Origin of the sequence: Fibrobacter sp. UWB15 (assembly GCF_900177705.1) — a bacterium.
Lineage (GTDB): Bacteria > Fibrobacterota > Fibrobacteria > Fibrobacterales > Fibrobacteraceae > Fibrobacter.
Genome location: NZ_FXBA01000002.1, coordinates 230687 through 346029 on the forward strand (window position 1 = coordinate 230687; position 115343 = coordinate 346029).

At 50.6% G+C, this 115343-nt stretch carries 88 protein-coding genes and 1 tRNA gene (2 of these 89 running past the window's edge); 25 read left to right on the top strand and 64 right to left on the bottom strand.

The features are described 5' to 3' along the window. From B9Y58_RS05745 to tyrS, 8 genes are all read right to left on the bottom strand, one after another. Positions 1-3712 carry the 5' portion of a tetratricopeptide repeat protein gene (locus B9Y58_RS05745; protein WP_073055358.1) on the bottom strand. Its footprint begins 179 nt before the window's first position, so only the first 3712 of its 3891 coding nucleotides appear in the window; its start codon is at positions 3710-3712; the stop codon falls past the left edge of the window. 75 nt (positions 3713-3787) lie between these two features. Beyond that, the gene (locus tag B9Y58_RS05750) at positions 3788-6034 is read right to left on the bottom strand and encodes a tetratricopeptide repeat protein (protein WP_233247853.1); all 2247 of its coding nucleotides are present in this window, start codon (positions 6032-6034) and stop codon (positions 3788-3790) included. Between the two features lie 11 nt (positions 6035-6045). Beyond that, positions 6046-7563 carry an OmpA family protein gene (locus B9Y58_RS05755; protein WP_233247854.1) on the bottom strand — a complete coding sequence of 506 codons (1518 nt, stop codon included), beginning with the start codon at positions 7561-7563 and terminating at the stop codon, positions 6046-6048. A 195-nt stretch (positions 7564-7758) separates the two neighbouring features. Further along, positions 7759-7959 carry a hypothetical protein gene (locus tag B9Y58_RS05760; RefSeq protein ID WP_072801029.1) on the bottom strand — a complete coding sequence of 67 codons (201 nt, stop codon included), beginning with the start codon at positions 7957-7959 and terminating at the stop codon, positions 7759-7761. A gap of 126 nt (positions 7960-8085) precedes the next feature. Continuing rightward, positions 8086-8883 carry a 1,4-dihydroxy-6-naphthoate synthase gene (locus tag B9Y58_RS05765; RefSeq protein ID WP_233247855.1) on the bottom strand — a complete coding sequence of 266 codons (798 nt, stop codon included), beginning with the start codon at positions 8881-8883 and terminating at the stop codon, positions 8086-8088. Positions 8884-8955: 72 nt separating this feature from the next. After that, positions 8956-9624, bottom strand: coding sequence for a phosphorylase family protein (locus B9Y58_RS05770; protein ID WP_143154660.1), 669 nt, complete (start codon positions 9622-9624; stop codon positions 8956-8958). A 3-nt stretch (positions 9625-9627) separates the two neighbouring features. Then, positions 9628-10584 carry a 1-phosphofructokinase family hexose kinase gene (locus B9Y58_RS05775; protein WP_073055350.1) on the bottom strand — a complete coding sequence of 319 codons (957 nt, stop codon included), beginning with the start codon at positions 10582-10584 and terminating at the stop codon, positions 9628-9630. A 7-nt stretch (positions 10585-10591) separates the two neighbouring features. Then, positions 10592-11809 carry a tyrosine--tRNA ligase gene (gene tyrS / locus B9Y58_RS05780; protein ID WP_073055349.1) on the bottom strand — a complete coding sequence of 406 codons (1218 nt, stop codon included), beginning with the start codon at positions 11807-11809 and terminating at the stop codon, positions 10592-10594. A gap of 258 nt (positions 11810-12067) precedes the next feature. Between tyrS and B9Y58_RS05785 the strand changes: the two genes are divergently transcribed. Continuing rightward, positions 12068-12673 carry an outer membrane beta-barrel protein gene (locus tag B9Y58_RS05785; protein ID WP_158278331.1) on the top strand — a complete coding sequence of 202 codons (606 nt, stop codon included), beginning with the start codon at positions 12068-12070 and terminating at the stop codon, positions 12671-12673. A gap of 44 nt (positions 12674-12717) precedes the next feature. Here the strand turns inward: B9Y58_RS05785 and B9Y58_RS05790 are convergent, their stop codons facing one another. The 3 genes from B9Y58_RS05790 to rpsU form a co-directional block, all read right to left on the bottom strand. Beyond that, positions 12718-14247 carry a sigma-54 interaction domain-containing protein gene (locus B9Y58_RS05790; RefSeq protein ID WP_073055345.1) on the bottom strand — a complete coding sequence of 510 codons (1530 nt, stop codon included), beginning with the start codon at positions 14245-14247 and terminating at the stop codon, positions 12718-12720. 101 nt (positions 14248-14348) lie between these two features. Further along, positions 14349-14819, bottom strand: coding sequence for a GatB/YqeY domain-containing protein (locus tag B9Y58_RS05795; protein ID WP_073055343.1), 471 nt, complete (start codon positions 14817-14819; stop codon positions 14349-14351). A 107-nt stretch (positions 14820-14926) separates the two neighbouring features. Beyond that, complete coding sequence (rpsU, locus tag B9Y58_RS05800; protein ID WP_014546541.1) at positions 14927-15136, bottom strand: 30S ribosomal protein S21; 210 nt, start codon at positions 15134-15136, stop codon at positions 14927-14929. Between the two features lie 211 nt (positions 15137-15347). Here rpsU and B9Y58_RS14740 point away from each other — a divergent pair, with 211 nt between their 5' ends. After that, positions 15348-16232 (top strand): SPOR domain-containing protein, encoded by an 885-nt coding sequence (locus B9Y58_RS14740; RefSeq protein ID WP_083532257.1) that lies wholly within the window; start codon positions 15348-15350, stop codon positions 16230-16232. A 115-nt stretch (positions 16233-16347) separates the two neighbouring features. On the opposite strand, the gene B9Y58_RS05810 is transcribed toward B9Y58_RS14740, so the two are convergent. Then, a complete protein-coding gene (locus tag B9Y58_RS05810) occupies positions 16348-17415 on the bottom strand; it encodes a glucokinase (protein WP_073055341.1) in 1068 nt (355 codons plus the stop codon). Positions 17416-17455: 40 nt separating this feature from the next. Next, entirely contained in the window at positions 17456-18874 is a 1419-nt protein-coding gene (locus B9Y58_RS05815; RefSeq protein WP_233247856.1) for an FKBP-type peptidyl-prolyl cis-trans isomerase, read from the bottom strand. Positions 18875-18946: 72 nt separating this feature from the next. On the opposite strand from B9Y58_RS05815, the gene B9Y58_RS05820 reads away from it, so the two are divergent. Together B9Y58_RS05820 and B9Y58_RS05825 are read left to right on the top strand one after the other, a co-directional pair. After that, on the top strand, positions 18947-19510 hold the full coding sequence (locus tag B9Y58_RS05820) for a hypothetical protein (protein ID WP_143154659.1): 564 nt from the start codon (positions 18947-18949) through the stop codon (positions 19508-19510). Beyond that, positions 19503-21680 (top strand): PorV/PorQ family protein, encoded by a 2178-nt coding sequence (locus tag B9Y58_RS05825; RefSeq protein WP_073055506.1) that lies wholly within the window; start codon positions 19503-19505, stop codon positions 21678-21680. Before B9Y58_RS05820 ends, B9Y58_RS05825 begins: the two co-directional genes overlap by 8 nt. A gap of 68 nt (positions 21681-21748) precedes the next feature. Here B9Y58_RS05825 and B9Y58_RS05830 read toward each other — a convergent pair whose 3' ends face one another. The 4 genes from B9Y58_RS05830 to B9Y58_RS05845 form a co-directional block, all read right to left on the bottom strand. After that, positions 21749-22636 (bottom strand): flavodoxin, encoded by an 888-nt coding sequence (locus tag B9Y58_RS05830; protein WP_073055338.1) that lies wholly within the window; start codon positions 22634-22636, stop codon positions 21749-21751. 13 nt (positions 22637-22649) lie between these two features. Further along, positions 22650-24872 (bottom strand): HD-GYP domain-containing protein, encoded by a 2223-nt coding sequence (locus B9Y58_RS05835; RefSeq protein WP_073055336.1) that lies wholly within the window; start codon positions 24870-24872, stop codon positions 22650-22652. Positions 24873-24933: 61 nt separating this feature from the next. Further along, a complete protein-coding gene (locus B9Y58_RS05840; protein ID WP_073055335.1) occupies positions 24934-25155 on the bottom strand; it encodes a DUF167 domain-containing protein in 222 nt (73 codons plus the stop codon). A 6-nt stretch (positions 25156-25161) separates the two neighbouring features. Then, a complete protein-coding gene (locus B9Y58_RS05845) occupies positions 25162-25671 on the bottom strand; it encodes a DivIVA domain-containing protein (RefSeq protein WP_072801041.1) in 510 nt (169 codons plus the stop codon). Between the two features lie 162 nt (positions 25672-25833). On the opposite strand from B9Y58_RS05845, the gene B9Y58_RS05850 reads away from it, so the two are divergent. The 15 genes from B9Y58_RS05850 (at position 25834) to B9Y58_RS05920 (ending at position 38591) form a co-directional block, all read left to right on the top strand. Next, on the top strand, positions 25834-26922 hold the full coding sequence (locus B9Y58_RS05850; RefSeq protein WP_073055333.1) for a GGDEF domain-containing protein: 1089 nt from the start codon (positions 25834-25836) through the stop codon (positions 26920-26922). Positions 26923-26965: 43 nt separating this feature from the next. Next, positions 26966-27226 (top strand): phosphoribosyl-ATP diphosphatase, encoded by a 261-nt coding sequence (hisE, locus tag B9Y58_RS05855; RefSeq protein WP_014545870.1) that lies wholly within the window; start codon positions 26966-26968, stop codon positions 27224-27226. Then, on the top strand, positions 27223-28062 hold the full coding sequence (hisG, locus tag B9Y58_RS05860) for an ATP phosphoribosyltransferase (RefSeq protein ID WP_073055332.1): 840 nt from the start codon (positions 27223-27225) through the stop codon (positions 28060-28062). The genes hisE and hisG overlap by 4 nt, the downstream gene beginning before the upstream one ends. 3 nt (positions 28063-28065) lie before the next feature. Further along, entirely contained in the window at positions 28066-29301 is a 1236-nt protein-coding gene (locus tag B9Y58_RS05865) for an EAL and HDOD domain-containing protein (protein ID WP_073055330.1), read from the top strand. Continuing rightward, the gene (gene recR / locus B9Y58_RS05870; RefSeq protein ID WP_073055328.1) at positions 29291-29887 is read left to right on the top strand and encodes a recombination mediator RecR; all 597 of its coding nucleotides are present in this window, start codon (positions 29291-29293) and stop codon (positions 29885-29887) included. The genes B9Y58_RS05865 and recR overlap by 11 nt, the downstream gene beginning before the upstream one ends. Then, entirely contained in the window at positions 29884-30555 is a 672-nt protein-coding gene (yihA, locus tag B9Y58_RS05875) for a ribosome biogenesis GTP-binding protein YihA/YsxC (protein WP_233247857.1), read from the top strand. The genes recR and yihA overlap by 4 nt, the downstream gene beginning before the upstream one ends. Then, complete coding sequence (locus B9Y58_RS05880) at positions 30548-31426, top strand: MlaE family ABC transporter permease (protein ID WP_073055326.1); 879 nt, start codon at positions 30548-30550, stop codon at positions 31424-31426. Before yihA ends, B9Y58_RS05880 begins: the two co-directional genes overlap by 8 nt. Positions 31427-31446: 20 nt before the next feature. After that, complete coding sequence (locus B9Y58_RS05885; RefSeq protein ID WP_233247858.1) at positions 31447-32241, top strand: ABC transporter ATP-binding protein; 795 nt, start codon at positions 31447-31449, stop codon at positions 32239-32241. Between the two features lie 99 nt (positions 32242-32340). Next, complete coding sequence (pyrC, locus tag B9Y58_RS05890) at positions 32341-33342, top strand: dihydroorotase (RefSeq protein ID WP_073055324.1); 1002 nt, start codon at positions 32341-32343, stop codon at positions 33340-33342. 16 nt (positions 33343-33358) lie between these two features. Further along, positions 33359-34123, top strand: coding sequence for a type I 3-dehydroquinate dehydratase (locus tag B9Y58_RS05895; protein WP_073055322.1), 765 nt, complete (start codon positions 33359-33361; stop codon positions 34121-34123). A gap of 98 nt (positions 34124-34221) precedes the next feature. Continuing rightward, positions 34222-34686, top strand: a complete 465-nt coding sequence (locus tag B9Y58_RS05900; RefSeq protein WP_073055321.1) for a PTS sugar transporter subunit IIA — start codon at positions 34222-34224, stop codon at positions 34684-34686. 46 nt (positions 34687-34732) lie between these two features. Next, positions 34733-34807, top strand: a tRNA-Val gene (locus tag B9Y58_RS05905). 116 nt (positions 34808-34923) lie between these two features. Continuing rightward, positions 34924-36228: a TolC family protein gene (locus B9Y58_RS05910; RefSeq protein ID WP_073055320.1), complete on the top strand. Its 1305-nt coding sequence runs from the start codon at positions 34924-34926 to the stop codon at positions 36226-36228. A gap of 242 nt (positions 36229-36470) precedes the next feature. Continuing rightward, positions 36471-36842: an Hsp20/alpha crystallin family protein gene (locus B9Y58_RS05915; RefSeq protein ID WP_073055319.1), complete on the top strand. Its 372-nt coding sequence runs from the start codon at positions 36471-36473 to the stop codon at positions 36840-36842. Positions 36843-37088: 246 nt separating this feature from the next. Then, the gene (locus B9Y58_RS05920) at positions 37089-38591 is read left to right on the top strand and encodes a T9SS type A sorting domain-containing protein (RefSeq protein ID WP_073055318.1); all 1503 of its coding nucleotides are present in this window, start codon (positions 37089-37091) and stop codon (positions 38589-38591) included. A gap of 259 nt (positions 38592-38850) precedes the next feature. Here the strand turns inward: B9Y58_RS05920 and glmM are convergent, their stop codons facing one another. Continuing rightward, positions 38851-40191, bottom strand: a complete 1341-nt coding sequence (glmM, locus tag B9Y58_RS05925; protein WP_073055501.1) for a phosphoglucosamine mutase — start codon at positions 40189-40191, stop codon at positions 38851-38853. A gap of 117 nt (positions 40192-40308) precedes the next feature. Here glmM and B9Y58_RS05930 point away from each other — a divergent pair, with 117 nt between their 5' ends. Beyond that, positions 40309-41460 carry a GGDEF domain-containing protein gene (locus tag B9Y58_RS05930; protein WP_085534818.1) on the top strand — a complete coding sequence of 384 codons (1152 nt, stop codon included), beginning with the start codon at positions 40309-40311 and terminating at the stop codon, positions 41458-41460. Between the two features lie 15 nt (positions 41461-41475). On the opposite strand, the gene B9Y58_RS05935 is transcribed toward B9Y58_RS05930, so the two are convergent. The 18 genes from B9Y58_RS05935 to B9Y58_RS06020 all read right to left on the bottom strand — a co-directional run bounded on the left by B9Y58_RS05935 (position 41476) and on the right by B9Y58_RS06020 (position 69649). After that, positions 41476-44202 (bottom strand): helicase C-terminal domain-containing protein, encoded by a 2727-nt coding sequence (locus B9Y58_RS05935; protein ID WP_085534819.1) that lies wholly within the window; start codon positions 44200-44202, stop codon positions 41476-41478. 24 nt (positions 44203-44226) lie between these two features. Further along, entirely contained in the window at positions 44227-46008 is a 1782-nt protein-coding gene (locus B9Y58_RS05940) for an Ig-like domain-containing domain (protein WP_233247859.1), read from the bottom strand. Then, positions 46008-47411, bottom strand: a complete 1404-nt coding sequence (lepB, locus tag B9Y58_RS05945) for a signal peptidase I (RefSeq protein ID WP_073055314.1) — start codon at positions 47409-47411, stop codon at positions 46008-46010. Before lepB ends, B9Y58_RS05940 begins: the two co-directional genes overlap by 1 nt. Before the next feature lie 56 nt (positions 47412-47467). Beyond that, positions 47468-50410 carry an FISUMP domain-containing protein gene (locus tag B9Y58_RS05950; protein WP_073055312.1) on the bottom strand — a complete coding sequence of 981 codons (2943 nt, stop codon included), beginning with the start codon at positions 50408-50410 and terminating at the stop codon, positions 47468-47470. Beyond that, the gene (locus B9Y58_RS05955; RefSeq protein ID WP_073055310.1) at positions 50410-52461 is read right to left on the bottom strand and encodes a fibrobacter succinogenes major paralogous domain-containing protein; all 2052 of its coding nucleotides are present in this window, start codon (positions 52459-52461) and stop codon (positions 50410-50412) included. The genes B9Y58_RS05950 and B9Y58_RS05955 overlap by 1 nt, the downstream gene beginning before the upstream one ends. Positions 52462-52500: 39 nt before the next feature. After that, entirely contained in the window at positions 52501-53268 is a 768-nt protein-coding gene (locus B9Y58_RS05960) for a LytR/AlgR family response regulator transcription factor (RefSeq protein ID WP_073055308.1), read from the bottom strand. Between the two features lie 3 nt (positions 53269-53271). Next, positions 53272-53817, bottom strand: coding sequence for a copper resistance protein NlpE N-terminal domain-containing protein (locus B9Y58_RS05965; protein WP_073055306.1), 546 nt, complete (start codon positions 53815-53817; stop codon positions 53272-53274). A 34-nt stretch (positions 53818-53851) separates the two neighbouring features. Beyond that, positions 53852-54748, bottom strand: a complete 897-nt coding sequence (locus B9Y58_RS05970; RefSeq protein ID WP_073055497.1) for a formylglycine-generating enzyme family protein — start codon at positions 54746-54748, stop codon at positions 53852-53854. Positions 54749-54763: 15 nt separating this feature from the next. Next, positions 54764-58189: an FG-GAP-like repeat-containing protein gene (locus B9Y58_RS05975; RefSeq protein WP_085534825.1), complete on the bottom strand. Its 3426-nt coding sequence runs from the start codon at positions 58187-58189 to the stop codon at positions 54764-54766. A gap of 21 nt (positions 58190-58210) precedes the next feature. Continuing rightward, positions 58211-58990, bottom strand: coding sequence for a LolA-like protein (locus B9Y58_RS05980; RefSeq protein ID WP_233247860.1), 780 nt, complete (start codon positions 58988-58990; stop codon positions 58211-58213). A gap of 118 nt (positions 58991-59108) precedes the next feature. Next, positions 59109-60989, bottom strand: a complete 1881-nt coding sequence (locus B9Y58_RS05985) for a tetratricopeptide repeat protein (protein WP_158278332.1) — start codon at positions 60987-60989, stop codon at positions 59109-59111. 55 nt (positions 60990-61044) lie between these two features. Continuing rightward, entirely contained in the window at positions 61045-61818 is a 774-nt protein-coding gene (locus tag B9Y58_RS05990; RefSeq protein WP_073055300.1) for a PASTA domain-containing protein, read from the bottom strand. Positions 61819-61829: 11 nt separating this feature from the next. Continuing rightward, positions 61830-62540 carry a Crp/Fnr family transcriptional regulator gene (locus B9Y58_RS05995; RefSeq protein WP_073055298.1) on the bottom strand — a complete coding sequence of 237 codons (711 nt, stop codon included), beginning with the start codon at positions 62538-62540 and terminating at the stop codon, positions 61830-61832. A 26-nt stretch (positions 62541-62566) separates the two neighbouring features. Next, entirely contained in the window at positions 62567-63850 is a 1284-nt protein-coding gene (locus B9Y58_RS06000) for an adenylosuccinate synthase (protein ID WP_072979041.1), read from the bottom strand. Between the two features lie 164 nt (positions 63851-64014). After that, positions 64015-66774 carry a TIGR02171 family lipoprotein gene (locus B9Y58_RS06005; RefSeq protein WP_233247861.1) on the bottom strand — a complete coding sequence of 920 codons (2760 nt, stop codon included), beginning with the start codon at positions 66772-66774 and terminating at the stop codon, positions 64015-64017. Between the two features lie 20 nt (positions 66775-66794). Next, on the bottom strand, positions 66795-67778 hold the full coding sequence (locus B9Y58_RS06010) for an AAA family ATPase (RefSeq protein ID WP_072807678.1): 984 nt from the start codon (positions 67776-67778) through the stop codon (positions 66795-66797). A gap of 79 nt (positions 67779-67857) precedes the next feature. Further along, a complete protein-coding gene (locus B9Y58_RS06015; protein ID WP_143154658.1) occupies positions 67858-69294 on the bottom strand; it encodes a PAN/Apple domain-containing protein in 1437 nt (478 codons plus the stop codon). A 16-nt stretch (positions 69295-69310) separates the two neighbouring features. Then, positions 69311-69649 (bottom strand): TfoX/Sxy family protein, encoded by a 339-nt coding sequence (locus B9Y58_RS06020; protein ID WP_073055295.1) that lies wholly within the window; start codon positions 69647-69649, stop codon positions 69311-69313. A gap of 233 nt (positions 69650-69882) precedes the next feature. Between B9Y58_RS06020 and B9Y58_RS06030 the strand changes: the two genes are divergently transcribed. Continuing rightward, positions 69883-70950 carry a Fic family protein gene (locus B9Y58_RS06030; RefSeq protein WP_073055291.1) on the top strand — a complete coding sequence of 356 codons (1068 nt, stop codon included), beginning with the start codon at positions 69883-69885 and terminating at the stop codon, positions 70948-70950. Positions 70951-71095: 145 nt separating this feature from the next. Here the strand turns inward: B9Y58_RS06030 and B9Y58_RS06035 are convergent, their stop codons facing one another. The 6 genes from B9Y58_RS06035 to B9Y58_RS06060 form a co-directional block, all read right to left on the bottom strand. Beyond that, on the bottom strand, positions 71096-71758 hold the full coding sequence (locus B9Y58_RS06035) for a hypothetical protein (RefSeq protein ID WP_073055289.1): 663 nt from the start codon (positions 71756-71758) through the stop codon (positions 71096-71098). Between the two features lie 26 nt (positions 71759-71784). Then, positions 71785-72408: a hypothetical protein gene (locus B9Y58_RS06040; RefSeq protein ID WP_073055287.1), complete on the bottom strand. Its 624-nt coding sequence runs from the start codon at positions 72406-72408 to the stop codon at positions 71785-71787. Positions 72409-72418: 10 nt separating this feature from the next. Beyond that, the gene (locus B9Y58_RS06045) at positions 72419-73231 is read right to left on the bottom strand and encodes a TIGR02147 family protein (protein ID WP_073055285.1); all 813 of its coding nucleotides are present in this window, start codon (positions 73229-73231) and stop codon (positions 72419-72421) included. Positions 73232-73484: 253 nt separating this feature from the next. Then, entirely contained in the window at positions 73485-74369 is an 885-nt protein-coding gene (locus B9Y58_RS06050) for a BatD family protein (protein ID WP_073055283.1), read from the bottom strand. Positions 74370-74611: 242 nt separating this feature from the next. Beyond that, positions 74612-76102, bottom strand: a complete 1491-nt coding sequence (locus B9Y58_RS06055) for a glycosyl hydrolase family 8 (protein WP_073055281.1) — start codon at positions 76100-76102, stop codon at positions 74612-74614. A 155-nt stretch (positions 76103-76257) separates the two neighbouring features. Beyond that, positions 76258-77157 (bottom strand): T9SS type A sorting domain-containing protein, encoded by a 900-nt coding sequence (locus B9Y58_RS06060; protein ID WP_073055280.1) that lies wholly within the window; start codon positions 77155-77157, stop codon positions 76258-76260. A gap of 339 nt (positions 77158-77496) precedes the next feature. Between B9Y58_RS06060 and B9Y58_RS06065 the strand changes: the two genes are divergently transcribed. Next, positions 77497-79731: a cellulase family glycosylhydrolase gene (locus tag B9Y58_RS06065; protein WP_073055278.1), complete on the top strand. Its 2235-nt coding sequence runs from the start codon at positions 77497-77499 to the stop codon at positions 79729-79731. A 245-nt stretch (positions 79732-79976) separates the two neighbouring features. Here the strand turns inward: B9Y58_RS06065 and B9Y58_RS06070 are convergent, their stop codons facing one another. Genes B9Y58_RS06070 through B9Y58_RS06095 form a run of 6 tightly spaced genes read right to left on the bottom strand, consistent with a single transcriptional unit; the run spans position 79977 to position 89922 of the window. Beyond that, the gene (locus tag B9Y58_RS06070) at positions 79977-81032 is read right to left on the bottom strand and encodes a glycoside hydrolase family 18 protein (RefSeq protein ID WP_073055276.1); all 1056 of its coding nucleotides are present in this window, start codon (positions 81030-81032) and stop codon (positions 79977-79979) included. Positions 81033-81046: 14 nt separating this feature from the next. Then, entirely contained in the window at positions 81047-82009 is a 963-nt protein-coding gene (locus B9Y58_RS06075; RefSeq protein WP_073055274.1) for a hypothetical protein, read from the bottom strand. Between the two features lie 11 nt (positions 82010-82020). Continuing rightward, positions 82021-84198: a hypothetical protein gene (locus tag B9Y58_RS06080; RefSeq protein ID WP_233247862.1), complete on the bottom strand. Its 2178-nt coding sequence runs from the start codon at positions 84196-84198 to the stop codon at positions 82021-82023. Positions 84199-84213: 15 nt separating this feature from the next. Next, positions 84214-86553 (bottom strand): hypothetical protein, encoded by a 2340-nt coding sequence (locus B9Y58_RS06085; protein WP_143154657.1) that lies wholly within the window; start codon positions 86551-86553, stop codon positions 84214-84216. A 15-nt stretch (positions 86554-86568) separates the two neighbouring features. Then, a complete protein-coding gene (locus tag B9Y58_RS06090; RefSeq protein WP_199220952.1) occupies positions 86569-89169 on the bottom strand; it encodes a hypothetical protein in 2601 nt (866 codons plus the stop codon). Between the two features lie 9 nt (positions 89170-89178). Further along, on the bottom strand, positions 89179-89922 hold the full coding sequence (locus B9Y58_RS06095; protein WP_233247863.1) for a carbohydrate binding domain-containing protein: 744 nt from the start codon (positions 89920-89922) through the stop codon (positions 89179-89181). A gap of 281 nt (positions 89923-90203) precedes the next feature. On the opposite strand from B9Y58_RS06095, the gene B9Y58_RS06100 reads away from it, so the two are divergent. Next, on the top strand, positions 90204-91373 hold the full coding sequence (locus tag B9Y58_RS06100) for a glycoside hydrolase family 5 protein (RefSeq protein WP_233247864.1): 1170 nt from the start codon (positions 90204-90206) through the stop codon (positions 91371-91373). A 110-nt stretch (positions 91374-91483) separates the two neighbouring features. Here B9Y58_RS06100 and lpxA read toward each other — a convergent pair whose 3' ends face one another. Beyond that, positions 91484-92251 (bottom strand): acyl-ACP--UDP-N-acetylglucosamine O-acyltransferase, encoded by a 768-nt coding sequence (gene lpxA, locus B9Y58_RS06105; protein WP_073055265.1) that lies wholly within the window; start codon positions 92249-92251, stop codon positions 91484-91486. Positions 92252-92371: 120 nt separating this feature from the next. Between lpxA and B9Y58_RS06110 the strand changes: the two genes are divergently transcribed. Further along, positions 92372-93475 carry a glycosyltransferase gene (locus B9Y58_RS06110; protein WP_073055264.1) on the top strand — a complete coding sequence of 368 codons (1104 nt, stop codon included), beginning with the start codon at positions 92372-92374 and terminating at the stop codon, positions 93473-93475. Positions 93476-93530: 55 nt separating this feature from the next. Here the strand turns inward: B9Y58_RS06110 and B9Y58_RS06115 are convergent, their stop codons facing one another. From B9Y58_RS06115 to B9Y58_RS06130, 4 genes are read right to left on the bottom strand one after another with little or no spacing between them, the layout of a single operon-like run. Then, a complete protein-coding gene (locus tag B9Y58_RS06115) occupies positions 93531-94823 on the bottom strand; it encodes a CCA tRNA nucleotidyltransferase (protein WP_073055262.1) in 1293 nt (430 codons plus the stop codon). Positions 94824-94837: 14 nt separating this feature from the next. After that, a complete protein-coding gene (locus B9Y58_RS06120; protein WP_073055261.1) occupies positions 94838-95284 on the bottom strand; it encodes a hypothetical protein in 447 nt (148 codons plus the stop codon). Positions 95285-95299: 15 nt separating this feature from the next. Further along, positions 95300-97438, bottom strand: a complete 2139-nt coding sequence (locus B9Y58_RS06125; protein ID WP_073055260.1) for a T9SS type B sorting domain-containing protein — start codon at positions 97436-97438, stop codon at positions 95300-95302. A gap of 9 nt (positions 97439-97447) precedes the next feature. Beyond that, entirely contained in the window at positions 97448-98068 is a 621-nt protein-coding gene (locus tag B9Y58_RS06130) for an RNA polymerase sigma factor (protein WP_073055259.1), read from the bottom strand. Between the two features lie 179 nt (positions 98069-98247). On the opposite strand from B9Y58_RS06130, the gene B9Y58_RS06135 reads away from it, so the two are divergent. After that, positions 98248-100038, top strand: a complete 1791-nt coding sequence (locus tag B9Y58_RS06135; protein ID WP_073055258.1) for a protein-disulfide reductase DsbD family protein — start codon at positions 98248-98250, stop codon at positions 100036-100038. A 61-nt stretch (positions 100039-100099) separates the two neighbouring features. Here the strand turns inward: B9Y58_RS06135 and glgA are convergent, their stop codons facing one another. From glgA to B9Y58_RS06190, 11 genes are all read right to left on the bottom strand, one after another. Beyond that, the gene (glgA, locus tag B9Y58_RS06140) at positions 100100-101329 is read right to left on the bottom strand and encodes a glycogen synthase (RefSeq protein ID WP_073055257.1); all 1230 of its coding nucleotides are present in this window, start codon (positions 101327-101329) and stop codon (positions 100100-100102) included. Between the two features lie 278 nt (positions 101330-101607). Next, positions 101608-104196, bottom strand: coding sequence for an InlB B-repeat-containing protein (locus B9Y58_RS06145; protein ID WP_158278333.1), 2589 nt, complete (start codon positions 104194-104196; stop codon positions 101608-101610). A gap of 233 nt (positions 104197-104429) precedes the next feature. Continuing rightward, a complete protein-coding gene (locus B9Y58_RS06150) occupies positions 104430-105815 on the bottom strand; it encodes a poly(ethylene terephthalate) hydrolase family protein (protein WP_143154656.1) in 1386 nt (461 codons plus the stop codon). 312 nt (positions 105816-106127) lie between these two features. After that, entirely contained in the window at positions 106128-106697 is a 570-nt protein-coding gene (gene folE, locus B9Y58_RS06155; protein ID WP_073055254.1) for a GTP cyclohydrolase I FolE, read from the bottom strand. A 19-nt stretch (positions 106698-106716) separates the two neighbouring features. After that, on the bottom strand, positions 106717-108828 hold the full coding sequence (locus B9Y58_RS06160; RefSeq protein ID WP_233247865.1) for an InlB B-repeat-containing protein: 2112 nt from the start codon (positions 108826-108828) through the stop codon (positions 106717-106719). A 173-nt stretch (positions 108829-109001) separates the two neighbouring features. After that, positions 109002-109409 carry a fibrobacter succinogenes major paralogous domain-containing protein gene (locus tag B9Y58_RS06165; protein ID WP_143154655.1) on the bottom strand — a complete coding sequence of 136 codons (408 nt, stop codon included), beginning with the start codon at positions 109407-109409 and terminating at the stop codon, positions 109002-109004. 67 nt (positions 109410-109476) lie between these two features. Continuing rightward, on the bottom strand, positions 109477-111279 hold the full coding sequence (locus tag B9Y58_RS06170; RefSeq protein WP_143154654.1) for a cupredoxin domain-containing protein: 1803 nt from the start codon (positions 111277-111279) through the stop codon (positions 109477-109479). A gap of 32 nt (positions 111280-111311) precedes the next feature. Continuing rightward, positions 111312-111902 carry a nitroreductase gene (locus tag B9Y58_RS06175; protein WP_073055247.1) on the bottom strand — a complete coding sequence of 197 codons (591 nt, stop codon included), beginning with the start codon at positions 111900-111902 and terminating at the stop codon, positions 111312-111314. Between the two features lie 26 nt (positions 111903-111928). After that, positions 111929-112573, bottom strand: a complete 645-nt coding sequence (locus B9Y58_RS06180; RefSeq protein WP_073055246.1) for a hypothetical protein — start codon at positions 112571-112573, stop codon at positions 111929-111931. A gap of 1 nt (position 112574) precedes the next feature. Then, positions 112575-115169, bottom strand: a complete 2595-nt coding sequence (locus tag B9Y58_RS06185; RefSeq protein WP_073055244.1) for a hypothetical protein — start codon at positions 115167-115169, stop codon at positions 112575-112577. A gap of 10 nt (positions 115170-115179) precedes the next feature. Next, positions 115180-115343, bottom strand: partial view of a hypothetical protein gene (locus B9Y58_RS06190; RefSeq protein WP_073055243.1) — the final stretch only. The gene runs 2407 nt beyond the window's last position; the window shows 164 of its 2571 coding nt (coding positions 2408-2571); the start codon falls outside the window, past its right edge; its stop codon occupies positions 115180-115182.

Consider the following 115343-nt stretch of genomic DNA (forward strand, 5'->3'; position numbering starts at 1 on the left):
TTTCGTTTTCAGCCTTGGCGTCCTTGATGATTTCACGGTAGGTCGTGATCTGTTCTTCCGGAGTCATGACTTCGGACTTAGCAATCTGTTCCAAGCGAGCCTTGGTCTTGAAGTAAGCCGGGTCAGAGAACAAGGTGGACGGGTCGAACTTTTCGATCTTGGTGTTCAAGGTCTCGTTGTTTTCATCGAGGCTCTTGAGGAGTTCGAAGAGCTTTTCGGTCCACTGGTTTTCGATACCGTAGTGAGCAGCAGCCTTGATACCGGTTGCGCACTGCGGGATAGCCAGTTCCTTAGCACCGTTAGAACGGTTGGTCAATTCTTCGCGGTAAGCTTCCAAGTCTTCGTGGACAGCTTCCATAGCGTCTTCCTTGACCATACCTTCGTATTCAACATATTCCTTCACGATCGAGGCGGAGTCCGGCAGCGGAGAGTTAGCGAATGCGTCAGCCACTTCGACGAACACAGCGCAACCCTGGTAGTACATTTCGATGTAGCCTTCTTCAGCTTCGATCACGTCCTGGTTGTAGAAGCCCTGGTCGCGAGCAAGGTCGATGTTCTTCTGGAAGATCGGACGAGCCTGTTCATAGTAGCTCGGGAGCTGCTGCACGATACCGATACGTTCAGCAAACTTTTCTTCTTCCTTCTTGCCGTTCAGTTCCTGTTCGCGGATCTTGGCGGCCATAGTCACGAAGAGCAAACCCATCTTATTGGTGGCCTTGAAGGTCCAGCGTTCAGATGCGTAGGTTGCAGACTTGGAGTACTGGCTCATAGCCTTCTGGAGGATATCAACCAAGGTCTTGATGGTCTTGGCCTTTTCCTTTTCCTTGCCCTTCAGGACATACGGATCCATCTTGTGGTATTCGTATTCACCGAGGTAGAAGGCAGCTTCAGCCGGAACACCCGGGTCAGCATTCTTGATCTGAAGACCGTACTTGTCGTAAGCTTCCAGAGTCTTGCGGTAGTCTTCGACAGCCTTGTCTTCTTCCTTAAGTTCCATGTAGGCGCGGGCGGCACCGATGTAAGCAGCAATCAGCTTTTCCTTGTCATCGTTACCGTAAGCCTTGATGAAGTTGTGATATTCAGAAGCGGCGAGATCCCACTTCTTGGCGTTGGCGTAGGCCATCGGGATGCTGAACGCAGCGTCGAGGGCGTAGGAGCTCTTCGGGTAGTCGCGAACGAGGTCCTTGTTACAACGGATTGCTTCGTCAGTCATCTTGGCTTCGTCGTAGCTCAAGCATGCGCTATAAAGGTAGCCCGGAGTACGTTCATCCTTCGGATAGCGCTTGTAGGCAAGTTCATAGGTCACAGCAGCAGACTTCTTGTCGGCGATGGTGTCATAGACCTGGGCTGCAGAGCCGATAGCCATGAAGGCCATGGAATCCTGCGGGAAGTTGTTCGTGATGAACAAGTAGGTCTGTGCAGCTTCGCGGTATTCCTGTTCGTAGTAAGCCTTGTCGCTCTTCTTGAGGTTGGCAGCCTTCTTGTGAGCGTCACCAGCACGGACGATACCCTTGATAGTGAGCGGAGACTTGGCATACTGCTTGGGAAGGATCATGAAGGTTTCGGCAGCCTTAGTGAACTGCTGATCCTTTTCGTAGGCGGCACCGGCTTCGAACACGGCCTTGTCAGCAATGTCAATAAGCGGGTAGCGCTTCACAAGAGCGAGGTAAGATTCAGCACCCTTCTGATACTGGCCCTGCTTGACGGACTGTTCTGCCATCTGGAAGAGCACGTAGGCAATAGCCTTTTCAATTTCCTTGGCCATGGAGTCATTGCGAGTTTCCTTGACCTGGGTGTACTGCTTGTAGAGCCATTCGAATTCGGTGAGGGATTCGTCATACTGACCAGATTCCAAGAGAGACTGGGCAAGCATACGGCTGATGAGCAAAATGTACTGATGCTTCGGGAAGTCCTGCTTCAGCTTGCGGAGCACGCCCACAGCCACCTTGAACTGCTTGGCATCGTAATGAACGATAGCGGCGTTGTATGCAAGTTCTGCAGCTTCCTTGTTCTGGCCGTACTTGGCCATGTACTTGTTAACCTGTTCGAAGTAAGCCTTGGTTTCTTCAGACTTGTAAGCCTTCACAGCATCGTCGCCATACTTTTTCTTCTTGGCGTTTTCACGAGACTGGTCCATCATGAGCACGGCGTTATACGCAGCTTCTTCCTTCTTCAGGAGAGCTTCGGAACCCATCGGGCGACGGCCGTAGCGAGTGGTATCAGTATCGACGATCCAGTTGAACATCTTGGCAGCGTTAGCAAACTGACCCATTTCCTGGTACACGAGAGCGAGGTTGATGTGAACCTTGTATTCGTCCCAGGTCGGTTCCTTGGCATAGCGCTTCAGGAATGCTTCGTAAGCCTTGATAGCTTCTGCATACTGCTTCTTACCGGCTTCAAGGTCACCTTCCTTGGTGAGCTTAGCAGCGCGAGCGTGGTGGTACTGCGGAATGTCGAGCATAGCGCCACGGATAGCGGTTTCAGCGTTCTTCACAGATTCCGGATACTTCTGGTTCTTCTTGTACCAAGAAGAGTTACGATCATAGCGCTTCACCACAGTGTAGCGATGCTGCTGGGCTTCTTCGAACTTCTGCTGGATGATGAGGATTTCGATCATCGCAATATCAGCCAGAGGAGCGTCGATGTAGTCCGGGTTGATAGACATCAAGCGCTTGAAGGACTGCACGGCTTCTTCGTTACGGTCGTGGTCCTTGTTCTTCATACCGATACGGTAGTACACAGAGTCCTTGAACGGAACCTTCTTGTCCTTCAAGAAAGATTCAGCTTCGGCAACACCACCACCTTCAAGGTCAGAGAAGGAGGCTGCCATGAAGTCCATAGCTTCTGCGCGCAAGTCTGCAGGGTATTTACCCTTATCGGCACCGATGATATACTCGTAGTACTTAATTGCAGCGGTTTCGTATTCAGCAATGTTGTAATAAGATTCAGCCAAGTGGTACATGGCAAGTGCCGCTTCCTTACCCGTAAGGGTTTCGAAACCAGTCACCTTCTTGTAAGCCTTGATAGCATCACGGAACTTGCGGTTCATGAAGTGGTATTCCGCAATACGGAGCCAAGCCTTCGGCACAAGACCGTTATCCGGGAAGTTTTCGACCAAGCGCATACGGAGCTTGTATGCCTTTTCGTCTTCACCGCTAGCTTCCTGCACGGCAGCAGCCTGGTAAATCACGGTCGGAGTCTTGTCTTCCTTCGGATACTTGTCGATGTATTCGAGGAAGTAACCCAAGGACTTCTGGTGATCAGCCTTAGGGAGCTGGTCGATGTTGGCGCACTTTGCCGGCTTGTTATCACGGTCGGCGCACCATGCCACATCTTCTTCATACTGGGCGTTCTTGTCGAGGAAGAGCTTTTCTTCGAGCTGGAACTGGTAATGACCCAACTGCTGGAGAGCAGATGCGCAACGCTTGTTCTGTTTGCCCTTACAGTTGTTTACCTGCTTTTCCCACTGTTTAATGGCATCTTCCATGCCCTTTTCATCGAGGCCACCGGAACGGCAAGCCTGTTCGGCCTGGTTCTTGAGAACCTTGTAGGAGCCTACACACTGAGTCTTTTCCGAACCCTTCGGCATAGCCTTACACTTGGCCGCCAATTTTTTAGCTTCATTGACTTTGTCTTTACAAGGATCTGACGCTGCAAAAGAGGTGCCTACGAGCGAGCAGACGATTGCACCAACAAGCAAAAATTTTTTCATTTTTCTCTTTCCACCTATTAAGATAAAAAAGGGGAAGACCTGGTTTTAAGGGCCAGGTCTAACTTCATTCATTGTTTATTCCAGATCGTCTAATTCGTCATCCAGGCTTTCAAGTTCCTGAGCGGCTTCAGAGCTTGCAGCACCCTGGCCCATCTTGGTCTTGACGGTTGCCAAAGTAAAGCCAGCGTCATCCAAAATACGCTTACGGTTAGACTCGAAACGGTCACTCTGGATAGCCTTCTGAGTGAATGCGGCGTAATCTTCGATAGCGGCGTTGGCCTTATCAAAGGTCGGCTGCAAGGCTTCACGCTTGCTCTGCACACGCGGAGTCGGGAGCTGGCGAGCGAGGTCAAGAGCCTTCACCTGCACGGAGTCAAATTCGTCCTGCATGGCGTCGAAGGCCTGACGGGCACTGTCACGAGCAGCGACGGTCACAACCGGCTGTTCGGTACGCTTTTCAGCCTGTTCCAGAGACTTGACAGCGTTGTTGTAGTCCTTCTTGATGAAGTAGCAGTAACCCTGAACGAGGTATGCTTCAGACACGAGGAAGGATTCAGGCATATTCTTAATGATCCACTGTGCCGGCTTGATAGCTTCATCAGGCTTGTTCACCTTGAGGAAGGACCAAGCGATACCGAGCATAGCTTCGTCGTACACCGGAGAACCGGGCTGGACCTGGCCATACATCTGGGCTGCAGCCGGAATGTCGGCCTTTTCGCCAGAGAAGTAGATGTGGCCGAGCTTCACCTTAGCAGCGTCCTGCAAGTCGCGTTCGGACTGGTTGGACACCGGCTGTTCGGTAATGTCACGGAAGCAGTTTTCAGCTTCGTCGAACTTGCCGAGACGGCTGTAAGCAATACCCATGGTATAGCGGGCGTAGAAGTAGTTGGCGTTACCCGGAAGGATGGCGGCGAGCAGGTCGACAGATTCCTGGTAGAGACCCTGTTCGAACTTGATCTGGCCGGCAACGTAGTCAGCGTCAGCCTTCACGTCGCTTTCACCGAACTTCTGAGCAATATTCTGGTACTTGGCCATAGCGTCGATGTACTTGCCTTCCTTATAGTCGATGTTCATCAACTGGAAGTGGTACTTGGCGCGCTGGTCACTCTGCGGATAGCGCTTGATAGCGTCTTCGTACACGGCCTTAGCAGCCTTGTGCATGCGGAGGTTTTCGAAAGACTTTGCCTTATAGAAGGCGGCCTGGTCCACAAGGTGGAATGCCGGGTACTTAGTCTGAACCTTACCGAAGGCATATGCAGCTTCCAAGAACTGACGGTTCAAGTAAAGACGCATAGCGGCGCGGTAGTCGTTTTCAGGTTCGATCTTCAAACGACGGTAACGTTCTTCACCGATCTTTTCTTCACGAGTGTCACCGAAGCGGCTAGTGAGCTTGACAGCCCAGATAAAGCCACGGTTCTTCTTGGCGTAAAGGTCATCGTGAGACATTTCGAGGTCGAGAGCGAGGTAACGGAAGATGCTCACGTCCTTGACGTTAACCGTAGCGCCGGCAACCGGGTAACCTTCCTTCGTGAAGCGGAGGCGGACACCAAGGTGCGGAGAGAGGTAGTAGGTCAAGGTGAAGCTCATTTCCGGATTCAGACCTTCGCCACCTTCGGTGTCGGAATGGAACACGTCGATGAGAGAAAGTTCTGCCTTAGCTTCGATTACGCGGTTGAAACCACGCCAGAAGAGGGAGAAGTTCAGGTTAGACGGAATGTTGTAAGCATCGTCGCGGTCACCGCCGAAGAAGCCCGGAGCAACGAAGCCACCGTCATCTTCCATGCTGACGCCCGGCTGGGCGATGTTCTGGAGGGCAACGCCCACCAAGAGGTAACCGAACTTGGAAGAGTTGAGCGGGTTCCAGCTCAAGCCCACATCGGAACCGACCGTCACCTGCTTCACATCATCGAACTGGTTGATGTAGAGCACGGACACATCGATACCCAAGGCAATGCAGTGCATGAGGCGGTAGGCGTAGCCAAGCAAGAAGGCGTATTCGCCATAAGACTTGCCACCGTCAATGGAAGCACCGTTTTCGAAGAACGAGAAACCGAGAGTGTGCTTGTAATCCATCGGGAAGGTCAAGCTAACGTATTCCTGGCTAGCTTCACCGCTAATAGAGCTGAAGAACGCAGCGCTGAATTCCAACTGGTCAGTTTCGGAAATTCCTGCGGGGTTCACATACATGGCAGTATTGCCACCAAATTCTGCAAACCAGTCATTCTGCTGATACTTGTGCGGAGAATAAGTGGCTTCTGCAAACAAGGAAGTGCTGGCTACCGTGAGTCCAAGGACTGCTGTTTTAATAACACTAGTACGCATCACTTACTCCTTTACTTGATATCCGTACGGATAAACTCAATACGACGGTTCTGGGCACGGCCTTCAGGGGTCTTGTTCGTGGCAACCGGTTCGGTGTCACCCTTACCGCTCGTAACGATACGGCTTTCGTTGATGCCCTTTTCCACGAGGAAGTTCTTCACGGAAGCGGCGCGGTCTGCAGAAAGTTGCATGTTCGTTTCCTTTCTACCGACGTTGTCAGTGTGACCAACAATTTCGAAGGTTGCTTCGGTGAAGGTTTCCATAATGTCCACCACCTTCATGAGGGAGATGTAGGAATCCTGAGTAATCGTAGCCTTACCGGATTCGAAGTTCACACCTTCCAACACAAAGACTTTCTTCGGCGGCTGCGGAACTTCGTCCGGGCAACCGTCTTCATCCTTATAGCTGTTCAGGGTTTCTGCCTGTTCCGGGCAGAGGTCAACGCCCTTACAAATGTGAGCGAAGGTTGCAAGCATACCCTTAGCTTCGACCCACGGGTCGCAGAGACCATCGCGGTCGTTGTCGGCATCCGGGCAGCCATCGTCATCCTGGTAGCCGTCGAAGTCTTCAGCTTCTTCGGGGCAGTTGTCGAGGCCGGTGCAAACGCTTGCATACTTGTCGGAAACACCTTCTTCGGAAACCCACGGATCGCAGAGGCCATCGCCATCGGTATCCGGGTTGCGAGTTTCTTCAACCACTTCTTCTTCCTTCACCAGTTCGGCGGCGGTCAGACCGATGTCTGCCTTACCCTTACCGCGCTTGAGCATCGGCGAGGTGGACTGGCAGTAGAAGTTCGGCTGAGAAAGAGAGTGGTTGATGAACTTCGGATCCAAAGAAACGTTCGTGCGGTTCACCTTGATGAACTGGTTGAACGGATAGTAGTTCTTGTAGATGTTGTTGTATTCCACCTTGGTCTGGCCGGCAGCGGGGTCGGCGAACACACCGTAGTAGTGGTTTTCCATGAAGATGTTGTTGCGAGCGGTCACGTTGGTCGGGCCCTTCAAGGCAAGGCCAGAGTAACCGTTGCGGAGCACGACGTTGTGTTCGATAAAGGCATCGAGGGACTTAGCACCCCAAGCGAGGATGCCGGACCAGCGGTTGCCGTACACCACATTGTTACGGAGATGCGGGAGCGAGATGAACGCACCGATACCCGTGGCATGGTTGTCGAGCACATAGCAGTGGTGAATGTAAGGGGCAGCGTTTTCGCAAAGGATACCTTCAAGGCCGTTCTTCACAGTGAAGTGCGACATTTCGGCGCCCGAAGTACCCATGACGGTCGGACCTCTACGGCCACCATCGATGATGGTCGTGTGGGGATCCTCGCCCTTAAGTACAACACCCATGATCAGGGTGATGTTTTCGTTATAAGTTCCGCGTTTGACAAGGATGGTATCCCCGGCGTCCGCATTACCGAGAGCATCTGCAATCTTCTGATAGTCGCCAGGAACATTGATATTCTTTGCCATGGCGGTTCCAGAAAGAAGCATCGCCCCGGCCGTGATTAAGACCAGTTTCTTTAGGGTCATACTGCTACGTTTCTCCAATCATAGAACACTTTGAAATTAAAACCTATACACCCGCCAAAACGGCGAATGCAAAATTCAAGTGGGAATATACCTTCAAAAACGGCATTAGTCAAACGCTTTTCGCAAAAAATGCCAAAATAATTGAGAAAATGTCGATAAAATCGCTTCATCGAGGTATATCTAACCCGTTCAAGGTCAATCGGCGGATGCCGGTTCGGCCTTTTCCTCTTCCTTTTTCGCGCCTTGAATAGACACGCGAATCTCTTGGCAGGTCTTCTTGATGTCCTGCAAAACCTTACGGGCACGGGTTCCCGCAGACTTGTTACCGCGCTCGAACTTTTCGTACTCGCGCTTGAAGTTCTCGACTTCCAGTTCAAGATCGTTCACTAAGCTCATAAGCAAACTCCATATAAAGATATGCAGTATGGAAAATAAATTAAAGTTATTCCTAAAATTTAGCCGATTTGTAAAAAATTGTTCAAAAAACGTCAAAAAACGCATTTTTTTTCATTTTTTAACATTCTATTCACCACGAACTAACGCCCAGAGGGACTCCAAGGAGGCTTTTCCCCTGTTTCCGATATCTTCAGAGAAGTCATTTACGAACATTCGAATGTGCGCTTCCATGACATTCGGGTCATCAATTTGAGCCAATTTGTCGATAAAAGGCGTCACCAAAGTTTCGCGTTTTCGGGCAATTTCCAAACTTTTCCGAATTTCTGCCTCGACTTTGCAAATCACATTTTCGCCGAGGGAACGCTTCGCCACAGCAATACCTAATGGTATGGGAGTTCCCGTATTTTCTTCCCAGAAAGCGCCTAAATCTTGCAACAAATAAAGGCCATCGCGTTTCCAGGTAAAGCGGTGTTCGTGTATTACAACGCCTTGTACAGCCTCCTTGGAGCGCAGTGAACGATACACCTGGTCAAACAGGGCGTATTCGATTTTCTGTTCGGACAAGCCCGTTTTTTTATGCCAAAACTTGAACAAAAGGGCTGCAGTCGTGTCCGCACCGGGCAAAACGACCGGTTTTTCGGGGCAAAAAACGTTGCCTACAGACGAAAGCAACAGAGGGCCACAACCATACCCGATAGCACCTCCACACGAAAGACAGGCGTATTCCGCCTCGATTTTGGGGTATACCTGGGCGCTCACCTTGGCCACATCGAGTTCACCGCGGCGCACCATCTCGTTGAGGGTTTGTACATCAGCAAAATGGACATTCCATTCAAAGGGGGATTTTTCAAGGCCCTGAACAAGAGCTTCGTAAATGTAGGTGTCGTTAGGACAGGTGGAAATACCGAGGGAAAGACGCATCATAGTAGGAAGTAGGATGTTGGAAGTGGTTAGTGTGGGGTGTGAGGTGTGGTATGGATTATCAATCATTACTTACTACTCACCACACATTACACATTTTCTTAGGGCGGCGAGAGCTTCGTTGAATTTCCAAGAAGCGCGGTCACGGGTTGAAGCCATATTGCATACGGCACGGATTTCGAAAACAGGGATTTTATGGGCCATACAGGCCGCAATTCCGGCAGCCCCTTCCATATTTTCGATATCGGCGTTGAACATCTTGGAGCGCAAAAGAGCTAGTTCTTCTGTGCCCGTGCAGCAATTCACCGTAAGGCCCACGACTGATTTTAGTTTTTGCAAATGCGCAGGAGCGTGTTCTGCGGCAGTAGCGCGAACTGCACTTGGGAACGGGAAAAAGGAACAGTCCTTTTCTTGGTAGCCCATATCCCCCACGCTTTCGGAATCGACACGGACGACGTCAAGGATGTTGATTCCGCGACCGGGATAGGCGCCACAGACGCCGAGAATATACACCGCTGTAAAATGAATTCCCTGCTGTTTGGCAGTACTGATCAGGTACGTTAGATTCGTCGAGAAACTAAGGATTCCCATCCCGAGAACGCAGGCGTAGCCCCGGTTTTCCGAGAGTTCAATTAATTTATCTGAAGATATGCTATCGGCGGTATCGGCGTATTCCGGAAAACAAGAAGCAAATTCCATTGGCGTTGCAAACGCGAACAAATTATTCTTGTCGGGAAAGAGCACGACTTACTCCAGTTTTTCTACCGCATCGGCAAGCATCACCTCGACTTCGGCAACGCGTTCAAGTTTGAGATTACAAGGACGATCGACTTCGCAGCGGGCCGTTGCAACCGCAGTCGCCTTGATCAGGCAATGTTCAAAATCCATGCCCATGCCGTCGGCATAGAGCCAGCCAGCAAAGAAGGAATCCCCTGCACCGATACGGTTGTTCACCTGAATCTGGGGAGGCTGAATCTGCACGCCCTGGAACTTCTTTTCGACAAGGCGGAAGGCGCGAACCGGAGCGTCTTCGTCAGTGACGACAAGCGCCTTGATCGGCAGGCGTTCAAGGACCGCCGTGGCAGTCATTTTCCAGAACTGCGGGCTTGACAAGACTATGGGAAGACCAAGGCGCGTAAGCAGCTTGCAGTATTCCTGCATGTTGATTTTCAAAAGCTCGACACCCTTTTCGAGCCACGTATCGATCCCTTCGATGGCATCGACATAAATCTTTTTACCGGCAAAGTCGAGCGCGTTCAACTGCTCGATGTTAAAGCCCCGCGGGAACGTGCCGCAAAGAGCCACACTCTGGGTTGAACTCCAGTAGTCATTCAAGGTCTGGATAAAGTCTTCGTTCTCGTATTCCGTGAGGTCTGGCGAGGGTTCGATGAGTTCCGTAGAATCACCGCCAGATACGATTGTCGTGCAAATGCGCGTCGGTTCCTTGATCCAAACGGGAGCCTGCTGGATACCATAGGCGGAAATTTCGTCGAAGATGCGAGAGCCGTGTTCGGAGCCCAAGAAGTGCATCATCAGAGGGGAACCGCCCAAAAGGCGGAGCACAAGGGCGCAGTTGATTCCCTTGCCGGAACCGTATTCTTCGACGCGCTCAATGCGGTGAACCTCGCCGGGCGTAAACTTGTCCAGATAGAACAAGCGCTGCCACGCGGGATTCAAACCTAGTATGAGGACTTCTTGGGACATGGCTTTCCTAGAAATTCACCTTAAAGAACTTGCGCTTACCAACTTGAACAACCAGCTGGTCTGCGCCCTTGATTTCGATCTGGGACTGCGGATCGGCGAGCTTTTCGCCGGCAATCTTCACGCCGCCGTTCTGGACCATGCGGCGGGCTTCGCCTTTGCTTGCAAAGGCCTTGATTTCCACAAGCAGGTCGAGTGCACCGTAGGTGCCGGCCGCCACGCTGCATTCGGCGGCATCGCTCGGGATGGCGTTACCGCTGTGGATTTCGCGTTCCTTGGCAGCGGCGGCCTCGGCGGCTTCCGCGCCGTAATACTGCGTCACGATGTCGATAGCGAGGCGATGCTTGGCATCGTTCGGGTTCATCTTGCCTGCGGCAATGTCTGCCATCATCTGCTTAATTTCTGCAAGCGGAATATTCGTGAGAAGTTCGAACCAGTTTTCGACGATGCTGTCGGCGAGGCTGTAAATCTTGTGGTACATCACGTCGGCCGGTTCATTGAGGCCCACGTAGTTACCGATGGACTTAGACATCTTGACCTTGCCGTCGGTACCGAGGAGAATCGGCATGAAGAGGCCAATCTGCGGTTCCATGCCTTCAAAAAGCTGCAAGTCGCGACCGCGAAGCACGTTGAACTTCTGGTCGGTGCCGCCCAGTTCCACGTCGCTCTTAATAGCTACGGAATCGTAGCCCTGCATCATCGGGTACATGAATTCGTGCAGGCTAATCGGCGTGTTCGCGGCATAGCGGTTGTGGAAGTCTTCACGTTCGAGCATCTGGGCCACGGTAAACTGACCCATAAGTTCGGTCACCTTGCTGAACGGGAGCTTGGAGAACCATTCACCGTTGTAGTGGATTTCCACCTGGTCGCGGCGGACGACCTTGAAGAACTGTTCCTGGTATTCCTTCGCGTTTTCGAGCACCTGTTCATGAGTGAGGCGCGGACGGGCCTTGTTGCGGCCGCTGGGGTCACCAATCTGAGCCGTGTAGTCACCCACGATAAGCACCACGGTATGGCCCAGGTCCTGGAACTGACGGAGCTTGCGCATCACGACCGTATGGCCGAAGTGCACGTCCGGAGCTGTAGGGTCCACACCCATCTTGATACGGAGCGGAACACCAGTATCATAAGACTTCTGGAGTTTCTTTTCGAGTTCTTCTTGCGGCACAACATCGATAACGCCGCGCATCAAAATTTCAAGCTGTTCTTTTACAGGACGGAATTGCATAATTTTCTCAGTGGTTAGTAGGCCAAAGGCCGTTGGTGGTTGGTGGCTAGTAAAATCGTTAGCACAACTAATCACACAAAGCCCATATAAACGGAATAAATTTTCATAACAGACCAAATATAGAATTAGTTGGCGGTAGATTGCAGATGGCCGAAAGGAAAACGAGTCTTTAACGAGCCTTTTTAATACTTGAAGCTCCTATTTTTGACAAATCATTTACTAACTTTTAGAACAAACTTTTTTGTTGCGGAGGATTTTTTGAAAAAACTACTTATTCTTATCACAGCAGCCGTTACGTTCAGTTTTGCCGAATCTGCTCCGCACACCCATGACGGATTCTTTTTAAGTATAGCAATGGGTTTTGGCTACCAGAACATTGACTTTGTGACCAACGACTATGATGACAACACCACAAACCTTAGCGGAACAGCCACGGATATTGATGTAAAAATTGGCGGAAGAATTGCAAACAACCTGCTTTTGCACATGACATTGGCCGGAACGACCCCAACCGATAGCTACTCCGATGATGGTGATGAATACAAGACAAACATGTCTCTCCTCGGTATCGGAGCCACCTACTACTTTATGTACAACTTCCTGGCCACTGCGACTTTGGGTATCAGCCAATTTAGATTCGGTGACGACATTCCAACATTTGACGCAACCGTCAAAACAAACAATGACAGATTCTCCCAAAGTGGATTCGGATTCCAGCTGGGTCTCGGCAAGGAGTGGTGGGTTAGCGACAACTGGGGAATCGGAGCAACAGCAGCCCTACTATACGGATTCGCCTACAATCTAGAGGACGCAAGAGATGGGTCCTTGTCGATTTCGGCAAGACTCACCGCCACCTGGAACTAATAGCCGATGCTGACATCCGTTAGCATGACACAAAGGTAAGAGGTTTATCGGGTAAATGCAGCTAGGTCGATGCCTAGCTGCTTTATTTTGTATGTAAGAATACGAGGTGTGGAGGAAAGGCTGCGAGCCGCGGCGGCGACTTTTCCCTTGCTGCTCTTGAGGGCATCGCAGATGATGTCTTTCTCGTAGGCCTCCACCATGAGTTTCAGGTTGCCGTTCACAGGAGTGCCGCTGGTTTCGGCGGTCTGCAGCGTTGTTGGGAAATGGTGCGGATAGATGACGTCTTCGTCGGCCACAAGGACGGCGCGCTCGATTCCGTTTTCCAGTTCGCGCACATTTCCGGGCCACGGGTAACTCATGAGCATGTTGATGGTCGTGCGCGCAAGTCGGCGCACGTTCTTGCCTACGATGCGGCAGTAATGTTCCACAAAGTGGTCCGCCAGGAGCACGATGTCTGTCTTGCGGTTCCTGAGCGGCGGCACGTAAATCGGGAAGATGTGCAGCTGGTAATAGAGGTCTTCACGGAAGGTTCCTTCTTCGACCATCTGCTGCAAGTTCTTGGTGGTGGCCGCAATCACGCGCACGTTCACCTTCTTAGGGATGCGGGCGCCAATGCGTTCCACCTCGCCGTTCTGCAACAGGCGCAATAGCTTTACCTGAAGGTTTGGCGAAAGCTCGCCCACTTCGTCGAGGAACAGCGTGCCGCCTTCGGCCTGTTCTACGCGGCCAGGCGTCTCTGCAAGCACACCCACGAGGGCGCCACGCACGCTGCCAAAAAGTTCGCGGTCCAATACCGATTCCGGCATGGAGGCGCAATGGACGCGGACGAACGGGCCCATGTTGCGGTCGGAACGGTAATGGATAGCCTCAGCCACGAGCCCCTTGCCCGTACCCACCTCGCCCACGATGAGCGCGGGTAGGGGGCTCTTTGAAACCTGGTCAATCTGCGCGTACACGCGCTGCATTTCACTGGAACGGCCGATGATGTTGTCGGGCTGGAAACGGTCCTTGAGTTCCAAAGTCAGGCGCTCGTTTTCGGCCTTCAGGAGTTCATTTTCTTCGCGGGCTTCGCGGCGAAGCTTCACTGCCGCCGCAAGCATCTGCGCGATGATTTCCAGCAGACGCAACTTTTCGGGAAGTTCGTCTTCTACCGGATTCTGCACGTCAGCACTGAAGGCGCCAATCACCTGGTGCTCCATGATGACCGGCACGCAAAGGAAGGCCTTGTCCTCCGTCTTGCCGCGCCCCGTGCGGTCGAGGAAGTCCGGATCCTTCGCAACCGAGGGAATGATAATCGGCTTGCCGGTTTCCACGACGCGGCCGGTAATACCCTCGCCCACCTTGTAACGGCCCTTGCGCGCCTGGCGGCTGCTCAAGCCCTCGGCAATTTCAATGGAGATTTCGCCCGTGTGGCGGTTGTAAAGCGTAAGCGTCGCATGCTCCACGCCCATCGTCGATTCCACCACTTCCAGAATCGGGTGCGCGACGCTCTCAAAATCGAGCGTCTGGTTCAGAATGGAACTGATTTTGTAGAGCAGTTCCAGTTCCTGGATTTTGGATTGAGTGGTGGGCATTATAGCGAAAAGATATGAAAAAAAGAGATGCCCGGTCGAGCCGGGCATGACAATGCTGGTCTGGATCCTTCGGGCTTACGCCCTCAGGATGACACTTCGTGTCACTTCAAGGCTTCCTGCACGAGAGCGCTGGCGCGCTTGGCATCGAAACGGCCCTTGACCTTCGGGGAGAGTTCCTTCATGATCTTGCCCATGTCCTTGGGGCTTGCGGCTCCGGTAGCAGCCTTGATTTCGGCGATGAGGACCTTGACTTCGTCTTCGGTCATTTCGGCCGGCATGTACTTGCGGTAGAGCGCGATGCAGGCTTCTTCGGCCGGGACCTTGTCCATGAAACCGCCCTTCTTGAGGATATCAATGGCTTCCTGCTTCTGCTTGACGCTCTTTGCAAGAACATCGACGCACATTTCGTCGGTGATCGTCTCTTCGATCTGGGCCGGAGTGGCGCCAGACTTCATGGCTTCGTTCTTGATGTCGGAATGGAGGGTACGGAGCGTTCCGAGAGTTTCGGCGTCGTGCGCCTTCATGGCGGCCTTGATATCGTCCTTAATCTTTGTCAGCAATGCACTGCTCATGTTTTACCCTTTGCGGACACATCCGCGGTTTAAATTCTCTAGAAACACGCAACGAGCCACCGGTCCTAGACCGACGACTCATTACAAAATCGATGCCTTATTAGCGACTAGTAGAGACGCTTACGGTTCTGGTCAGCGATTTCCTTCAAGCGCTTGCGACGAGCAGCAGTTTCGATGCGCTTCTTTTCTTCAGAAGGCTTTTCGAAGCGCTGACGCTTCTTGACATCGGAAATGATGCCGTTCTTTTCGCAGGACTTGGTGAAACGCTTGAGAGCGCGTTCAAAAGGTTCGTTGGACTTAACAATTACGCCGATCACGATTATCCTTTGGTTAAATTAGAAATTCGTTTTTGGATAGCCAAATATATTTAATTGCCCGAATTTCGTCAAGGGTATAATAAAAAACCCGTTTTACTGCCTTTTTTGAATAAATTTTACAATTTAACTTGCGGTTTATCAAAGACTTATGTATATTTTTGTTATAAAAGACCGCTTTTGTTGTCTTATTTTCAAAAAATTGGAGAATTGGATGAAAAAATCAATCTTGTCTCTGAGCGCCATTGCCCTCACAAGCTCTTTGCTTGTCGCCTGCAATGAAGATGAAGAACTCGTCCCGAAGATGGATCAGGCCAAACCCACCGCAGAGGCTCCTGCCGACCAGCCGGCCGGCCAGGCAACTGAACAGGCTGCCGAACAGCCGAAGGCCGACGAACCGGAACTCGTGCCCATCCAGTCCCTTTCCGGAAACGCCGATTCTAAAGAGGCGGCCGTTGAAGAACCCGCCAAGAAAGCAGCTCCCGCAGTCGCAGGCAGCGTCCAGCCCCTTTCCAAAGGCGAATACGTAATCCAGGTTAGCATCCAGTCTTCCAAGAGAGCTGCCAACGGCATCGTGAGCAAGCTCGCCGAAAACGGAATCAAGGCCTACGTCGCCGAAGTGGAAAACCCGGGCGAACTCGAAGGTACCTACTACCGCATTCGCGTGGGCTATTTTGAATCTAGCGCAAACGCCCAGGAATACGGCAAGCAAGTCCTCACCCCGCTCAACTATGCTTGGTGGGTCGACAAGAGCAAGAACGACGACGTGGGCAACCCCGGTGGCGACGAATACTATTCCAACAATTCTTACTCTAATTCTAACACTTATAACGAACCGGCTGCAGCACCCGAGCCCGAACCGGCACCTGCTCCGGCACCCGAACCGGAACCTGCACCGGCCCCTGCTCCGGCACCTGAACCGGAACCTGCACCCGCACCCGAGCCCGCTCCGGCACCTGATCCTGAACCCGCACCGGCACCTGCTCCAGCACCTGAACCTGCACCCGCTCCAGCACCTGAACCTGCACCCGCTCCCGCACCCGAACCGGCACCTGCACCCGCAGCTCCAGCCGCAGACAACTTCGACGACTGGGAATAAGCGGAAAATTACAGATATTGAAAAGGAACCCGTCGGGGTTCCTTTTTTTTCCGCATAAAAAAGAGATGCCCGGCCAAGCCGGGCATCACTCTAAAAATAGCGCTGAAAAAGGTACTTACTTCTGCAAGTTGAGGCTTGCGTTTGCAGCTCCATAAAGGCTGATACTGTAATCCTTAATCACATACACCGGAATCTTGTTCAGGAGCGGACGGATGTTCGGGTTGTAGTTCTTTTCGAAATATTTCATGAACAGGTTATCGCGTTCGAGCCAGCGAAGGTCCTTCTGCACGGTACCGCCAGCGAGGTAGAAACCGCCGAGCGGGAGGAAGAGCGTTGCGGCATCGCTTGCAAAACGGGCAAGCATCTTCACGAACAGGCGCATCATTTCGGCAGCGACCGGATCGGTATCGCTGGCGCGGCTGATGTACTTGGGGCGATCGTTCGGTTCGGTTTCTTCAATCTTCTTGAAGGCTTCGTTATCGGGAACGCCACGAGTTTCCTTCCACCATTCATACATGTTGCGAAGACCCATGCCCGAAACGAGCGGTTCAACACCCGGCACCATGCCAATCTTCTTTTCCATGTAGTCGTGGAATTCCTGAGAATCCTTGTCAAACGGGGCAAACGTAGAATGGCCACCTTCGGAGCAAGCCGGAATGTACTTTTGGCCATCGAAAGCGAGGAAGCCCACGCCCATACCGGTACCCGGACCAATCACGGCCTTGGTCGTCGCCTGCGGAGCAGGGGTGCTGCCGTCGGTATGCACAAGCTTATGAATCTGGGCTGGGTCATCGACATCGAGAGTCGGAATGCCGTAGCTGATGGCCATGAAGTCATTGATGACAAGCGTCGGGATTCCTGTTGCAGAAGTCAAGGCATCGCCATCGACACTCCAGGGGAGGTTCGTCATGACGCACTTGTTGTTCGCCACGGGGCCTGCAGCGCTGATGCAAATGTGAGAGGGCTTGAGGTCGCTACGATTTTCTGCGGCAATTTTGAGTGTTTCGCGAATAGGAGCGTCCAGGCCGTCAATATCCTTGGACGGGCAATCGGTTTCGAGAATCAGTGTAAACTTACCATCTTTATAGCCGACCAAGCCAAGGTTCGTGTTAGTGCCACCAATATCGCCTGCCAAGACAAGGCGGTCAAATTTTGCATCGGGATTAAGCCATTTGATTTCCATAAAAACTCCAGTTTTATTCGTACCGGTAAATAATAACTAATTACTCTCCGAGATATTCAACTGCAAAGATCAGAGTTGAACCGCCAGGGATAGGTCCTGCTCCGCGAGCACCGTAACCGAGTCCGGGCGGAACCACCAAAATTCTCTTTTCGCCGGGGAGCATGCCCTGCACGCCGAGTTCCCAGCCGCGAATCACGCGACCAGCCCCCAGAGTAAAGCCAAAGACCTGGCCGCGGTCACGGGAGCTGTCGAACTTGTAACCGTTGGTAAGCCAGCCGGTGTAATGCACCTTGGCCACGTTGCCCTTTTGTGCGGGTTCGCCTTCGCCCTGCTTGATGATTGCATAGCGGAGACCTTCGGGACCGTTTTCAAACGCAAGCGTCGTGGTGTCGGGGAAGAAGTCCATGTTCGCGATGACCGCGTCGTCTACTTCGGAAGAAACGAGTTCCACGCGGAAGATCAAAGTCGAATTCGAAGGAATCATAGAGTAAGCCGTTGCACCGTAACCCATGGCCGGAGACACGCGGAACCATCGAACACCACCTTCACGCATTCCTTCAAGGCCAACTTCCCAGCCCTTGATCATCTTGCCGGCACCCATCACCACTTGGAGAGGCTTACCGATATCCTTAGAAGAACCGAACTTGCGGCCCGAAAGAAGCCAGCCGGTGTAATGAGTCTTGAGCACGGAGCCCACCACGGCAGGCTTTCCGTTACCAATCTTTTCGTCATAAACCTTAAGACCCTTTGCAGCTTCACGCCACTTAAGTCCTTCCACATTCTTGGGAAACACGTCGGGTTCCATGGGTGGATCGGCGCTGACGAGTTCTACGATAAAGAACAAGTCGGAATATTCAGGAACTCCTTCCAGTGAATTTTCGCCATAGCCCATCTGGTAAGGCACGTAAAGCTTGCGGACTTCGCCCGGTTTCATTTCCAGCAAGCCCTTTTCCCAGCCCGCAATGACAAGGCCCATGCCAAGCGTGAATTCAAGCGGTTCGCCATTGGCATAAGATTCCGAGAACATCCTGAAACGGGTATCGGACGGAAGAGGTGCGATAGAATCCACAAAGGTTTTGGGAGCAGCCGAAGGATCTACAACTGCAGCTACCGTATCTACTGCGGCCGGAGTTTCTTTCTTGTTCTTGGACTTTTTCTTCTTGGACTTGTCTTTCACTAATTTCGTCGTGTCAACTTTTGTCATTCCCGCAATCTGATCGGAATTAAAGTCATTTGCAAGACGAAGAGAATCGGCGATGCGCAAGGAATCGGCGAGACGAGCCTTTTCGGCCAAGATTTTTGCGCTGTCTAAATACACATAGCTTTTGTAGTGCACCCTGATAAGCTGACCTGCCCGAATCGGGTCTCCAGAGCCTTCCCTAACCGTTTCAACCTTGAAGGGAATGGCAAAACAGGCGCTACACATCAGCAATACAAGAAAAATCTTCAATTTCGGCATATTATCTCCTGTCCCACAATTTAGAAAATGCTAGTTTTTGAGAGTAACGAATAATTCCAAATGGAATAAAATATGCTATCAGTCATTATTGTCATAGCGATTATAGTCTTGTCCGTGATACTCGCCGCCATCGGTGCGTACGTGATAATCCATAGTTCTGATGAAAAGGACGAACCCAAACGCGTTATCGATGTCTCGGGACAGTACGCCGTCGTAGTTCGCCCCGCCCGAGAATCGCTTACCGCCGTGAAGCCTTCCGAGGCGTCCCTCCGGTCTTGGCTAGACACGCAGAATTTGCCACCCGAAAAGAAAGAAGAACTCATTGCCCAATGGAATGCCACCATGGAAGCCACCATTCGCACCATTGACGAAGGTGACAAGAATGGCACGGCGACCTACCGCATTGAACTTGGTCCCAAGGGCAAGCAATACGTGAAATTCGTGAGCGACGAAAACTTTATTACCCGAGAACAAATCCGCAACCATGCGGAAATTCTCCCACCCTACGTTTTAGGCTGCGACTGCAGGCTTTTGCCCAAACAACCTTGGGAAAACCCCAGCAAGTCCGGCTGGAAAGCAGTCGTGCCTTCGCACGGCAACCACTACGATGTCCCCGACTGGAGGCAACTTGCGTAAATCTCTACTTACAGCACTTCTTTTTGCGCCCGCATTGTCTTTTGCGGCAGGCTCTGCCATTATCACGCTCGAAATGCCCGTTGGCGCACGCCAGCTGGGTATGGGTGAAGCCGGTGCGGCTCTTGCCGACGACCCGACCGCCATGTACTATAACCCGGCAGGTCTAGCCTTCGGTCCCCTGGCCGACGAATGGCGCATGAGCTACCCCGCCGATTCCAAGAACGCCCCCTTCTTCACGAGCATGGCCTCCCGATCCAAGGACGGCTTCTTCAGCAAGAGCGAACTCTGGGCCGGTACCGCACAGGGCATCCAGAAATTTGACGGCGAACAGTGGGTCAATTACCACTCCATTACCCTGCAGGGTAACGCCAAGGTCCGTGACGCCGTAAAAGTCTATGTAGGTTCCGAACGCGGCCTGGACGAATATGTGCGCCAGGTGAAAAAGTTCAACGACATCAAGAGTGCCGACGACGAAAAACACGTGGTCGAAGTCAAGATGCCTTGGAACCTGGTAGTCAAAGACACCATTACAGCAATCCTTTACAACAAGGGAACCGAAAAACTCTGGGTAGGTACACCCAAGTCCCTTTACCGTTTCGACGGCAAGGCCTGGAAAAACTACGACGATGAGCTGGGCAATCACCGCATTACCGCTCTCGAAAGCCAGGGCGCCTCTGTCTGGATTGGTACCGAAGACGGCCTGTTCGTTTATCGCAACGGTCAATTTGAACAGAAAGGTAAGGTGCTCCCCAGCCAAAAGATTCGTTCCCTGGTGTGGTCCGAAAACCGCAAGGAACTTTACGTGGCAGTCGAAGGCGCCGGTATCGCAAGGCTCATTCCTAAAAAGAGCGTGAACGACAAGGACCGCTGGAGCCTGTTCACCGAAGAAGACGGCATTATGGACCTCTCTCCGACCGCCCTCGCTGTCGACAGTTCGGGACATGTATGGGCCGCCCATAACGGAGGCCTTTCGCACTTCACGCTGCGCAAGTGGGAACAGGTGCAATTTGCCGACAACAAGGTGAACGACATTTCCGTAGACCAGCGCGGAGGCATCTGGATTGCAACAGACAAGGGCGTATGGCGCCACCTGCCAGACTACGCCACCGCAAGCGGCCGCAAGGCTGAACTTGAACGTGGCGCCGCCGAAGAAGAAAGTTCTACCAAGAGTGAAGACGAATGGGTTCACTACCACAGCGGCAACGGCCTTTCCACCAACAAGGTGTGGGCAGTCCTTCCCCAGGGTGGCGACGTATGGTTCAGCACCGCCAACGGCATGGAGCAGTTCAAGGACGCCGACTACCAGATTACCGCCTTCTACGAAAAGCTCTTGCCGATTCTGAACATCCCCGACCTGTATCACCTTTATGCAGGCATGACCATCCCGCTGAACGACTGGGGAACTCTCGGTTTCTTCGTGAACTTCGTGAGCTTCGGTTCTACCGTTGCCTCGGGTGATGTAGACGCCGACGATCTAGTAGCCTACAACAGTTCCGAAATCGTGGGCGGCTTCAGCTACGGTACAAGATTCCCGAACGACTGGGGCCTGGGCCTTTCTATCAAGTTCTTCTATTCCGACCTGAGTTCTGGCGCGGCCGCAGGCGAAGAAGAAGCGACCACCTTCGGCTACGCCTTCGACATTGGCGTTCTGAAGAAGAACTTGTTTATAGACAAATTAAACTTCGCCTTGGTGCTTGCCAACATCGGTCCGAGCGTCTACTATGTAGACAAGACCATCGAAGACCCAATTCCCTTGACCTGGCGCTTGGGCCTTTCTTACGAAATCTTGAGCCTTGCCGATTACAAGTGGACCATAGTCGCCGACTATAACCGCGAAGTCGTTTATGACGATGCCAAGGGAAATCCGGAGCCGTTCTACATTTCGAGCTGGAAGTCCCTGATTCACCCCGAAAAGGATGGCAACAAGGTCAAGGAATCCATTATGCAGGGTGTGTTCAACCTGGGTACCGAATTCGTGTACGCCAACACGATCGCACTTCGCGCCGGTTACCTGTACGACGAAACCGGCAAGCGTAACGAAGTAGACCTGGGCTTTGGCTTCATGCTTTCGGACGTGTTGCAGTTCGACTTCGCCACCATCAAGGATGTTGGCGACAACGACGGTGTACGCGACGGCCAGATGCGCTTCGGCATGCTGTTCAAGTTCTAAGAATCTGCTGAAATTTGAAAAAGAAAAAGCCGCGCATAAGTGCGGCTTTTTCTTTGATTCGTCTTGATTTATTGTTCAACAACAATCATTTCTGCAACGCCACGCCCCGGAAGCGGCTTGAATATTTTCACATTCGTCTGCATGGCAGGGCCACCAAAAGCCTTCATTTCGCAAACGAACAAGTAATTCGTGCCAGCAACAATCTGCGTCGACACTGAAAGCGGTCTGAGTCCCAAGTAAGCGTAGTCCTTGGTCGCCTCAGCAAACACAGCGGAATCTTCTGCAGCAAGCGGGCGCTGTTCCGAGAAACCGCCCATGAGCATTTCATCGGTCTTGCCGGTTTCCAGATTTCCAAAGAAGGCTTCGACTTCGCTCGCGGCAACTTCGGCACCATTTTCTGCATTCATGCGCTTGTTAGAAATACCATAGGCAAGCGTCACGTTGGCTCCCGGTTCAAGAGTCTTGAGTTCTGCGGCAGACGCCTTGCGGCCACCGCTGCCATAGGTGCAGAAGGGCACCACCACTTTGCCGCTCAAATCGTTCGAATCAAGGAAGGTGTAAATGGGCGGTGCAAACGTCCCAAACATAATCGGGTACCCCAAATACACCGTGTCGTACTTGGCGAGTTCCACCTTGGCGTTTTCGAGGGCAGGCCACTGCTTGCCTTCGCGCTGAGCCTTTACGGCAACAATCGTGCTGTCGTAAGTAGACGGATACGGAGTCACGAGCTTGAGTTCTACTGCGCTAGCATCCTTTGCCTTCTGGAAAATTTCGGCGAGTTTCTTAGTCGCTCCATTCTGCGAGTAGTACACCACTACAGACTTCGAAGGGGCCGGAGTCGCATCGGGCACTTCCTTTTTCACTTCGGTTTTAGATTCCTGCTCGTTGCAGGCGGTAAACACCATCGAAGCCGCCAATACAGACATGGCAGCAGTCAGCTTCATCTTGTTAAACATAGGATTCTCCTATTTAGCTTTTAGTCTGTTCCGGAGCGGCACCAGTGTCAGCATTCGCAATCACTTCTTCTGGCGGCGGGGTCAGCTTGGTTCTTGCGCCGTATAGTCTTTCCGAAATATGCGTAAAGGCTTCCACGATATCCGGGTCAAAATGCTTACCCGCACCTTCGGTAATAATCGCCATCGCCTTTTCGTAGGTAAACGGTTTCTTGTACACGCGTTCTGCCACCAAGGCGTCGAACACGTCGGCCACCGCCATGATTCTTGCAGACAGCGGAATTTCTTCGCCCTTGATGTGGGTCGGATAGCCGGAGCCGTCCCACTTTTCGTGGTGATAATGCGCCATGTCAATCGATTCGACCATGTAGTCCGCATCGATCGTATCGCCGGCATCTTCCACCATCTTGGTCAAAATCTTCCAACCTTCGGTGGTATGGCTCTTCATAATATCGAATTCTTCATCGGTGAGTTTACCCGGCTTGTTCAAAATCAAGTCCGACACGGCAATCTTTCCGATATCATGCAACGGTGCGGCGCGTTTCAGCTTTTCAATGTAGGCATCCGTGAGCACATCCTTGAACTTGCCTTCGGCCTTGAGCTGCAAGGCAATCGCTTCCACATATTCGGCAGTCTTCTTAATGTGGTTACCCGTGCTCTTATCGCGGGCTTCAACCACTTCTGCGAATTCCATAATAATGATTTCCTGCATGCGCCTGATTCGTTCGTTCTGTTCCTGCACACGCTGGATAAAGTTATAGGTATCGCTCGCCATCGTGTAGATAGCTTCGTAAAGATGCTCAATTTCGTCTCTTGTCTGCACCCCGATCTTGCCGAGACGTTCCACGCTATCCCTGATGCTTTCAAGATCCACCTTTTCGGTATCAAGCATGCTTGCACGAGTCGTGTTAGCAGCAATCTTCATGGCGGCAAGCGACATCTGGTTCATGGGGATCACCACGCCGCGCTTTACCAGTTCAAGTACAATACTCATGATAATAATGGAAAGCCCAAAGAACAGCGAAAGCATCTTGATAAAGAAGATCGCTTCGTCACGGAGGATGTTTTCCATCGAAATATCGGCAGCCACATAGGCAACCGTCTTGTTCGACGAATTGCGAATCGGCCTATAAACAGTCAACAACCAGCCATACTTGTCATCCGAGATAATCGGTTCAATCTCGCCACCGGCCAAAAGAGTCGGCAAATACGGCTCAAAGCTCGGATCAAATTCAACGACATCGCCTGGAGCCCCTCCCGGTTCGCCTTCGGTATCCAGATCGAACACCACATGGCAACCATCCTGCTTAATCTGGTACACGTACAGGTACTTGGTCTGGGGGAAGCTTTCTCTAATAGAGTACAGAACCTTCCTCACAAACGCATAGTCATCGACCTCGTAGCCGCGGGCTATATAATCTTCGACCTTTTCAGGATCAATTGCCGTAGATGCCGCTTTGGTCACACCGTTTGCAATACCGATAAAGCTATTGACGGAATTTTCACGATACAGGAAGAAGCCGATCGTACAAGCGAGACCACCCAACAGGACTTCTGCCACAATCACCATGTACACCACCTTGCGGAGCAAGGAATGACGTACCATCTTTTTCATCACATCTTGATGATTGACTCGCAGGAACACCCTGTTCAGGTGATTCTTGATAACACGGGGAATAAAGCGGAAAATGAACACCGCGAATACAACGACAACGCCCTTGTCAAAGAAGTCAAGAACAATGTCGGCCCAAAGCTGCGAGGTAAACTTGTTCCAACCAAGGACTTCGTGGAACGCTACGGCAAACGGGGCCGAAATACCTTCGCCGAAATTGAACCCGTACAAGAAATAAGTAAAGACAGAACCGATACCGCCGCCAATCAAGGCAAACGAAAGAATTACGACAAACAGGCGCGGGATATTCTTGAAAAAGCGCTGGTGGTAAAAGAAGGTCGCAAGGGCAGCAATAAAAATACTGATTACCCCGTAGAACATGGTCACGGGGTCCGAAATACCGTTAATCGCATTCGAGGCAAAACCGACTATGACTGCGGGCAGGTTTCCGCCAAGCATAGCGGTAATGATCGTTCCCATGCAGTCCAGGTATAGCGGCAAATGGAGCCCAAGCGCAACCTTTGCCGGAATGATATTCAACAACAAACCTGTGGCAATAAGCAACAGAACGCTTTTTAAGCTGGAGCCGTTTTCAAAATCAAAAAACTTTTTGAGAGCCGTTTTCATTTGACCCAATACATCCTTCTTAATACTCCTAAAATAAATAAAAAAAGGACTCCCAAGAGTCCTACTTTATAATTTCCACTATTTTTTTGTTGTTTGTAGCGCCCGAAACTACCGAAACATCGCGTTTATGCACATGAAAGTGCTCCGCTAGCAGTTCACAGATGGCTTCATTGGCGGCTCCATCCACAGGAGGAGCTTTGACCTCGACTTTATAGCTCCCGTCAGGGAGCTCCGTCACGCTTTCGCGCTTGCTCCGGGCATGTACCTTGATGTTTATTCGCATAAGGTATTAGGCGAGCACATTTCCCGGGGCTGCCGGACGGGCCTTCAGTTCTTCCTGCATACGTTGGTCGTTTTCCATAGCGGTAAGCAAGTCCTCTTGACCCTTGATGAGAGCACGGCAGCGAATGAAATAATTTGTACGCAATTGCTTAAGCTGTTCAATCTCCATGCGGAGTTCTTCGGCTTCTTTCTTGGTGGACTCCACCTCGCGGACCGCTCTGGCCTTGGCCTCGGCAACGATAATTTCAGCTTCCTTTTCGGCTGTAGCCTTGACTTCGTCAACCGTCTTCTGCATGGTGACTACGGCGTCTTGAATCGTCTTTTCAATCTGGCGGTAGTAATTCACGCGTTCTTCGGCAACCTTCAAGCGTTCGGTAAGGTCGGTCTTGTCCCTGGACATCTGTTCGAAGGCATTGGCTGCAGTATCCAGAAAAGCCTTGACTTCTTCAGGATCGATTCCACCGAAATTTTTCTTGTGGAAGTTCTGGTTTCGGATATCCAACGGTGTAAGTTCCATACTAAAACCTGCAAAAAAATTGATATTTGCCGTTTTTGGCGTCAACTGAAATATAATAACTTGCAATCGAAGACGTCATAGTCACAAAAAAATAAGATGTAAAATGTTCAATTAGCCTTTCTAGTTTACTCAAAATCATGTTATATTTAATTAACAGCGTTTATGATTAAGTTTCTAAAAAACTTTTGGGGGGCGCAAGATACACTAGAACGTAAAATGTTCTGGTCTATTTTGGTGGTTGTTACTGTAGTAGCAATCTGCTCCGCAATCTTTACCATTTACGAGGGACTGAACTTCTCGGCGTCCCTCGCCAGTCTCGGTTGCGCCCTTCTCTGCTTTATTATCGCTTTTGTCGCCGTCAGAACGTCGCTCTACAACCAGTGCTACTTGGTCATGTGCTGTGCGCTCAGCTGTTTTTTGATGCCCATGCTGTTCTTGTTCTGCGGTGGTATCACTAGCGGCATGCCTCTTTACTGTATTACCTCGCTTGCGCTGATTGCCTTTGCAGTTCGCGGGCGTGCGAAAAACATTTCTTTTATCATTTCACTGTTAATCCAAGCGGCAACGATCTATATGTCCTGGAAGAATCCGGACATCCTCTATACCACTCTCGACCGCGACGGAGCTTTTCTTGACATTCTGGTCACCCACATTTTGACAAGCATTACGCTTTTTGCCGTAGGCTCCTTCTCGCTGATGGCTTATGTACAGGAACGCGAAAAAAGCGAAAAGCTGGTGGCACGACTGGACTACCTGGCCGTCAGGGATTCCCTTACGGGTCTGTACAATCGCAGATACTTGCTCAAGTTCCTTGACGAACGAGTCTGGAAACACCGTAACGACTACTTTATCGCCATGTTCGACTTGGACAATTTTAAACAAGTTAACACTAAGTACGATCACAAGTTTGGCGACAAGGTCATTTGCGCCGTAAGCGAACTGATTCAAAAGGTCAGCGACGAAATCGCCGGCGAATGCGTCGCCCGTTATGGTTGCGAAAAATTCATCTACCTGATTAGCGCAGGTTCTGAAGTAGAAGCATACTCCAAGGTGGAATCGATCCGCAAGGCCGTTCGTCAGATTCGCCTCGACGAGCACCCGGAACTGCAAATTACAATAAGCGGCGGATTGCTCCCTTGCAGCGCCAAGTCTGTAGCCGACGTCAATCAGCTTCTTTTCCGAGTTGACGAACTCGTGGTTTCCGCCAAAAAACAAGGCAAGAACCAGATTCGCAACATGGTCGAAAACTAAGTTTTTCTATCTTTACCTCTGAAAAAAATTAAAGAGGTCCATTATGACATTCGAAGAAATGTACGCACTGGCCTGCCAGCGCAAAAAAGATATGCCCGAAGGCAAGGGAACTACTGAACTTTTCAAGAAGGGGCCGCACGGCATCGGCAAGAAGCTCGTCGAAGAAGCCGCCGAAAGCTGGATGGCAGCACGCTTTGAAAGCCGCGACGCCCAGTGCCTCGAACTTTCGCAAGTTCTTTACTATGTGGCCGTGATGATGGCCGAAAAAGGTCTCACCCTCGAAGAAGTGTACGCTAAACTATGATTAAGGTAGCTCTCCCCAACAAGGGCATGCTCTTTGAGCCCACCCAGGAACTTTTGAAGGCTTGCGGTTACAAAGCCTCCAAACCCTACAAGACTTTGACCCAACTCGATACCAAGAACGGAATCGAATTCTTCTTCTTGCGTCCGAGCGACATCCCCATGTACGTGGGCCGCGGCATTATCGACGCCGGTATCACAGGTATCGACTTTAACGCCGAAGCCAAGAGCCCGGCAGTCAAGGTTCTGGACCTGCCCTACGGCGCCTCCAAGATGTGCGCCGCCGTGCCGAACGAAAGCCCGGTGCAGTCCCTTGACGAACTCAAGAATTCGACAATTGCCACCAGCTTCCCGAACATTGTGGAAGGTTTCTACAAGAAGCCGATGGACTTCGTGGTGCTCGAAGGCGCCGTCGAAATCTCGGTGAGCCTCGGCGTGGCAGATGCCATTGTCGACGTGGTCGAAACCGGCACGACACTCAAGCAGGCAGGACTTCGCATTGTGGGCGAACCGCTCTTCCGTAGCAACGCCGCCCTCTTCTGCAACCCGCAGAAGACCGAACTCGAAGAAGTCCACACGCTGATCCGCCGCATCGAAGGCAAGCTCGTTGCCCAGTCGTACATGATGATCGAATACGACTGCCCCTCCGAACTGCTCCAGAAAGCATGCGAACTCACGCCGGGCCTCGACGCCCCGACGGTGACCAAACTCCACGGCCGCGAATGGTACTCCGTGAAGGCCATGGTCCCGCAAGACGAAGCAAATGCCATCATGGACAAGCTTTGGGACGCAGGCGCACGCAGCATTCTCCTGTTCGGGATCAAGAGCGCTCGTATTTAAGACATGCAAACACTCGCCTACTTAGCACGCCAGCCTATCCTCGACCGCGAGGGTAAGATTTACGCGTATGAGCTTCTGTTTCGCGATTCGCCCGAAAGCGACATCGCCATCATTGCAAGCGACGTCCTTGCCACCGCGCAGGTGCTTGAAAACGTTCTGAACAATATCGGCATCGAGCGCCTGATCGGAAACAACAAGGCCTTCGTGAACTGCAGCCGCAACATGCTGCTCGACAACCTGTTCGGACTTTTGAACCCCAAGTACTTTGTACTCGAGGTTCTCGAAGACGTGGAAGTCGACGAGGCAATCGTCAAGGCCGTCCAGCGCTACAGGGCCCTAGGCTTTGAACTAGCGCTCGACGACTTTATTTTCAACGACGAATTCATCACGCGATTCAAGCCGCTGTTCCCGTACGTAAGCTACGTCAAGATGGACGTGGTGGATAATTCGCAAGAATCCATGAACGCAGCCGCAGTCTTCTTCAAGACCATGGGAATCAAGCTCCTGGCCGAAAAGGTGGAAGACGAAGCCACATTCAAACGCTGCGAAGAAGCGGGCTACGATTACTTCCAGGGATTCTTCTTTGCAAAGCCCGAACTGGTAACCGGCCGTAAAATCGACGCGACCTCGGCAACGCTTCTGCAGCTGTTGCTCCGCATCAAGTCGAGACCCAGCCTCGAAGACATGGTCGAAAGCCTTACCAAGCACGAAGACATCGCCCAGAACCTGCTCCGGTTCGTGAACTCCGACTCCGAGACCCGCCACAGCCGCATCGACAACGTCAAGGACGCCATCGTGTGGGTTGGCATGCGCCGCATCCAGGAATGGCTCATGCTTATGCTGTACGCCCGCCCGGAACTCGGCATGACACCGCAAGCCTCGCCCCTGTTCCAGAACGCAAGCCACCGCGCGAAGTTCATGGAAAGCCTCGCCCGCTGCATCGACGAGAACAACGACGACTTCTGCGCCAAGGCATTCATGGTCGGGCTCATCAGTCGCATGGACGCTCTCGTGCGCGCCCCACTCGAAACGATCTTGCCGGACGCCCCTGCCGACGACGAAATGCAGGACGCCCTCCTCAACCGCACGGGCCGCCTCGGCACGCTGCTCCGCCTTGCAGACGCCGTGGAACTCGACGACCGCGAATCCATCCAGGCATGCCTCAAGGAAGAAGGCATCCATTTTGCACAACTGAAACTCTGCCTCAACGAATCCTACAGTTTTGCCAATGAACATTGAACCGCAAAGTCTTGAAGCGTTAATCGGGGAATTTTCATCGCTCCCCGGAATCGGGCAGAAGACCGCCCGAAGGCTTGCGTATCATATTCTTTCCAAAAACGAAGGCGATGTAGAACGGTTCTCGGCGAACTTGCTGAACGCCAAGAAGAACGTACACCCCTGCCCGCGCTGCTACGCATTCACCGACGAAGACCTGTGCCCTGTATGCAAGGCAAGGCCCGACTCCAAGTGCATTTGCGTAGTCGAAAAAAGCTCCGACATTGTCCCCTTTGAACGCTCGGGCATTTACAAGGGCACCTATTTTGTTCTGGGCGGCGTGATTTCGCCCCTCGACGGGATCGGCCCTGAACACCTGCACCTTCCCGAACTGGTAAAGCGCATTAAGGACGAAGGCATCGAAGAACTTATATTTGCATTAGGTTCTAGCCCCGAAGCCGACAGCACCGCGCTCATGCTCGACCACATGCTTCAAGGCGTAAACGTCAAGCGCACGCGCCTTGCCCGCGGAATCCCCATGGGTTCGGACCTGGAATTTGTCGACGAAGTCACCATGCTCCGCGCATTCGAAGGGAGAGTCAGCTTATGATGGAAAAATCACCGAAAGGGACAAAGGCGAATTTACCGCCCAAGACCGTTCATCACGGCCCTGTCACGGTAGGCGACTATAAAATCGTCTCCGCTGAATTTGTCAAAGGTTCGACAAGCATCAAGCACCTTCCCGAAGAACGCTTACCGCAAATAGCCTTCCTTGGACGCTCCAATGTGGGCAAATCTTCGCTCATGAACGCCCTGATGGGCCGAAAAGACCTGGTAAAAGTAGGCAGAACCCCTGGAAAAACCCGCGAATTGAATTTTTTCAAAGTCAACGGGAAGTTTTTTCTAGTAGATTTACCAGGTGTAGGCTTTGCAAAAGTCAGCAACGCCAAACGCGACCAAATGGCAGACTTTATCCGCGAATACGTGGAAAAGTGTAAAGACCTGAAAGGACTCGTATATTTGGTAGACGTGCGCCACGGTGGCCACGCTATCGATATCGAAACGGTCGAAGCCATCCGGGCCAGCGGTTGCCCCGTACTGATCGTTGCAAGCAAACGCGACAAGGCAAACCAGTCGGAACTTGCAAAAGGACTCCGCAGCATCAAGGAAAAATTCGGGCTCGACCAGAATCCCTTGAGCGTGAGTTCCTTGAAGAAATTCGGACTCGGCGACTTGTGGCACCAAATTTTGGAAGCGGTAGAACAAAACAATGATTAAACGGCAGGCTAGAAAATGGCAACGATTTATGCTCCCCGCAAAGGCGTTTCATTTGCTGGGGCTATTCGTATTGCATCGTCCGTTTGGTCAAATGGTCGCCCTATTTTGCAGGGCCGTTTCGAGTCTGTTCTCTAAGAACCGCAGTTTCAAGACAGACTCCCGCAACATCATTCTGCAAGCATTCTTCACGGGCATTGAAATTTTCCCGACTCTTTTCGTGGTCGCCACCTTGTTTGGTACGATTACCATTGTCGAAGTGATTTCGATGATGGGCAAAATGGGCTTTGCCGACTTTGTGGGAAGCATGATTGTAGCAGTCATCATCCGTGATTTGGGGCCCATTCTTACTGCGTTCCTGATTGCCGGTCGAAGCGGATCTTCACTAACCACCTACATTGGCAGCATGGTCATTAACGACGAAGTCGACGCGCTTGCCACCATGGGTGTAAACCCGGTCCGTTTCCTGGTCATGCCGAGCTTGATTGGCGGTTGCGTCGCCATGTTCATCATGAACATATTCTTTAGCCTAAGCGCCATTTGTGGAGGCTACCTTTTAACCAAGGGAGCCATCGTTTTCGCAGGTAACATGATGAACATTCAACTTACCTGGGACTACCTCTCTACAGAAATCCTGAAAGCCCTTCAGATATTTGACTTCGCCTTTATTATCATTAAGCCCATTGTATTTGGAGCTATCATTACCACCAACGCCTGCTACCAGGCATTGAACATCCCCCGAGATGTTCGCCAGGTACCCAAGGCGGTGTCGCGTTCCGTTATCAAGTCCTTCCTGTACGTTGTTATTGCCGACGGCATTCTTTCGTTGTACTATTTCGTAGATTACGTGAATAATCTCAACCAGTTGATCTAATGTTTGACGAAGCCTTGAAAATGGAAGATGTCCACCTTGCCTACAGGGATCTCGCGGGAGCGATGTTCTCTAAGCCAAGGATTCTAGGGTATTTCAGACGCATTGAAACAGACCCGCAAAAAGAACTATTCTCAAATGTGAACCTTACGGTAAAACGCGGTGAAACCATTTGCATCGGCGGGCCTTCCGGTCAAGGAAAAAGCGCCCTTCTCAGAGTCATCGCGGGGCTTACGCGCCCCACCCGCGGAAACATTTACTACTTCGGCGAATTCATTCCGCCCGAAAAACTGACCGCTTTGGAAGTTGCCAAGCGCAAGGTGGGAATGGTGTTCCAAAACGGGGCATTGATTTCGAATTTGCGCGTGCGCGACAACATTGCCTTGCCGCAGCGTTATCACAAAATGGGTTCACCCGCCGAAATTGAAGAAAAAGTCAACATGGCCATGGACCTGATGCGCGTGCGCGACGAAGCCGATTTGTTCCCCCATATGCTCAGTATGGGCATGCAGAAGCGTGTCGCCATTGCCCGCAGCTGGGCCATGGACCCGAAGCTTTTGCTGATGGATGAACCCACTGCAGGTCTTGACAACTACAACCGCAGAAACTTATTGCCGCTGATTGACAACATGCGTACGCTGTTTAAGACGACAATCATTATCGTGACCCACGACCTGATGATTTCCAAGGAACTCGGCTGCAACATCTGCTTCTTGCACCGCAAGACATTGACAGAGCCAAAGCCGTTTGATTACTGGCTCAACTCCGACAGCGAAATTTCTAGAGAGCTGTTCCGCGACCTCCGCAATAGCGGGTAGAGCGGCGAAGCCGCGATGTGAAATGTGAAATGACAAATGAATAATTAACCATTACACATTCCACATCCCACACTACACATTTTACAAAAGGATTTCAAAATGTTTCTCCCTCTACCCGACGACTTTCATGCGCATTTGCGCCAGGGCGATTTAATGCCCGGCTACGTCCGCGACTTGGTTCAACAATTTGGCCGTGCTATCATTATGCCGAACACGGTGCCTGCAATGACTTCTGCCAAGGCGATTGCCGATTACAAGACGCAGATCTTGGATGCGGCAAAGGCCGTACGCCCCGACTTTGTCCCGCTCATGACGTTCAAGCTGAATCCGAATTACACCGAGCAAGATCTGAAGGACATGATGGCGGTCGGTGTGGTGGCAGGCAAGTATTACCCCGCCGGAGTCACCACCAACAGCGCCGACGGTATCAGCGATTTCGAGGGAATCTTCCCTGTGGTCGCCATGATGGAGCATCTTGGCCTTGTGCTGTGCGTGCACGGCGAAGAACCCGGCGAATTCTGCCTAGACCGCGAGCCCGCCTTCATCAAGCGCGTAGAGACTTTGTCTGCAAAGTTCCCAAAGCTGAAAATTGTCTTTGAACACTTGAGTTCGGCGAAGTCGGTCGAGGCAGTGAAGCGACTCCCTGCAAACGTCGCCGCCACCTTTACAGTACATCACCTGATGATGACTCTCGACGATATCGTCGGGGACGCCTTACGGCCGCACCACTTCTGCAAGCCACTCCCGAAGCGGCCGGAAGACCGCGCCGCCATTCGCGAAGCCGCCTTCAGCGGCTCACCCAAGTTCTTTCTCGGCACGGACTCTGCCCCGCACCAGCTGAACAAAAAGGAATGTCCGTGCGGGGCAGCAGGCGTCTACAGCGCACCGGTCGCCATCCCACTTCTGGTTCAAGAATTCGAAAGGGCTGGCCACCTTGACAAGCTCCCGAACTTCATCGCCGGATTCGGCGCCGACTTTTACGGCCTTCCGCGCACGACCAAGCAGATTGAAGTCGTCCGCGAAAAATGGACCGTGCCTTCAATCGTGAACGGAGTCGTCCCCCTCGCCGCCGGCCAGGAACTCGACTGGAAGCTCGCATAATTTTTATATTTGCGCCATGATTTCTGATTCTCGCAAATACCTGGTTGGACTTATAAGCCCAGACGTTCTGGAAGCCGCCGAAAAAGACTTGTTCCAGCCGGTGCGCCTCGACCTGGACAACTGCGATGCTATTGAAATCCGCTACGATTTCTTTGACGAATCGGAATGGGAAACCCTTTCAGAAAGGGTCCGGAACATCGTGGCAAATAAAATACAGATCGGCACCATCCGTTTAAAACGCGACGGAGGCAAGTTCCCCGACGCCCGCGCCATAGAACGCATGGGCCTGTGGAAGAAAATCCTTTCGGCAAAACAAGTTCCCGAATGGCTCGATCTGGAACGGGACTGCCTGAACGACTTTAAAGCTCTGAACAACGTGGCCTATCCCATCGGCGTGGGCCTGATCATTTCCGAACACAATTTCGAACGCATCCCCAGCGATATCGAACTGGATACCTTCGCCGCCGACGTAAGGCGGATTGGCGCCCAGGGCTTAAAGATTGCAGCCATGAGCAATTCCGACAGCGACTGCGACCGCCTCTACAAGTTCGCAAAAAAATACGGCAAGAAATTCCAGATGTTCGCCGCTTTCGGTATGGGCGAAACAGGCAAGGTCAGCCGCCTTTGGTCCTTAAACGAAGGTGCAAACCTCACCTACGGTTCTATCGGACATTCCGAAGCCCCCGGACAAATTGAAGTTTCCATTATGCGCCGCGCCCTGGAACAAAGCGAAATTTTGCGTTCCCAAATGGAAATTCTGGCCTTTTTGAACCAGTTTTAGCCTTTTTTGATATTTTTTCGTTCCAATTAGGCTTTTTTTGTCCAAATGGCGCCGATTTTTGCTAAATATCTATACAGAAAAAACAAAAGGAATTCATTATGCGTCTTTCCGAAAGGTTTGTCGACAATTGCATTCTGATCAATTCCAAGAGCACGACCAAGGAAGAAATCCTGAACGAGCTCGTGGATACGCTCTGCAGTGCCTACAAATTGGAACATCGCAACGAAATTTTCGATGCCGTCTGGACCCGTGAACAAAGCCGTTCCACCGGTATCGGTTGCGGACTCGCAGTCCCCCACGCCAAGATTGACTGCGTGGACCGTATGTGCATGGCCGCCGCTACGATTGAAGGCGGACTGGACTTTGCCTCATTTGACGGAGAACCAGTCTACCTGATCATTTTGATTGTAAGCCCCGGCAACACCGTCGGCCCGCACCTCAAGGCACTCTCCTCCGTCAGCCGTCTTTTGGCTGATGGCGGTGTCCGCAAGGACTTGATCGCCTCCAAGGATCCGGCAGAATTTCTGACCATTCTGCGCGCCGCCGAGGACAAATACCTCTAATCCCCTTGACAGGTCAGAAAAAGTTTTCTATAATTGCGCCTACCTCGGACGGTTAGCTCAGTTGGTTTAGAGCGCTGCTTTCACACGGCAGAGGTCACTGGTTCAAATCCAGTACCGTCCACTACCAAGGTTTTAAAAAGGCTTCCTACCCCGGAGGTCTTTTTTGTTTAGAACCATTTTTTGTTATTTTGTCACCATTCGACGCAACTTTTCAATTCGCACGAGCATCTAAAAGGCATGATTAATACGAAAGTCCTCATTTCAGCATTCCTCACAACGGCCGCCCTTACGACGACGGCTTTTGCCGAAAGCACCTGGACGCTGGAGGACTGCCTTAAGCAAGCCAAGAAGGCGAGCCTCAAACTAGAATCCGCAAAGCTCCGCGAACAATCCGCCGATATTTCCATCAGGCAGGCCAAGACGGGCAACTACCCCACCGTAAGCGCAAGCATCCAGAACACACTTTACGACCACCCCTTCGTCTACAACGAAGACCATTACCGTTTAAACCTAGGCATCTCCGGTTCCTACACCCTGTGGAACGGTGGCGCCACTAGCCTGAACGTGGAGTCCAAGACCCTTACTAAAGAAGCGACAGCGCTCGCTACCCAGCAAACGGAACGCAGCGTGCAAGAAAGCGTCCTGAATGCCTACATGAGTTTATTGGCCGCCACCGAGAACCTGCGTACCGCAGACGCCTCGGTAGAACTAGCGCAAGCCGAATTCGAGCACTACACCAAGCTCTACGAAGCGGGCTCTATCACCAGGAAGGACCTGACCCAGTCGCAGTCCAACGTGCTGCAAAAGCAGACCTCGCAGCTTACGGCGCAGCTTTCTGTCAGCACCGCAAAGACAACCCTCAGGCAACTCCTGGAACTTGACGACAACGCCGAATTCCAGGTAGCAGCCCCCGAGACAAATATCGAAAGCCCTGATTCCCTTGAACCGCTGCCGACCTTCGAGCAGCTCAAGGCAGACGCCCAGAACGCCCACCCCGGACTGAAATCCGACAGCGTGGCTGTTCGCGCCGCCCAGAAAAACACGCAGGTCGCGGGCAAAGGCAGTTCCATTACCGTGACCCTCGGCGCCAATTCTAGCACAGGCTTGCAGGCTTGGCAGTCCAAGGCCTACAAGAATCAACTCAAGTACGGTTGGCAGAACTCCATCACCCTCGGGATCAACATTCCCATTATCGATGGCGGTGCCACCACAAGCAAGGTCCTGCAGGCCCAAGTCAGCGAAACCGAATCACAGGTGAACCTCAAGGAAGACGCAAAAACTCTCGAAAACAATATCGAGAAGCTTTACCTGAACGCCATGAGCGCCGACATGCAATGGAAAGCCGCCATACTCCAGGTGCAAGCGGAATCCGAAGCCCTGGTCGTTGCCGAAGAACAGCGTAATGCAGGCGCCCTGACCTACACCGACTTCCTGAGCCAGAAAAACAACCTTGAAAAGGCGCAAATTACGCTAACAAACGCCAAATACACCAGCCTCCTGTCGCGCAAGCTCTTGGAACTCTACCAAGGAAAGCTGGACTAATCAAAAATAAACGGCAAGTGTTGCGCCCCTGAAACAAGGGGCGTTTCTTTTTGTACCCAAAGTCATGCCGGAGCGGGGACGACACCTCCTTTTCGCCCCAGAAAAGCCCGTTTCTTCTTTCACGGCCAAAACTCCTGCAGAATTGGCACGGTCTTTGCTATTAGGTGGGTGTAAACAAAAGCAGGGTGCCAAGCCGAGGCAAACCGCCAAAGATTGGACCCACATCCAAAGAGGTTAAAATTATGACACAGTTTATTCCGAGCACTTTCTACGGTATCCAGAACTTCCTTGACAACTTGAACGCCTGCAACGCCCAGAACGAATGCTGCTACACGCCCAAGGCCGACTACTATGAAGTCGAGAACGGCTTCATGCTTGAAGTGGAACTCCCGGGCGTTAAAAAGGAAGACTTGGACATCCAGGTCGAAAAGAATATTATCACCGTCAAGGCAACCCGTGCCCGCAAGGAAAGCAAGTGCACTTACGAGCGCAGCTTCCGCCTGACCGACGACATCGACACCGAAAATATCAAGGTCTCCCTTGAAAACGGCGTGTTGTCATTCCAGCTTGCCAAAAAGCAGCAGGCGGCCGCCCGTAAATTGACGGTCGACTAAGGCCTAAAACGGGGCCAAAAACGCGAAAAACGCCCTCAAAATGGGCGCAATTCGTGTAAAAATTTCTCTTTTTCATCATACTCCTTCCCCAAAAAGACCCCGAAAGGGGTCTTTTTGTGTAAACTTTTTATTATGGACAGTTTATCAATGGGGCCATTGCTTTTTCCGGAACAATTTACCCCGCGGAATATATTTTTAAGGGCAAAGAGGCTTAAAGAGTGTATTTGGGCCAAAAAAGGAGTAAGTATGGGAAAGCAGTTCTCTACGCTGTTGTCGGCAGCACTTGTCGCTGCATTGTGCAGCAGCGTTTCAGCATATACATTGAGCGGTACCGTCACCGATAATGGTGGCAAAGCGATTCAAGGCGCAGATGTCAAGCTCCTCAAGAGGAACAAGGCGACTACGACCGACGAACAGGGCAAATTCACCTTCCAGGAACAAACGATCGGCCTTGCACAGGCTCGTAGCGCCGGTGGTTTCAGCGTCACTAACGGAATCTTGAATTTTACCCAGAATGGCAACACCCCGGTTCAAGTCAAGATTTTCGACATGGTCGGTAACCAGGTATTTGCCCAGACCTTCCAGGGTTCCGGCGCCGTGGACCTGAATTCCGTTATCGAAGCCCAGGGCACCTACCTCGCCCGCGTCAAGCTCGGTTCCGCACAAGAAACAATCCGCTTTAACGCTTCGGGCAGCTTCTCGGGTTCTGCAATGCAGAAGCACCAGGCCCTCATGAAAATCGACGGCACCGAAAAGGACACTTTGAGAATCATCAAGGAAGGCTTTGACACCTTAAAAATATTCCTCCCGAACCTTGATACAACGCTGAGCATCAAGCTTAATGAAGTCTCTTCTGAACAGACGTTCAAGTTCGGTTACGCAATGAAGAACGCCCCGACCCCGAGTAAGGGCTGCGGCACGACATCAAAGTTGCAAAAGACCAAGAGTGTCGAAAACGGCGACCGCTTTGAAATGAGAGTCGGTAGCGACAACCGCGAATACTTCATCACGCTACCGAAGAACTACGACAACAAGAAACCTTACAAGTTGCTCTTCGCCATGCACTGCATGGGCTCTAACGCCGAAGACTTCGTCCACCACTATGCGGACCAGGACCATCCGAGTCCGTACTACGGCCAGCAGAAACTGGATACCGAAGGCAACTACATCTTCGTTTCTCCGCGTGGCGATACCGACGGTATGCCGTGGAGCGTATCTAGCGACAAGGACCACAAGTTCATCGACCAGTTGCTTACGACTCTCGAAGAAAACTACTGCATTGACACCAGCCGCGTGTTCATGACGGGCTTCAGCTTCGGCGCCATGGTCACGAACTCCATGGCCCAGGATATGCAAGACCGCCTGCGTGCCGTGGCCGTGTACGCAACCGCCGACTACAACATCTACCTGCCGAAGAACAAGGGCTTGCCCATCGCTTGGATGGCCGTCCACGGCAAGAATGACGGCACCTGCCAATATAACCGCGCTCGTGATAGCGCACTCAAGCGCATCCTCAAGAACAACGGCAAGGCCGACGCAGACGGCAACTTCACCGATGCCAGCGCCGAGAAGCCGAAGGAAGTCGGTGGCAGCGGACACCTCTGCTATGATTTCACTACCGTCGACGAACGCTTCCCGGTCAAGTTCTGCAGCTGGAATGGTCAGCACCAGTGGACCGCTTACGACAACGGCAACTGGCAAAACACTTGGGTTCCTGAAGAAGTTCACAAGTTCTTCGAACAGTTCTAAAATTCCTACACACACACTCCAACCTCAGGGGTTCGCCACTAACGGCGAGCCCTTTTGTTATAAGACCGCTCGCGCCCAATCAACTAAGTACGTCCCCCGAGCGCTCGCTCTCGCCACCGCCCCAGCTTATCGCTTGGGGCTTTGTGGCTCACGGGAGACCGCTCGCGCCCTATCGCAATAAAAAATGCTCGCATAAAGCGAGCACAAAATGAATCAAAGAAAAACTTAGAAAGTCGAGCTAGGCAAGACGCGAGCGGTCTTATATAAGTTTTTCCACTTTAGTGCAGAGGGCTTCGGCCCCTTCAGCTGTCGGCGCTTCGGCAATCACGCGGATGACGGGTTCGGTGTTGCTGGCGCGCACATGCACCCAGGACTTTTCGTGACCGAGCCACAGACCGTCGCGTTCATCCATATCCCAGCCGGCAAATTCTGCCTTGACCTTCGGCAAGATGTCTGCAACTTTCTTGTCGCCGAGTTCGAATTTCTTCTTGGGCATGGCGTAAGACGGATTTTCAGCAACGAACTTTTCCGGGCCTCCGTTATGGTGAGCCATCCAGCTAAGCACGAGGGCTGCCGCCACGAGACTATCACGACCGTAGTGGAGCGCCGGCAGAATCACGCCTCCGTTACCTTCGCCGCCGATGACGCAGCCCTTTTCGATCATCTGCAGGCTCACATTGATTTCGCCCACTTTGGCGCGGCTAAATTCGCAACCGTACTTTTCGGCGACATCCTGGTTCATGCGGCTTGTAGACAAATTAACACAAACGCTTCCCTTCTTCTGGCTAAGCACTTCTTCGGTCGCAATGGCGAGTGTGTATTCTTCGCCAATGCTCTGGCCAAGTCCATCGACGAGCGCGCAACGGTCTGCATCCGGGTCCACGGCAAAGCCTACTGCGCAACCGTTATCTTTCACGGCCTTGCGAAGGTCACCCAGGTTTTCGGGAATCGGTTCGGCGCCGCGCGGGAAGGTGCCATCAGGTTCGCAATGCACTCGTACGACATCGCAACCAAGCTGTTCCAACAAGCGCGGTACAATGTATGACCCCGCGCCATTCACGGCATCCACCGCCACCTTAAAGTGCTTGGCCTTGATTGCATCCACATCGACAAACGGAATCTTGAGCGTGCCATCTACATGTACGCCGTCGGCATCCTTCATGAACTCGTACTTACCCATGTTGCGGTAGTCGGGATAATCGAAGTTGTCGGCGTCGGCAAGTTCAAAAAGCTTCTTCACGTCGGCGGGACCGAGGAAAAGGCCCTTGTTGTTCAGAAACTTGAGAGCGTTCCATTCAAGGGGATTGTGGCTTGCGGTAATGATGATGCCCGCATCGGCCTTCAGCTCGGTAGTAAGAATTTCCACGGAGGGCGTCGTGGAAAGGCCCACTTCTACTACATCCACGCCCGAAAGGCGGCAAATGCCAGCCACAAACTGGCTAATGGCATCGCCGGTAGGACGGCTATCGCGACCAATGACGACGCGCTTTGCGGCCGTAATCTGCAAAAAAGCGCTCACGTGACTCTTGAGGACCTGGGGAGTAAGGGTATCACCCACGATTCCGCGAATACCCGAAATAGAACGCATCAGTTTGGACATAAGAATCTCCGTTTTTTTGAGCATAATTATAAAAAAATTTAGGCCCCCCTCTTCATTTTTGTACACAAATTATAAACTTTTTGCATTTTTTTAATTATATTAAGGAAGGGGATAATTATGGAACCGACTTTTGAACTGACAGCGGTTTATGCTACAAATATATTCGGCATAGTCCTGCTAGGCGTTTTGCTGGCAGGCAACATTTGGCGATTTAGAGAAAAGGGTTCGGAAAACGCCTATCTCCAATTGTTGTTGCTTTTCACGTTCTGCACTTGCGTACTGGACCCCATCGCATACACCGCTGACGGTCGCCCCGGAACGATTGCCCGCATATTCGTTTACGGCGGCAACGAGCTTCTTTACCTCACCAACATGTTTAGCGGATTATTCTGGCTCCTGTTCCTTGCCGAACACCTGAACTACCGATTTTCGACAGCCCACCGCAACACTCTCGGTTTCGCCATCGTTCTTGGGTTGGTACTTGTCATTCTCAACAATTTCATTCCGATCATATTCGAAGTCTCTGCAAACAACGTCTATACCCGCAAATACTTCTGGATCTACACCATTATAGATTACGGGCTCTTGCTGGACAGCCTTATCATCTACTTCATTTGCAAGCACAAGGGTGGTCCTCTCAAGTCCTTCCCCATCTGGATTTTCTTTGCCCCGATTATTGCAGGCACTATCGCCCAATCCCTCTTTTACGGAATCTCCGCAATTTCTTCGTGCACGGCAATTGCCATTGCGGGCGTATTCTCCTCGATCCACGGCGAACGCGTCTACAGGGACAAGCTCACCAACGTATACAATTTCGCCTACCTGGCAATCCTTGGGCGCGAATACAAGAAAAAAAATGACCTGCATGTCACAGGCATTCTCGTAAACATCAATGGTTTCAAGAAAATCAACCAGGACTACGGCAGAGTCACAGGCAATAAGGTTCTTGTGCAAATGACCAAAATCCTGAACCGCGCCGTAGGTGAACTCGGACTCATCGTCCGCTATTCCAGCGACGAATTTATCGTATTCATCAACACCACCAACGAGATGGCGGTGAGCATGTGCATCACCCGCATCAGGTCAAGCCTAAACGAACTCAACACCTTTAGCAATTCCTACAAGCTTACCACTTGCATTTGCAGCCAAAGTTTCGACCCCTCTAAAAGCATGGATGATTTTATCGACGAAATCACAAGGGCCATGCTAGAAGAAAAAACAAGCTATTACACGCAGTTGCAATACAACCGCCGCGACGACAATCTTTAATTTAACAGTTTGAGGCTACTTTAGAGCAGCCTTGATTTCTTCAATAGAATTTACGACCGTCTGCTTGTTGTTCCAGATACGGGCGAAGCTCTTGCCGTAGTGTTCCACCACAACACGGTTGTCCAGAATCAGCACCTTGCCGCAGTCTTCTTCGGAGCGGATTAGGCGGCCAAAACCCTGGCGCAGTTCCATGTAGGCTTCAGGAACGAAATATTCCTTGAAGGCATTCTTGCCTTCGGCCTTCATCTTATTGCTAATACCTGCCACCAGCGGATCCACCGGATTGGGGAATGGCAACTTCGGAATCACCAGGAGCTTGAGAGCATCACCCGGGAAGTCCACGCCTTCCCACAAGCTCTGGCAACCAAGCAGGCACGCGCCGCGGGACTTGCGGAACATGGACACGAGGCCATCCAGCGAGCCGTCCACATGCTGGCACAGCAGCAACTTGTTCTTTTCGGCAAAAAGCGGAGCCAAGGCCGTCTGCGCCCTCATCATCGCAGAAACACTGGTAAAGAGGACCATGGTATTTTCTTCGACTTCGGGGAGTACTGCGCAAAGGGTGCCGTTCACGGCATCGTTGTATTCCGGCAACGAGGGCTTGGGCAGGTACTTTGCAAGAATGACCGAGCGGCGGTCATCTTTATTGGCGGACTCGGTATAGACTCTCAAGAAAGGTGTTTTCTTGCCATCCAAGGAATCCATACCCATCTTTTGTACAAAGTAATTCAAATCACCCTGCACCGAAAGTGTTGCCGACGTAAAGGTCGCCGACTTGATCCACGGATAGAATTTTTCTTTCCAAGTCGCGCTGGCGTCGAGAGGCGAAGCGTGCAGTTTGATGGTATGGGGGTTGAAGGGCTCCTCCATGTAGAATACCCAATCTTCGCGGCCCGCCTTCACCACAAATTCAAAATCCTGCAAGAAGCGGGAAAGCTCCGTCATGCGGCCGCCAATATCGCTCAACAGGCCCGAAAGGCTCTTGTCGGCAGAAAGAGCCGAAGCAAGGTTTTCAGCCTGCTTGATTGCATTCAAGCCCTGGTCCATAAAGGATGCAGGATCGGCATCGTATTCGGCCATGATGCCCGAAGCGTAAGTAAAGCCGTTACGAGTATTTTTTTGCTTGGCAAGTTTTTTGCCAATCTTCATGAAGAAACGGTGCAAAGCCTTTTCCGTTTCAGAAAGGGATTCCGTCAAGTTCACGCAACTTGCATGGAGTTCCGTTTCTTCAACCGGAATTCGCTTTTCCAGTTCAGCCACAAGGCCGTCGCGGTTTTCCACTTCGTGACCCTTGGAAGGAACCAGCGTCTTGATAATGTTGCGCAACGCGAAGAACGAAACGGTACGGCCTAAAGCCTGACGGCTCACCTGCGGAAGTCGATGGGCTTCGTCAAATACAATATGTTCGTACAGCGGAAGCAGTGCAAAGTCCAGCGCCATGTCCGCAAGGAACAGAGAATGGTTCACCAGTACCAAGTTGGAATTCATGGCGCGGCGCTTGGCAGCGAGAGCCGGGCACTTGATGTAATGGGGGCACTTTTCACCCAAACAGGATTTTGCAGAGCTGGCCAGTTTGGACCAAAGCACGCGATTGCGTCCTTGACTAAAGGAATTGCATTCGTTCACGTCGCCCGTTTCGGTCGTAAACACCCAAGGCACAATCGCCATGAAGGAATCCCGCTCGTCGGCAAGCAACAAGTTCTGCGGCGCCTTCAAAATTTCTTCGAACTTGCGCAAGCACAAGTAATTTTCGCGGCCCTTGAGTACGGCTGCTTTCAGCTTGCCATCAAACAGGCTTGCGACCAGCGGAATATCTTTATTCCAAAGTTGTTCCTGCAGTGCCCGGGTCGCAGTGCTTATCACCACGCGCTCCCCCGACACCGCCTTACAGGCGGCCGACACCAGGTAAGCCAGCGACTTGCCCGAACCGGTCGGGGCTTCAAGCACGCAGAGGCCGCCCTTGTGCATGTTGCGTTCTACGACAGAGGCGTAATCTTGCTGATTGTGGCGGGACTGGTAATTTTCCACTTTGGTAGAAAGGAGGCCGCCCTCTTTGAAGAATTCACTGACGCGCGGGGCACGTTCTTTTATCGGTGCATTTTCCAGCGGAACATCCGGCAACTTGTACTGCGGAAGTTCGCAAGCCCCTTCCGATTCGTTCCAGACTAGCGCCCAGTCCGAACCCCTGGCCACTTTTGCAAGCGCTTCCACAAGCCACGGGTCCGAACCCGCAATCTTGTCCAGCGCCATTACAAAGAGCTCGCCACACGCAATGGCATCGGGCAAGGCGCGGTGCGCGCGGCTTCGCTCAATGCCCAGTTCCTGCACCAAAGTATCCAGGCGGTGATTCGGCACATTCTGATAGGCAATGCGGGAAACCGTCAGGGAGTCCCATACTGGATGGTTTTCAAAAGAGATGCCGACCTTGGCAAAAGTCTGCTTCAAGAATTTGGAATCAAACATGGCGTTGTGCGCCACAATCGGCAACTCGCCAATGAAAGCATAAATCTTCTGCGCGACAGCCGCGAAGGGCTCCGCATTTTCCAAGTCAGCGTTGCTAATACCCGTAAGGCTTTCAATAAAGGGGCGGAGCGTCACACTCGTCGGCTTAACCAAATAATCGACCGATTCTGTTTCGACGCCGTTTTCGAAGCGCACCAACGCCACCTCGATGATTTCGTCTTTTTCAAAATCAAGGCCCGTTGTTTCCAAGTCAATTGCAACGAATGATTTATTTTCCATTTGATTCCTCGTAAAACTATACCGCTACAGCGCAGGGATTTCTTGCACTAAACTATCTAGCGCATTTTCGCCGTTCTTAATCTTGAGCGTATCGCTAATGGCACGCCAAGCCGACCCATAACGCAACGGTTCCACAGAGCCCGCATCGGGCAACTCCTTGCCTTCTTCGGGGAAATAATAGTCCATCAGATAATCGCCTTCCACAAGGTCGCCAAAGCGGAAGCTTCCGTCGGCATTGCAATGTTCCAGATAATACTGATTCGTTTCTGCAGAAAGTAGGCGAACCATGGTTTTCGGATTTGCATTGGGAATTCTTCCGTTCAGTTTTGCAAGCTTGAGCTTGCTTACCGTTTCGAACTTTTGCAGCTTCTGGTACTTAAGTTCGATTACCGTATCGCGCTTTCCGTTGCTATCGGCAGCGGCCAATGTCGTATCCATATAACCCATCAAGAAGTTTACCGACATGTCAGTCTGCCAAGGGGCAGTCTTTTCGACGGCAAAGCGTACCGGGTCAAGTCGCTTGACTTGCACCTGGGTCGTGTCCTTGTTGATTGCGATATAGAAGGTTTCCGTCAGCGAATCCAGCTTCGGTCTGTTGAAGTACACGATCAAAGAATCGTCCGGGAACAGCGCCTTCGCCTTGGAATTCGTCTTGACGCCAGAAACCTTGGGCGGCAATGTATCGCCTTCCATCTTCTTCCATTCCCATTCCACTTCGTTGCGGAGCGTATCGAGCGGACGGAACATGGAATCCTTCGCAGTAGCACAAACGAACTTGTAAAGCACCTCGCTTTTAGGGGCCGGATCAAAATAGAACTGCGGACGATTGGAACTTGCGCCCAGGTAAACCAACTTCGGGTAAAGTTTCTTGTTGTCGGGAGAAATCAAATGACAGTTCGAGGGTTCCGCAAAGGTGGAATCAAAATACACGCCACGGGTAAAGTTCGCCTCCAGCACATTCACAAAGGGCTGGTTTACCGATTCCAATTCCAACTTGGTGGTATCCATATCAGCGACGGCAATCCACAGCGTATCGGATGTTTCGGCAGTCAAATTCAAGTCACCCGTCCAAAGGCCCACCTGTTCGGTGGAAAGTTCAATTTTCTGGTTTCCGTTACCATCTACAAACGCAACCACGCGGTATTGCCCCGCCTTAAGTCCCGTCAAGGTAAAGTGGCCGGCACTGTCGGCGCGAGTCACGTAGAGCGGAGGTTCCTTAAGCAGCTGCGGTTCCTTGCTGATTTCCTTAGTCGTGGTATCGCGGTACTTCTCAAGATAATGCTTAGAGGCACGATTTTCTCCCAACAAGAATAGACCGATACTGGGATATTCTTTTTTGCGTGCCATAGCCTGGTTCACCAGCACGCGGCCAGAAACCGTCAACGAATCGATAATCGCACCCGTCGAGAACACCACCTGGAAAGGTTTTGCCAAGGCGTTACCGTGCAAGTCCTTGATGCCGCCGGCAAAAGTAATCGTATAAGTCGTACCCGTATCAAGTACCGCTCGCGACGAAAGCACCAACGTTTTTCCGCTTACTTCAAAGCGCAATTTCTTGTCGATCGGCGGAGAAATGGAAACGGCGCTGCGAGGAATCGATGCATTAATCCATTCGTCGAACTCCAGCTTCACCATGAGTTCGTTGGGATGGTTCGTTGTATTCGGCGCAGGGTAAACGCCCGCTACACGCGGCGGCAGTTTATCTTCGGGGCCGCCACTAGGCGCCACCTGGGTGGCGCATGCCACCAACAGAGCCGACGCCAAGCCCGCAACAACAGCACCGTATTTCAACAACGAAAACTTCATCAATCAATCATCTGGATAATTTTGCCGAGGCGTCCCCAACGAATGCGGAACGGAAGTCTCCACCACGTAAACGGATTCTTGAGGGCAAAGGCTTCGTCATCGTTTTCAAACGAGAAGTAAATCACGAAGGCCTTCGCACGGATATTGCGGAGCGAAACAAAGCCCCAATAACGGCTGTCGGCAGAATTGTCGCGGTTGTCGCCCATCATAAAGAACTGCGGCGTCTTGACAACATAGCTTTGAATAGGCTTACCCCCTACCAGCAGCTGGCGGCGGATTTCAAATTTGGACTTTGCCGGAGCATCCAGGGTATCGCCTGCAATGCCTTCCACGGTAGTAGCGCCATCTTGCGGAGCATCAACATCCACCAGCTCCACGGTTCCGGCATTGTCTTCTTCGGCCTGGTTCAACAAGGCTACGTTGCCTTCCAGATCGCGCAACAGAGAACCTTCAAAAGAGATGTAGCTCACCGGGCGCATAAAACCGCCCTGGACATTCGGGTCGATCATCGGCAGGTACGCCATTCGGGCGAGTTCCTTAAAGAAATTGAACGACATCACGCCCGAAATCGTATCGCCTTGGGTAAGGCGCTGCTGCAGCACCGTACGGTTCCTGCTGAAGAATTCATTCAACGCAAGGCCGCGATCGTTTTCGACAGGTATCTTGAAGTTTTCAAAATCATAATTGTTGACTTCTACGGAATCCTTCCACAACGAAATATCCAGCGTCACCGTTTCGTCGGGATTTTCCTGTGCCACCAGCGAACGCAGCCACCACAGTTTTTCAAGCGGCATGTCACTTACCGTAAAGCTGTCGCCCACAGACGGCACCACAAACGCTTCGCGTTCATCGCGGGGCGAGAACGTTCTGGCCGACGCCGTGTACTTGCCGCGCCCCGGCAAAGAATTTTGCAATTCTCCATTCACAAAGAGACGGCCCTTGTGAACGGCAACCGTATCACCGCTCACCGCCACACAGCGCTTGATATAATCCTTCGGTCCATCGGCGTAGTGAATCAAGTGCGGTTGCCCGGCACCGGGCTGATGGTCCCAATAAAGGTTGCCGAACATGAGCGCGTTAAACAAGTGCGTATAACGCTGCGGATTGCCATCAGGATATTCCGGCTCGCCCGGGTAGCGGAAAATCACCACATCGCCCTTGGCTGGGTATGCATATCCCGGGAATTTCTGATTGCTAAACGGAATCGGCGAACCGTAAGTGAACTTGAGGCCCAGCAAAAAGTCACCCGTATGCAAGGTATCTTCCATGGACCCGCTCGGAATCTGGAACGCCTGAATCACATACTGAATTACAATCAACGCGAGCGCCACCGGGACAATGATTTCCCGAAGCAGGCCCTTCAAAAATTTCTTCGCCGAAAACGGCTGTTTTTCGTTATCCATAGAAATCCGAATCTAAAGTCAAGAATTATGGATACAATTTAGAAAAATCGCCGCCATTAGTTGTCTTTAACACAGCGAACCAGGGACGGACTGTACTTTATTTTTGTCATATAATCTAATCCACCAGTCCTAACTACAGCAACATTCGCTCGAGTAGGAGCCCTGAGAAACAAATCATCCGTTTCATCTACCACCCACATATAATCCATAGAGATTTTTTTTATAGACGACACAGAATCAATGCCGGCAACAGTATCACGAGCTACAGCCAACTCGTTTCGCGTCATAAAATGTATACCGACAATATCGTCATCACCATAGGTTTTCGAAAAGCCTTGCAAGCGATAATAAATCTTATCGGTCAATTTCTGTTTAATCTCATCATATCGCGGAATATGCCAACCCTCCATGCATGCACCCTGGACAACCGTATTCGATTTTATAACAGAGCCTTTGGCAAATCCCTTTTCATACTTTTCATCAAGGTTCATTGCTACAATCCAAGGGTAATACACCAATTCATCCGCTTCCACTTCTTCGACCGGATAAATACTCCTTTCTACATACACGGTCTTTCCTTTAGGAACATACCTCAACGGTTCAGCCATCCATGTAACGCCATCAATGGTAATCGCCGCATATTCCTTGCCGTCACGTTTGTCAGTCACATGGAATGTATCGGCAGGAACCCATCGACCACCAAGGCACACACTATTCGTAACTCCGTTGTATTCAACAAGACCCTCATTATCTTCATTACACTCACTCATGTATTTTGAATAATCCTTCGTGATCCAGGTTCCGCGACCATTACATGCAACATATGAGGAATCTCGCAGAACCACGACTGAATCTTTTATAGCTTTATGACAATATGTACCAGCCAACGAATCGGCCTCTCTATAACGATACCAGTTGTTTCTCGGGGTAGTGTTTAAAGTGGTATCACAAACAAATCTCAGCCCATAATAAACCGTATCAGTTCCATGGAGTTCACCTTCACAATTTCCAAACACTTTCTTATAATCATTTGACATTATAGGGAACGTGGACAAATAGGATCCTCTACAAGTGTATGTTGTGTCCCCATAGAATAAGACAAAGTTCTTCCCCGTTTCACAAACTTCATACTTCTGTTCAACTATATGAAGTTTTCGATTTTCCCAGGTTCCATCACTACAGAAACATCCTGAATCTGCATACAATTCCGTACGGTCTTTTTCCTTGACGCACAACCCGAACTTTGCTTCGCAGACTCCCAGTTTTCGGTTACTCCAATAGCCCTGCTTGCAGCTATAATAGGTACCGTCTTCCGTGATGGCATACACCGTATCCAGACCACAGGCACCATATTTAAGTTCGGCATCGGTAGCTTCCCTAAATTCTAGTTCGTTGCTTTTTACAGAACAAATATACTTGACCCCGTTCATGGAATACATCTTGCCGTAATTTTTCATGTTGCAGCTTACCGAGTCTGTCTGGTCATCAAACAGTTTATGCTCTATAAGTTGCCAACTCTTGGTCATGACATTGCACCAGTATTCCTTATGACCTATGTATACCGTCGAATCATATACGACATTTTTACTAAAGGAGTTACAAAGAGGCAAAATGGACGTATCGTTTTCCTTTTTCCATTCGTGGTTTTCTCCGCATGTATAATAGGAATCATTATAAATAACGGTATCCTTAAGATGTTCATCGGTGCAAAACCCGAACTTTTCATTGATATTGCCCTTATTCGAGACCCAGTCAAATTCTTCATTGTATTTATACACTATTGTGTTACAATACCATTGGACTGAATCAAGCGTCACAATCGAACCATTCAACTTCCTTGTACAACGGCCATAGACATCTGCAGGTCCCGCAACGACCCATTTTCCCGAATTTTTGCATACATACGTCTTGTTGGAATCAGACTTGGCCACAGTACCGAATATTTCAGAGTAGCATTCCCCAAGTTCAGATGCAGGATATTCAAGTTCGACCCATCCTGTCTTGGAACAGGCGTAGCGATTTCCGTTAAAGACAACATTCTTGTGGCGATTTTCATCAATACATGGTTTATCGATATCGTCAAGGGTCGCTTTATGCCACTTTCCATCGGTACACGCATACAGCTCTTCCGTCTTGCCTGTAGAAACATATTTTTCACCATCACTACACACTGACGTTTTTCCAGCATATTCCCACACGTCTCCATCGCAGGTGTAGGCAGAATCTTTATCAATGGCATAGACCATACGGCCACGGTACGTACTTACGCATTGGGGCAAATCCCTGTACTTGTCTACAATGGGCTTTTCCCTTACGCAACGAACACTGCCAAGCCGACTATCATTTTTAAACACATCCAACGAACCCTTCTTTGAAATCGAGACAACGCTATCATCCTTGGTTATATAGTAAGCCATACTGTCCAAATCCGAGCATACGATCGGGGCATCATCTTGCGTCTTGCAACTTCCAGCAAATTGTTTTTTATAGTCTTCCTTGTATTCAAGCAAGAGCCTGTATTCTCCGGCGAGCGGCAACCTGAAACCATCGGGGCAAAGGCTCTGCTCTGCATTGGAATAAAGCCTTCCGTACTTGGCACACAAAGAATCCGAGTAATCGTAGCAGGCGCTCATCGGGCGGGTTGTTTTCAAATCTAGATTCTCGTTTGTCCAGACCAAAATTCCCGAAACCAAAAGGTCATAGGCTTTTTTATTCCGTTCGTCAACTACAGAGCCATCTTCCGCATATTCAATCAGGTCTATAGAATCTGCTTCTACAACAGAGCCCTCCTTAACATCGACAATCGCCTCGATGCTGCTAGAAGACGCGCCCTTGCCGCCACTCACGCTGCTACTGCTGTTTTCTTCAACAGAGGGGGAATCTTCTTCGACATCATGCGAAGAGTCCGAATCATCACCACAGGCGCAGAACAAGACCGCCAATATTCCGCACAAGAATACAGGAATTTTTTTCATCATAATCTCGGAGAACCTCTTCATTATTTGCCCTCCTTCTTAGAACCATTCACACGATAGGTGCTTTTATCCTTGTAACGCTTCCAAAGACCTTTATAACAGAGGTATTTTTCGCCCTGATTTTCTACGATAGCCCCGTCATTTTTCATGGAACAAATGCCAATTTGTTCTTCAAAGCGCTCCAAATGGCGCCACCCTATATAGTCACAAATGACTTTACCGTATTTTGTTGACTGCGATGTTTTTCCGTAATTCTTGGTAGTACACTTATCAAGACCTTCATAAACGTTGTGCCAATAACCATCGCCATTACAATAAACCGGTTTATCAGAATAGGTCGTATCTACGCCCTCATTTTCCTTGTCACACTTTGAAAAACCGGTATATAAAACTGCATGGCTTTCACTTTTTGAATAATAAATACACACAGCAAAAGAGGAGTAGTTCCCGTTAAGGATTTTGCCATCATCTTCCGGCTTGTCACACGAATACATAACAGAATCCTTTGGCCTTATCACGTTTGAATTTGTCCAAGTTTGCCGCCATCTCCCATAATCTTCGCACAGATAATGTTTGTCTCGATAGATGGTCATATCGCCCACTTCAGTAGAATCACAACTTCCGATAATGTCGTTCTGCGTAAACTTTTTCCACCCCGTCGTATCGCACAAATATTCGGTCTTGTCGTCATCTACATCGTAGGAGCCGTTTTCAAACATAAAGAGTTTAGACGGAATACAGGCTCCAAAGCGTTTTTCAAGAGAGTCGTATTCAGCCCATCCGTTTCCGCGACAAACATAAAGCATATTCTTAAAATCAATCGTATCGTTCATGAATTTCGAGGTGCTGTCTTCGCAAGGGCCCTTGTACATTTCGATAGTCGCCTCGCCCCATTCCTTGCCATCGCAGTGATACAGCCTAATTTTACTCCCCGTATACAGCGTGTCAAAGGCACCCGATTTACGATCGTTACAAAGACCCAATGAATCTTCCAGTCCCGTAAATTCGCGCCACTTGGAACTGTCACAGGCGTATTTTTCGCCGTTGAATACAAGGATTTTCCCGCGATTCTCCGAGGAACATTTTTCAGGCGATTTTTCCACGGTCGCATATTGCCATATACCATCTTCGCAAATCATCATGGTGTTGTCGAAGACAATCGTTTTCCCCTCTTCCGTGCACGATTCAGTAAAATCAGGCAACCAGGATTCTTTTTCTGGGTAGCAATGGTAATTTTCCTTTTCATCAAACACGTAAATCACCCTGGGCGGGCTCTTCAAAGACGAATCGCAAGCAGGCAAGTCCTTGGTAGACTTCACAAAGCTCGGGTACTTAATGCAGCGAACATTGTAGTAGCCGTTCTCCTTGGCAGGACCGGTTTTAGCCAACAAGTCACCCTTCTTGATCGAATAGACTTTTCCATCAGAGGTCAAGTAGTTTCCTGTCGTATCGATACCGGAACAAACAAGCGAATCCTTGACCATTTCGCAGGAGCCGCCGTATTCAAGAGCCATACGCTCATCTATTTCACCATGCTTTAAACGGAAGGCATCCAGCACTTCATAGTCTTTTGCCGAGGCCAGATTCTGTCCATCGGGGCATGCCTTATGAGCCGGAACCGCACTTGCCGCAAACAGGCGACCGTAATCATCGCAGTTGCCGTTCTGGTCGTCATAGCACACGCTTTCTACATCATCCGTTTTCTTAGTCACCTTTTCTAGCGACCAGACGATGTTGCCCGTGCGAATCCAATAAGAATAGGTGCCGTAATAGGAATCACGTACGGTATCAATCGAAAATTCGTCTGTCACCGAAAGTTTTGACTTGACATAATCCCTTTCGTCGTTAGGATCACCTTTTTCGTCCTCCGTCTTTTTTCCGGAGTCCAGCTTTTCATCTGAAGCCTGTTCTTCTTCCGGATCCTGTTTTTCATTATCCGAAACTTCAGACTGTTCATTACCGGAGTTTTTTTCTTTTACAGGTTCCTGAGAATTACTATCCGAGCCGCAGCCCACAAAAGCAAACAGCATCGAAACCACCAAGCACTTTATACTCGTAGCAACGACATTTTTCATGTAGTCCTCCTTTCCACAAACAAATCTTGTCTTTAAAAATTACAGCGTTCTAATTTTCTTCACCAGTGAGCGGCTTACCACCAGCTGGGTTGCTGCCTTGTCGCGGAGCACCATCACCATGCGGCCCGCATCACCCTTGCGGCATTCGGCAATGTAGTCGATCGCCACGATATGGGAACGGTGGACTCGGGTAAAATGTTTCGGGTCCAGTTTCTTTTCCAGTTCCACCAGCGGGGTATCAATCACGTACTGACCGTTCACGGTGTAAACTGTCGTGTATTTTTCTTCGCTATGGAAACGGATTACCTCGTCGATGTTCACGAACACAATGCGGTCGCCCACTTTCACCTGCAGACGCTGCAAGTAGAGTCCACTCATATCGACCAGGTTGCGCAGTTTCTCCCAGTTCAAGTCGCTGGGAATCGTCGTGTCGTCGACCTGCGGAATTGCCTTGCGCAGCTTTTCAATAGCAACAGCCAAGCGTTCCGGAGCCACCGGTTTCAAAAGATAGTCTACCGTATTTTCTTCAAAGGCCTTGAGTGCAAAGTTATCAAAAGCTGTGGTAAAAATCACCAGGGGAACATCATCCCCCTGCAAGGAATGCAGCACTTCGAATGCATCCATATCCGGCATCTGGATGTCCAGAAACACGACGTCGGGAATCATCTCGTGAATCATCTTGACAGCCTGGGCGCCAGAACCGGCCTCTCCCAGAATCTCTATTTCAGAAGAATAGGGTTCCAACAGCGAAATAATGCGCTTGCGGGCAAGCGGTTCGTCGTCAATTACAAGTGCCGTACACTGCATAAGTTACTCCTTGAGCGATTCTTCCTTCTTCACCGAATCCGCAACGAGAGAATCCTGCTTCGCTTCTTTAGCGGTATCCTTTGCAACAGATTTCGGCGCCACCTTGAAAATGCGAATCATTTCGGCCTTCATGCCGTCCTTGTCTTCGTACACGGTTCCAGCAGCCGTCATGTATTGCAAATTGCCAAACTTGACACGCTTGAAATTCCAATGTCCCTTGTCGCCTGCAAGAGTCACCTTGATGGTGCTATCGGTAACGGAATACGTACCCTTCAGCGAATCCGTTTCCATGGTGTCGCGCAAAAGAAGCTGGATTGCTTCTACGGTGCTGTCTTCGCCAAGCGTCATGCGCACCATGCGGCTAGTGCAGTCATCGCATGGCAAGCTGCCGGAATAAAGTCCCGGCACTTCCTTCGGAATTTCAATCGGCGGAAGATTCGGCAGCGGATCCGACTTTTCATCTTCTTCGCAAGCAGTCATTACAAAAACAGCAAGAAAAGGCAACGCCATTCTCGCAACAGGAAAAACCATGGATTCAAGCATATTCATGGTTTACAATGTAGCAAAAACAGAAAAGTTTATATTAAATGCCTTGAGAATAGACAATTCTAAAGCCAATTGTCTGGCTATGGTGCTTGGGGGCTTTCTTGTCACGTTCACCCGAGGCAAGCGCAGGTGCCTTGTCGGACCATCCACCGCCACGGATTACCTTGTAGTCACCCTCGGCAGGGCCTACATAATTATCCTGCGATACCGTCGGGTAAGCATAGTACCAGTCGTTCACCCATTCAGCCACATTCCCTGCCATATCGTAAAGACCTGCGTCATTCGGAATAAACCCTGCCACCTCCACGGGGCCTTTACTTTGTGCATAATACGCATACTTGGAAGCCTCATCGGTATCCCAGTAATAGGTGGTCAAAGTTCCGGCGCGGGCGGCGATTTCCCATTCCATTTCAGTCGGAAGTCTCACCGATTTGGCTGCGTAATCGATAGACAACTTACCCAATTCAACGCCACCGACGATAGACTCGTACACATAAGCCGTATCAAGACCGACTTTTTTAGAAAGCGCATTGCAGAACAAGGCGGCATCGTACCAGCTCACGTTGAAAACCGGGAAGTCATCACCTAGAGAATCTTCTTTAGCGACAGAACCCATCACCTGGCGGTACAGGCCCTGGGTCACTTCGGTCTTGCTAATAGAATAAGCGTCTACCGTAAAAGCCGCCTCGCCGCGGATAAAACTCATGGCCGGAATATTCACCATATCGACCAAGCCGGACAAGTCCTCGTTTTCTTGAGGATCTTCAAACGAGGAACTGGAATTTCCCTTGTTGTGAGAACCCTTATTGCCAGATCCACCGCCGTCGGAACCGCTATTTGAATCTGCGGTTGAGTCACCCACAGAATCACCCGTAGCCGTACAGGCAAACAAGGAGAAGGTCAATAGCGAAATTGCAACCAGACGCGACATCATAACATTAACCACGCTTTACTTAACTACACCCACACGGTAAAGTTTCTGCTTGGTCTTGCCGCTTTCAAATTTCACCTTGAGGCGTGCAGTGTAAACGTCAGAACCCAAGTGTTTCAAATCAAGTTTTTCGAACTGGTTGCGTCCCTGTTTCACGTCACTCATCTTCGTCTTGAACACGCAAAGGCCTGTAATGTCATAGAGCTCAAGGGTCGCATTCTTCGCTGCCGCACCGATTTCAAAGCGTGCCTTCGCATCGCCACCACGCACCGGGTTCGGGAACATGAAGAATTCCGTAATTTCATCCTTCGCAGTCACCTTCTTCACATCGCTAAGCTTCGAGGCGTCAAAGTAACCCATACGTTCGTTACCACCCGCCGGAAGCGTCCACGCGGCAGCAGAGGAGGCCGCATCGGTTTTAGCATTGCGCAAACGGAATGCCGTCAGGCTGTTGCGATGCAGGGCAAATAGTTCCGGGCCCGCAGATTTCTTGTCAGAAACCGCATTCGCCACAAAGATACTCATGGGCTGAATCACGCTCGTAGAATCCATATCTTCGTAGCTGCCCGCCGCAATGGGGAAGCCGTCCTTGCTAGTAAGCATCTTTCCCTTGCCGGTCACCGCATAAACCAGGCCATTGTTACTCGGCACCAGAATTTCAGGAGTATCATCGCCCGTCACATCGACAAGCACCGGGTCGCTAAAGAATCCGTAAACCGGAGCGCCGCGAGAAATCTTCACCGGGAAACCGGCAATTGGAAGTCCCGAACGGTCAAGCGCGTACACCAGGTTGTCACCGAGGAACACGATTTCAGGATAGCCGTCACCATTAATGTCACCAATAGCAATGCCCGAAGTCTCATCCTTCAAGCCACTCGTGCCACCAGCGCCGCGCTTGTAGGTTTTTGTCCAGTGGGTCACTAGACTCTTCTTGGATTCATCATAATTCACAGCCACAACTGTCCCGCGACTACCTACAGCAATGATATCCACCTTGTCGTCCCGATCCATATCGGTACAGGCTATGCGGAAGATCTCGCTATTTTTTCCGTTCAGCTTGATCCATCTCTGTGTCGTAAAGAGCTCTCCATCGTTGGACACCTGTACATTTTCGATACCCTTGCCGGCATCTTGCTTGCAATAGGCCATATCCGTATAGATTTTTGATGCGGACGAATTGGACTCATGAACGTTTATTGTCGACTTCTTTTCAAACTTGACTGCATCGTACATCGACACACCCTCGCGGCTGGCAATCCAGATCTTTCCGTCGTAAACGATCGGACCTGCCGTCGCGGAATCGATGTCAATTTCCTGCTGTGTCGGCACGCCACCCACAAAGTTCGTCTTCACCAGTTTATTCCTATGCAGGCTGTAAACGTCCTTGCCGTCGCTTGCCATGCCTACCAACGGACCGTAGCTTGCACCCACGCGGTACAGAGGAACCTCGCGTTCGACGCTGTTACGGGTCAAAGTCTTCTGCTTGATGACCGTATCCGCCGGGAACAAGGTGTCGCCCAATGCATTGAACACCTGCAGCGTTCCATCCATGGCGCCCACCACCAAAAGCTTTTCACCTTCGTTTTCAGGGTCGTCCACGAACACGGCGCCACGCACCGCAGAAGCAAGGCCAATGTCTCGCGGGAACTGGGAGCCGTCAATGCTTCCGTCATCAATACTGATTGTCACGCTGATCTTTTGCGAGCCAAAGTTCACCACACTATCGCCCATAAAACTGTTGGAAGTCTTTTCGATGCGGGCATCCTTCGGTACATTCACCTTGATCTTAATACCGGTGTAACCGCCTTGCGTTGTCATGGTGTTCGCATAACCCGTCGAGCCAATCGTCGTCACCGTATCAAACGTCTGTTTGGATTCCTTACTCGGCTTGCGCAAATGCGGCAACAAGTCCGTTCCCGAGCCGTAATCGTAAGTATCTTCGCCAAGCGCATTCTTGAACGTCTTACCGATACTCAAAATACCATCGGCTTCCACCATGGCTATGCCGAACTGGTGGTCACGCAGGGTATCGCCACCCCAGAAATTCGCAATGCCGTATTCCAGCGTCTGTCTCAAGTACCAGTCGTTCACTCGCCACACGACAATGCCGCTTGCAGGAATCCCCGCGTCAAGGCTACTCACGTCCACAATAATGCCGCTGGCCTTCTTATCGTTCTTCTTATTCTTCGTGCACTTGCTATCGACACAGACGCTGTCCTCGAATACCAAAAGCAGGCTATCTATCGGAACTGTTCTGATAATGGTATCGGTACTTTCGTCGGGGTCGCTCACCGTTACGTTCACTTCGCCGTTCTTGTTCCAGCTACGCTGACGGTTTTCAATCAGCAGGTATTCGCTCGCAGAAAGCGGCACCTTCACAATTTCGGTTCCATCGCCAGTTCCCGCAGCAGAAATTTCAACCGTTACCGATTTACCCTTAACGGGGCGAACTTCCTTCACGGAACTCCAGCCCATATAAGCGCGTTCCCACGCCGCAGGCATCGAGGGCAAGAATCCGCTACCCGCATTGTAACCCGCAAAATCCATCATGTCAAAGTAACCCAGGCGACTCGTACCCTTGGCCGCATCGTACGTATTCGGGAGTCCAAGTTCGCGGGCGATCTGGTTCACGATAATTCCATTCACGCCCCAGTTAAGCCCATCCTGCGAAGCCGTTTCGCTAGACACCATAATCGTGCTGAGCGTATCGATGGTAGCACCCTCCAGCGCAAGGCCCTCGACCACCGTGGAATCCTTCCCCGTACTCGTCTTGAGTTTCTTGACAATTGTGCCCTTCAGCGTATCCGGCAAGAACTGCCAATAATCCTTTTCAATGTACGCATCCATAAAGTCGCCCGGAGTATCCGCACCGCGCGTTCCCATGCTACCGCCATCGACCAAGCGGCTTGCACCCGCATGGATAATCATGAAGGCGCGTTTCGTATTCGGATTCTTCGAGAGCGGTTCGCTAAATGGAGATTCACTCGATTCATGCGCCGCCATCACCGCGTCGTAAATAAAGCGCAAATAGTCGCAACTGCGTGCCGAATCGAACGCTGCTGCCTTTTCGCCCTTCATTCTAGCTGTACGATTGTAATCGATAATCTGCTTTTTAAGCTTATAGGCACTCGATGACTTCGGGAAGATGTGCGCATCAATCACCACATTTCCGTTACTCGCCTTTTTAAAGTAGGCGTTCGCAAAATCAAAATGCTTTTTCCAGTAAGACACGCTATTGCGCATGCCCGAAGGGTCCAACTTGTAGTCCCCTTTTTTAGACTTGTCAGAATCAAACAGGCCTGTTCCCGTCGTCAAACTGTTGTCCGGCTTTTCTTCTTCAAACTGTACGCGAATCGCATACACTTGCAACGTATCTGCCGCAAACAGCGGAGCACAACAGAATAGCCCAAAAAACAATGCAAAAATCTTAGCATTCAACTTCATAACCATAATTTACAAATTTTACTATTCCCCGACGCGCTTAAAGCTCTTGGGGATGTTCAAGCGCCAGGTTCCCGAACTGAACGACTTGTTGCGAGCAACTTTCTTGATGCGAATTTCAAGGAATTTTGCACCTTCGAGTTCAAATTCTATTCGGGACGGAGTTTCTACGCCTTCAAACCCCTTGAAGTCATAATAGCGAATGACTTCTGTCTTTCCGCCGCGGCCTGGCCGTGAAAGCCAAGAAACCCTGTCGCCGTCCTTTACAAAATGGAAGGGGCGTCCCATTTTTTCGCGGGCATAAACGGCACCCTCCACTTTTGTTGAATCTTCGGGTGGAGCAACTTCTTCATAATCTTCGGGCAACAGGCGTCCATCGAAAATGTCCGCCACCTGATGAATATGCACCATCGGAAGCGCATCGTTATTCAAAAGTCCCACCATGTAGCCAACGCCCTTCATGTAAAGTTTTTCCGTGGGGAATGTCATCTGCCAACCGTCTTCTTGCCACAGGAGCGAGGCCACGCCAATACCCAGCGGGCCCGTAAGTTCCATACGGTAACGCTTGCCCGGCACCGAGAACAAGACCGCATCGAACTCCTGCGTTTTTATTTCTTGTGTCGCAGAATCCTGCTGGTATATCGTCAGCAAGAATTTGGCACGCAAGCTATCGCGAGGGGTTTCGACAACAGCATTGCTATCGGCCGTAGCATTAGCAGGCTCCACCACAGGCTTTTTACCCGCACATCCGGCAAGAATGCACATCGCAAACAACACCAATATGGAATAGATAAACTTCAACAAAAGATCCTGCTCCTTCGAACCTAATTCAACTAACGCTCTAAAGAGCGAAGTTTCATATATCGACATCGTTACACTCGCTCAGGATGACACATTCGTGTCACTTCCTACCGTCTACTTCCTACTTCTTAAAAAACTTCTTCACGGCAGGGTGATGCGGCTGCAGCTTTTTCAATTTCTTGTAAGCAGCCTTGGTTTCAGCCTTCATGCCTAGCGCCTCGTAAATAGCCGCCATGTGTTCCCAGTAAACGTAATCGTCGTCAAAGTGAGGACTCTTGATAAGCTTCATGACCGTAAGCGCATCTTCAAACTTTCCCTTGCGGTAAAAGCCCCAAGCCCTCGAATCCAAGTAAGCTTCCGACGGCTGACCATTCTTTTCCATCAACAGGGCCTGATCGACCATGGCAATTCCCTTGTCCAATTCTTCGGGGCTGCGGTTCAAGTCAATCAGCGTGTAGCCGTAATAGTTCAAGACTTCGGCGCGGTCAATCGGAGCGTTCTTAATCTTCAGAATTTTTTCGAACATGGCAAAGGCTTCTTCGTAGCGATCCATGCGTTCCAGGTTCATTGCCATCAATACAAGAATTCCCACATCAGCCGTATCCTTTCTGGCAAGTTCCTTGTAAAGACCGTCAGCTTTTTCGCGCAAGACAAGCGCCTTTTTAATCCGTGCAGAATCCGCAATGTCCTTCTGCCAGATTTCCTGGGCTTCCACACATAAAATGCGGGCATACACGCTGCGGAACTGGCGTCTATTGCGTTCGACATCCGTTTTCATCCGCTGGATCGAAGCAGAGTCGGCGATTCCTTCCATGGGCGTCCACTTATCCCACACGGCGATTACCGAATCAAGCATCTTGTATGCCTTGCTGTACAACCCTGCCGTACCGTAAGTCAAAGCGAGGGCGGCCTTGTCGCTACCCAGCGCCACGGAGTCTGCCTTTTCGGCATAGCGCACGGCATCCTTGTTTTTCTTTTCTTTAAAGGCAATTGCGGAAAGAGCGTGGTAGGCATTAGTCGCATAAACCCGTTGGTCACCCAACTGTTCTGCGGCAATCTTCAAATGCACCTTTGCGCTGTCCAGGTCATCGAACATATGTTCGTAATGACCCAAGAAATTTGCAAGTATCGGCGTACGCACCTGGTCCACGTAATACTTCTTCTTGAGCATGGCGTAAGCAGAATCGCGACTCTTTTCGGCAAGGGCGCTCATCAAGAGCACAATCATGGATTCATCTTCCTGAGTCGATTCCGTAAGGGTATCCACTACCGCCTTGACTTCTTTCAAGCGCTGCTGAAAGACAAGCCCCTGCACCATCTGCAAAAGCATCTTTTTATCGCCGGTAGCTTCGTGACCTTTTTCAAAAAGCTCCACGACAGCGGAATCCTTTCCCTGATCCAAAAGCAGCTTGAGCTGGCGCTGGAAAAGCGTCGGCATGTAATTCACTTGCGGCAAAAGCAAGTCGTAGACACGAGTCAGTTCCTTCGTATCTTGAACCGCTTCCAGAAACAGGCTGTAATCGTACAGCAGCGTCATATCCTGGTAGCGAGAGGTATCTAGAGCCGCATTGAAATACTTTCGGGCAGAATCGGCTCGACCATCTTTCACGTACAAATGGGCTAGCATTCCAAGCTGCGAAGCCGTCGGGCGCCCCTTCAGCTTATGCGCACGCTGAGCCTGAATCAAGGCGAGAGAATCCGAGCCCTGAGACATCATGATTTCGACAAGTTTAAATGCCAAGTATCGGCTATTGGGGTCCGATTCCGCTGCATGCTGCCAGAACACGTTGGCCAAAGCCTTCTCGCCACGCAATTCCATTTCCTGGGCGCGAATAAAGGATTCATGAGCCGCGTCCACATTCTGCGATTGAGCCAGATCTTCGGCGGCTTTCTGTATGGAATCCAGCTTTGCATTCACCGCCATGGCAATCGCCGCAGAATCCGCAACGGTCAGCTCCCCCCCTTTTTTCGACGAAGCGCACGCTCCGAGCGAAAGCGACATCGTAAAGAGAGTCGCTATCAGAGACAGTGAAAGTAGTAACGCCCTCATGAGCTTTTTAGTCCGCAATCACGAAGTTAATCTTGGTGTCGGGCGGCAAATAATCGCCATGCTTCGGCGAAGTCTCGATTACCGTACCAGGCGCACGGCCTTCTTCGTCTTTCTTGCGCTTGATTTTTCCGACTTTAAAGCCGAGAGTTTCAAGTTTAACATAAACGTTGTCAATTTGTTCGCCGCTAAAGTCCGGCAGAACAGTCTTACCCTGGGTAGCGCCAGCCGAAATCACGACCTTCACCGTATCGCCAATGCGGACCTTTTCGCCAGCCACAGGAATCGTGCGAATCACGACACCGCGGGGAATGCTCTGGTGAGCGCCCTTCACAATAGCGCCTTGCACAAGGCCCGCACGTGCAAGCGAGATAGAGGCTTGTTTTTGGCTCTTGCCGCGCAGATCAGGAATTTCCACTTCGCGAAGTCCCAAACTCCTGGTAAGTTTGACCGTGCGGCCAAGCTTTGCTGTACGGCCCGCGGCAGGCATCTGCACAAGGACCATGCCGGCCGGAATCTGCGCGCTGTAGCGGACTTCTTCAAGCCATTCGTACTTGAATCCGGCATCTTCCAAAGCCTTCTGGGCTGCTTCTTCGCTCATGCCTTCCAAATTCGGAACTTCGCCTGTAGAGGCAAAATGGCCCGAAAAAATCGGCATGACAAGTTTGTCCACAAAGAACGCCAACAGGACCAGTAATACAATCCAGACGCAAAGAGCCTTCACTACAGGCGCCGTCTTGGCCCAGGACAAAACTTTATTCAAAATCGTTTTTACTTTATCCATAGTAGGTAAAACTAACCTTTAGTAGCTTTCTCCTGCAAAGCGGTTTCATCGAAAATGACAATGTCTTTTCCGGTCATGGCGATGGCGTTTGCCTTTACAAGCATCGAGCAAATGCGACTCACCGTTTCGCGAGTGGTACCCGACATGTCTGCCAACTGCTGCTGAGTCGGACGGTTGTGAATCACCGTCACCATCTGGCCGTTGTCCGTATGAATGCGCATGCCGCGTTCTTCCATCAGGTTCAGTAAGGTACCTGCCACGCGGCCACTTACGGACATAGTCGACAAGGAACCGATTTGCTTGTTCGCCTTACGCAGTCTCTTGCTCATTTCGGACAAAAGAGACATCGCAATTTCAGGAGTCTGGCGAATCAGCGTCAAGAACGGTTCGCGGTGAATGATCATCAGCTGCGCATCGGTGACGGTGCGCACCGAGGCAGACCTCGGTTCGCCGTCGATGAGCGACATTTCGCCAAAGAAGTCGCCGCGTTCCAAGAAACTGAGGATCGTCTCGCGCCCATCGACGCCGGTCATATAGACCTGCACCGTACCAGACGCAATCAGGTACAGCGCCTTCATCGAGCAGTCGCCTTCGAGCACCACCGTTTCGTCGCGGTTGAAGTCCTGGACAACAACCAAGTTGGCAAGCAAGCCAAGTTGTTCTTCCGTCAATTCAGAGAAAAGGTCAACCCCTTTCAAGAGTCCACATACATTGTTGTCCATTTCTTCTTTCTCCTTCGGTTAGATTCCTAGTCCAAATCTACGATGATGCTCTGGTCACGCTTTGCACCGATCGAAATCATGCCGATCTTCACACCCACGAGTTCCGCCATGCGGTTCAGGTACTTGCGGGCATTTTCCGGCAATTCTTCGAGCTTGCGGCACTTGGTGGTATCGCACTTCCAGCCCGGCATTTCTTCGTAGACCGGCACGCAGCGGCCAACCTTCGAAAGCTGGTTCGGGAAGTTTTCAATCTTTTCGCCGTCGCATTCGTAGTGAGTACAAATCTTGATGGTATCGAAGGTGTCAAGCACGTCCAGCTTGGTAATAGCCAAGTGAGTGAGGCCGTTCACCACGGCAGCCTTGCGGACCACCGGAGCATCGAACCAACCGCAGCGGCGGTTGCGGCCCGTGGTTGCACCGTATTCGTTACCAATCTTACGGAGCGTGTCGCCCGTTTCGTCCAAGAGTTCAGTCGGGAAGGGGCCGTTACCCACGCGGGTCGTGTAAGCCTTCACCACGCCCACCACCTGGTCAATGGCAGTCGGGCCGATGCCTGCACCGCAGCTTGCGTAACCTGCAACCGTGTTGCTGGAGGTCACGAACGGGTAAGTTCCCTGGTCCACGTCGAGGATGGTACCCTGGGCGCCTTCGAACACCAAGCGCTTGCCGGCCTTCACGGCGGCATAAAGCATAGCGCTCACGTCGCGCACGAACGGCTTGATTTTCTGGCCGAGTTCGAGGTAGTCCTTGATGACCTGTTCCGGATCAATTTCGGGAACATCGTACATCACCTTGAATTCTTCGTTGTGGACCTTGGCCATCGCTTCGACACGGGGGCGCAGTTCGCGTTCGTCCATGAGGTCGCCTACGCGGACACCAATACGGTTCACCTTGTCGCTGTAGCAGGGGCCGATGCCACGGCCCGTAGTACCGATAGCACCCTTGCCAGCCTTCTTTTCCTTGGCCTTGTCGAGGGTAGAGTGGTACGGGAGCACCACGTGTGCGTTGTCGGCAATAAACAGACGACCTTCCGGATTGATTCCCTTGGTATGCAAGTCGGCGATTTCGGCGAGCGTCTGCACCGGGTCAAGCACCACGCCGTTACCGATCACACAAATCTTGTCATCATGCATAATGCCCGAGGGAATCAGGTGGAACACAAACTTCTTGTCACCCACCTCTACGGTATGGCCAGCGTTTGCGCCACCCTGGAAACGCACGATGTAGTCTGCGTCCAGAGTCAGAAAATCAACAACCTTGGCCTTGCCTTCGTCACCCCACTGGGAACCGATTACAACACGATTTGCCATATATCCTTCGTTTTTCTTTCTAGTTAAACACGAAAATAAGCTACCCAGAGGATTTCCCTGAGCCCTTTTTCGCCATAAAGATAGTAATTAGATGTTAGAGGATTGGGGCAAGGGGCACTCCATTCTCTAGTTTTTCCGCATATTCGTCGGCAATACCCGTATTGTCATCTATCTAAAGTCTTTATCAACGAATCCAGCCGCGCAGACAAGTGTTCTGCGCCAAGGGCACTCAAATGGTCATAGTCATTTGCCATAGCATCTGTGTAGTCATGCGCACCGAATTTATTTTCATCCATCAGAATAAAATGCGGATACACGCTTGCAAGCGAATCCAAATACGCTGCGGTTTCAATCGCCACGCTCCTGCGAACTCCGTGTCGCCCAAAGCTTCCAGTCTTCGCATACTCCGGAGATTGCGGATAAATCAATCCGATTATCTTAAAACCTTTATTCTGCGTACTATCAATAAAAGCCGTCAGGCTATCAAGACTTCGAGCATAAATAACATTGCCTGACTTATGCATCGTATCAACCAAAATTGCCGGCTCTTCGCCCCAACCATTAGCCTCTATTTTAAGCAAACCACGCGAGTCAACATAATTTAAAGAATCCTCGTTCGAATAACAAACATTCACATCGACCATCCTTAAAAATGCATCGGGTACGCTATCTTTCCAGAACCCATGTTCCTTATCATAGGCATAACCCGGCGCCAATCCGAACACTTTAGCCATTCGTGTAATCGGGGCATTTTTCATTAAATCAAATGATATTTCAATAATCAAATATTTCAGTGCGCGTGCATGCGGAACAATATAATTGTCAAGTAAGTAGAGTGAAGCCCACGAATCCCCTCCGATAAAGCCAAAATTCAAAGACGGCCTTGAAATCCGTGCAGGGTCAAAGCCTCGCTCCGCACGAGAACTTCCTACAGCAATCACTTCTAAAGAATCATGCATATCCCAAAACATACGCATTTTAAGCGCGGCGGACCTTACACCGCTCTGAGACACAGGATCCCAATACATGCCAGCGCTATCCACATTCAAAGAAATATCTCCAAAAGGTTCGTCTGACATCACCCACAAACTCGGGTGCCAGACTTCATCGCCTTCGGCAAGTTCAACCACACTAGAATCAAGAACGTTCACAAGTACGATTTTCGAATGGTCTCCATTTGAATTCACAAGCGAGGCTATCGCCCAATTCTCGCGGCCTGTCCATTCAGAATGATCAAAAGAATATCCCTTAGGCGCAGGAATCGCTTTTACCAATTTTCCAGTGCTGTCAGCAACAAGCACTCGTTCATGTACGCCGTACTTTTCATTTGCAAACTTTCTTCCAGTAGCACCGCCAAAATCCAAAAAAAGAACTTGATTCAAACTGTCCTTCGAAAGTGACGCATTGCAAGCTTGTTCTCCATCATACCAAATTTCATCTTTTCCATTTGCATACACGCGAAGCTTGCGCGCACCCGACACAGCAAAATTCCCTTTGCGTCCAAAACCGCTATGATAAGCACCATCTAAAACCTTTTTCGGTTTTCCGAATTTTCCATTCGCAAACGGAACCATCCATGTTGAGCGCGCAAAGAAAACCGCGTCGTCACTATTGTCTCCGACATTGTCTACATAGACAATCGAGGTATCTCCCTTGTCGTCTACATACCAGCGGGGAATCGACGCATTTTTGGCATCCAGTTTTACAAGTCCACTACCCGACGCATCCAAGTTTCTCACATATACCGAAGATTCCCCGTCAATGCCTTCTACGCCCGTGCAAAACACAACCTTCATGCCATCAGGTGAAATTTCTGGATGATACACAGGAATGCTGTCCGCAAATTCAACCACACGAGCCCCGTTGCTATAATCTACATACGCCAAATTTCCAGTCTTGTCATTTCTAAAAGCAAGTTTCGCGCGTCCAACTCCAATCACCTCACGAATATCCGAATAAAACGCCTTCAATTTTATAAAGCTTGTCGCAACATCACCGCATTCATCCATCCAAACGGCTTCAGGAATTTTTCCAAACGCAAGACGAAAACCCATATACGGTAAATTCGTCGACGCCGTGACAGGGTAAACATCTTTTCGATTACTCAATTTGATATCACCAGATCCCTGCAGCATCGCCCCACCCTTAACAACTTTTTCGTACAACGAATTGCTCGTCGGGGCCCCAACATAATTTCCTACAACCGTATCTACCAAATCACCAAGCCAGTCATTCGTCAGTTCCAACAAATTGCCCGCAAGATCGCAAAAGCCTATCGAATCGGGAAAAGAACATACCAAACGGGGTTCAAAATTAGAATTGGAGGCATTCCAACTACAACGTTCAACATCCCATGCTTGCGATGCAGCCAACATCCATTCAGCTTCCGTTGGCAAACGATATCCATCTACATCCGTGCGAACTTCTAAACCTTCGAGGTTAACGCAATTTCCTGTTGAATTAAAAACCGGATGCCGATAAACATAGACTGTATCGTGCCCGCGAATCCTGCCATACGCATTTGCAAAAAGAACTGCATCATAGTACGTCACTTTGCTTACAGGCAAATAATCTTGCTCACAATCCGAATAAAAGAGGTCGGGCTCCATTTTATAAACCACTTTATATTCAGCACAAGTCACCTCGTGAATCCCGAGTGAATAATCATAATCCAAGTTCACCCGCATCCGGCCATCACCCAACAATACAGTCGCCCCATTAGGCTGAATTCTCATCATTTCGGGTCTTAGGGAATCTACCCTTATGACAGGGACCTTGACCGAGTCAACCGCCGGAACATCAGCATCGGCCACCGAGTCTTCTTGTTCTTCATAATGCGAATTTGAACACGCCCCCCAAAGCACACAGAAAAGGAGGCCGACAAGCAGCCTCCCGAAATTCTTTCTTGGAATTTTCGTTTTCACGACACCCGCACCGTTTTCGATTACGGCACTTCGACGCTGTCGAGAATCTTCTGCACCACAGTCTCGGCAGAAACTTCTTCCGCTTCGGCCTCGTAGCTCAGGATAATGCGGTGGCGGAGCACTTCCATGGCGACGGCCTTCACGTCTTCGGGCGTCACGTAGGCGCGACCCTGGATAAACGCATGGGCCTTCGATGCCTGGGCAAGGCCGATGGATGCACGGGGCGAGGCGCCCACTTCCACAAAACCCACCAGGTCGCTGCGCTTGATGCTGCCCGGATCGCGGGTCGCAAGCACCAGGTTCACGATGTATTCGCGGACGCGTTCGTCCACGTACACCTGCTTCACTAGCTGACGGGCGGCCAGGATGTCTTCCTTCGTGGCGACGGCCTGCGGCTGACGCAGCCCCGCACCGGCAACGGCGTCGAGAATCTTCATTTCGTCGGCCTTGTTCGGGTAGCTGACCTTCACCTTCAACAGGAAACGGTCCACTTGGGCTTCGGGCAGCGGGTAGGTACCTTCCTGTTCAATCGGGTTCTGCGTGGCAAGCACCAGGAACGGCTCGTCCAGCTTGAACGTCTCGTCACCGATAGTGATGTGGCGTTCCTGCATCGCTTCGAGCAAGGCGCTCTGCACCTTCGACGGCGCACGGTTGATTTCGTCGGCCAGCACCAGGTTCGTAAACAGCGGGCCCTTGCGGGTCTCGAACTTCGCTTCCTTCGCGTTGTAAATCGTGGTACCCAGCAAGTCCGCCGGCAACAGGTCGGGCGTGAACTGGATACGCTTGAAATCCAGCGAAACGGCATCGGCAAAAGCCTTCACCGCAGTCGTCTTGGCAAGGCCCGGCAAGCCTTCCAGCAGCACGTGACCGTCCGCCAAAATACCCGTCAGAATGCTTTCCACCAGAGCCTTCTGGCCAATCACCGTACCTTCCACTTCACGCAGCAAATTCATGCAAAAAGCACTCTGCTGCCTCACCTTTTCCGAAAGTTCCTGAATATCCATTTAGTTAACCTCTTCTGTTTTCGCGAATTAAGATACAAAAATCCAAGAAAAAAGGCAAATCAGCCACCAAAGAACCAACCTATTCCTTTTCATACCCCGGGATGCGCTGGGCATCAATGAAGAAAAACTCCGGTTTTATGTTTCCGGCATCGTCTGTTATGACATCGATAATAGAATCAAGAACCGCAGCAGTACTATCGGTAAATCCCGTAACAAACACGTCATTAAGATAAATATACGGAAGGTGGTCCAAAATTCCACGTATATTTTTTTCTTCTATGCTTGATTCTGCATCGGCGTTACCCATGACGATAAACTGGATAGAATCTCTCTCGGAACTAGCAAAGCCTCCATAAATGCTATCAAGCGGAACTTCATAGTAAAAGCCACGACTTCCATATTCTCGATCAATGAAGAAGAAATGCTGGTAATAGTATTTATGCACACCGTTCACATTCGCTCTTATGTATATGTCCCTCGGGAACCTATCCGCATATCCCAATTCCAAAGATCCCTCTTCTGTAAAGCCTACAGAAATCAACCTTTTCCTCTGATAGCTTTGAATATTTACTTCCCTTTCAAAAAATTCGATAGAATCTAGTTGTTGGTGGATATACCATGGCTGATAAATAACGGCACAGGCAAGCGTAGCAAGAGTATCCCCCTGCATCAGGCCGGCCAATGAAGCACTATCGGCAGAAACCACCATTCTACGATAATGATCGGCATTCCAAAAATCATAGTTTGGCTCAAATTCCTTGACCAAGTCTAAAGAATCAGAACCATGCTTCAAATAGCATCTTGACTGTAATGTATCAAGTTCCAAAGAATACGCACGTTCTCCCCCAAACTCCCCCCCTAATTCTACAAAGAAACTATTTAATGCCACTCTCTCACAACCGCTATAGCATTCACCACTCGTATTCCACGCGCTCCCTGGTTTCTTTGACGGGACAATCGTATATCGTTTCTTGAGGTTTCCACATTTCGCAGAATCCAGAAGAACTTCAAGCCTATGCGTTTCCGTAAGAGACGGTAAAAATTTTTTGCATCGCCAAAGTTTCCCACCATCTGGAGAGCATTCCAATTCCTTACCATCAACTAGAACGCGAGTATTCAGATAGTTACATGTTGCCGTATCGGCAAAACTAATCTGAAGGCGCAAATCCCTTACATATTCCCCTAATTCAATGGTAGAGTCTATTTTGAAATGCCAGCGATCTCCTAAATACCATATTCCATTATACTCGCCGGGAGCATAAATAAATTGAACATCAAAGAATCTTGCAGGTCCAAGAATGCTATCAATAATCGCATCTTCATACGAGTCAGAATCAAGCTCATCATCCTTTGCAGATTCATACGTGTCAGGCCCATCATCTTTTACAGATTCTTGCGCGGTCTCTTTTGCAGTTTCACCAGGATCCTTAGCAGAGGAGCCATCATCGGAACACGCAACAATTACCGATACGAACAAGAACAATAGGACAAATAAAAAACTGAACTTTTTTTGCATCAACAACATTCTAAACCTACTTTTTCTTCTTCGCGGAAGCAGGTAACTCCGGCAGCATCACGTCGAGCAAACGAACTAAGAGATCGTTATCTTCAATCTGCTCGTTGGTGATGCGGAGCATGGGTTTCGCGCCGTCGTAAGGCAGTTGCTTCTTTGCGCCGGGGAGCATCGCCAAGGCCGCGGGCACAGGCTTTACCAGCAAGCGATCATCGTAAATCCCGCCGAAGATTTTCCCGTCAGCGTACAAGATGTACTCGCCCATCATCTTGCGGGTGGTCACACGGAAACCACCTTCAAGCGGCTTTCCATTGAACTGTTCCAAAACGTGATCACGAAACTTCTCTGAACTCGGCATGGATTCCTCTCAACTTTTTTCACAATATAAAAAATTAATTTGTATATTCTCCCTATGCTCAACTACGTATTCCTCATCCTCGCCATTGTCGCAGAAGCCGCCGGCACCAAAAAGCACCGAAAAGGTGGTGCAACACCACCTTTTCACAAAAAAAAGCACAGATTAAGCATAAAATTCACATTAAAAGGTGGTATAATACCACCTTTTAATGTGAATTTTGTTATATTTAGGGTATGAAGCGCCCAAATCTCGAAAAAAACCTTGCCGAATGGCAGGCAATGCAGCCCCTTAGCGAGCACGACCAATTTCGCCTGAGCCGTCGTTTTTCGGTGGATTTCAACTACAACAGCAACCATATCGAGGGCAATACGTTAACATACGGACAAACGGAATTGCTGCTCTTTTTTGGCAAGGTGGAAGGTATCGCGAAGGTTAGGGATTGCGAAGAAATGAAGGCCAGCGAAGTTTGTCTTAAAATAGCTTCAGAAAAATCGCAGGACACACTCTCACCATTAACCCAAAATTTCATCCGCCAATTGCACAGGACCCTGATTCGAGAAGATTATCAAGTTCATTACACTCTTCCCGACGAGAACCACTCATCATATACAATTCATGCGGGGCAATACAAAACGCGCCCGAACAGCGTCATTACACGTTATGGGGATATTTTCACCTACGCATCCCCAGAAGAAACGCCTGCCTTAATGGCTGACCTTGTAGATTGGTACAACGAAACGGAATCGTCAAAATCAATGAATCCTGTCGATCTCGCCGCTTTGTTCCATTACCGTTATATTCGCATTCACCCCTTTGAAGATGGAAACGGACGAATTGCACGATTACTCGTCAACTACATTCTAGCCAGGCACGGCTACCCAATGATGGTGGTCCGTAGCCGCAAGAAAAACGAATACCTTGACGCTCTACACCAATCCGATTTGGAAGTCGGCGACGCCCCTTCTGATGGAGCGCAAGCGACTCTTCGACAAATCAGGGCGTTCAAGAATTATTTCAAGAAAATTTATGCCGAAGAAATCGCATACAACATAGGCTTTGTTCAGGAGCATTCACCCGATGTTTGGTGGTACGATGGGGAACGGATAACATTCCGCAGCGAGAACTCGACAAGAATTCTCGAAAGCTTATTGGATAACCCATCCATTACATACCGAGAACTGCAACAAAAAATCGGGATCAACATGTCAGCCATTCAAAAACAGTTAAAAAATATGACCGACAAGGGGTATATCCTGCGGTCGGAAAACGAATGGCGAGTGATTATCGTTCCTTCTACGTAGAACAAACACACCTACTTTTTCTTCTTTGCTTTCGCAGCGGGCAGTTCCGGGAGCATGGTCACGGAATTTTTCTGAACTCGTCCTGATTATTTCAGGCGTCGCCGTGCTGAATCTATTCTCGAAGATGGATATCCACTAGGATATTCTATTCGATAGGTTCTATCTGCGGTCTTATCCTGCAGGGGGAGATAACCATTTCGGCGAAAGGTCTCCAGTATGGGTCGCTGTAGGTGCGGGCTATGTCTTTCGGACAGCCTTCGCATTCCAGAGGCTTCGTCTTGACCTCGCATTCAAGGGCGTCTTCGTTAGTATCGATGAATGTCCCGCCCTCGGCTTCGCAAGAGTCCCGGAACGCCTCCTCGATACCGGTGACGTATTTGGCCGCGTTGCGGCTCAACTTTTTCGATACAGTGCTGTCGTCCATGGAGAGGTTCTCGCGGTAGGTAAGGGTGTCTTCTGCCAGTTCGCAGCGGATGTAGTCACTTGTTCCCCAATACATATTGGTTACTGTCCCGCTTTCTAATTGGACCCTGTGAGGGAGGCACCACATGGGATTATCCGGATGTTCTGGGCTTTCGACACACCAGTGATCAACCATGATCATTTTGCTGAGCGAGTACCCTTCCAGCCAGCTTTCGGGAATGGAGTCCGTTTCGTCCGTCGGATTGACGCGTGCATGTTGTTGTTCCTCGTTGTTGCCGGATGTCTGCGAAACGGCTTGTTCCGGGGCGGACGCATTGTCGCTTGAGCAGGCGAACAGCGCGATTGCGGCAAAACCGCAGACGATAGTTTTGATTGCGTTTTTCATAGGTTTCCTCCTAACGGTTTATGGTTTTAGTCGCGGCAGATGCCGACAATCAGTTTTACATACTTTTCCCAGTTGGGGTCGGTGTATTGAACACTTTCGGGTGAATTTTCATTTACGGGAGACCGCAATTCGCAGGTAAAGTTACGCTGTCGTGCGACAACGGTTTCCTCTTCTGTCAAGGTTCCGCCTTCGGCAATGCAGTCCGTTTCAAAGGGTTCTACGGATACTGAATCGGGCAGGTTCAGGTACTTATGTATTAACGAGTCGGAAACACTTACGGAATAAACGAACCAGTTGGAATTGTTTTCGCAGAAGAGCGCTTCGAAGTGATCAAGGACTTTGTTGTACAGCGTTCCGTTCTCGACTTCAATTCCTGGAACCCGGGTTAGATCCGAAATGATAAAGTGTTGCTGCTGAACAGCTGGCGTGTCGGAGGAAACGGGGACTACGAACGTTTTGCCCACGGTCCATTCGGCAAGGGCGCTGTCAAGTGCAACGGTGTCAACTTGCGCGGTTACGGAGTTTGCCTGTTCGTCGGTGCCGGCGGTGTTGTCTTTGCCGCAGGCAGCAAGCGAGGCGGCCGCAGTCAGGGCGAAGGCTGCCGTAAGCAGCGTGATAACGGTAGAGGAAAATGCTTTAGCGAACTTCATAGTAATCCTCCTATACATTGTCCGTGAGCGGGAAGAGTTGCAAGTTCAGACGGTACACGCGGTCGATTTTCTTGCAACCATTTGCAAGAGCAATCACATTGCGACGGCACTTGTCAATTTCTTCGGAAATCCGTGCGAAAGTCAAAGCGTCGACGCCCATGGTCACTCCAGAGATATTTCGCTCGCGCACGTCAACCTTGTCAATCGCTTCCTTCGCAAGGTCGCACATTTCGCGGTTCATGCTACGAAGCGCCAAAGGAATCGCCTCCGTCGAGCCGGTAATCGCCTTGTCTGTTTGGCGGTAAACATTCTCACCGGTTTCTTCGAGGAATTTCGCACGAGTGAGCATCGCAAGCGAATCGCGGACCTGCTGTGCGGTGTAAAGGTGCCTGATTCGCTTTGCTATCTCGTTCGGGAGTGCGCCCGGCATCAGGGGCGCAAGCTCGCGCACAATGGAATTGATGGCGGATTCGTAGTAGGCGAACGTGTCGGAATCGATAACGCGCGCTTTCTGTTCCTTGGCAATGCGGGTGAGTTCCGTGAATGCGGCCTTCTTCTTTTCGTCGTTCGATGCATTCCCGAACTCGACCATCTTCTCGAAGTAGGTTCGCTCGTAACCTGCAAGCCCCATGGCGTTTGCCACGCGCGGGAGCCCTACGCGACTGAGTGAACTCTTGCCTTCGCAAACCAGCTTGAGGTACGAAGGCGATGCAAAACCCGCTTCCTTCGAAAATTCGCGCCAAGTAAAACCGGACTTCTTCTTTTCTTCATAGAAGTCCTGCATATAGCGGCGGTAATCTTGATATTCAGTAATCGGTTTCATAGTTCGTTCCCTTACACCTTCAATATAACCTTAAATTTCCCAAAAGTCAATACAGAATGATACAAAAACATCAAAATTCTATCAAAATCACAAATATTTGTGACATAGCAGAAATTTATTTTCACGAATGATACAAACAAAGCACCAAATGATACAAGGCGAAAGCCCACTCGCACAGGTTCATACATCCTGCGTTTAAACGGTCGCGTCACTCCGGTAAAAGTTCGCGAATAAGTTTCATGAATACGACCGATTAGTCGTCTTCGGAAATTCCCATGAGAGCCATGGCCCCCTTCCAGGTTTCCTTGTTTTCGAAACCATCGCGCTTGCCGCCGCCGTAGCGGGCGTGTGCGAATTCTTCTACAAGGGTTTCCCAGCCTTCCAATTTACCCTCTTTCACGAGGTTATCGAGGTTGACCGCGGAGGCGGCCATTCCGAATTTATCGGCCACGTATTCCTTGCAGATGCTTTCGAGTTCCAGCAACCATTCGCGACTGTCCGCCGTATTCACGCGCTGTTTGAGCACCAGCATTTGTTCGCGCAGGGCGTTTTCTGCGGCGTTTTTCGCCGCAACGGCCTCTCGCACGGCAGCACGGCGTTTCACGCGCCACAGGCCCGCTAAAAGCACGCAAACAGCCACAGTAAGCCCCACACCAAGCGGAAGCGGGTTAAAAGGCTCATTCACGCGCACATCGACGCTTTCGCTGCGCAAATCGAGCGGTTGCCCCATTTGCGTCGGAATTTCAAACCGCATCGCCGGAATATGCAAGTCACCCGTATCGGCGGCCACAATCTTGTAGGTAAATGTAATCGAGGCGATTTCCTTGCCGTCTTTCACCGACCGCGCCGATTCCTGCGACATGCCCACCTGAGTCAGCCCCTTCGCATTCGCCGAGCCCGTCGGCACCACCAAAAGCGCACTCCCTTGCACGCCCCATGAAACAGTCACCGGAAATTCAAACGTGTCGCCCACGGTCACCGCGGGCATTCCACCTTGCGGCCCCGCCAAAATCGAAATCCCGAGCTGTTCCGGCGTCGGCATTTCGATCTCCGGTGCTGCGGCAACGCTATCGCCAGCACCGGCAGACTGCAACGAATCCGCCGCCACACTTTCCACATTCAAAGAATCATTTTCCATACGAGAAGAATATACAAAAAGCCGAGAGCCGTGATGGGGTGCTTGCACACCAGCATGACCGAGGCGCACGTATATGAATTTGCGCAGCAAATTCCATATACAAAAGCCGAGAGTCGTGGGCAATTCGCTTGCACATGACCGAGGCGCCAATTATGGCTCTGCGAAAGCAGAGCCCATATACAAAAAGAAGCCCTTGACGTTTTGTCAAGGGCTTCTATGCCTGCGAGGGGCAAGCCCCCTATTTAAAACGGACGCACAAAGTTGCCGTTCAGCAAGGCACTATAAATACCCATCAGGATATCGGTGAAGTAGCTAGAGCCCGTATTAGCCGGAGTTCTGGTGTTGAACAAATCCGTACAAGCGGTTACCCAAGTCGGATTGGAGCCAAAACCAGTTACGCACCAAGCGCCAAGCCAATGAGACGGAGTTGCCGTACCAGTGCTTGCAGCATCGCTCTTTGCCGGATCCCAAGAGTAGTTGACCATCAACGCATTCGAAGACGGATCGCCTCCAGACTTTCCAGAAATAAAGGTATTCAGCTTCGTCAAGATAGCCAAGGCACGTTCATCCTGGAACCAGTAGTAATCCCATGCGATACGCCACGGAATACGCACCGATTCCTTGTTGAACGTCCAGTAGGTCTTTGCGGCAGAACCGTTGTCCGGGTCCACAGCCACACCGGCCGAATTGCTCCAGTCCGGGAACACACCCGTACCGGCATTCTGCACCGTCGTCATGTAAGTATACATGGCGTCGAGCACACCGGTCCAGTTATGACTCGGATCGGTATCAACCTTGGCAAACAAGCGAAGTGCCACCGGCGAGAAATAGCTGAGGTTATAAACCGGATCATCCCCCTGCCACATATCGTCATCGCCCGAGTAAATCAGCAAACTGGTCTTGTTGATTTCCAAGTCCCAAATAGCCTTCATAATACGCAACGCGTCATTAAGGTATGCAGCAGAACCGGTCTTGTAATACATCAAGACAAGTGCCGTGGCAATATCCAGGTCAGCATCGGTCGCACTGGTATAGTCCACCTTCTTGGCAAAACTGAAGGTAATCCACGGAGTAAGATCCACGCCATAATAGTCGCGGAACGCCCTAGAATAATTCCAGATGCGCACAAAGGCGTCGTCATCGCCATTAAAGTAGGTGAGCAACATGCCGTAGCCAACGCCTTCGGACACAGTGCAACCGCGATACTTCATGTTTGCGACATCAGAATCCTTATTCAAACAGGACTGCTTGTAATAACCCGTATTCTGGTTAGACCAAAGCACACGACCTGCCGGCAAATACTGCGCTGTGAAAATATCCGCAAAGTCTGCGGCACTCGAAGAATAGTAGACCAATTCATCTTCGAGAGTTGCAAAGTGAGAAGGCTTCCAAAGTCCGTAAACATTGGCTGAGTAAGCCGGATTGGCAGAAGTTGCCAAAGCCACCGGCGATGTCCAAGGAGTTCCCGGATTGATAGTCGGCGTAGTAGTACCCGGATCAGTCGGAGTCGTAGTACCTGGATCAACAGGTACGGTCGTGCCTGGATCGGAAGGAGTTGTTGTACCCGGATCAGTCGGAATAGTCGTGCCAGGATCAACAGGTACAGTAGTACCAGGATCAACAACAGGATCGGGAGTACCCGACGAAGAATCATCGCCACATGCGGCAAGGCCAAAAGCCAAGCTCAAGGCCAAAGGACCCATCACGGGAGCTAAAAATTTCTTGAAATGCATAACAACCTCGTTTTGCGTTTTTCTCAAATATATATTTTATTCCCTCTTTTCAAAGAAAGAACAAGAAAAAAAAACATCGGTGTAATCTTCATCATACAAAAAAGAAGGATTGCGGGAACCCGCAACCCTTCCTTTAAGATTTTACCGAAGTAAGATTACTTCAGCATGATCTGCTGAGAGAGACCCATAGCGCGAACCATGTAGACACCAGCCTGGAGCTTGGAGAGATCCATGGTCTTCACAGAGGAGGCTGCCATAACAACCTGACCCTGGAGGTTCACAATTTCAGCCTTGGCAACAGACTTGCCGAAGGAAAGCGTACGGCCAGCAAGTTGAGCCTTCAGAGAAGACTTGATAGCCTTGGCACCGATTGCATTAGGATCGCAGGTACCGGCATCACCGACCATAGTGATCTTGAAGTCACCGGCGGAACCAGTCTTAGCCTGAACCTTGAACTTGATAGCAGCCAAGGAAGCAACGGCGTCGGCACTGGAAATTTCTGTCTTTGCCCAGGACGGCTGAGCAAACTTGCTCCACGGAACGTCCTTCACGGTACCGGTAGAAGACTTACCTAAGTCAAAAGCCGGGTTTGCGTAACCGATCTTAGCGTCGGTAGCGTCGCCGAGGCCGAGTTCGAGGGTGGCAGCGTGGGTAACGCTAAAGCCAATGCAAACACCCTTCATTTCAGAAGCGTCAACCGGGATAGACTTACCGGCCTTGTCAGCACCACCAACATTGAAGCCAATACCGATGAACGGGTCATAGTCCAAGGTACCCTTGTCGAGGGTGTAGGAACCGCAGATACCGTCACCGCAAGCTTCGAGCACGGGTTCAAGTCCACCGTATTCTGCATCCGGTTCAGCAGCCCACTGCACGACAGAAGCGCCGCCATCGGCATCGTCGGCGTAGTAGTACCAGTAACCGGAGTTGTCTTCACCAGCGTCGAGTCCGGTGCTAACACGAGCAACACCTTCGCTACCAACCCAAAGATCGAAGCCGAAGGACATAGATGCTGCGGCCAAAATAGCAGAAGCAGTAAGAATTTTCTTGTTCATAATTCTCTCTCTTTTTTAAAGTTAAGCCCATTAAGGGCGGTTCGGGGTCTAATATATCTTTTTTTTCTGCAACCTGTCAAATATTTTTTTCTTTTTTTCGCAAAAAAAAGGATATCATGTATACAAGCCCCAAAATCCGCAAAAAAACGCAAGTAAGCTAACAAAAATTTACCAAGCCTTTAAAAATTCCTTATTTTCGCGAATGTAAGCGGCGTCACACTTGATTTTACCGTATTCACAGGTAAACATTATTTTAGTTGTTACACCCTCCAAATATTCCATAATTAAGGTATCTTTACCCCTGATGGGAAAAATTGGGATTATATAAGGGAATTCACTATGAAGATTAAAAAAATTATCCCCTGCCTGCTCGCACTCGCTGCGGTGCCGGCACTCGCGGCAGCATCTACTGCCACCCCCAAGCGCATTGGCCCTGTCAGCTATTATGGCGCGCTCCACACCGACGGTGGCAAAATCGTCGGTGCCAAAAATGGCGAAGAAGCCATGATCCGCGGCATGAGCCTTTTCTGGTCCGACGCCACTGGCATGCCGTACTATAACAAGAACGTGATTACTTGGGCAGCCGAAAACCTGCCCATGGACGTTTTCCGTTTTGCGATGGGCATTACCTACTACGATAGCGATGGTGGTACCAGCAACGCCCTCGACGAAGCATACTCCTACGCCGGTGCACCCGATGGCTATATGGGTATTATCGACCAGATGGTCGAAGCCGCCATCGAAAACGATATCTATATCATCATTGACTGGCACAGCCACCGTGCCACCAACGAACAGAATATCGCAAAGACCTTCTTTGAACAGGTTGCCAAGAAGTACAAAGACGTTCCTAACGTCATTTACGAAATCTTCAATGAACCCGTAAGCCAGAGCTGGGATCAAGTGAAGGGTTACGCCAACAACATTGTTCCGCTCATCCGCAATAGTACCGACAACCTGGTTCTGGTCGGTACGCCGAGCTGGTCCCAGATGACCCAATACGGTGGTGTAAACGGCAAGAACGTGGGCTACGTGCTCCACTTCTACGCCGGAACCCATGGTGTAGGCACCTACGGTGGCCGCGCAACGCAAGCCAAGAATTCCGGCAATCCCGTGTTCATTACCGAATGGGGTACCACCAATGCCGACGGTGCTGGCAGCCCGAGCAGCGGCAGCACCCAGGAATGGATGAGCTTCATGGAAACGAACAAGATCAGTAACTGCAACTGGAGCTTGCGTGCAGTCGGTAGTAAATATGCCGTCAATAACAAGCAAGAAACTTCCGCTATGTTCAGCGGCAGCGATGACTTGAACACGATCGGTAAGCTCAATGGCGCAAGCTACAGCGAATCTGGCAGGCTCGTCAAGGATTACCTTTCAAAGCATGCAACCGATTGGCCCAGCTTGTTCGCCAAGTCCCTGAAAACCGGTTCTTGCTCCTTTAACGCCACAACGGTTAAAGAATCCGCCGGCAGCGTTGCAAGCGTACTCAAGTCTGGCTGTTCTTACACATCCAGCAACGAAAATGTCGTGACCTCTACCGGCGATATCAAGAATTCCGGCTACGTTATCATGACTGGCAACGACGGTTCCCAGTCCTTGGTTGTCGTTAGCGCCGAGGCTAAGCAGACTATTGCCGGTTTTACAGACCTCAAGTGCTACAACAACGGAGATTGCAGCAAGAACAGAACCCAGAAATATTCTGGCGGCCAAAACATGGAATGGGTTGTCTCTGTTTCCAACACCACCGAAGAAGGCGCCAAGTTCACTCTGACCTCTCTTGATCCGAGCGTCGTCACGATCAAGACCGCCACCTGCTCTGACGCCTCCTGTTCGTCCCTACAAAAGGGCAAGCAAGTTGTCATGTATGAATTCAAGGGTTACGGTACCGCAAAGGTTGTAGCCACTGCCCCTGCAGCAGCAGGCTTCCCCGCCCTGCAAGACACGGTCGAAGTCAGCTTCCTCAAGGCTGTCAACAAGATTCACAGTAACTTTGGTAAGGGCGCCGACAAACAAGGCAACTTGACCGTCGCTTTTGGCGACACCAAGGCCAAGTTCTTACCGGACACCGCCATTTACGAAAAGGCCAAGGTCACTTACACCTTTAATGGTAAAGAATCTTCTGATTACCTGACCAAGAATGGCAACGACCTCGTTGCCGGCAACCAGAACGCCATCGTGATTGTTACCGGCCACGCCGACGAAACGGCGAACTACGGCGAAGTAACCCGTTCCTATACGGTTATCATTGGTGACGGTGCCTCTGCAGTGAACTTGGAAGAATACTACACCGAACTAATGAAGCAACAAGGCCAGCAACAGGAAGTCGGAATCTTCAAGACGAAGCCGACACTTCCGCTCCGTGCCACCATTGCTAACGCTCAGTTGCATGTCAACTCCAAGGAATCTGGTGACATTTACGTAGACGTGTTCTCGATCATGGGCCAGAAGGTCATCTCCAAGACCATGAGCAACAACACAGCTCTCTCCCTCGAAAAGATTCCGACAGGCGCTTACCTGATCACCGTAAGACAGGGCGTCAAGCAGCTGAACATCAGGTGGACCAAGAAGTAATCTAGACCTCAAGAAATTCCCTTAAAGAAAGCCGGGCGATATGCCCGGCTTTCTTTTTTACGATATATCGCTGCAAGCCGTAATATATCCCTAAACGAATGCAAACCCCTGTGTGAAGACATATCCTGAAGAATAAGCACAGAGGCGCACGTACAATCTCTATAATTGCACCAGCATACAAAAGAAAAGAATAAAAAAAGATCCCGGCTGTTGCCGGGATCTTTTAAGCTTTATTCTAAAGAGAATTACTTCTTCTTGGCCTTGTAATTAACTTCAGGACGGAGCTGCAAACCGATAGTTACCAAGAGGGAAACAATCGGTTCGTGATGGTCTTGCGAGAGGTCGTAAACCGCAACGCCAGCCATGCCATCGCTCTTGACCTGTTCGGCAACAGCCTTCACCGAAGGAATACCCATGAACACGATGGTTTCGGCATCGCTCACGGCCACTTCGGACTTGGAAGAAGCATCGAAGGTCACCTTGTATTCCGGAGAATCGAACTTGCCCATGAGTTCAGCATAAGACACGTAACCTTCGTTACCGCTACCTGTACCCTGGTGAGAAGTTCCGAGGCCCTTAGCACCGCTCCAAGTCTTACCATAAAGGAAGATTACCGGCACGAGCAAGTCGCCATTCACGCCGGCGCCCTTCACAGCATCCAAGGTTTCTTCGATAGATTTAGCACTCTGGTTCGGAACCACAGAGGAATTATCTTCGGTCATCTGGTCTGCCATGAACACGTCCACGTAGGCGAGGCGGTTCAGAGCGTCAGCCTTGTAGGCATCCATGCCGGCAGCCGGATAAATCACGGCGGTCACCGGAGCGCCCGAAAGGCCATCGACCAAGGCGTTCAACAACTTGGCGTAATCCTCAGCATCTTCAGCCGTCACGTTCTGCCAGTCGAGTTCTACACCATCGCCACCGTTTGCAGAAAGCCAGCTAGAGACATTCGATACAAACGTCGGCAGAAGTTCTTCGGAAGAAGCGATAGCCTTCAAGTAGCCTTCGTTTTCGATACCACCCACAGAAACAATCAACTTCACGTTGTTGTCCTTGGACATCTGCACGAGCGTCTTGAAGTTTTCAGCATCGTTTTCATCCGCAAAAGCAACAGAGCCATCTTCACCGGCAGCGAGGCCGACATAGTGAATATCTGTCACGAAGTTATAGCGGATATCTTTCGGATAAAACTGAGAATACTGGCTCCAGTAGGGGTAAAAGCCAACTACCTTATCGGCAGCAGCCTGGGCTGTAACAGCAGCCCCAAGAGCAAGAGACAAAAGAATCGGTTTAATATTCATAAATTCACCTCTTCCTAATTAAGTTCGCGGGGTTCGCCGTTATCGTCGCAATAGAGTTTGGTCATCGGATACACTGCCGTCTCAGTATAAGTGAGCGTTTCCGGATCAAGTTCGTAAAGAAGCTTGCCGAGGTTGTCGCCTTCCTTGCAACGTCTGTATGCCCAGCCATGATCCTGGCCGTATACGGAATACTGATAGCTAATGGCGAACAAATCCGGTTGGTAGGCAGCGAGCAGATCCCAGTCCGTCAAGACATCCACAAAGTTAAAGCTCTTTGCGGCTTTGACCAAAGCCGGATTCACAACGCCTTCAACAGGGACCAGATTCACACCGATAGAATCCTTGTTTACACGGATCTTCAAACCCGCTTCAGTAGGCTTGTCAGTTTTGGTGTTGATTTCATAGTCTGCAGCGGCATAAACCGTGGCTTCACCCGTACAAGAAGAATCAGCGTAGGCGCTCACTTCAGAAATTGCAGCGTCTGCATCGTACTTGATAGAGCCCTTGGAGCTTTCGGGGCAGAGCCAAACCTTGACGAACTTGGCTTCGGCATCGGCCTTGTCCTTCACGCCCACAGTAAGCGTATCGGAAGTTTCTGCGTAAACGACTTCTTCCTTGGTCGAAGCCGACAAGGTAGCGTTCCAGTCAGCTTCGGTATAGCCGGCGTAAACCGTCACGATTTTATGGATCGTAGCAGTATCGGCTTCAAATGCGGCTTCGTCAGCAGCCTTTGCTGCTTTATACTCATTGAAAAGACCTGCCTCACGGGCAGCGGCTTCTGCGTTCGCATTATGGAGAGAGACAAAGTCCTTAATCTGGACACGCAGCAGTTCCGGATGAAGAGCCATATACTCATTAACGTCAAAATCAGACGGAAGGTTGCCTTTCAGAGCTTCGTCTTCGTCTACAGCCATAGAGGAGCAACCCACCAAAGCCGAGGCAACCGCAATCGAGAATAAAATTTTAAAGTTTTTCATTGCAATACCTCTTAGAAGTTCACCGTCACATCGGCAATAATTACACTCTTGTCAATCGCCAATTCTGCAGGATTCATCTGGAGAGCGGCTTCGCCAGTCAGAGGATCAAGAACAGGGGCGCCGGTTTCGTCGAGCATCGCGCTAGCCGAAACGTACGAAATCTTGTCCGTGAGGAGTCCGTATTGCACCGACAGGTAAGAATGCGGAGCAATCTTAATCTTCGGACCCACAAGAAGCATCGATTCCTCAGCCTTGTTGACAGAGGCGAGATTAGAAACAAACAGCGGAACGCCGAATTCACGAGTCGACATCTGGTAGCCGGCCAAGAGGGCCACCGGGCCAATCACGTCGATATTGGCGCCAGCCATGATGCGATCGTTCTTACGCTGGAAACCCTTGTCTTCTTCGGTGTGGTCGTAAGAGCCCTGGAGCTTGATCTTGCGATCCAGTCCAAAGAGGCGGCCGAAATCAACGCCAAGGCCAGCAGCATAGCGAGTGAACTTGACTTCTTCGATATCGGAGTTCACCGTCGAAATCATGCCAAAGAGAGCGTTCAATTCAACAGCGTCGTTCCAAGAGAGGTCCAGGTTCACGTTCAGGCCCTTGCGGTCGCCAGTTGCAACACCGAACGGGAGAGCCATATCGTTTGCCGGATCCAGATAGAGAAGTTCCGCTTGAATTTCGCGAGCCTTCTTGACATCGGCATTGTAGCCGTTGCGGTAGAAATGAGCGTTCTTGTAGTTGTTGTACAGGCGGAAATACATGTTGCCCGATTCAGCCTGATCCGTGATGGCGTTCTTGGAATTGGACGTCATCAGGTTGCCTGCATAGAGCGGGTTGGAATTATAAACCGTCATGTACATGTTTTCGAGGCTAGACATACCGAAATTGTCAATCAGGCTTGCAGCGCTGTTGTCGCCATACAGGGCGTTCGCGTTGAGCACCGTGGCACCACCGCGGTAAACCGGGCTAGAAGCCATTTCGCTCCAGAACTTTTCGTCGTTCTGCAAGTACATCACCTTAAGGGTTCCTTCGATACCGGCAAGATCGATCGTAGCAAACGGTTCCACATAGAATGCATTACCATCAACAGTACCCAAGTCTTCGTTGAAATCCGTTGCTTCGGTCGTTTCGTTCACCTTCACATAGACAAAGGATGTGTCACGACGGTTGGTCAGAGCCGGGTCCAGGACCACCATGAATTCATTCAGTTCGTAGAACTGCTTTTTCTCGTTCTTGATGTAATCACGGGATGATTCAAGCGAGCTCATGGCAAATTCGCCGTTCAAGCCGAAACCGAACGAAGAATTCTTGAGGAGTTCCTTGGAATCGAAACCGGCTTCGATAGAAAGCACAGAGTTGTCTTCGTAATAGACCGTATCATTTGTGGAAATCTTACGAGAGCGACGGCTCTTGACGCGGTCGAACACATCGGTGTAGTTCACACCCAAGTGTGCGCCATAGGCATCGGCACCGAGACGGAGACCGTAGAAGTAGCGGTCGGTCCAGTCGAAGTCAAAGAAAACCTGGTCAGTCTTCTTGGCAGCGTCACGCATACGAGCGCCAGTGACCTGAGCGTGAATATCGCTCATGGGGCCAACATTACCGCTATGGAAGTCGGCATTAAGACCCTGCATCAAGCGGCGGCTTGTGGTATCCAGGTTGCGCTGGGCCAAAGCTTCAACACGCTTTTCGGCAAAGATTTCGGGTTCCTGGAGCAGCTTCTGCTGCGGAGTATACAAGGTGTACGGCGTATAGCCAACGCGCATGTAACCCAAGTTGAAATCCAGGTGCTTGTTCAAGATCGAGCCGTCGTAGCTAAACCAGTGACCAATGACGGGGTTGTTGTTTTCGTCATAGGCGTTCTGCCAATCCTTGTGCAAGCGGAGCTGAATCGTTGCGCGGGTTTCTGCGCTCGGATGAGCCGTGAGCACCAAATTAGCATCGGTGTAAGCCTGGTTTTCTTGCGTCGGGGACTTGTCGCTGAACTGGTCAGACTTGGCCATAGAAGTAAGGCCGCCCGCCTTGACCGTTCCATTAAACTTGAGACCCAAAACAGAGGCGCTCAAGGAATCAAGTTTCTGCAAAAGCGAAGTCTGCTGGGCTTCGACACTTTCGCCTTCTGCGAAAGCCGTTGCTGCAGAGAACAAGATGGCAGAGGTAAGAGCAATTTTCTTAGTAAGCATCATTTTCATACCCTCCCATTAAAATTCCACGTTAATGGAGGCTTCAAGGACCATCTGAGAGAATTCACTCTTGAACACTCCAGAGACGTCCTTTGTAACATCATAGTAGTCCGGAATGTTCACTGCACCTTCGGAAGAACCCTGCTGAACAAGATTCATGGTGTTGTATTCATTCGAGACATTGATCATACCGAAGTTAACCGCAAGCCATGCATCGGGAGCGATGTTGTAGTCGAGACCGACCATCCACTGCATCTGTTCGCCCTTCATCAAAGGAGCGGCTGCAGAGTAGGGGTTGTTGTCGATGTTTTCGTATTCGGTGTTAATCATCTGGAAACCAGCATTAAAGCCGAGGCGCGGCAGGTACTGCACGTAGAGGCCCGCGTTAATGAAGTCGGACTTGAGGGAGGTCTTCTTGTCAGCCTTGCCCAAAGCAACCCAACCATCGGTATCCATGGTGCGTTCGGAATGCTTATAGGAACCGGAAATTTCAAGAGGCTTGCTGAAGCCGAGCATCTTGAAGATGTCGATCTTTGCGCCGCCGCCGAATTCCGTATACTGGGCAGCCTTGTAGGTCAGTACTTCGGGAACAGCGACTTCGTTCACGACATTATAGTGCATAAAGGACTGACCCTTGACCTGATTGAACATGCTGAAGAGGCCCTGGACTTCAACGAATTCCTTGAAGTTAGCGACCAGGTTTACTCGGGCACCCACGCGGTTTGCCGTAGCAAGGCCGTACGGGAGAGCCATCTGCAGAGCCGGATCCAAGAGGTATTCCATCAGGGCCAGCTGGTTGCGAGTATAGACGTTCGTGGTCCAGGAATTCTTGTTGTAGTTCGCAATGTTGTAGCTATTCACTTCGCTACCCTTGAAAGCGTCATCGTTGGTGTTGAGGGTAGTCGCCACCGGGCTGAACTTGGGAGTGAAGTTATAGAGAGCATCGAAAGAAGAATACAGCGGAGAGTTCACGCCATACTTGACCGTCTGACCATCCTTATCGGAGTTTTGGACGCGTTGGGCGAAGAATCTCGGAGACTGGGCAAGATTGTTGAACCATGCGCTGTCGTTCATAATGAAGTCAACGGCAAGGCGGGCTCCCCAACTATCAGTCTTGTAGCCCAAATTGGCATTCACCAAGAGAGCGATGCCGGATTCCTTTTCGTTATGGAATCCTGCAGAGTCCACATAGAGTTCGTCGTCGTCATTCTTCAGGTAAGCAATACGCGGAGTCCCTTCGTAAGTAGTCAAGTCTTCGATCGGGTTGTCGTCTTCGTCAACCAGAACCGGAGAACCGTCGGCGTTCTTTTGGTAAGCCAGAGCAGAGTCCGGATAGTAGACTTTGTCGTTAGACATCGCGAATTCACCCGTCACGTCAAGAATCAAGTTCTTGTTGTTCATGAGGGAGGCGACATCGGCACCGATACGGCCACTGACGATGAAGGTTTCCTGCGGGTTGGGTTCGAACGGGTTGATCGAAACCGTATCGTAGGCAGAGCTCACGTCGTTTCTCGGATGGCGGTAACCATAAGTGTAGCTGTCTTCGTTATCGAAGATGTACATCGGAGTCACACCCAAGTACAAGGAACGGTTGAGCGGCAGCATTTCAAAGTTGCCGGCTGCAACGAACTTGTCCATGTTGGCTGACTGCGAAGCGCCCCAAATGGCGTCATTAGGCAAGATGTTGCCTTCGGCACCGGAAAGGTCAAGCACAGCCGTACGGTTGATTCGTGCAAACAAGCCTTCTGCACGGACTTCACCGAGAGCAGAACCTAAATCGGCACGGAACTGGAGGTTTGCACCCTGCAAGTTGCGCTGGTTCCCTTCGAGGAACTGTTCATGTTCTGCCATGTAACGCTTGCGAGCGAAAATCTGCGGTTCGTACATGATGTCGAGGCTCGGCAGGAACAAAGTCAGCGGAGAGTATTCCTGACGGAAGTCACCCACGACCCAGTAGAAATTGTTGCCAAGGTTGCCTTCGGCATTGAGCCATGCCACGGAAATCGACTTGGCGGCAGAGGCGAAGTATTCCTGCATGCCGGCTTCAAGGCGAAGTGTTGCATTGGCACGGACATTTTCCCAAGGACGGAAACCAAAGTTCAGGTCCGCCGTAACGAATTCATCTTTTTCCACATTCGGCATGTGGTTGATGCCCGTAGGGTCGTTATCGGTACTGAATCTGGACGTCTGGGCTACAGCCCTAATGCTACCGGTGATTTCGACACCACGCTTTGCGTTGGCGGAATCAACCTTGCTCTCAATCAATTCCTGATTTTCTACAACCGAGGCTGCAGAAGCGGCCATAGAGGCAGCGAGGATAGCGGCAAAAGTCTTTTTCATATTCATAGTCTTTTTCATATTCAGCACCCCCTATTAGAACCAAGCCTTAGCTTCGGCTGAAATGTAGTGGGAATGCCAGTCATTCGTAGAAATCGTTTCGTCGGAATGAGTCATCCATTTGTAACGCACATGCAGACCGACGCGGTCAGCAAAGTCCCAGTCGAAACCGACACCGAGTGCGGTTTCCAGGTAGTTGATCGGAGCCTTCTTGTAATAGAAGTAATTCACCTGGTTCATGAGGCTGGAACCCTTAAGGGCGGCCTTGTAGCCCACAGAGGTGTAAGCGCGGTCGGAACGGAAGGTTTCGAGACCGAGGACACCCACCATGTGGAAGGTCGGGGTCACGGCGACAGAAGGTTCAAAGTGTCCGTAGAAGCTCCACAGGAGCATGTCCTTCTGAGATTCGCTGTAAGCGATCGGAGCGATTGTCGTAGAAATACCCGAAAGTGCGGCGTAAGCAGTCATCATGATGGTACGGTCGGTACCGAACCAGCCACCAATATCGTAGCCACCCATGAAGGACATGTAAGAAGACCACTTGGTGTGCGACGGAGCTTCGCCAGTCTGTTCAGCCTTCTTGACCTGTTCGAGATCGTCGTAAGCGACGAAGGATTCCCAGAGTTCCCAGGTTCCACCGTAGAGGCCACCCTGCTGACGGTACTGCTTGACACCCTTTTCGGAGTTGCTGTAAATACCGGTACGGGCCACGTAGGCAGAACCATCGGTATTACCGGAGTCTGCAATGAAGAGCGGCTTATGCTTGGTCCAAGAGTTGGTGGATTCCCACATGTTGCGGCCGTTCAAGCGATAGTTGAAGAAGATCACGTCTTGGCCGTCTTCGATCTGACGATGCAGGCCGTACTGGAAGTCAAAGTAGCCGCGGTTGAAGGTCGGTTCCAACTTGAAGTTGAGGCCAGCCATATTCGGGCTATAGCGCATGGAACCGCCATTCAGGTAGGCTTCGTCCTTACGCCAGCTGTTGAAACGAGACGGGTTGCTCAAAGAATACGGAGAGTAGAATTCCTTCGGGAGGAATACCGCTTCCACCGTCATGGGCCAACCTTCGATATACTTGGACTGAGCCTTGACATACACGCCCACCTGCGGGGTGTTCATCTTGGATTCATAAGAGTCCGGGAGGTAACCGGTGATGGAGCTAGCGGCCTTATAGTCGGCGGCATCGCTAGTACGGATGAACTTGACCGAGTCCGTCATGCTCATACCCACATCGGCCATCAAGTAAAGCTTCGGGGTCACGTTGCCCTTAATGTCAACAGAAACCACATGGTTGTTCAGAATCGGCGGACAAGGCACCTGTACGCTCGGGTCGGCATGACTCGGGCAAGTGTTGGTGAAGTACTTCATCTGCGTCAGGTATTCACTTTCGTAAACGATGTCGTTATCGAAGATGACTCCCATGTAGTTCACACCAAGAGTAAGATTGTCCGCAATCTTTTCCTTAGCGATACGACCGTGGTAAATGGATCCGCGGAAGTCGTAGGTACCGGACATTTCAAGTTCGCCCGGCTGGCCACCGTACATACGCAAACCGTCGCGGGTACCGATATCGGCATCGGCCGGCTGAGACACAAGGAACTGAGCCTTCATGTCGAACGGAAGCTGGTAGAAATTGGCAAAGACGCCGCCAAAGCTACGGTTGGTCCAGAATGCACGACCACCTTCCTTAACCGGCTTGAATACCTTTTCTTTATAGTAAGTAGAAACAGTCTTTTCGTCTTCGAACAGTTCGTACTGCCAAGCAAAGCGCGGGTTGGTTTCACGTTCCCACATTGTAAGCGGAGAAGCGTTAGCCCAAATCACACCACCTGCAGTCACGTAGGCACCAAAGACACCTGCGCGAATGTCCACACCGAAGTTCATTTCTTCGTTGATGGTTGCAGAGTAGAAGTCCGTCGAGTGGTCGTACATCACACGCTGGTCCTTGGTCGGCACCTGCGTCGGCTGGCTACCCAAGTAGTTGGAGTACGTACCGGCCAGGGAGAACGGGAAGCTCATGTTCGTCCACAAGGTCATGTAGGAGTTCGGCATGGCCACAATGTTCATGTTGAGCACGGCGTCTACAGACGTACGAGACAAGTCGTTCTGGACCCACGGGCTCGGTTCGGAATAGTGGAAGTTCTTGAGGCGGAAAGCCAAGTAACCGGAAACCGCGAGCGGAAGATCGTCCTTACCCATGAGGGTAGATTCCATGTTGTTGGAAAGCGTATCCAAGCCTTCTTCCACGTTGGCAATCTGGACCTTGGGGTCAAGCTTCGAGGAAGCGTTCACCACCAGCGGCTGGTAAGGCGTGGTTTCGGCAGTCTTGGAACGATCCACGGCAGGAGCGGCCGATTCTTCTGCTTCAGCAACAGTTTCTTCGGCAGGTGCCGGAGCTTCAACCGTTTCTTCGACCGGGGATTCATCAGAGCTTTCCTCGGCTGCCGGTTCGGATTCCGTAGCGTCAGCAACAGATTCTTCAGATGCGGAAGGTTCTTCGGCGGCTTCAGAAGCAGCCTCTTCTACAGCCGGAGCAGATTCTTCGAATTCTTCAGAGGACACATCTTCGTCCATCTGAGCAAGAGCCAAAGACGTGCAGCAAAGCAGTGTCGTAAATAGTGTAGGTAATTTGCGCATAAAATCCTCTTAAATCTCGTTGCGGAACGGATAGTTCATCGGACCTTCGTAAGCCTTGCCATGCTTCTTGATCACGATATCGTCAATCCAGACCTTGAAGGACTCGTTTTCATCTTTACGGACTTCAAGACGGAATCCCTTGAAGTTGCTCCAGCTAAACGGCAGCATGACTTCACGAGTGTTCTTGGCATCCCAATACACACCAGTCGTACCGAACAATTTGAGCGGAATGCTGAAGTGTTTCCATTCGGTGGTGATTTCGCCGAGGCTCTTGGAACGGAGCTTCACCTGCAAGGATTCGCCACCGCTCTTCACACCGTCGTCCACCAACACGAACAAGGCATTTTCGCCACCCTGGGCACCCTTGATCCAGAACTCGAGGACGCCTTCTTCGAAATAGGGGGTCAAGTCAACGGAACCGGCAATACAAATAGCCACGCCGGAATAGTCGCTTGCAATAAGTTCAATTTCCATGGAAAGGGCGCCTTCCATAGCATACTTGTCCGTAAGAACCGGTTCGGGGTTTTCACGCGGGTACTGGTAGGTGTATCCACCACCACGCGGAATAGCTTCGCGCATCACGACAGACACGACATCCTTGTCGGGTCTGAAAGGCTTCGCTTGCTTAGTGACAAAACGGGACTGGTCGCGGTCGCGGTAATCGCTAAAACCATAACCAGCAAAAGAGAAAGACGCTAAAAGGAGAACGCCCAAGGCGCACGCCCAACTTGCTTTATGCGGTTTTACGTTCATAATATCTAAAAATCTCCAGATACGGACCACTACAATATAACTTGTTTTTGGAGGAGTCATTGGCAGAAAAAATCAAAAAGTTTGAGGAATTGGGATATACCACCCCGAAAGCCCTTGATTTTACGCGATTTTAGCGGTTTCAAAGGTAAACATAATTTTTTATTAAGACTTTCCGTACGCCCTAAAAAAGTGTAAATTTGTAGTTAACAACCAATCACTCTTTCCGCGAGGAAACCATGATTCATTTGCGCGCTTTATTACCTTTAGCTATAACTCCCTTTGTGGCCGCATTAGGCATCGTCTTTGGCGCATGCTCTAGCGAAGGCAATCCCCATACCGCAGCGACGGTAACCCCCAAGGAATCACCCGATACGACCAAACAAGAATCACGCGTTATTGTCCCTGTCGACTATAGCCTCGGCCGCGCCATGAACGCCCGCATTGGCAAGGGTATCAACTTTGGCAATTCCTGGGATTCCAGGGGCAACAGGCTCGACAGCAGCTGGGGAAACCCCATTGCAGACTCGGATTTTGAATTCATAAAAAAAGCCGGTTTCAACTCGGTCCGCATTCCCGTACGTTGGCAACAGAATTCCGACTACGGCACACACACTGTAGACCCCGAAAGACTTAAAGGCGTCAAAGAAGACATTCAACTCGCCATAAGTCAAGGACTCGTCGTTGTTCTCGACTTCCACCATTACGACGAACTGAACTGTGCTGGAGGTGGCGGATCTAAATGCACCTACGATTCCACCGCCTACGAAAAAGAAAAGGAACATTTCCTCGGTATGTGGGCACAGGTCGCAAGCGAATTTAACGCCCCCGAGTTCCCGGACTCCATGGTTGTACTCGAAATCTTGAACGAACCCACCATTCCTAACGCCGAACGCGTAGACGCCCTGATGAATGACGCTTACCAGGTGATTCGTGCGGCAGCCCCGGGCAAAACAATCATGTTCGAATCTTACCATTCGGCTAAATTTGCAGACCTCAACATTTTGCACCTCCCCGCCGACGGAAACATCATCTATTCGGGTCACTACTACGAACCCTATGGATACAGCCACCAGGGCCACAGCTACAGCTGCAGGGGCGACGAAGCATACGGCAATACGGCTTTTGAAGACCTGAAGAAATACGTATTGCAGGCCAAGACGCTTTACCCCGACATAGACGGAGTAAACAGCATTCCCCTGAACATGGGCGAATTCGGCATCTCGGGCGGAACACCCTACGCCAACAAGAACACCTGCAAAGAAGGCGAATCGCTCCCCACTCCAGAAAAGAAAGCGCTTTGGGCCAAATTGAGCATCACCGCAGCTGAAACCTACAACATTTCCTGGAACTACTGGGGATTTACAGGTGTAGGCGGATTCGAAGCCGCATCACGCAACTTCGACGATGCCATCACATGGTACGAAGGATTCCCCACCGCATTCGGACTGTAAGAGGCTAATTTATGTGAGCCGAAAGCGACTCATCTTAATGAGTCGTGTCGGCGAGAGGACAGGCTCCAGAATAAGGACTCTGTAGAATTTAGCCAGTCCGGTCTTATATTCTACGGGCGCACGAGAGTGCCGCCCCAATGCTCGTCAAAGAAGGCTTGGAACAAAGGTTCCGGGCCTTTTTTGAGTTCTTCGACAACGTCGGCGACAGGGCGCCCGCTGCGGTAAAGTTCGCGGTAGGCGCGGGAAAGCGCCTGGATCCGCTCTTCGGGGAAGCTTTCGGGATGCAGGCGGAGCGCATGCAGGTTCAAGGCGCCGTAGCGGATGGGGTTCCCCGATGCCTTGGTGCATGGGGGAACGTCACGGTCGACCTTGTGGGTGCCACCCACGAAAGCGTAGGCGCCGACCTGATTGCGCTGCTGGATAGCGGTCACGCCGCCGATAGTCGCATATTCGCCGATGCGCACGTGGCCGCCCAATTGGCAGCTGTTCGCAATGACGACGCCCTCACGGATATCGCAGTCATGGGCGATGTGCGAGTAGGCCATCACAAGGACCTTGTTTGCCACATGCGTGCAACCGCCGCCCTGAACCGTGCCGCGATTGAGAGTACAATATTCGCGAATCGTGCAATTTTCGCCAATTTCGAGTCGGGTAGGCTCGCCCGCGTACTTTAAATCTTGCGGAGGGCCGCCCAAAATGGCGCCATCGTAAACATGAGTATTTTTCCCGACCAAAACCCCGCCATAGACATGCACGCGGGACTCCAATATGACACCTTCGGCAATTTCGGCATGGGCATCTACCAAACACCACGGGCCAATAACAGCTGAATCGTGAACTTTGGCTTGCGGGCTTACAAATGCAGAAGGATGGATCATAGGCGTTTTTCGTGGCTTCGCCACAGTTGGCGGAACTTAGTAGGCAGAACTTAGAAATTTTTAATTCAACTAAGCTCTAAACTCTAAGTTCTAAGTTCTGTTTTTTCTACATTTTCCCGCATGGGTGGTATTATCATTGCATGCCTTACGGCGCTGTATGTATTGTTGTTCCTATTTTTCATAATAGGAGTTATTCGCACGCACCGTTACAGAGGCCCCAAGGCAACCCCGAGCGTGACTGTCGTAGTGCCTATGCGCAATGAAGAAGAATTCGCGCAGCGCACGTTGGAAGCTCTTGCCGAGCAGGATTACGTGGGCCAGTGGGAAGTGATTTGCGTCGACGACCGCTCGACGGATTCCACCAAGGAAATTCTCGAAAAGTTTGCGGCCACCCACCCGAAATTCAGGGTACTCAGCCTTTCACCCGATTTGCCGCAAATTGCAAGCCCCAAGAAGCGCGCCCTGGAAAGCGCCTTCAAGATTGCAAAGTACGAAGTGCTTTTGACGATGGATGCAGACTGCATTCCGCGCAAAAGCTGGATTACCGCTATGGCGGGCCGCTTTAACGACGGCATTTGCATTGTGCAAGGCCCTAAGCAGAATAACGGCAGCCGCACCATGCCGCACCTTTACCAAAAACTCGAAACCCTGGGTTACACCGCCATGGAAGCAGCAGGCTTTAGCTGGGGGCACCCGATTGTGGCAAGCGCCGCCTGCCTCGCCTACAAAAAGGACCTGTTCTTTGCGGTGGGCGGTTTCGGCGACCTGGTGAACCTTTCGAGCGGCGACGACGACATGCTCATCCACAAGATGATGAAAATCCCGGGCACCAAGGTCTGCTACAACCTGGATAAGGACGCAGTGATCGAAACCGCCCCGGTGCACACCTGGAAGCAGCTCTTTAACCAACGCGCTCGTTGGAGCAGCAACGGCACCAACTACGAAAGTAAGGCGTACGTCTTGATGCTCACGCTGATTTACACCTACTACATCTGGATGTTCATTAGCCCGTGGTGCGTGCTCTTTTTGGATTGCCCATGGCAGTGGTGCATTTTCAGCATTCTGCCCAAGATTCTGGTGGACTTTGTATTCCTGATGATTGCTTCTTGGAAATTGCATGCCAAGCGCAAGATGCTTGCATTCTTGCCCACCGAAATTATTCAGGTTCCGATGATAGTGTTTGCGGTACCCGCAGGCATTACAGGTTTATTCCGCTGGAAATAAAAACAATGTGAAATGTGAAGTGTGAAATGTGTAATTAATCATTCCACATCCCACATTAAACATTACACATCTTTCTCGCCCAGGCGACAGCTTCTTCTGCATTCTTGATTTCGCCGTCAAGTTGCAGTTCAAAACTTTTTTTGATGATTTCGCCCATTTGCTTGCCCGGCTTGACGCCCATATCCATGAGCATTTTGCCCATCAGGTAAGGCTGTGGAGCCTCTTCAATCAAATCCAGTCCGTTTGATGCATTCCAGAACTTGTCGGCAAAGCATTCGCCATCGGCCGTGGAGCCCGCATAGAATTCACGGGGAGTGCATTTTACGAGCAAGCCAAGTAACTTTAAGCCGCCGAGCTTTACCGCGAGGCGACGAAGTGCCGGAGCATCGTCTACAATAGCCGTATCCAGTTCTTGGTAAGCCTTCAAAAGCGGAGGCACAATCTTGAGCAAGTGCGTTTCGTTCGTGATGCGTTCCAGGAACTTGAGCGAAGTTTCAGCGGAGCCACACAAGAGGGCGGCAAAGGCAAATTCCATCGCCTGCGCCTCGGGCAAGGTATCGCGCCAAGGAACCATGTTATCGAGAATCGCGCCAAGCGTTTCCCAGGAATTCTTGAACGGATAAATTTCGGGAAAATATTCGTCGAGTTTGATATCCAAGAAAGCCTTGAGGCCAAGCGAAGGTTTGCCGGGCTTCAAAAGCCACTTCTTGAATTCTTCGAACAGGCGTTCTACGCTCAAGTCGTCGAGCGAAAGCGTGCGGCAAAGTTCTACCGTAGAGGGCGCAAGCGTGCAACCGAAACGGCTGGCAAACTGCACCCCGCGCAAAATACGCAAGGAATCTTCGGCAAAGGCCGGACCCACATGACGCAGCGTATGCGACTTCAAGTCGTCAATACCGCCGTAAGGGTCGCAAAGCGTGAGTTCCGGAAGTTCCATGCCCATGGCATTAATCGTAAAGTCGCGGCGGAGGGCAGCTTCCTTGAAGGAGAGTTTTTCGTCGGTATGCACCACGAAGCCGCGGTGGCCATAGCCCACCTTGCTTTCGGTACGCGGGAACGAAAAATCAAGCGAAAGGCCCTTCATGGCTAAGTGAATCACGCCGAAGGCCTTGCCCACCAAATTCGTGCGGCCGTACTTCGAAAGAATCGGAACAAGCGCGTCTTGCGCCATATCGTAGACTTCGACATCGTAGTCGCGACAGGACTTGCCTAAAAGCGCATCGCGGACCCAGCCGCCTACTAAAAACGCACGGCCGCCCGCTTCGCGGATATCGCCAGCAATTTTGAGAAGGCGCCCCGGCAAATCCGGTTCGAACCATTCACCCGAGAGCGTCTGCAATTTAGCCATCTACAAGGACCACCTTACTGGAAACTTCCTGCGTCTGCAGCGGAGGTGTCGGCCGGAACTTCAGCAGGAGCCGGCGTTCCTTCTTGTGCAGGTTCAACAGCCTTGTAGCGGTCATAAATACTGGTGGTTTCCACGCCCGAAGAATCCTTCAGGGCCTCGGAAACAGAAACATCCTTGTTGGCGGACTCCCCATTTGAAGATTCCTTTTTAGCACCCTCGTTAGATTTGGCGTAACGATCGTAAATGCTCTGACGAGCTGCTGCGCCTTCCGCCTTCTTTTTAGCTTCTTGTTCACGACAGACGCGCAATTCTTCTTCGGCATAAGCGCGCTGGTCTGGCGAATAAGTCATAGTGTTTAAGCGGTATTCCATTTCTTCGCACACTAGTCCCTGACGCTCGCCGGCGCAACCTGCCAACCAAACGGCAACGCCCAAAAACAACCACACCGCAATACGATTCATAAAGCCTCAGCGTTTTTAATGTACGATTATGAACTTACCCTTCTTGACCTTGGAGCCGCTTTTTACCACATAGTAGTAGACTCCCGGAGCGACGACACCGGACTTATCCATGCCATCCCATTCAACCTTTCCTCCCAACACATCTTTGTTGCGGAAAGACTTTATCAAGGCGCCACCACGGTTGTAGATTGCGACCGTCGAATTGTCGGCAATGCCATCGATGGTGAACAGTGCATGAAGCCCAGGCCTGAAGGGAACTGGGTATGCATAGACATCGATCTTGGCGGAGTCAGTCATATTCTTGCGGGCGTCTCGGAGGTCGTTGCGGACGTAAAAGCTCACGCCATTATCATGTGCAAACCAGGCGACACCAAACACCGGATCAATAGCAACATCGGCAACATTGTTATCAAGCAAGCCGTCTTTCGTGGTAAAGTGTTCAACCTGCAAAACATCCGGATCACCCTTCTTCGGCGTCAAACGGAACACGCCCTGGTTAGACGTTCCCACCCACAAATTTCCGCGAACGTCCATGTCAATAGAAGTAAATTCTGCGCCGAGCATGCCATTTGTAGAAGAAGGAATCAACAATGAATCTTCTTCGGCATCAAGGTAAGCGATATTCGACATTGACACGACCCACAGACGGTTATTCAGAGAATCGTAAACCATGTCGATAGGAGACGGCTTGATTCCGCTATAAGTCTTGACAGTCGGATTCACCAATTCGCCGCCATTGGCCTTGGGTGCAGGGAACTTGATCAGGTCCAGCCCACCCTCGCTAGCAAGAACGTTTCCGTCTCTGCTAGCAACATAAATAAGCCAATTACCGTCGTCATCCAATTTCGAATACATGACGCCCGGCACCCACTGTTTACCCACTTGGTTGGCACAGTGGATTTCGCCGTCTTTGGTAATGTAGACGACGCCGTAGCCGTTCTTCGAAGCATTTGTCGTCAAGAAACCGGAATTATCGGGAGCGGGAGTTGACCCGACAGAAACCACGTAATTTTCCAGATAGTTTTCAAAGCAATAGCCATCTGTAGCGCGGAAATAGTATTCGATTTCCGGGCCCCAATGAGAAAGCACCAAATAGACAAAGCCCCAAATATGATAGAACACTCGTTCATCGGGCAAAATGGACAAAGTCTTCATTCTAATCTGGCGGGCATTGAAGTCGTTACCCAAGGTTCCGTAAAGGTATTGAGGCTTACCCCATCCGTTAATGTTGCCATGGCTCAATTTGCCATCCACCGTTGCCGCAAGAACGCCGCCGACAGGTGTCGCACGCAATTCGTACACTTCGCCAGGAGTATCCCCTTCAACTTCGGTCAGATCTAGAATTTTTTTGTCCGCCTTCTTGCGGAAGAAAATATATTCAGAGCCAACCAAGTAAGTACCTTCCTTGGATTCGATTTGCCACCTGACCTTGCGTGACCCATCTTCATGGAACAGAATGGGGTCCGTCAAAGTTTCCGAATCCACTACAATTGGGGCAAGAGGTGTTTCAAACCCCTCCACCGAAACGCCAGACGGCAGGAGAGACCATAAGGTGGGATCGCTCAAGCGTTTATCAGTGGGCACGTTCGCCCAATCCATCTTGCGCGCATAAACGCCTTCGTTGAACCGAACATAGAGGGAATCCCCATGTGCAGCAATTTCGCGAACCGGCGTTATGGAAAGGGCTCTGGAGCCGACTCGATCAATTGTCAATATGGACAAGTTCCTTGACAAATCAAAGAACGCGATACGATCTTCAAAGGCAATCACCAATATGTTTCCAACGGCCACAGCGCCATGGGGTATTGTACGGACGCCATTTTTTACATAGGAACGGCTGAGAACGGTCCAAGGTTGATCGTTCAGCTGAAATTTTGCCACCAAGCCAAATTCAGAGATTGCATAAGTTCCTTGTTCCGTAGTGACCACCGCATTAAAGCGGGATGTTTCCAGCCCATTTTCGGAATGGAATATAGCCTCTTCGAGAGGCGTTCGGTAACGGATGCCACCATCGGTAGCAAGAATCACACCGAATTCACCAAAAGGGGCTGCATCACGAATAGGAAACGGATCCGAGAACGCCCCCCATTTATCGGCAGCGCCTACATAAGCTGCCAACAGCAGCAAGCAAGAAACAAGAAATTTAAACTTCACCCCCTAAAATTACGAAAATTCACTTGCCCGCGTTAGCAAATCATCCAATTTCAAGCAAGAACTTTCACTATTTTTAAACTTTGATATATAAATATCTTTCTTTTTACGCATCTTTCTCAAGGCAACCTTTTTTCTGCTTAGAAATGTTCCTCGGTTGACGCCACAATAAAGACAGGCATCCGCAACACGGATTTCCCCGACACAATGAATTTCCACAGCCATCCGCTCGGCAGCCGTCAGGTCTTCCATCAAGTAGTCCAACTCACGGCGGACAAAGAGCCACTTTCGCCGTTCACGCAATTCCTGTACGGCGTCCTTTTTATCGGTGACATCGTAAGGCACATATACATCTGACAACTGAGAAAAGGGGATTACGGGCAACATTCTCCGATTCATATCGAAAAATGTGTTATGGACAACCGTCCGTAACCAGGGATATATCGGCTTTTTAAGGTCCAACGTGCCTGCAGACCGGCATAATCGGAGCGCAACCTCTTGAAAAAGGTCTTTCGCGTTATCATCATCGTTACTCTGGGTCTGACAGAGTTTGTAAATTTGTGAGGCATTCTTGCGCCACACTTTTTCAACCCATTCGGGAGGTTCTTCTGTTAAAATTCTGGATTTAGCCATAAGCCTATCGGAATTTTGACAGCGAACTTTCAGTTGCGATAAAATTTATGAAAATAAAAGCGAAAAAACGGATTTTCGAAAATTTTGCAAATAGTTGTTTGCAGCTATCAACAGCTTTTTTTAGTTTGGCTTCATTTTTGGTAATTTATCCACAATCTGTTAACGCACAGGAGTTCAATATGAACTCCATGCCGCCCCCGGAAATGCAGATGCAGTACAGCGCGGGCGCCTTGAAAGACAGTGGAAAACTGACCGTATGGGTAACCATTCCCGAAAAGTGGCACGTGAACGCGAACGAAGTCACCGACGAATTCTTGAAGCCCTCTTCGATCGAAGTGAAGGCCGAGGGAATTGAATTCGGCGATGTGGTGTGGCCCAAGCCGATTAAAGAATATAACGAGGCGCTGGAACTCGAGATTCTGACCTTCCGCGGAGAATTCAAGATTGAAATCCCGGTGAAGGCAGTCGCCGACAAGTACGATAGCCTTGGAACCGAGGCGACCTTCCATTACCAGGCTTGCGACAATTCCATTTGCCTGGCACCTGCGAGCAAGACGATTTCGCTCAGCGAAAATGCGGCTGGCGCAAAATCCAGCAACGTGAATAGCAGCGCAAAAAAAAACGATTCCGAAAATGAAGTAGCCGCTAATAAGCGCGGCAACGAAAACTTGGAAGCAAGCGCCACGGAAGCAGCGGAGAACAGCGCCGCTTCGGCCGGAATTATCGCGCTCTTGTTTTTTGCATTCCTCGGCGGAATCATTCTGAACTTGATGCCGTGCGTGCTGCCGGTGCTTTCGCTCAAGCTCTTTAGCCTGATTAAGCAGGCAGGCGAAAGTCGCGGACGGCTCCTCGCTTTGGGAGGAGCCACAACGGCGGGCATTCTGGCAAGTTTCTGGGTGCTCGCCGCCGTTGTCGCCGCCGTCAAAGCCGGCGGCGGGTCCGCGGGCTGGGGCATGCAATTCCAGAGTGCCGGATTCATCGCCTTCATGGTCGTGATTCTGACGGCGTTTGCCATGAGTTTCTTTGGCGTATTCGAAGTGTGGCTCCCGTGGGGTGCCACCACCAAGATGGACGAAGCCGGTCATAAGGCGGGCTTTGCTGGAGCCTTCTTTACCGGCGCGCTCCTCGTTCTCTTAAGTACGCCATGTTCGGCGCCCTTCCTCGGCACCGCCATGGGATTCGCCTTCACCGCCAGCACCCCGGTGCTGTTCCTTTTCTTTACGGCGGCGGGTCTCGGGCTCGCCCTCCCCTACATACTCGTGAGCGCCTTCCCGAAAATCCTCAAGGTCTTCCCGAAACCGGGAGCGTGGATGGTTCGCCTGCAAAAGGTGATGGGCGTATTGCTCCTCGCGACCGTCGCATGGCTCCTTTGGCTTGTGAACGAACAGGCGGGAATGGCAGGCGTCGGGATGTTCGCCGTTGTCGTAACAGCAAGCATCGGAGGAAGCTTTATTGTCGGGAAATTCGCGCCGCCGGGAGCCGCCTTTAAACGCGAACTCATAACCCTCGGAGGAAGCATCGTTGTTATTGCGGCCGTCTGGTTTGCAGTCATCGCCCCGCAATACGATGCAGCCGCTACGGAACACTTTAACGCCCGTATGCAGGAGCAGATGACAGCCGACGGCTGGTACCGTTACAGCCCCGCCCTCATCGAAGAATTCGCGAAAGCAAACCGCACGGTATTCATCGATGCGACCGCCGACTGGTGCCTCACTTGCAAGACGAACGAAGCCGCAATCCTCAACCGTGACGAATTCCGCCACGCCATGGACAGCTTGAATGTGGCGCTGGTAAAAGCCGACTGGACCCGCGAAACACCCGAAGTGAACGCATTACTACGCAGCATGGGAAAGTCGGGCGTGCCCGCCTACGCGATTTACCCCGCAGGCGACGCCTCAAAACAAATCGTGCTGCCGGAATTGCTCACGACAGCAGCGATTGTAGAGAATATTGTAGGACGTAGGAAGTAGGAAGTTAGAAGAATTTTTCTGCAACAGACTTCCTACTGTTTACCGTCTACTGTCTACTATTCTATCTCTTGCCTTCTTTTTTATAGCGGTCAATGCATTCCTGGTAGAAGTCGTATGTCTGCTTGGCAATGGACTTCCAGCTGAATACGTCAATGGCGCGCTTGCGGCTGACTTCGCCCATTTTTTTTGCAAGTTCCGGATTTTCAAGAATCTTGTTGAGTTTGTTTGCAAAGTCTGTCTGGAACGCCTTCGGGTCAGCCGGTTCAAAATCCGTTTCGGATACATGTTTCAACGGAACCAGGAATCCGGTTTCGCCGTCCACGATGATTTCGGGAATTCCACCCACTGCAGAACCCACCACCGGAGTGCCGCAGCTCATGGCTTCAAGGTTGATGATACCGAACGGTTCATAGAGCGAAGGCGTTGCAAACACAGTCGCATGGCTGTAAAGCACGCGGAGTTCTTCGTGCGGAACGGCTTCCTGAATCCAGACCACGCCGTCGCGGGTCTTCTGCACCTCTTCGATGAGAGCCTTGCATTCATCGGCAAGTTCGATGGTATCCGGAGCACCGGCGCAGAGCACCACCTGGGCACTCTTGTCGATTTGCGGAATCGCCTGAATCAGCTGGCTGATGCCCTTCTGTCGCGTAATGCGGCCCACGAACAGCACATACGGACGCTTCGGATCGACACCCCACTTGGTGAGGATGCTTTCGTCGAAAGTCGGAGCATAAAAGTCCGGATCGATACCGTTGTAAATCACCTTGATGCGGTCCTCGGGAACGCCGTAAAGTTTCATCACGTCGCGCTTCATACCCTGGCTCACGGCAATCACACCGTCGGCAGCCTCGTAAGCGGTGCGTTCAATCCAGCAGCTCATGGCGTAACCGCCGTCGCCCAACTGTTCGGCCTTCCACGGACGGTGCGGTTCGAGCGAGTGCGTCGTGAGAATTAGCGGGCACTGCAAAAGGCGGCTAGCGAGCACGCCACCAAAATGACTGTACCATGTATGACAGTGAATGACGTCGATATTGTCGAGCGCAGCGGCCCACTGCAAATTAATGTCGAGCGGCTTGAAAATCTTCTGGAATCGGTCATCGTGCGGGTTCAAGCCCAGCTTGCGCGAAAATCCGATTGCACGGATATTGTCCTTGTCCTCGTCTTGCACGCCAAAGCAACGTGCTTCCACATGACAAAGCTTTGCAAGCTCTTGGGTAAGAAACTTAACATGGATACCTGCGCCGCCATAAATTTCCGGCGGGAATTCATTAGTCAAAATTGCAGCGTTCATAATCTATTAGACGGTAAGATGTTAGAAGTAGACAGTTGATTAGTAGTTAGTTTTCTTCAATAATTATAAAAAAAAAGAACCCTTGCGGATTCTTTTTTTACGAAAAACATTTGATATTACAAATCTACTGGCGTATCTGTTTCGTTATCGTCTATATCAGAGCAATCGGTACCATCTCCGTCACCTCCACATAGAAGATTCACAGAATGTAAAACGCAAATAACTTGCATTTTGGGATTTTCATACACTTTCTTTTTTTGATTCATAATTAGACCACTTTACTTAACTAAGACCTTGTTTCCGTTATGGAAGTAAATACCCTTGGTAAAAGGCTTACCCTTCAACAGTTTGCCATTCAAGTCAAACCAGCGATCCATTTTCATTTCACCAGTTACAGTGTTGAATTTGCCTATCGCCATAGGCTGATCCGATTCATTCACGATTTCAACGCCAATTTCATCTGGCAAATCAGAAATATTTGAACGTAGTGCCGAAGCGGCAGCTTCACCCTTCATGACAGGACGGCCCGCCATTACAGCTTCATTATATATCAAATATGCACGCATCGGGCTCAAGGTCGACCCGCTCTTTAACTTCTGGAACTTTCCCGACACGCCATCACTTTCTTGGTTCGAAGGAATAAATCCATACACACGCCCTTGTTCACCATCACCCTCAACCCACTTTCTCAAAGAGTACGCACTTCTAAACTGCCAATTTCCAAATTCCACATATGACTCATCCGTCTTAATAGAAACGGTTTCACCCGCAGGCAAATCGATAGAGAGTTTTTCCCTGAGTGGTACATACACATAGGGCACATTAGCTTGCAATACTGTACTTACAAACATCAGCTTAACCACTGCTCCGCTACCCGAATTACTAACACCCGCAAATTTACAGAATATACCGCCTGCCACATAGGCAGCATCCACTGTAAACGGAAGCGTTATCGTCGTAGATGAATGACGTTTGAAATTACGCGTCATTTCAACTGAATTCACTTCGATTGCTTGAGGTACATTCGTTGCAACCTTTGAATTGCCGTCAATGATTGCGAGGGAATGGTCCAGCGTTATCTGGATTGCGCCATAATCTTCAACGAATTCCGCCTCAACCGCGGCCTCGTTTTCGGCGACTTTCAGAGTATACACGCCTTCTTTTGGTTCAATCACTTCGCCGTTATAGGTCAAGGCGCCACGCACGGCATAGCCGGCCTTCGCACGAATGTCGATTGTCGAAGCCTTGGCGTAAGTTCCGTCTTCGGCAATATCGCCAGAAATGACTTCCATTTGTTCGGGCAGAATCACCTTGACGCGGTTATATTGCCACAAGGCCTTGATAGTCATGTCATTTGCGGGCATTGTCGCCGGAATTTCAACATCCCAACCAAGGAACGTGTATTCATTTCTTGTCGGATTTTTCGGTGTAGCAACCACCGAACCCTCTATACCGGAAATACTAGCAATGTTCGAGCCGCCATCCGTATCGAACGTGATTGTATATAATTTATTCCAAACGGCTTTCAAGGTTGTCGTCCCACGGGAAATCTTCGTGGGAACCGACGGATTCCATCCGGCAAAGGCATAACCTTCCTTAGTCGGATTTACCGGAGCGGTAACCGGATCACCGACTTTCCCCTCAATTGTATCCACAGCGGAGCCCCCGTCCGAATCAAAGACAATTTTAGACTTGCTCACAATTATGGGGCGATTCATAGATATGGTTCTTGCCATGCAATTGGAAGTTTCCGAAATGGAGACACGGTCAATCACGTAAGACCCCGCTTCAAGCCTTATTACAGTCCCTTCACCAAATGATTTTCCATTATTCAAATAAAAAGTGGAATTGTTCAAACCAATGGCACAGTTATCATCCATAGTCGCGCCGATAGCATCGCCACCATAGAACCCCGATGTCGAGCCCAGCTGGTTCTTTACGGTGAGCGTATAATTATAGTTCAAGCTATTTGCCGGCATCTTGTGAATTTCAACTTTGAACGTATCAGAGTGAAAATCCGCCTTTAGACGGGTCGAGCTTTCCAAATCGTAATAGACACGATACGTTCCCGCATCCCTAGCTGAAGGCGCACCAACGCAATTGGCGCTGTTGCCAACCAAACAATGTCTTCCGCGCAAGACCTCTTCTGAATTGTAGGTACCAACCTTCAAAAGGTTCTGAGCCCACCCTGTATAAGTCAGATACTTTTCGCTAGCCGGATTTGTCGCATTGTACAGCACGGGAGCCGTGGTAAAAGAAACTGTCGGCACGACAGACCTATTCACATGCAGATAAACCTTCGGTGGAGACGAGTTGGTCGACCACGCGTTCAGATTGATACTGCTTACCAGTTCATACCCCCATACCGACTTGCTTGCAGAAACAATTATGGCGGTCAGCGCCTTTCCGTCAATGCGATCTCTCGTATAATAGATATGGAGATGGTGGTCCTTATGTTTGTTATTGCTGATATCGACATTTTGAACAATGCTATTTTCGTTCGCAATAACCATCTTGGTATACCTGGCACCCAGTGTATCGAAACTGGAGGCCGGAGTGGTAGACGAACCCACATCACGAACGATAATATTCGTAATGGGGAGGCTGAATGTATCGTTACTTAGCTTTTTCACTGAATCAGTTTTAGTGTACCCCATATATACATAAGCGTCAATACCTGCATTTTCCTGCAAGTCTGCAGGTTCATTCCCTTTTTTCACGACAGTATAGGCACTCGGAAATTTTTTATACACGCTACTTCCGCCGATTCTCAATTCAAGATTGTTGATGAACTTTCCGGCCCACGACACCGAAGAAAGAAGCATGACGCAAAGCGCTATACCCAGGAATGTCAATCTATTTTTCATTTTCACCTCATTACCAAAAGGCGCATACCGCCTTTGAATTAGACGGGCCAAATATAACATTTTTGCAACGTTGTTATAACATTTTCTTACAAAAGTATTGTAAAAAAAACCAAGCCGAGAGTCGCGGGCAAGCTTGTTTGCCCATAACCGAGGCGCAGTGTTTTGAATTGACAAAGTCAATAAAAAACACCCCGCCCATTCGGACGGGATGTAAGGAGTGAGTGTGGAGTTTCTTAGAAGTTCTTGCACTGGCCTTTCCACTTGCCCGGCTGGCCAAGGATAGCGCCATTAATGTACTTGCCAGAAGAACCTACAAAATCATCTTTACGGAATGTTTCGCCACCGAGGTGCCAACGCATCCAGGCAACGGTCGCTGCCATGCCGCCCCACGGACCGGAACCATGGCCCCAGCCGCATTCGCCGTTCTGGCATTCATTGCCCTGACCACCAGTCATCTTGAGGAGGCAAGCCGGAATCTTGACGTTATTGTTGTTGTAGTCGCCTTCGGCGTTCGGGCGTTCCATACCGCCTTCACCGTAGACGATTGCAGCAGTCTTTCCGGCAGGGACATTCGCTAGTTCAGCATGGTTGAATGCACCGCTGTTGTTGAGGACAGCCGTAATCACGCGCTTGTCGTTGATAAGCATCTTTTCGGACTGGAGACCGCCCATGGAGTGGCCGCTTGCGCCCACCTTCGTCATATCGAGCTTGCCGTACAGCACATCGCCCTGGGTGGTATTCTTCTTGGCGAGCCAGTCGAGTGCGGGGATACCGCGGTTCGTACCATCCGGAGATTCGCTGGTAGCCACCACCACGAAACCGTGAGAGGCGAGACGACGAATGATACCTTCGTAATCGTTGGGGCTAGAGCCGCCACCCGGGCCCCACAAGATAACACCATGCTTCTTGGTATTGGAAAGCTGCTTCGGGTAGCAAAGGACACCACCGCCGTTGTCGGCCGTATTCTTGATATATTCGACTTCCAGGTAGTTCTTTTCTTCTTCCTTGCCATCAACGAGGAAGATGCCGTCATCGGCCTTCACTTCGCTAGAAGAAGAGACGACCTTTTCGCTAGAAGAGCTGGCCGGCTTTACGGCTTCGCTGGAGCTGGACTTGGGGGAATCCACGGCTGAGCTAGAAGTCGGAACGGGATCGGAACCAGCGGCACTAGATGTAGGAACAGGGTCGATGGCCGCGCTGCTGGTCGGAAGCGGATTTGTGCCGGGGCCGCAAGCATCGGGCAAGCTTGACGACAAACAAAGTTCTTCGGGGGGAATCACCTGGGCAGTCGTGTCTGCGGGCTGAACTGTCTGCGAAGGATCTGCAGGCTGAGTGGGGTCAGTCACGCCCTGATTCGGATCTGTCGGAGTCGCATTCGGGTCTGCCGGATCCACAGGAGTAACGGTCCCCTGTTGTGCAGGGTCAGTCACCGTCTGTGAGGGATTTGTAGCCGGATCAGTGGCCAAGCCACCGCCCTGTTGCTGATCCTGGTACTGTTGCTGGGCTTCAGCAACGGCGTTATTGACTTGATCCGCAGCATCGCCGCAGTTGACCAAAGCAAAGGCAGCGCCTGCAACCACCAGGCCCTTTGCCAAATTCTTGAAATATTTCGATTTCATTGTGACTCCTTTTATACCTTTCCCTTAACACCATTCTAAAGATACCTTGAAAAACAAGCGAAAAAAACAGTCCGAAACGAGTTTCCATGGACAATCAGTCCATAACCCAAAGGGGGCAAAAAATGGCGAAATCAGCTCAAAAAGTGCAATTTTCTTGTTTTAATTTGTACATAATTTATCCATAATGGACACGATTGTTCTTACACACGCAGAATACCATTATTTTGATTATTTATTCTAAAAAAGGAAAGCCCCCGACCAGAGCGGGGGACTAAAACCAGAAAAATATTAACACGTTTTTTGAGAGAACGTTTACCTAGGAGCGTAAATCCTGGACATGAATTCGGCGCGGGTCTTTTCGTCGGTCTTGAATCGACCCAAAAGCTGAGTCGTCACCATGGTGGCCCCCGGCTTTTTCACCCCGCGCATGGTCATGCACATGTGGGACGCTTCCAAAACCACAGCAACACCCTTCGGATTCAGTTCCTTCTGGATAAGCTCTGCAATCTGACGCGTCATGCGTTCCTGAATCTGCGGGAAACGTGCGTAGAATTCCACCACGCGCGGAATCTTGGAAAGGCCGACCACGCAATCGCCCGGAATGTAGGCCACGTGAGCCTTGCCCGTGAACGGAAGAAAATGGTGTTCGCACATGCTTGCAAACTCAATGTCCGGCACGATAATCATTTCATCGTACTTTTCGTGGAAGCGCGTCTTGAGAATGTCTTCGGCACGCATCTCGCCCGAAAGGCCCGTCATGAGTTCGGCGTACATCTTGGCGACGCGCTTGGGCGTATCGATAAGACCTTCGCGGTTCGGGTTTTCACCCATGCCTTCCAGAATCATCCGGAAGCCGTCTTCCATTTTCTTGAAATCCATCATGGGGCCAAAGATAGCAAAATCAACGGATCGTGACAGCGCGAGTTTCGTTTCCGTAGCGGATCAGGAACTTGCCCGCATCCATGAAATCCATAAGCATCGTCGGTTCCGTCCTTTCGCGGCGAAGCAGGCGGCCCTGCAGGTCGTACACGAAAAGCATCTTGCCCGGAGCAAGCCCGAACAGGCTTACGCTCTTGCCGCCCACTACGGCGCGCCATTCGCCATGAAGCGTTCCGGGCTGAGCAGGCATGGTGCCGCCGGTAATGACAAAGTTGTCGATGTAGCCAAATTCTTGGACATACGAGCCATTCACTTTGACATTCACGACATTCTTGTAGCTGCTCGCATTGCAGAACAGACCCGCGAACAGGCGTTCGTCACCGCAGCTGCTATTTGCAAGCAAGCCCGTAATGGAATGCCCGTTACCCAGGAAAGTTCCTTCGTAATCCCAGATGGCGTCCCACACGAAATAGGTCAGCGAATCGTCGAGATTCAAAGCGGAATCCTGCCACATGTTTTCGTTGATGACAATGTCGGAATCAAGCGTAGCGCATGCCTTGGGGTTGCGCTCGGTGCTGTCCAAGGTGCCATTGACAAGGCCCGCGAACCAGTAGAGTTCTTCCTTGTTCTTCAAGTGGTAACAGCCCGCTGTATCCTGTTCGGGCATTTGCGGGGCCGGAGTCCATTCCGCAAACAGATCGATGCTTTTCTTTTCCGTCAACTGGACTGCCGAATAGTAGCTGAGCTTTTCCGGCGTCCAGCGGTAGAATTTCGCACCTTCGCGAGCGGGAGCCTTGAATTCAAAACCGACATCGGCGGCATTGAACGCAGTCAAGTTTTCCAGGCTGTTTTCGCCACCGTTCATGTGGTACGTAATCGTATATTCCGTCGTATTCCACTTGGCATAAACAGTAAGGTCTTCGGTATTGCCAGCAGGAATTTCCGTGATTTCCTGTTCCAATAGCGAGTCCGCATACCAGCCCGCAAATTCAAAGCCGGACCAGTAAGCCTTACCGAGCACATAGGCCGCAGAATCCGCCGACCACTTGACTACATGCGGCTTGTAGAATTCGGTACCATTGTAGAACTGGCCGCCGTTCATTTCGATATCGACGACAAAGTAGCTCTTCCATTTGGCGTAGAGAGTCCAATCGCCGTAATGTTCCGTCTTGATGGTATCGACTCTTTGCGTAAAGTCTTCGTCCAGGAACCAGCCTTCGAATTCGTCGTTTTCTTTTTGCGGGTCGGCAAGAACGATGGCAGAATCACCCTTGGCATACCCCGCCGGATTCAGTTCGCTGTTTTCGCCTCCGTTCAAGACGTAGTGAATTTCAAACCGGACGCTGTCGGCTGCGGGAGTGCTGCTTGCGACCGTAGAACGCAAGCCTTGAATAGAGACATCGGCATAGACATTCGTCATCTGGACAAGGCCAACGACTTTGCCTACAATTCCGCTAGCATCGCTGCCCGAGAAATAAGAATCCGTAACGCCCAGGTTCCTTACGACCGTGACATTCTTGCCCCACACATCGTTTTCGTCGCCGAGGGTCACGAACAAGCCGTCGTTTCCGCGCAGGCCAGAAATCTTGAAACCGTTACCTTCAAAAGTTCCCTTGAACTTCAAAGGAACCCACCACACGTAATCTTCCCTGGACAAGTTGCCGGTAGAATCCAGAAGATTTTCGTTCACCACGATATCGTTCTGGAGCGAGATGCAGCCTTCGAATTTATAATCGTCCTTTTTGGAGAAGGCGGTAGAATCGGCAATCGAAACCGTGGCGATACCGTAAAGTTCTTCGGCGGTATAAATCAAATAGCAGCCGCGTTCATCTTGCTTGGGCGTTTGCGGTACAAGGCCCCAGCGTGCATACACGCTGAAACTGCCCAGGTAGTTTGCAAGCACGAACATGGAGTAATCTTGATACTCGCCATAATACATGTTGGGCGGAACGTCCACCCCTTCAGCAAATTCAATATACCAGCCTAAAAAGGAATACCCTTCGCGCGACGGTTCTTTTAAATCGAAACGGCCCGCCGCCTCGTCGTAGCTTTCGGGATTTTCAGGATGGTTCACGCCGCCGTTCAGATTATAATTGATCGTGTAGGCGTTAGCCGACACTGCGGCTAACAGCATTAAGTACCCTAACACTGCGTAAACTGAACGAAACATGTATTCTCTTCATCACTCAACGTGACAAAATGAATATATATCAAAAAAATCCGGATTCTCACCGAACCCTGATTTTCCTTGGACATTAAACGTAATTTTACACAATTACGTTATTTAGAATTTACAAGGAATCAAAATCATTCGTCCATGACACACATTACCTGTACCATGGGGTACAAATCCTTGGGGCATTCTATAATGCGCTGAACCTTTATATCCATTGTCACGGCCCGCATCGAAGTTTCATAGCAGTACTGCGTATCAGAATCTTTTTCGGTACCGCTCCAGAACAAATCGGCATGGATGGTATTAAAGCCACTACAGCCGTACGCAAATTCTGTCCCATAAATCCAAATGATGGGCGAATCGTTGCGGAATTCCCTTAACGTTGTTGCAAAGCCGAATTTTTTCATGAATTCTGTCGTATCTGGAATATGGAAGCCTTTTGGACAAAATGCCTTTGCCTCTTCGTAAGTTACAAAGGTATTCTCGTCATACGCTATTACAGAAACACTGTCATCATGGACCACTAAATTGGGATCCATGTTACATTTGCAATCCTTGGCTATTTGCTTTTTCCAGTCTGCATAAAAATCATCGTAACTATCGCTTTTATTTTCTATAGAATTCTTGCACTTTCAACATTCTCCAGACAAAGTCTGTGTCGCAGCGGAAATAATCGTTTCCACTTCTTTTTATTTCGCCAAACAAAGAGTCGTTGCAAACAACCGGCGGAATCAATTCGGCATCTTTGAGCTTGCGCCAGGTTCTAAAGGCAAAGCAGCCATCGCCTTCACATTCAAGCCGTTCACAAATGTAATACGAGCTGTCGTATTTCACAATACGATTCAATTCGCATTCTTCATTATAATATTCGGGCGGGTAAATTTCGTGCCAAGTAGTATCGTTAATATCAGGATATTTACCTTGGCAGGAATAATACGCTCCATTGTGCTTGCCCTTATAATTGTCACTAGAACAATGTCCCAAATAATACTGCAACGAATCTATCGGATTCCATTTATTGCTAGAGCATTCGACATACAAGCTATCCAATTTCTGCATTTTACCCGAATTTTCGTACGTGCACTTTCCGTAAAGGCTTGTCGCCTTAGCATCGAAAACCGATTCATACCAGGCATCTTCTTTCGTGAACACACTATCTACATACTTATCGCTCCAGATACAGCGATTACCTTCGCATAAACACGCAAACAGGGAATCATGTACATAAAGGAGCATTCCCATGTTACGGTTCATCGAACATTCGCCATACTGATGATTGATTAGGGAATCCCGTTCGGTAATGACCTCCCAATTGCGATAATCGCCCCTACACACATAGAGCGTGTCACTATGTTGTATGTATTTCTCCGTCATAGCGTAATAATAAAATTGATCATACAAGCATGGCCCTAAAGAATCTTCCAAGGCAGATTGGAGACGCCATCGATTTGTAACGAGGCTACTTTTTCTATGATGATCATTGATAAAGCTACGCCCGTAAAAAGCACTTTTCTTTTCCTTAATCGTAACTACATTTTGTGCCCCGGCGGTCATTGCAAAGTCCACCCCATAAGCACGACTAAAGAATTTCTGATCTAGCCATACCAAATTGTCAACCGTATCTCTGGAGGCGCTTTTAAAAAGATAATCTGCGGAATCCACAAGAATTTCAAATGTAGAAAGCCAGGTATCTGCCGCCTTGATTATCCAAGTAGAATCAATGGTTCCCTTTTCGGCAAAGGTTTCGCGGAACTTTTTAAAATCACCGTAGAAAACACTGTCCGATATTTCGTGACGGCAATAAACATAAGGCTTCATGTCTTTCAGCAGATCTCCATAATAGCCGTAGGTTCCCAAGCCATCATACTTTCGCTCATTGACACCGTTTAAATCCATATCGAAAACGACACCCAACGCCGCCATAGCAGAATCTTCGGCTTCGGCAAAGCTGTATTTTTTATCCCGGACAAGTTTTTCGATACGTTCCGCAGCAAGAGCGGCAAAGAAATTCTGCTTTAATTTCGTATTATCCTTACCCAAGCGCACATACTGTACAAACTCCATTTTTTCATTTTTCTTTTCGGACGGGAATACCGTCACCACCTTAATGTAAGGCGTTTCGTAATCACGCAGCCCATCCCGAAAGGAATACTTGTCCATATAATTGGATTCAATCGACAGCTCAAACGAATCCACAGGATACAATTTGTTATCAAGACGAACGACTCTTACCGTTTCAGGTTTCATCGACGGCAAGTATTCTACGGAGCCTTCCAATTTTGTGGGCGAAAATTCCTCTCCGTTCTCATCGATACGGAGAACCACTTCTCCGCTGCTATCGTCATCGGAACAAGCTGCAAGCCACAGCAACACAAATAATAACGCTACTATTTTACGCAAGGAACTCATAATTCCTCCGTTCCCTCAACTAATTGACAATGCTACACGAAAACGACTTCGTTCCCAACGCGCGGAGATTCACTGCGGTTCGGGAGTCCGCTTTCGGTGTCGGCGTAGCCAATGGCAACAGAGGCGTACACGCGTTCATCTTCTTTAAGGCCCAGCGAACGCATATATTCGAACAGGGTCGGGTCTTCGTTCAGCCACTTGAGCTGATTGATGTAGCAACTGCCAAGGTCCAGTTCGTTCGCGGCAAGCATCATGTTTTCGACAGCGCAGGCGACATCGGCCATGTTATTGCCGTAATCTTTTTTATTTGCGACCACAATCAGAACGGGAGCCGTATAGCAGAAAGAATAATTGCCCTTTTGCGACAGACGGATAGAATTCTGAAGGCTCTTGTACAAGTCTTCGCGGAGTTCCATCTTCGCAAATGCAGCCTGCACCAATTCCTTGAGTTTTGCAATCACCGAAGCATCCGAAATCACGAAGAAGTGATTCGTTTGCGCATTGCCGCCGGTGGGGCCAAAGCGCCCCGCCTCGACGACGGTCTGCAATTTTTCCATTTCTACAGGCTGCGCCTTGAATTTGCGCGTGCTGCGGCGAGTCTTAATAGCTTCAAGCGTATTCATGCGGAACAATTTAACATTTTATCGTTTTACGGTGTCCCGCCGTATATAACGTAGTCGCCGTTCCTGTCGATAAACTTGATGTTCCTGTTTTCTTCGACGATTCTGAATGCGGGGCTTTGCGAGGGGAACTTGTCGTCGGCTATAAGGTAAAGCGACTTGTCAACCCGCAGGTAGTTTGCCGCAAAGGCGACCTTCCCCTTGTCTTCGAAACCGCGACACCCTGAAAATTCGAGCGAATCGAGCGTCGATTTTTCGTCGCTCAGCACCAGGGCGCAGGCTCCGTAGTCATCGAGCTCCACCAGCTCGATACAGTAGGTTTTCTTGTTTACCGAACCTATGGCAAGACTGTTCATGGCGCAGCTTGGAATTTTAGGCAGAGAATCGCCCGTGTAATTCTCTGCTGACGAGGCCCCGCTTCCTATCCAGTACGATGTCATTTTGACGGGGTAATAGTATTCGGAGACTGTCTTGTGGAAGCTTTCGCCGTCTTGCCAGGACATGATATGGTTATCGTGAATGTGTCCACGTTCGTTGTAGGTAACCTTGACAACCGCGACGGAATCGTTCTGCAGGCCGGCAAAGCTCCAGCTGTGGTACCCTTCTTCTACTTCGTAGTCAACGCTGCAGCCAAAAATAAATGCAGAGCAAAGAGCGACAATCCATTTATGCATCTTATTCCTCCTCGCTTATGCAGAGCGCCTGTACCATCGGGTACAAGTCCTTGGGACATTCGATGAGGTCGCCTGCAAGAATGTCCCAGTAATACGAGATGACGCTGTTCTGCTTTAGCACGTATTCGTAGCAGTACTGTGTCTCGCTGTCCTTTTCGCTCGATGTCCAGAACAGGTTGTACCTTCTGCTTGCTCCGTACCCGCTCGATGCGACAAAGCTTTCCATTTCGCGCACCTTGGGGACTATTGTTCGCCATTCCGTCGAATCGGGCAGGCGGAATCCTTCGGGGCAGAGGCCCATGGCCTGCTGCAGCGTCTTGTGGGCGCTTGTATTGAAGTTCGCTATTACCGCCGTTTTCAGCGAATCTCCAACCTGTTCGTCACCGATGTGTGCTACCCAATTCTTGTAGAACCCTTCGAGGCTTTCGCTTTTGCCTTCGAGCGTGTCGAGGCGGACCGTCTTGTTCCCCATGGAGTCGCGGACAAAGAACCGCCTGTTGCTGTAGCGCCAGACATACGATATCCCGCCTACGGTCAATATCCCGTCAACCAGTTCGTTCTGCATTTCGTAAGATGTCCCGAGCTTGAAGGCCAGATGCATTTTCTTGTGATCGAGTTCGTAGGTCGATGCATCCGTGAACTTGCCGCCCGAAAATACCGGCCCGTCACCGTTGTAAACGACGCCGCCGTTTCCGTTGTGTCCGATAATGCTTGCGACAAGTTTCCAGCCGTAGGTGCCGTCGGCTTTTCGGTAGAGGTGGTTGGGGCCGCAGCCGTAGAGGTTTGAACTTGTGGAATCCCAAAATAACGTTGTCCCTGCTACGCCTGAATCGCAGTAGTGCTTGTCGAACTTGTTGCGTTCGATAACCTCCTTGACCGTGAGCTCGCTCTTGTTCGGGGATCTCCACTGCATGTCTTCGCAAACGAAAAGCGATTCGCCGAATGTTTTGAAGGTGTGCAGCTTGGAGGAATCGCAGAAGTCCTTTTCGAGTACGGGTGCGGTAATTTCGCTGTCTGCCATGACGCGCCATTTCGAGTTGTCGCAGACAAAGTAATTGTCTTCGTAGAACTTGATTTCGTTCTGGTTTTTCGCCTTGTCGCACTTGTCGCCGTAGTAATAGGGAAGCACCGATTCGACCCACTTGTGCGTCCAGGTGACGACGTAATTTTTATCCATGGTTCCTTGCTGGATACAGACGAAGGTCCCGAATTTTTTGTCGTGGATGTATTTGCCGTTGCGTTCCTGCGTGCAGTCGCCAAAGGTGTAGGTCCGTTCGTCTATCGTTACCCAGTGCAGCGAATCGCATTGGTAGAACGCGTCGCCAACCTTGACCATTTCACGGTCGCGTTCATCGTTGCATTCGCCTTCCTTGTCTTTTACGAGTTCGTCTGCAATGGAATAGATTTCCTTTTCTTCTTTCGGGGTTCCGTTAATCCACTTGTAGCGGGAATCTTCTTGTACGCAACTCACGACGGTGGTGTCGTAAATTTTCATGCCAAGATTGTTCGAGTCACAGGTGCCGTAAAGGTATGTTACGGCTTCGATATCGTTTAGGCGGACCCACTCGCTGTTACGGGGGTCGCAGCGGTAAACAAGGCTGTCGAATACGCCTGTAATGGCGGTGTCGCAAATGCCCATTCCCCTTTCGAGGTGGCTTACCATTCGCCACATGGGGATGCTGTCTGCATTGTAGAAGCAGATGAACTGTTCGCTGCTGTAGGCACTTTCGGAATTTTTGTTGGAAACGGTGTCGCCAATGGAATTGCTGTCGCAGGCAGGGAGTTTGTAGCTTTGGGCCCAGAACTGCATTGCCGCGAGGAACTCGTCGATGGAGATGCGGTTTTTCTTGATATCACGGTAGTTTCCGAACAAGGTGAATGCCGAGTCGATTGATTTTGTGGACGGAAGGATTTCTTCGTATTCGATATTTTCGCCCAGGGCGGAGCGCATTCTGGTGAAGTTTGCGTAGAAGGCGCTGTCCGTGGCCGAAATGTCGCAGTACAGGTAAAGCAAGAGATGCAAGGGGGAAGGCGTACTGTCGTATTCTAGAGGGTATTTTACCTTGTTCCTGAAATCGAGCAGCTCGCGGATTTCTCGGTCGGCTTTCTGCTTGGCTAGTTCCAGGTAAAAGCCGTCGTTGCGCACCAGGTATTCGACGCGTTCACTTTCGAGCGCTCCTAGTATATTCAGTTGCGGGTGCTCCGTTTTGTTATAATCGACGTACTGCGAGAACTCCATCTTGACGCTCGAATCTCGACGCATGCAGGTGTAGCTCAGGCGGAGGAGTGGCGATGGGTAGTCCGCCGAATCGGATACATAGACAAAGCCGTTCGTGGTCTTGTAAACGACAGCCCTGACGGACTGGAGCGAATCAAGGTTCTCGTTGACCGATACGATTTCGAGGCTCACGGGGACTAGCGAGTCGAGCAGGGTTATTGAACCGCTGAGTGCGAAAGGATAGCTATCGGAGTTTTCGGATCCCTGGATAAAACCGTGTTTTCCGCGTTCAGGGGAATCGCCGCATGATGTAAGCGCGAGTGCAAGAACGGCAAGGAAGAATACCGTGGCGAGGGGACTGCTGAAATACCTTTTCATGGAAAGCCTCCTATTCGTCCTTGATGCACAGGGGTTGAATCATGGGGTACATGTCCTTGGGGCATTCCACGATGTTTGTCTCTTCGGTATTGTACGAAAGGGAAATGTTTTCGAGGCAATACTGGGTCGAGTCATCCTTTTCGACAGAGGTCCATAGCATTGTGACACTCTTCT

Excerpts from the sequence above, each read along its gene's own strand:
- B9Y58_RS05950 (WP_073055312.1), bottom strand. The coding sequence starts at position 50,410 with ATGAAGAGGTTCTCCGAGATTATGATGAAAAAAATTCCTGTATTCTTG.
- B9Y58_RS05850 (WP_073055333.1), top strand. The coding sequence starts at position 25,834 with ATGATTAAGTTTCTAAAAAACTTTTGGGGGGCGCAAGATACACTAGAA.
- B9Y58_RS05990 (WP_073055300.1), bottom strand. The coding sequence starts at position 61,818 with ATGGATAAAGTAAAAACGATTTTGAATAAAGTTTTGTCCTGGGCCAAG.
- B9Y58_RS05995 (WP_073055298.1), bottom strand. The coding sequence starts at position 62,540 with ATGGACAACAATGTATGTGGACTCTTGAAAGGGGTTGACCTTTTCTCT.
- B9Y58_RS05935 (WP_085534819.1), bottom strand. The coding sequence starts at position 44,202 with ATGGAAAATAAATCATTCGTTGCAATTGACTTGGAAACAACGGGCCTT.
- B9Y58_RS06150 (WP_143154656.1), bottom strand. The coding sequence starts at position 105,815 with ATGAAATCGAAATATTTCAAGAATTTGGCAAAGGGCCTGGTGGTTGCA.
- B9Y58_RS06050 (WP_073055283.1), bottom strand. The coding sequence starts at position 74,369 with ATGGAAAATGATTCTTTGAATGTGGAAAGTGTGGCGGCGGATTCGTTG.
- B9Y58_RS05760 (WP_072801029.1), bottom strand. The coding sequence starts at position 7,959 with ATGAGCTTAGTGAACGATCTTGAACTGGAAGTCGAGAACTTCAAGCGC.
- B9Y58_RS06135 (WP_073055258.1), top strand. The coding sequence starts at position 98,248 with ATGAACTCCATGCCGCCCCCGGAAATGCAGATGCAGTACAGCGCGGGC.
- B9Y58_RS06035 (WP_073055289.1), bottom strand. The coding sequence starts at position 71,758 with ATGAAAAACGCAATCAAAACTATCGTCTGCGGTTTTGCCGCAATCGCG.
- B9Y58_RS05820 (WP_143154659.1), top strand. The coding sequence starts at position 18,947 with ATGCTATCAGTCATTATTGTCATAGCGATTATAGTCTTGTCCGTGATA.
- B9Y58_RS06185 (WP_073055244.1), bottom strand. The coding sequence starts at position 115,169 with ATGAAAAGGTATTTCAGCAGTCCCCTCGCCACGGTATTCTTCCTTGCC.
- B9Y58_RS06030 (WP_073055291.1), top strand. The coding sequence starts at position 69,883 with ATGAAGCGCCCAAATCTCGAAAAAAACCTTGCCGAATGGCAGGCAATG.
- B9Y58_RS05815 (WP_233247856.1), bottom strand. The coding sequence starts at position 18,874 with ATGCCGAAATTGAAGATTTTTCTTGTATTGCTGATGTGTAGCGCCTGT.
- B9Y58_RS05920 (WP_073055318.1), top strand. The coding sequence starts at position 37,089 with ATGGGAAAGCAGTTCTCTACGCTGTTGTCGGCAGCACTTGTCGCTGCA.
- B9Y58_RS06110 (WP_073055264.1), top strand. The coding sequence starts at position 92,372 with ATGGGTGGTATTATCATTGCATGCCTTACGGCGCTGTATGTATTGTTG.
- tyrS (WP_073055349.1), bottom strand. The coding sequence starts at position 11,809 with ATGCAATTCCGTCCTGTAAAAGAACAGCTTGAAATTTTGATGCGCGGC.
- B9Y58_RS05985 (WP_158278332.1), bottom strand. The coding sequence starts at position 60,989 with ATGTCGCTTTCGCTCGGAGCGTGCGCTTCGTCGAAAAAAGGGGGGGAG.
- recR (WP_073055328.1), top strand. The coding sequence starts at position 29,291 with ATGAACATTGAACCGCAAAGTCTTGAAGCGTTAATCGGGGAATTTTCA.
- B9Y58_RS05830 (WP_073055338.1), bottom strand. The coding sequence starts at position 22,636 with ATGTTTAACAAGATGAAGCTGACTGCTGCCATGTCTGTATTGGCGGCT.
- B9Y58_RS05880 (WP_073055326.1), top strand. The coding sequence starts at position 30,548 with ATGATTAAACGGCAGGCTAGAAAATGGCAACGATTTATGCTCCCCGCA.
- B9Y58_RS06180 (WP_073055246.1), bottom strand. The coding sequence starts at position 112,573 with ATGCATAAATGGATTGTCGCTCTTTGCTCTGCATTTATTTTTGGCTGC.
- folE (WP_073055254.1), bottom strand. The coding sequence starts at position 106,697 with ATGATGGATTTCAAGAAAATGGAAGACGGCTTCCGGATGATTCTGGAA.
- B9Y58_RS06085 (WP_143154657.1), bottom strand. The coding sequence starts at position 86,553 with ATGAAAAAGACTATGAATATGAAAAAGACTTTTGCCGCTATCCTCGCT.
- B9Y58_RS06000 (WP_072979041.1), bottom strand. The coding sequence starts at position 63,850 with ATGGCAAATCGTGTTGTAATCGGTTCCCAGTGGGGTGACGAAGGCAAG.
- B9Y58_RS05930 (WP_085534818.1), top strand. The coding sequence starts at position 40,309 with ATGGAACCGACTTTTGAACTGACAGCGGTTTATGCTACAAATATATTC.
- B9Y58_RS05970 (WP_073055497.1), bottom strand. The coding sequence starts at position 54,748 with ATGATGTCGCGTCTGGTTGCAATTTCGCTATTGACCTTCTCCTTGTTT.
- lpxA (WP_073055265.1), bottom strand. The coding sequence starts at position 92,251 with ATGATCCATCCTTCTGCATTTGTAAGCCCGCAAGCCAAAGTTCACGAT.
- B9Y58_RS05775 (WP_073055350.1), bottom strand. The coding sequence starts at position 10,584 with ATGTCCCAAGAAGTCCTCATACTAGGTTTGAATCCCGCGTGGCAGCGC.
- B9Y58_RS06010 (WP_072807678.1), bottom strand. The coding sequence starts at position 67,778 with ATGGATATTCAGGAACTTTCGGAAAAGGTGAGGCAGCAGAGTGCTTTT.
- hisG (WP_073055332.1), top strand. The coding sequence starts at position 27,223 with ATGATTAAGGTAGCTCTCCCCAACAAGGGCATGCTCTTTGAGCCCACC.
- B9Y58_RS06160 (WP_233247865.1), bottom strand. The coding sequence starts at position 108,828 with ATGCTGTTAGCCGCAGTGTCGGCTAACGCCTACACGATCAATTATAAT.
- B9Y58_RS06080 (WP_233247862.1), bottom strand. The coding sequence starts at position 84,198 with ATGATGCTTACTAAGAAAATTGCTCTTACCTCTGCCATCTTGTTCTCT.
- B9Y58_RS06115 (WP_073055262.1), bottom strand. The coding sequence starts at position 94,823 with ATGGCTAAATTGCAGACGCTCTCGGGTGAATGGTTCGAACCGGATTTG.
- B9Y58_RS05845 (WP_072801041.1), bottom strand. The coding sequence starts at position 25,671 with ATGGAACTTACACCGTTGGATATCCGAAACCAGAACTTCCACAAGAAA.
- B9Y58_RS06075 (WP_073055274.1), bottom strand. The coding sequence starts at position 82,009 with ATGAAAAACTTTAAAATTTTATTCTCGATTGCGGTTGCCTCGGCTTTG.
- B9Y58_RS06145 (WP_158278333.1), bottom strand. The coding sequence starts at position 104,196 with ATGAAAAATAGATTGACATTCCTGGGTATAGCGCTTTGCGTCATGCTT.
- B9Y58_RS06020 (WP_073055295.1), bottom strand. The coding sequence starts at position 69,649 with ATGCCGAGTTCAGAGAAGTTTCGTGATCACGTTTTGGAACAGTTCAAT.
- B9Y58_RS05895 (WP_073055322.1), top strand. The coding sequence starts at position 33,359 with ATGATTTCTGATTCTCGCAAATACCTGGTTGGACTTATAAGCCCAGAC.
- B9Y58_RS06055 (WP_073055281.1), bottom strand. The coding sequence starts at position 76,102 with ATGCATTTCAAGAAATTTTTAGCTCCCGTGATGGGTCCTTTGGCCTTG.
- B9Y58_RS05835 (WP_073055336.1), bottom strand. The coding sequence starts at position 24,872 with ATGAAAACGGCTCTCAAAAAGTTTTTTGATTTTGAAAACGGCTCCAGC.
- B9Y58_RS05790 (WP_073055345.1), bottom strand. The coding sequence starts at position 14,247 with ATGCCCACCACTCAATCCAAAATCCAGGAACTGGAACTGCTCTACAAA.
- B9Y58_RS14740 (WP_083532257.1), top strand. The coding sequence starts at position 15,348 with ATGAAAAAATCAATCTTGTCTCTGAGCGCCATTGCCCTCACAAGCTCT.
- B9Y58_RS06165 (WP_143154655.1), bottom strand. The coding sequence starts at position 109,409 with ATGGATCCCAATTTAGTGGTCCATGATGACAGTGTTTCTGTAATAGCG.
- B9Y58_RS06045 (WP_073055285.1), bottom strand. The coding sequence starts at position 73,231 with ATGAAACCGATTACTGAATATCAAGATTACCGCCGCTATATGCAGGAC.
- B9Y58_RS05975 (WP_085534825.1), bottom strand. The coding sequence starts at position 58,189 with ATGAAGTTGAATGCTAAGATTTTTGCATTGTTTTTTGGGCTATTCTGT.
- B9Y58_RS05965 (WP_073055306.1), bottom strand. The coding sequence starts at position 53,817 with ATGAATATGCTTGAATCCATGGTTTTTCCTGTTGCGAGAATGGCGTTG.
- B9Y58_RS05840 (WP_073055335.1), bottom strand. The coding sequence starts at position 25,155 with ATGCGAATAAACATCAAGGTACATGCCCGGAGCAAGCGCGAAAGCGTG.
- B9Y58_RS05960 (WP_073055308.1), bottom strand. The coding sequence starts at position 53,268 with ATGCAGTGTACGGCACTTGTAATTGACGACGAACCGCTTGCCCGCAAG.
- B9Y58_RS06065 (WP_073055278.1), top strand. The coding sequence starts at position 77,497 with ATGAAGATTAAAAAAATTATCCCCTGCCTGCTCGCACTCGCTGCGGTG.
- B9Y58_RS06040 (WP_073055287.1), bottom strand. The coding sequence starts at position 72,408 with ATGAAGTTCGCTAAAGCATTTTCCTCTACCGTTATCACGCTGCTTACG.
- B9Y58_RS06070 (WP_073055276.1), bottom strand. The coding sequence starts at position 81,032 with ATGAATATTAAACCGATTCTTTTGTCTCTTGCTCTTGGGGCTGCTGTT.
- yihA (WP_233247857.1), top strand. The coding sequence starts at position 29,884 with ATGATGGAAAAATCACCGAAAGGGACAAAGGCGAATTTACCGCCCAAG.
- B9Y58_RS05885 (WP_233247858.1), top strand. The coding sequence starts at position 31,447 with ATGGAAGATGTCCACCTTGCCTACAGGGATCTCGCGGGAGCGATGTTC.
- B9Y58_RS05900 (WP_073055321.1), top strand. The coding sequence starts at position 34,222 with ATGCGTCTTTCCGAAAGGTTTGTCGACAATTGCATTCTGATCAATTCC.
- lepB (WP_073055314.1), bottom strand. The coding sequence starts at position 47,411 with ATGGATAACGAAAAACAGCCGTTTTCGGCGAAGAAATTTTTGAAGGGC.
- B9Y58_RS06095 (WP_233247863.1), bottom strand. The coding sequence starts at position 89,922 with ATGAACGTAAAACCGCATAAAGCAAGTTGGGCGTGCGCCTTGGGCGTT.
- B9Y58_RS06120 (WP_073055261.1), bottom strand. The coding sequence starts at position 95,284 with ATGAATCGTATTGCGGTGTGGTTGTTTTTGGGCGTTGCCGTTTGGTTG.
- B9Y58_RS05795 (WP_073055343.1), bottom strand. The coding sequence starts at position 14,819 with ATGAGCAGTGCATTGCTGACAAAGATTAAGGACGATATCAAGGCCGCC.
- B9Y58_RS06130 (WP_073055259.1), bottom strand. The coding sequence starts at position 98,068 with ATGGCTAAATCCAGAATTTTAACAGAAGAACCTCCCGAATGGGTTGAA.
- B9Y58_RS05915 (WP_073055319.1), top strand. The coding sequence starts at position 36,471 with ATGACACAGTTTATTCCGAGCACTTTCTACGGTATCCAGAACTTCCTT.
- B9Y58_RS05750 (WP_233247853.1), bottom strand. The coding sequence starts at position 6,034 with ATGCGTACTAGTGTTATTAAAACAGCAGTCCTTGGACTCACGGTAGCC.
- B9Y58_RS05910 (WP_073055320.1), top strand. The coding sequence starts at position 34,924 with ATGATTAATACGAAAGTCCTCATTTCAGCATTCCTCACAACGGCCGCC.
- pyrC (WP_073055324.1), top strand. The coding sequence starts at position 32,341 with ATGTTTCTCCCTCTACCCGACGACTTTCATGCGCATTTGCGCCAGGGC.
- B9Y58_RS05765 (WP_233247855.1), bottom strand. The coding sequence starts at position 8,883 with ATGATGCGTCTTTCCCTCGGTATTTCCACCTGTCCTAACGACACCTAC.
- glgA (WP_073055257.1), bottom strand. The coding sequence starts at position 101,329 with ATGAACGCTGCAATTTTGACTAATGAATTCCCGCCGGAAATTTATGGC.
- B9Y58_RS06175 (WP_073055247.1), bottom strand. The coding sequence starts at position 111,902 with ATGAATACGCTTGAAGCTATTAAGACTCGCCGCAGCACGCGCAAATTC.
- hisE (WP_014545870.1), top strand. The coding sequence starts at position 26,966 with ATGACATTCGAAGAAATGTACGCACTGGCCTGCCAGCGCAAAAAAGAT.
- B9Y58_RS06090 (WP_199220952.1), bottom strand. The coding sequence starts at position 89,169 with ATGCGCAAATTACCTACACTATTTACGACACTGCTTTGCTGCACGTCT.
- B9Y58_RS05755 (WP_233247854.1), bottom strand. The coding sequence starts at position 7,563 with ATGACCCTAAAGAAACTGGTCTTAATCACGGCCGGGGCGATGCTTCTT.
- B9Y58_RS05940 (WP_233247859.1), bottom strand. The coding sequence starts at position 46,008 with ATGAAGTTTTCGTTGTTGAAATACGGTGCTGTTGTTGCGGGCTTGGCG.
- B9Y58_RS06015 (WP_143154658.1), bottom strand. The coding sequence starts at position 69,294 with ATGCAAAAAAAGTTCAGTTTTTTATTTGTCCTATTGTTCTTGTTCGTA.
- B9Y58_RS06060 (WP_073055280.1), bottom strand. The coding sequence starts at position 77,157 with ATGAACAAGAAAATTCTTACTGCTTCTGCTATTTTGGCCGCAGCATCT.
- B9Y58_RS05810 (WP_073055341.1), bottom strand. The coding sequence starts at position 17,415 with ATGGAAATCAAATGGCTTAATCCCGATGCAAAATTTGACCGCCTTGTC.
- B9Y58_RS05955 (WP_073055310.1), bottom strand. The coding sequence starts at position 52,461 with ATGAAAAATGTCGTTGCTACGAGTATAAAGTGCTTGGTGGTTTCGATG.
- B9Y58_RS06170 (WP_143154654.1), bottom strand. The coding sequence starts at position 111,279 with ATGAGTTCCTTGCGTAAAATAGTAGCGTTATTATTTGTGTTGCTGTGG.
- glmM (WP_073055501.1), bottom strand. The coding sequence starts at position 40,191 with ATGTCCAAACTGATGCGTTCTATTTCGGGTATTCGCGGAATCGTGGGT.
- B9Y58_RS05865 (WP_073055330.1), top strand. The coding sequence starts at position 28,066 with ATGCAAACACTCGCCTACTTAGCACGCCAGCCTATCCTCGACCGCGAG.